The following is a 115,343-nucleotide window of genomic DNA, read 5'->3' as shown; positions in this document are numbered from 1 at the left end:
ATGGTGGCCAAAGAGCCGATGTCTGCGCGCCTGCCGAAAGCCAATTTTGGTTTTCTGAAAAGTCTGTTCTGGCCCGTGCTGTTGGTCGCGCTGGGGTTTGGCACTTATGAAGGCGCACAGCGTTTGCTGCCGTACGCCGACCGGCCGATCACCAGGATCGCGGTGCAGGGTGACTTGAGTTACATCAGCCAGCAAGCGGTGCAGCAGCGGATCGCCCCATTCGTGGCGTCGAGCTTCTTCACCATCGACCTGGCGGGCATGCGCACCGAGCTTGAACAGATGCCATGGATTGCCCACGCCGAAGTGCGCAGGGTATGGCCCGATCAGGTGGTGATTCGCCTGGAAGAACAACTGCCGGTGGCCCGTTGGGGCGATGAGTCGCTGTTGAACAACCAGGGGCAGGCGTTCACCCCGCGTGAACTGGCGAACTACGAACACTTGCCGCAGTTGTTCGGCCCGCAGCGGGCCCAGCAGCAAGTGATGCAGCAATACCAGGTGCTGAGCCAGATGCTCAGGCCCTTGGGCTTCTCGATTGCACGCCTGGAGTTGCGTGAACGAGGCAGTTGGTTCCTGACCACCGGCGCCGGCAGCGCGGGCCCGGGAATCGAACTGCTGCTGGGACGCGGCAAGCTGGTGGAAAAGATGCGCCGCTTCATTGCCATCTATGACAAGACGCTCAAAGAGCAGATTACGAACATTGCGCGCATCGATCTGCGCTACGCCAACGGCCTCGCTGTTGGCTGGCGGGAACCTGTAGCGCCCACGACAGCCCAACCCGCTGTCGCGCAGAATTAAGAAGAGGCAGGACCATGGCAAACGTGCAAAGCGGCAAAATGATCGTCGGTCTCGATATCGGCACCTCCAAGGTGGTGGCGCTGGTAGGCGAGGTCTCGGACGACGGCACGCTCGAAATCGTCGGGATCGGTACTCATCCGTCCCGCGGCCTGAAAAAAGGCGTAGTGGTGAACATCGAGTCCACCGTGCAATCGATCCAGCGCGCGATCGAAGAAGCGCAGCTGATGGCCGGTTGCCGGATCCACTCGGCATTTGTCGGCGTGGCGGGCAATCACATTCGCAGCCTGAACTCCCACGGCATCGTGGCGATTCGTGATCGCGAAGTCAGCTCTGCCGACCTTGAGCGCGTTCTTGACGCTGCCCAGGCGGTGGCGATCCCGGCTGACCAGCGCGTGCTGCATACCCTGCCGCAAGATTACGTGATCGATAACCAGGAAGGCGTTCGCGAGCCGCTGGGCATGTCCGGCGTGCGTCTGGAGGCCAAGGTTCACGTTGTCACTTGCGCCGTCAACGCCGCACAGAACATTGAAAAATGTGTACGCCGCTGCGGTCTGGAAATCGACGACATCATTCTCGAGCAGTTGGCCTCGGCCTACTCGGTCCTGACCGACGACGAGAAAGAATTGGGTGTGTGCCTGGTGGACATCGGCGGTGGCACCACTGACATCGCGATCTTCACCGAAGGCGCGATCCGCCACACCGCGGTGATTCCGATTGCGGGCGATCAGGTGACCAACGACATCGCCATGGCGCTGCGCACCCCGACCCAATACGCCGAAGAAATCAAGATTCGCTACGCCTGTGCCCTGGCCAAACTGGCGGGTGCCGGTGAAACCATCAAGGTGCCGAGCGTCGGCGACCGTCCACCGCGCGAACTGTCACGTCAGGCCCTGGCCGAAGTGGTCGAGCCGCGTTACGACGAGCTGTTCACCCTGATCCAGGCCGAACTGCGTCGCAGTGGCTACGAAGACCTGATCCCGGCCGGCATCGTGCTGACCGGCGGTACGTCGAAGATGGAAGGCGCGGTGGAACTGGCTGAAGAAATCTTCCACATGCCGGTTCGCTTGGGCGTGCCGCATGGCGTCAAGGGCCTGGACGACGTGGTCCGCAACCCGATTTATTCCACCGGCGTCGGCCTGTTGATGTACGGCCTGCAGAAGCAGTCCGACGGGATTTCGTTCTCGGGCATCGGCAGCCGCGACAGCTACAGCAACGACGAACCGAAAGTTGCCTTGCTCGATCGCTTCAAGAGCTGGGTCCAAGGCAACTTCTGACAAAGCAGTTTCAAGCGACAAGTTTCAAGCGGCATGCGGTAAAAGCAGCAAAACGCAGTAGGCGAAAAAAACTAGAGAACGTAAGGAGAGGGAACATGTTCGAACTCGTAGACAACATCCCCGCAAGCCCGGTAATTAAAGTTATCGGTGTTGGCGGTGGCGGCGGCAACGCTGTCAATCACATGGTCAAGAGCAACATTGAAGGCGTTGAATTCATCTGCGCCAACACTGATGCCCAGGCGCTGAAAAGCATCAGCGCGCGGACCATCCTGCAACTGGGTACCAGCGTGACCAAAGGTCTGGGCGCCGGTGCCAACCCTGAAGTAGGTCGTCAGGCCGCTCTCGAGGACCGTGAGCGCATTGCCGAAGTCCTGCAGGGCACCAACATGGTGTTCATCACTACCGGCATGGGCGGTGGTACCGGTACCGGTGCTGCGCCAATCATTGCCGAAGTGGCCAAGGAAATGGGGATCCTCACCGTAGCGGTAGTGACCCGTCCGTTCCCGTTCGAAGGTCGCAAGCGCATGCAGCTCGCCGACGAAGGTATTCGTCTGCTGTCTGAAAGCGTCGACTCGTTGATCACCATTCCCAACGAGAAGCTGTTGACCATCCTCGGTAAAGACGCCAGCCTGCTGTCGGCTTTCGCCAAGGCTGACGATGTACTGGCCGGTGCCGTTCGCGGTATCTCCGACATCATCAAGCGTCCGGGCATGATCAACGTTGACTTCGCCGACGTACGCACCGTGATGTCCGAAATGGGCATGGCGATGATGGGCACTGGCTGCGCCAGCGGTCCGAACCGTGCGCGCGAAGCCACCGAGGCGGCTATTCGCAACCCGTTGCTCGAAGACGTGAACCTGCAAGGCGCACGCGGCATCCTGGTGAACATCACCGCCGGTCCTGACCTGTCCCTGGGTGAGTACTCCGACGTGGGTAGCATCATCGAAGCCTTCGCTTCCGAGCACGCGATGGTCAAGGTCGGTACCGTTATCGATCCGGACATGCGCGACGAGCTGCATGTGACTGTTGTAGCCACCGGTTTAGGCGCTAAAATCGAGAAGCCTGTCAAGGTCATCGACAATACCGTTCACACCTCGATGGCCTCCCAGCCACAACAACAAGCCCCTGTTCGTCAGGAACAGCCTGCGGTGAATTACCGTGACCTGGACCGTCCGACCGTCATGCGCAACCAGGCTCAGGCCGGTGCTGCGACTGCCGCGAAGATGAACCCGCAAGATGACCTGGACTACCTGGACATCCCGGCTTTCCTGCGTCGTCAGGCCGATTGATGAAATGTATCAGGGGTATTAGGGTGATTGGTGTTCAGCAAAGGTCTGGTCTGCTATCATCGCCAGCCTTTGTTGATACCAGTTCGCAATTTGCGCTGAAGCGGCCCATGCCATGATAAAACAACGCACCCTGAAGAATATTATCCGTGCCACAGGTGTCGGCCTGCACTCCGGGGAGAAGGTCTACCTGACCCTCAAGCCAGCGCCCGTCGACACCGGCATTGTGTTTTGTCGTGCTGACCTCGACCCTGTGGTGCAGATTCCTGCCCGCGCGGAAAACGTTGGCGAAACCACTATGTCGACCACGCTTGTTAACGGTGACGTCAAAGTGGACACGGTGGAGCACCTGCTCTCGGCCATGGCTGGCCTGGGCATCGATAACGCCTACGTCGAGCTCTCCGCGTCCGAAGTCCCGATCATGGATGGTAGCGCTGGACCCTTCGTATTCCTGATTCAATCGGCCGGCCTGGAAGAACAGGACGCCGCCAAGAAGTTCATCCGGATCCTGCGGGAAGTGACAGTGGAAGACGGCGACAAGCGCGCCACTTTCGTCCCTTTCGAAGGTTTCAAGGTGAGCTTCGAGATCGATTTCGATCACCCGGTTTTCCGTGACCGCACACAAAGTGCAAGCGTGGATTTTTCCAGCACTTCGTTCGTAAAAGAAGTCAGCCGCGCCCGTACCTTTGGTTTCATGAGTGACATCGAGTACCTGCGCAAGCACAACCTCGCACTCGGCGGCAGCGTTGAAAACGCAATCGTGGTCGACGCGGATGGTGTACTGAACGAAGATGGCCTTCGCTATGAAGACGAATTCGTGAAGCACAAGATCCTCGATGCAATTGGTGACCTCTACCTGCTGGGCAATAGCCTGATTGGTGAGTTCAAGGGCTTCAAGTCCGGACATGCATTGAACAACCAGCTGCTGCGCAAGTTGATTGAGCAGACAGATGCTTGGGAAGTCGTGACGTTCGAAGACGCCAGCACTGCACCGATCTCTTACATGCGTCCTGTTGCGGCCGTGTAAGCAAAAAACCTCTCTAGTTTTTTAAAGGCTACCTTCGGGTGGCCTTTTTTTATGGGGGCGGGAAAGTGGTGTTTTGTGGTGTCTGCCATGGCCTCTTCGCGGGCAAGCCTCGCTCCTACGGGACAGCGGCGCATTTAATTTCCACACTTCGTAGGAGCGAGGCTTGCCCGCGAAGAGGCCGGCCGCCACACCGTAGATCTCAGTCTGCTGCAACCACCCGATTCCGACCACTTTCCTTGGCCTGATACAGCGCCTTGTCTGCCCTATACAACAACTGCTCCAGGCTGATATCGGATGCCGTCGTCCAGGTGCTGATACCAATACTGACAGTAATCGGCGATGCATCGTCCCCCACCAATGGCAGCTGCTCCACGGCTGCGCGAATGGTGTCGGCAATCTGTTGCGCGCCAACGCTGTCGGTTTCAGCCAGAATCACCGAAAACTCCTCGCCACCGTAACGGGCAACCAGGTCCGCCGGCCGTCGAACATGGGTGCTGATCACCTTGGCTACCCAGCGCAGGGCATCATCGCCGCCCTGATGGCCATGGCGATCGTTGTACGCCTTGAAGTGATCGACATCGATCATCAGCACCGACAAGGGCAGGCCGGAACGTTGGGCGCGAAACCATTCATGGTGCAAGGCCTGATCCAGGCTTCGACGGTTGGCCAGGCCGGTCAAGGGGTCGGTAGCGGCCAGTTGTGACAGTTCATGCTCGGCGCTTTGGCGTCGACGCAATTCCCGGCAGAGCAACCAGGTCAGCCACAGCAAGCTCACACACAGGGCAATGGTCGCAAAGCTGACCACCACGGCAGTGCGCTTCCACGCCGCAAAGACTTCATCGCTCGATAGCGCAACGATGACGATCAACGGCAAGTTCCCGACCTTGGAGAACGTGTACAAGCGCTTTTCCTGGTAGCGGCTGGACAGGCTGGTGAAGCTGCCGTTGCCTTCTTTGACGATGCGCTGGAAATTGGGACGGTGACTGAAGTTCTTGCCGATCAGCTCTTCGGCCAGTTGTGGTTGTTGAGCCAGAAGTGTCCCGTCCTTGCTGATCAGATTGACCGTGCTGTCGCGCCCGATGTTCAAGCTGTTGAACAACTGATCGAAGTAACTCAAGCGCATGGCGGCTTCGGCCACACCCAGGAACTCACCGTGGGGGCCGTTCACCCGGCGGCTGAAACTGATTCGCCAATCCTGTTCCGGCGACCGGGCTCTGAAGGGGGGACTGATGAACATACCCGGGTCCGGGTTATCCACGTGAGACTGGAAGAATTCACGATCGGCATAGTTGCCTTGCCTGGGCTCAACCGAGGCCGAGTCGGCGATCACGTCGCCCTTGTTGTCGAGCAACAAAATGTTGCCTTTGTAGGGCGCGGCAGTGGCACGGTCGAAATAGGCCAGATGGCGAATGGCCGGGGACACGCTCTTGAGGTCTTCTCGCTGGGAGGCAGCGATCAAACCCAGCAGGGACACATCATAGAGTTCGACATTGCGCAGGACGTCGGCATCGATCAATTGCACGATATTGTTGGCGGCACGAGCGGCGGACAATTCGGCATTGGCGCGTTCACGGATCAGCAGGAACGCCACGATGCTCAGTATCGCAATCACCAACAACAAACTACCCAGAACCAGAAGCCGCTCCGATCGTGTCGAACGGATCGGATGTTGAGATTTCGCACTGCTCACACTCATGGTTCTGACTTCTGCAAATAAGGCGTTATGAAAGTTCTTTTACAACAATCGGGCAGAGTCCCAGAAACCGGTCGCGTCCAGAGCGCCTGTATAAATGCCGGATAAAAAAAAGGCCAGCAAAACATGCTGGCCTTTTGCTAATTGAAGCTTAGAAGACATTCAGTGGGTAGTCGATAATTACCCTGGCTCGGTAGTTTGTGGCGAGGGGGCTCGCCCCCGTTGGGCTGCGAAGCGGCCCCTGAACCGCGTGAGACCCCACCTCAGTCCGTGGTTGCCAGCGCCGACAGCGGTGCGGGTTTAGGCCGATGGAATATCCGCTCGAGCCATAAGTAGATGACCGGCGTGGTGAACAGCGTCAGCGCCTGGCTCACCAGCAAACCGCCGACCACGGCGATGCCCAATGGCTGGCGCAGTTCGGCGCCGGTGCCGTAGCCGAGCATCAGCGGCAGGGCGCCGAGCAGGGCGGCGAGGGTGGTCATGATGATTGGCCGGAACCGCGTCATACAGGCCTCATAGATCGCCTCTTCCGGCATCAGGCCACGGTTGCGCTGGGCGTCCAGCGCGAAATCGATCATCAGGATGCCGTTTTTCTTGACGATACCGATCAGCAGCACCAGCCCGATCAGCGCCATGATCGAAAAGTCCTGGCCGCAGATCCACAGCATGATCACCGCCCCGAGCCCCGCCGAGGGCAGCGTCGAAATGATCGTCAGCGGGTGCACGAAGCTTTCGTACAGAACGCCAAGAATGATGTACACCGCCAGCAGCGCCGCCAGAATCAGCCACGGCTGGCTGGCCAATGAACTTTGGAACGCCTGGGCCGCCCCCTGGAAATTACCGCTGATGGCCACCGGCATACCGATATCGGTCTTGGCTTGGTTGAGCATAATCACCGCATCGCCGAGCGCGACGCCGGGCGCCAGGTTGAACGACAGGTTGGCCGCCGGGAACATCCCGTCGTGAGCGATGGACAACGGGCCGATGGTGGGCGCCTCGAATTTCGCCAGGGCCGACAGCGGCACCATTTCCCCGCTCAGCGGCGAACGCAGGTAGAAATAGTTGAGGCTTTCGGCCTTGCCGCGCTGCTTGGTGTCCAGTTCCAGAATCACATTGTATTGGTTGGTCTGGGTCTGGAACTCGTTTATCTGCCGCTGGCCGAAGGCGTCATACAGCGCTTCATCGACATCGCTGGCGGTCAGGCCGAAACGCGCCGCCGCGCTACGGTCGATGCTGATGTGGGTGATGCTGCCGCCCAATTGCAGGTCATTGGAAATATCGCGGAACGCCGGGTTGGCGCGCAGTTTTTCCGTCAGGCGCTGGGTCCAGGTGCTCAGGAGTGCCCCGTCGTTGCTCTTGAGCACATATTGGTACTGCGCGCGGCTCGGGCCGGCGCTGAGGTTGATGTCTTGCCCGGCGCGCAGGTACAGCACGATGCCCGGGACTTTCATCAGTTGTGGACGAATCCGGTCGATGAATTGACTGGCCGATACGTCCCGCTCGCTGCGTTTTTTCAGCGAAATCCAGAAGCGGCCGTTGGCAATGGTCTGGTTGCTGCCCGCAACGCCGACCGAGTGGGAGAACGTCGCTACGGCGGGATCGGCGGCGACGATTTCGGCCATCGCCAAGTGTTTTTTCACCATGTTGCCGTAGGAAATGTCTGCCGCCGCTTCGGTGGTGCCAAGAACGAAACCGGTGTCTTGTACCGGGAAGAAGCCTTTAGGGATAAAGATGTAACCGGCGATGGCCAGCCCCAGCGATAGACCGAATACACCGATCATCAACTTCTGATGGGCGAGGGCGCGGCGCAAGCCTTTTTCATAAAGCGCCAGCAAGCGCTCGCCGAAGCCCGATCGGCTGTGTTCCGGCGCACGCATGAATAGCGCGGCCAACGTCGGCGCAAGTGTCAGGGACACCACCACGGAAATCATGATGGTCGAGGTGGCGGTCAGGGCGAACTCCTTGAACAGCCGCCCGACCACACCGCCCATGAACAGCAGCGGAATGAACGCCGCCACCAGCGAGAAGCTGATGGAAACCACAGTAAAACCGATTTCGCCGGCGCCCTTGATGGCCGCTTCGCGCATACCGTCGCCGGCTTCCAGGTGACGGTGAATGTTTTCCACCACCACAATCGCATCGTCCACCACAAACCCGACGGACACCACGATCGCCACCAGCGTCAGGTTATTCAGGCTGAAGCCCATGATGTACATCAGGGCGAAACTGGCGATCAGCGACACACCGAGCACCGAGGCCACGATCAGGGTCGCCGATAACTGCCGCAGGAACAGCGCCATCACCGCGACCACCAGCAGGATCGCGATCAGCAGAGTGACTTCCACTTCATGCAACGAAGCGCGGATGGTCTGGGTGCGGTCGACCAACACCTTGACCTGCACCGAGGCCGGCAGCATGGCCTCCAGCGTCGGCAGGGCCGCTTGAATACGGTCGACGGTCTCGACGATGTTGGCCCCCGGTTGCCGGAAAATCACCAGGTTCACCCCCGGCTGACCGTCAGCCCAGGCCTGAATGTAGGCGTCTTCCGAACCGTTGACGACTTTCGCTACATCCTTGAGATGAACCGGTGCGCCGTCCTTGTAGGAAACAATCAGCTGACCGTATTCCTCGGGGTGGAACAATTGGTCGTTGGTGGACAAGGTCGAAATGCTCGACTCGCCATACAACGCACCCTTGGCCAGGTTGAGGCTGGTCTGCTGGATCGCCAGGCGAATGTCCGCCAGGGTCAGGCCGATGGCGGCGAGTTTGTCCGCTGACGCCTGTACGCGGATCGCCGGACGTTGCTGACCGGTGATGTTGATATTGCCTACGCCGTCGATCTGGCTGATCTGACGGGCGAGCAGGGTTTCCACCAGGTCACTGACTTCGGTGCCGGGCATTTGCGGCGAGTTGATGCTGAGGATCAGCACCGGGCTGTCGGCCGGGTTGACCTTTCTCCAGTTCGGCAGGTTCGGCATGTCTTTGGGCAGTTTGCCGGCGGCGGTGTTGATCGCGGCCTGGACTTCCTGCGCGGCGGTGTCGATGCTTTTTTCGAGGGTGAATTGCAAGGTCAGAATGGTCGAGCCCAGGGCGCTGCTCGAGGTCATCTGGGTCACGCCGGGGATGGCGCTGAATTGCACTTCAAGCGGTGTGGCCACCGACGAGGCCATGGTTTCGGGGTTGGCACCGGGCAATTGCGCGGCGACCTGGATGGTCGGGAATTCCGCTTCCGGCAGTGGCGCAATCGACAGTCGCGGGAAGGCGATGACACCGAGCAGTACCAAGGCAAAGGTCAGCAGGACCGTCGCCACCGGATGATCGATGCACCATGCGGAAATCGAGCCATGGCCCTTCATGGTTTCGGCTCCGATTGCACCACTTGCGGCGGCTCGGTCACCACCTGCACGGTGGAACCCGGTTTGAGCCGCGAATGCCCGTCGCTGACCAGCACATCGCCCGCTTTCACGCCTTTGATGAGGTCTTGGCCGCTGCCTTGGTAAACCATCTGCACCTGAACGGCTTCGACCTTATCGCCGTTGACCCGATAGACAAAATGTTGATCGGGGCCACGTTGTACGACGGAGGGCGGAACCACCAGCGCATTTTTATCCAGTGCTGTCTGAATTTTTACCGTTACCAGCAGGCCTGGCCAGAGTTTCTGGGCGGGGTTGGCGAACTCGGCCTTGGCGCGGATGGTCCCGGTGTTGGCGTTGATCTGGTTGTCGATCAGGGTCAGGCGGCCCTCGCCTAGCAGGTTGCCGGTTTCGCCGTCGGTGTCGGCACCGATGTAGGCCTTGACCGGCGTGTGCTGGGGATCGTTGATCAGGCCTTGCAGGGTCGGCAACAGGTGTTGCGGCAGGGAAAATTCCACGGCGATCGGGTCGATCTGGGTCACCGTGAACAAGCCTTGGGTGTCGCTCATGCGCAGGAAATTGCCTTCGTCCACCGTGCGAATACCGACGCGACCGGTGACCGGGGAGCGAATCTGTGTGTAGGAAAGCTGAACCAGAGCGGCGTCGATCGAGGCCTGATTGCCTTGGGCGGTGGCTTTGAGTTGGTTGACCAGAGCTTGTTGCTGGTCATAGGTCTGCTTGGACACGCCGTCGTCGACGCTCAGCAGCTTGTAGCGTTTGAGGTTGACCTGAGCCACTTGCAGTTGCGCCTGACTTTCACCCAGTTGCGCCCGGGCCTGGTCGAGGCTGGCGCGGATCGAGCGGTCGTCGATCATGGCCAGCAGATCACCTTTGTTCACCAATTGGCCTTCCTTGACCAGCAGCTTGGTGAGGATGCCGTCGATCTGCGGACGCACGACCACGCTGTGCAACGACAACACCGAGCCAATGCCGCTGATGTAGCGGGGCACGTCTTTTTCGGCGACGCTGACCACTCGCACGGGAATGGCGGTGGAAGGGGCCAATTTGGTCGTGGCGGGTTTGGCGGCGTACCACACGCCCAGCGCTGCCAGGGTGATCAGAAGGGCGGCGAACAGGGCGATTTTTTTCTGAATTCGCATGCGAGTGGGGCGCCGGGCAGAGTGGTCGGAGTGTTATCAGGTTTATACCTTCCTTTATAAACCTGTTCGCCCGTCAGGAGAGTGACTGGTAACTGACGGCGCTGTCAGTTTGGACCTCTTTGGATTGATGCGGATTCCCCCTGATCAAAAGCTGAAGGCGAGCTAACGCTCGGCCTAATGATGGTGATGGCGGGTGCACCGCTCCACTGTAGGAGCGGGCTTGCCCGCGATAGCGGCAGGTCGGTCAACACAAAACCCGACTGACCCACTGCAGCTTGCGGCTCCGGACACAGGTATACTGCCGCCTTTCGCGGCTCGCCTACCGGGCCCGACTCTTTGAGCATCACCCGGAGCTTTCATGACTTCCCCGACCCAACCGCCGGTTGCCGACGCTTTGAGCGACGACCAGGCAGACCTGCCAGACAGCGTCGACTCCAGCGCAGACAGCGAAACCAAAGCAGCGATCCCGGCATTCAAGTTTCCGTTCAAGCCAGGTGAATTGGCCGCGGCGAAAAATGCCAGCCAGCCTTGGTACAAGAACGGCGCCAAGAATGGCCATACCAAAACCCCGGGGGCAGCACCTCCTGGCACTCGTCGTTCGATGGGTAAGCGCTGAGAATCAGGCATATGTTGGCGGGTAATTATTCCTCCCGCCAATGAGACAGTTCCCACAAGGACGCGCGATTACTCCTCTAGGAAAGGCGGTTGTCATTTGTCAAGAATTCACGCCCTGTGAATTTTTGATGAAGGTCGCCAGATGTCTCTGCTGAAAACCCTGTCCCTGCTCTCTCTGGTGGCCCTGACCTCCGGCTGCGTGTCCTCTGCGGTCGATCCGCAGATCCGCTTCGGGGTCGAAGCCCTGGTTCCACCGTTCGAGAGCCGTAACGACAAAGGTGAGCTGGTCGGATTGAACATCGAGTTGGGCAACGCATTGTGTGCTGAACTCGAATCCCGCTGTGTCTGGATCGATCAGGATTACGCGACTAACCTCCCTGCCCTTGAAGCCGGCCGCTTCGACGTGATCATGCCGATGACGGCTACACAGGCGCGGCGCGAACGGGTCGATTTCACCGACAATCTTTATCCCCTGAACAGCCGTCTGGTAGCGCGCAAAGGCGCGACGTTGCAAACGGATGTGCAATCGCTCAAAGGCAAACGTATCGGCGTGCTGGCGGGTACCAGTCGTGAAGCGTTCGCCAAGGCGCGTTGGGCGGACGCAGGTGTAACGGTGCGCAGTTTTCAATTCAACGATCAGTTGATTGCCAGTCTTCTGGCGGGTGAGATCGATGCCACGCTGCAAGACTCCATCGAAATCACTCAAGCGTTGCTAAGCCAACCTCAGGGGCAGGCGTTCGACTTCGCCAGTCCCGCCCTCAATGATCCGATGCTGGGCAATGGTGTGGCGATGGCAGTGCGCAAAAGCGACACCCGCTTGCGCGATAACCTGAATGCGGCCCTTGAGCGCCTCAAGCACAATGGTCAGTACCAAGCGATTACCGAGCGCTACTTGCCGCCAGCAGTACCTGATTCCCCACGTTACTTTCCGAATGAAGAAGGCTTGCCATTTTCCGATGCGGTACAGGCCGGTGAGACCCTTTATCTTTCCGGGATGCTCGGTCTGGATGCCGATGGCCAACTGGTCAAGGGCGGGATTGGCCCGCAAATGACCCAGGCCATGGAGAACCTGCGCACCGAACTGCAACGCCGAGGCTCTTCCCTCTCTCATGTGGCCAAATGCACGGTCATACTGGCCGATATCAAAGACTTCGATGCCATGAATGCGGTATACCGCCAGGCTTTCCCGGCCGATCGCCTACCTGCCCGGACAACGTTCGCGGCTAAAAAACTGCTGGCGAATGCTCGAGTGGAAATCGAATGCCTTGCGGTTGCTGCTCGCTGATTCACCATCAGACAAACCGCTGCGCAACCAATGTTGTGCAGTGGTTAAGTGTTTCAAGCTGCCCGCAACGAAATAAACCCATAGCTGACCGGTGTATCGGTTGCCACCTGTGCACCCGCTGCTTGCACTTGCCTGGCAATATCTTCACCCGACACGTGAAACAGCCAGTCACTGCTCGACTTTATCTGCGATTGCGTTGAAACCTGATCGATGACCGTGGCAAACGCGTTCATATCCGGCAAATAAGCGGTAAAGCCATCACCCTTCAATGCTGTCGTCCGAATCCCCAATAACGCGCAAATCGCCTCCTTGGTCTGAATCTCATCGCGATCGGCCTGACGGGAGCGCTGGATCAATTCCGTCAGTTGCTGATCCACCAACTCACCCCCGATGATCAAATCCGGCCCTGCTTCCCAGGACTCGGGCGGGCATTCCTTGATTGCCGGGTTGAGCGGGATGTGCGGGTTGATTTCCATCGGGTAGATGCGGCATACCAGCGGTCGGCGTTCGTAGATACGGCAGAGGTTGTCTTCGTCAAGATTACGGCAGGGGCCGACGTTGTAGGCGGCAAAGGTGATCGCCACATGCGCCTGGCAGGCGCCGCTTCGAACCACCACCGAGCGGCGTTCGGCGTGTTCGCGTTGCTGCGTGGGCAGGCCCAGGCCATTGGCGAGAAAGGCCTCCACCAGCACGATCACCTGACCGCCGTCAGCCGCCCACATCCGGGCTTCGGCCAGTGTCAGGGGCACGTGGTGGTCGTTGCAGCATTTGCCACAACCTACGCAGGAAAACGTTGTATTCATGGAACGGCCAGTCACCTTTGAAGGTATGAAATGGCGACAAAAAGCCACCGCAAAGGCCTGGGCCGAAGCAAGTTATGCGCCAGTCACTGCGCTTTTGCGGGTGGGCGGATGGAGTCCCACTCGGTCACATAGGCGGTTTTGCTTTTCTTGTTGTAGAGGCACAGCTCAGTGCCTTGCTGGTCTTTCATGTGTTTCTGCGGGTACTGGCCTTGCAGCAGGAGCGCGGTATATCCGACCCGGTCATCGAATTGCGCGACGTTGCCGACGGGTTTGACGTTTTTCAGGCCGCTGGTTTTGGTGCAACTGGCGAGCACGGCTTTGTCGTGGGTGGCCCAGGCATCGGGGCTGGAGGCATGGGCTTGGGTGGTGAGGGCAGTGAGGCAGAGGAAGGTCAGGGTGGTGGCTTTCATGGTTTGGGCATCCTTGGCGTGTGGTGGCCGAGGTCGGAGTATGCCTGATGGTTTTGGATGGTTGTGCGGGCCTCTTCGCGGGCAAGCCTCGCTCCTGCACAGGTCATGTATCGTTCACCGAACCTGTAGGAGCGAGGCTTGCCCGCGAAGGCGGTGTCAGGTTGGAACCGGCTCCCGGCGGACCACATACATCCCGGCACTTTCGTACAAACGCTGGGCCCGGAGGTTATTTTCCAGCACCTTCAGATCCACGTAGCCTTCGCGGCGTTGCTGAAACACCTTGAAAGCATTGAGTAGCAGCGCACGGCCAAGTCCGAGGCCTTGAGCGCGCGGATGCACCACCAGGCTCTTGATGTAGGCACTGGTCCAGCACTGGGCGACGCCGACGATTCCTTCGGCGTCGATCGCGATGAAGCACAGGGACGGATCGTATTCGGGATCGGTTTCGAAACGCTGTTGCCAGACTTCCAGCGCCGGTACGCGACCGCTACCTTCCCGATAGCCCAGTTCCATCAAATGATGAACGGCTTCAGCGAGCTCGGGACGGTATTGGGTCAACTCAATGCCGTTTGGCCAAGTGAAAGGCGGCACATCCTCAGCGAGGTTGCGCCGCATCAGAAAACAAAAGGTCTCGGCCACCACTCAATGACCTTGTTCAGTGACGGCCCTGGCCGCCGCGATCAGGCATTTGGTCAGTTCCGGTGAGGAGAATTTGGTCAGCACCGCGTTGGCTCCGGCCAGTCGAGCCTTCTCGCTGTTCATCGCGCTGTCCAGCGAGGTGTGCAGCAATACATAGAGGTGCGAGAAGTCCGGGGTTTCGCGCAATGTGCGAGTGAGGGCATAGCCGTCCATTTCCGACATTTCGATATCGGAGACGATCAGGTTGATTTGCTGGGCGGTGCCTTGCAGGTCCAGCAGGCAGTCGATGGCTTCCCTGGCGCTGCGAGCGGTGTGGCATTGCAGGCCGAGGTTGCGCAGGGTGTGTACCGATTGTTGCAGGGCGACCTGGCTGTCATCGACCACCAGGATTCGTGCGTTGCCGAGGACTTCGGCGTCTTCCATGCTCAATTCGGTCGGGGCCGTTTCGATCTGCGCCGGCGCGATGCCGTGGATGACCTTTTCGATGTCCAGCACTTGCACCAGCGTGCCGTCGACAGAGGTCACGCCAGTGATGTACGAACGCACGCCACCGGAGCCGAAGGGCGGTGGACGGATGTCGGTGGTCAGGCAATGGACGATCTTGCTCACTGCTTGAACGTGCAAGCCCTGCTTGGAGCGGCTGACGTCGGTGACGATCAGGCAGCCACCGTTCGGGTCTTCCAGCGGTCGCTCGCCGATGGCGCGGCTCAGGTCGATCACCGACAGCGATGCGCCGCGCAGGGTGGCGATGCCTTTGACGTGAGGGTGCGACTCCGGCAGCCTGGTCAGCGGCGGGCAGGGGATGATTTCGCTGACTTTCAGCAGGTTGATCGCCATCAGCTTGCCGCTGCGCAAGGTAAACAGCAGAAGCGAAAGTGAATCTGCGCGGGCTTTGTTGGAAGACATAAAAACCTTCTGTGGAAAAAGGTGATGGGCGATTGTGCGATCGCCAACAGCTATCGATGCCGGGTTATCGACTTGGCGGAGGCAGGCTTTAGGAGTAATCCCCATTGCCGCCCAAACAAACCCCTGTGGCGAGGGGGCTTGCCTGTGGCGAGGGGGCTTGCCCCCGTTGGAGTGCGAAGCGCTCCCGTTTTTTCCAGAGTACAACCTCATCGCTGGTTTCACGACCGCTTCGCGGCCGAACGGGGGCAAGCCCCCTCGCCACAGAAGTTCCTAACCATGATGCCGGGGTTACTTCATCCCCAACCGCTTGGCCATTCGTCCAAGGTTCGCCCGATCCAGACCCAGCTCCCGCGCCGCACTGGCCCAGTTGTTCTGGTGCCGTTCCAGGCAAGCGCTGATCAGTTGGCGCTGATAATGTTCGGTGGCTTTACGCAAATCCCCTGTAATTAATGCAGCCGTCGGTGCCGCAACCTGCGGTTCTGGCGCCGGTTCAATGCTGGCGTTGGGCAAGTCCAGATCCGCCGCGCTCAAGCTGAGAATTTTTGGCCGTTGCTTGCAGTTACCCAGCGCCTTCAACGCACTGCGACCAATCAAATGTTCCAGCTCCCGCACGTTCCCCGGCCAGGCATAGGCCAACAATGCCGCCTGCGCATCGCTGGTCAGGCGCAGGCTGTTGAGGCCCATGCGTGAGCGGTTTTGTTCCAGGAAAAAGCCACTGAGCAACAACACATCCCGACCGCGATCCCTCAGCGCAGGCACCAGCAGCGGATAAACACTCAGGCGATGATAGAAGTCGGCACGGTAGCGACCGCTGCGCACTTCTTCGGCCAGATCGCGGTTGGTCGCGGCAATCAATCGTACGTCGACCTGATGTTCCTGGTCCGACCCCAGCCGCTGCAATTGCCCGCTCTGCAACACTCGCAGCAATTTGGCTTGCACCGTCAGCGACAGTTCGCCCACTTCATCGAGGAACAACGTACCGCCATTGGCCAGTTCGAATTTGCCACGCCGATCATTCGTCGCCCCGGTGAAAGCACCGCGCACATGGCCGAACAATTCGCTTTCCACCAGCGTGTCGGGCAGGGCAGCGCAATTGAGGCTGATAATCGGTTTGTCGGCCCGGGGCGACGCCGCGTGAATGGCCTGCGCCACCAGCTCTTTGCCGACCCCGGTTTCGCCGGTGATCAGCACCGTCAGGTCGCTGCCGCCCACCAGGCTGATCTCTTCCATCAATCGTTTGTAAGTCTTGCTCTGGCCGATCATTTCCCGGTTCTGCTGGCCGCTGGCCTGACGGTAAACCTCGGCGCGCTGATGTTCGTCTTCGACGCGATTGGCCAGTCGTTCGATGCGCTCGGCGGCGTTGACCGTGGCGGCGGCGAGGCCGGCGAAGGCTTGCAGGGCATCCAGCTCGATCGATTGGAAACGTTCAGGAGCGAGCGCGTCGAGGGTCAACAAACCCCACGCACGCTCGTCGATAAACAGCGGGCAGCCCATGCAGTCGTGGACTTCCAGGTGATCGTGAAGGCCGACGACCAGACCGTCATAAGGGTCGGGCAAATCGCTGTCGGCGGCGAAACGAGTTGGGCCGGGACTGCTGAGCAGCGCTTCGAAGCGCGGGTGTTCGCTGACTTTGAAACGTCGACCGAGGGTGTCGGTGCTCAATCCATCCACAGCCAGCGGCACCAGCCATTCGCCATCGAGTCGCAGCAGGGCGGCGGCGTCGCACGGGAGCAGGGCACGCATGGCCTCGAGCAAGCGTCGATAACGCTCGCCTTCGGGCAGTTCGCGGGACAGGTCGGAGACCAGGGGCAGCAGGGTCGTGAGCAGTAATTTTGCAGTCATAATGACTCCGTGTAGTCGGTGTGACTATAAAGCGTCGCGTGTCGATATGACTACTTCGTTTTTAAGTTGATGATTTGTAAGGGTTTAATTGTTGGCATGGAAACTGATAGGTGAAAGATATTCACATAAAGCTCAGGAGTCGCCCTTTATGCTTAGCGTTCAAGACCGTGCAATTATCAAATCCACCGTGCCCTTGCTGGAAAGCGGCGGCGAAGCGTTGATCACTCACTTCTATCGCATGATGCTCTCCGAATACCCGGAAGTCCGTCCGCTGTTCAACCAGGCTCACCAAGCCAGTGGCGATCAGCCACGCGCCCTGGCCAACGGTGTATTGATGTATGCGCGGCACATCGACCAGCTCGATCAGTTGGGCGACCTGGTGAGCAAAATCATCAACAAGCACGTGGCCCTGCAAATCCTGCCGGAGCATTACCCGATTGTGGGCAGCTGCCTGTTGCGAGCGATCTCCGAAGTGCTGGGCGAAGAGATCGCCACGCCTGAAGTGATGAGTGCCTGGGGCGCGGCCTATGGTCAATTGGCCGAGATCCTGATCGGCGCCGAAGCCAGCATCTACGACCAGAAAGCCCAGGCGCCGGGCGGCTGGCGTGGTGCGCGGGAATTCATCGTGGCGGCCAAGGTCGAGGAGAGCGCGGAAATCACCTCGTTCTACTTCGAGCCGGCGGACAAGGGCCCGATTCTTGCGGCAGAGCCAGGCCAGTACATCGGCATGAAACTGATCCTCGATGGCGAAGAAATTCGACGCAACTATTCGCTGTCGGCGCTGGCGAACAAAGGTCAGTACCGCATCAGCGTCAAACGCGAAACCGGCGGCCGCGCTTCCAACCATTTGCACGATCAACTGCACGTCGGCGCAAGCATCATGCTGTTCCCGCCAGCGGGCGATTTCACCCTGACCGCCAGCGACAAACCGCTGGTGCTGATCAGTGGCGGTGTCGGCATTACTCCGACATTGCCGATGCTCGAAGCGGCGCTGGCGACCCAGCGGCCGGTGCATTTTATCCACTGCGCGCGCAACGGTAGCGTGCATGCCTTCCGTGACTGGATCGATGGCTTGGCCGAGCGTCATCCGCAGCTCAAGCGTTTTTATTGCTATGCCGAAGACGACGGCATCAGCCCGGCGGCGGACAAGGTTGGCCTGTTGAGCCAGGCGCAACTGGGCGAGTGGCTGCCGGAACAGCGTGACGTGGATGCGTACTTCCTGGGGCCTAAAGGCTTCATGGCGGCGATCAAGCGTCACCTCAAGGCCTTGGGCGTGCCGGAGAAGCAAAGCCGTTACGAATTCTTCGGGCCGGCTGCCGTGCTGGAATAACTCGCTGGGCGGTTCCCGCGGGGCCGGGTCGGTGTTTCGCTTGTTGGCGAAGCATCGACTCGGCCTTTTTCATATTTGTGTCAGCACCCGACCGGAGGAGGGGTATGAGGCTGCTTGCCTGATTGACGGAAAATACATAAAAGTCCAGTATGGAATTCCAAGTACAAAAAAGCGTGCTCCGTTTCAATTTTTTCTTCTGTCTTGCCAAACCAACAACAACCCGCGAGAGAACGAATATGAAGAAATTCCCCCTCATCACCGGTCTGGCCCTGAGCCTGTTGGCGTGCAGTAGCGTGTTTGCCGCCGAGAAAACCCTGCGCATCGGCATCGAAGCGGCTTATCCGCCGTTCGCGTCCAAAACCCAGGAAGGCAAGATCGTCGGTTTCGACTACGAAATCGGCAATGCCCTGTGCGCACAGATGAAGGTCAAGTGTGAGTGGGTCGAAGGCGAGTTCGATGGTCTGATTCCTTCCCTGAAAGTGAAGAAAATCGACATGGCCCTGTCGTCGATGACCATCAATGAAGACCGCAAGAAATCAGTGGACTTCAGTCACAAGTATTACTTCACTTCATCGCGTCTGGTGATGAAGGACGGCGCAGTGGTGGATGACCAGTACGCCAGCCTCAAGGGCAAGAATATCGGCGTGCAGCGCGCCACTACCACCGACCGTTATGCCACCGAAGTTTTTGAACCGAAGGGCATCAACGTCAAGCGCTACAGCAACAACGAAGAAATCTACATGGACCTGGCCGCCGGTCGTCTCGATGCGATTTTTGCCGACACCATTCCGTTGAGTGACTTCCTGGCGATGCCGCGTGGCAAGGGCTATGCGTTTGTCGGGCCGGAATTGAAAGACCCCAAATACGTGGGTGAGGGCGCCGGGATTGCGGTGCGCAAGGGCAACACGCAATTGGTGGCGGACCTGAACAAGGCGATCGACGACATTCGCGCCAGCGGCGAATACCAGAAGATCTCGCAGAAGTATTTCAAGTCGGATATCTACGGCGACTGAACAATCGCTTTCGCGGGCAAGCCTCGCTCCTACGGTCCAACGTTGTTCACAAATCGGGTGAACGATGCGAAACCTGTAGGAGCGAGGCTTGCCCGCGAAGGGGCCCTTTCAATCGACCAGGATCTCAGGGCTCAGCCCTTCAATTCCTTCAAATGCTTGTACACCGTCGCCCGCCCCATGTTCAGCACATTGGCCACATAGTTGGAGGCGCTTTTGCCTTTGAAGGCACCTTCGGCGTGCAGCGCCAGCACCAGTTCGCGTTTGTGGTCGCGGGTCAGCACGTTCAGGCTCAGCTGGCGCTCGCGCAGCCAGGTGTGGAGAAAGGTGTTGATCCGCTCCTGCCAGTCATCGCGAAACAGTGAGTCCGGTTGCGGGATCAGCTTGGTCGGCGACAGGAACAAATCCAGCGCCGCTTTCGCGTTTTCGAACAACGAAATATTCAGGTTGATGCACAGCACCGCCAGTGGACGCCCTTCGCTGTCGCGCAGCACGCTGCTGAGACTGCGAATTTTCTGGCCGTCCCAGTTGAGCTTTTCGTACGGCCCGATGTTTCGTTCGCTGACGTCGTCGCTGAGCATGTCTTCCAGCGACGAGTCGTCGCCGATTTCCCGTTTGGACAGGTTGTTGGCGATGTAATCGACCTTCTGCGTGCGCAGGTCGTGCAGCACCACCTCGGCGTGAGGGAAGAACAACGTGGCGATCGCATCGGCAATCGCGCGGAAGTTGTCCATGGACGTAGCGTCCAGGGCCGAGTCTTTTTCAGGTGCGTTCATACAGTGCAACTCCAGGCAGCGTCAGCGCCCCGTTAAAAGGGGCACTGGAAGTTTGCCGCAATCGTGTGGACACGTCACCTCAGGGGGCAGGATCAGCGTCAGCTCAGGCGGGCGGGGGAGAGCATCTCGGCGTCCAGGCCGAAACGGGTGAGCTGCTCGGGCAAGGCTTCGCCGCGTACCAATGCTGCGCTTGCCTGGCCCATGGCTGGTGACGTCTGGATGCCGTAGCCGCCTTGCGCCGCGACCCAGAACAGCCCTGGCACCTGCTGATCGAAGCCGGACAGCAAATCGCCGTCGCGCACGAAACTGCGCAGGCCGGCCCAGGTGCGGGTCGGGCGGCGGATGGTCAGGGTGGTGGCTTCTTCGATCTGGTAGATGCCCATGGCGATGTCCAGTTCTTCGGGCTGCACGTCGTGCGGTTCCACCGGGTCGGCGTTGGCCGGTGAGCCGAGGAACATCCCAGCGTCGGGCTTCATGTAGAAGGATTCATCGAGGCTGACCAGCATTGGCCAGTCGTGGATATCCAGGCCCTCGGGGCCGGCAAAGATAAAGGCTGCCCGGCGCTTGGGCTGCACGCCCAGAGGTCGGGCGCCGGCCAGTTCGCCAATCTTGTCGGCCCAGGCACCGGCGGCGTTGATGATGATCGGCGCGCTGAAGGTCTGAGTGTCGGTTTGAACCTGCCATTGCCCTTCGGCATCCCGGCTCAGGCTCAGCACTTCGCTGTCGGTATGAACCTCACCTTTATTGCGGCGGATACCGCGCAGATAACCCTGATGCAGGGCGTCGGTATCGATGTCGCTGGCGGTCGGGTCGTAGATCGCGCCGTGGACTTTTTCCCGCCGCAGGATCGGCAGACGCGCACAGGCTTCGTCGGCGCTGAGCCATTGCATTTGCGGCACCGTGGCTTTGGCGCTCAGGTATTGATTGCTCAACTCGGCCGGATCGCCGGTGAAATCGACAGTCATCTCGCCACGCGGGGTCAGCAGCGGGTGTTCGCAGAAACCGGGCGGTGGCGCGTCGAAGAAATCGCGGCTGGCTTGGGTCAATGCCCGAACCTGCGGTGTGCCATAGGCGGCGGTGAACAGCGCCGCCGAGCGTCCGGTGGAGTGATAGGCCGGATGGGATTCGCGTTCGAGCACAATCACCCGCCCGTGCCGGGACAGCCAGAAACCGGTGGAAGCGCCGGCAATCCCGCCGCCGATGATGATGAAGTCTGCCTGGCTCATGAACGTCTCCTGTGGGGGCGCAAATGCCGAAAGTGTGAATTTCCCCTGTAGGAGCTGACGAGTGAAACGAGGCTGCGATCTTTTGATTTTGCTTTTTAAAGGCAAGATCAAAAGATCGCAGCCTTCGGCAGCTCCTACAGGGGGTTGTGGTGTTAGCGCTGTAATTGGTAAAGGGCATTGGCCAGTGCGATGTCTTCCAGGCCCAGGCCGATGGAGCGGAAGAACACCGGGCGATCGTATTCGGGCCGCTGTACGTGTTCGCTGAGCAAATCGGGCAGGTCGCCGACAATCGAGCGCTTGTCCCAGCCATACTGTTCGCCGGCGATCAGCATCTCGCCGGCCGAGCCTGGCGTGGTCTGACGATAGTCACAGAACACCTGCATGTCATTGAGGCTCTGCGGCGGCACCTCATGGGCGCGTGGGGCGTTGGTGCTGATGGAGGTGATCAGCGCCGGCTTGCTCAAGATTGACGGGTCGAGCACCGGGCCGGCGGATGAGGTGCAGAGCATGATCACGTCGGCGTCTTCAATCGCGGTTTCGCAACGGTTGGCGAGGGTCAGCCGTGGATCGAGACTTTTGAGCTGTGCCAACGCTTCCGGATTCTTGCCCCTCAGGCTCGGCGAGTAGAGGCTGATGCTTTGCCAGTCCCGCAGGCCCTTGACGTAGTGCAGGTGCGCCTGGGCCACTTTACCGCTGCCGATAATCGCCAGTCGCCGGGCCTTCAGCGGGGCGAGGGCATCGACCGCCACCGCCGTTGTCGCGGCGGTGCGTGCGGTGGTCAATTCACCGGCATCGCAAAGCAGCAGCGGCTGGCCGGTCTGCATCGACATCAGCAGCGTCCAGGCGGTCACCAGCGGGCCCTGCTCGCGCACGATGTAGGGCGAGGTCTTGACGCCATATACGCCATCTTCGGCCAGTACACCCAGGTAGTTGATGAAGTCTCCGGCACCCTTCGGGAATTCCACCAACTGTTGCGCCGGTTGCACGGCTTGCCCGGTAGCCAGGTCGCGGAACAGCTTGCGCAGGATCCGCGGCACATCAACGTGCGCCAGCAATTCACGGGCCTGGGGTTGGGTGATCACGTAAGGCGTGCTGGGCATGGTCGGCTCCGGGCGCTGAAAGTAAACTAATTTGTCCATTATGGACTTTTAGTTGTCTTGATCAAGCACCTGTTGAAAAAGCCGGACGAAAAAAAAGCGCAGTCCGTTTCCGGCTGCGCCTCTTTCTGAAGGCCCGGGTTACGGGCGCTTGCGCTCAACCGCCCGCAGCAGATGCGTCGGTGGCGTTTCACAACTGATCTTGCGACCCAGCAACGCCTCGATGGACGGTAGCTGGTAGGAGTCGTCTTCACCGGCAAAGCTAATGGACACGCCATCGGCGCCGGCACGGCCGGTACGACCGATGCGGTGCACGTAGTCGTCCGGGACTTCCGGCAAAGTGAAGTTGATCACGTGGCTGATGCCGTCGATGTGAATACCGCGACCGGCCACATCGGTGGCCACCAGCACGCGGATCTTGCCTTCGCGGAAACCTTCGAGGGTCTTGATGCGCTTGTGCTGCGGCACATCGCCAGACAGTTGCGCCGCGTTGACGCCATCGCGCACCAGGCGTTCTTCGATGCGCCGCACCTCGTCCTTGCGGTTGGCGAAGACCATCACCCGCTCCCAGCCGTTATCGTTGACCAGGTTGTAGAGCAGTTTGTATTTGTCGGCTCCGGCCACCGCGTAGATGTGTTGCTCGACGTTTTCGCTGGCCACGTTCTGCGCTTCGATCTCGACGATCGAGGGGTCGGTGGTCCATTGCTTGGCGAGGTTCATCACGTCATCGGTGAAGGTCGCGGAGAACAGCAGCGTCTGACGCTCGTTCTTTGGCGGGGTCTGGCGAATGATCTGACGCACTTGTGGGATGAAACCCATGTCGAGCATCCGGTCGGCTTCGTCCAGCACCATGACTTCGACCATGTCCAGGTGCACGTCGCCACGCTGGTTGAAGTCGAGCAAGCGGCCCGGAGTGGCCACGAGGATGTCGCAGTGACGGGCTTCGAGCTGCTTGAGCTGCTTGTCGAAATCCATGCCGCCGACAAACGTCATGACGTTGAGGCCGGTGTATTTGGTCAGGTCGGCTGCGTCCTTGGCGATCTGCACCACCAGTTCCCGGGTCGGGGCGATGATCAGTGCCCGCGGTTCACCCATGTAGCGTTCTTTGGGCGGCGGGGTCTGCAGCAACTGGGTGATGATCGAAATCAGGAACGCGGCGGTTTTGCCGGTGCCGGTCTGGGCGCGACCGATGGCGTCTTTGCCCGCGAGGGTGAAGCCAAGCACTTGCGCCTGGATCGGCGTGCAGTACGGAAAGCCCAGGTCCTGAATGGCATGCATCAGTTCGGGGGCGAGTTTGAAATCGTGGAAGCGGGTTTTGCCTTCCTGGGGTTCGACGACGAAATCTTCGAGTTTCCAGGGAATAACCGGCGCTTTTGGCTTGGGTTCGCGACGCGGTTTTGGCGGTTTCGGGGCTTCGCTGCGCGGCGGCTCAGAGGCGATGGGCTTGACGGCGGGAGCGGTCGGTGTGGTCACCGGTTCGTGTTTCGGTGCGGCTACGGTTGCGGTCCGGCCAGGCTGATTACCGTCGGTGCGGTGGCTGGGAGTGTGAGAAGGAGCGCTGGAGACTGGCGCGAGCTGCTCAGTCTCGCTTTTACCGAACATTTTCTTGAGTGCTTTGAGCACGGTCATCTCATCAATTGGTTAAGGAATATACGCCGGCCAGTGTAATGCAAGAATCGGGCGCGGCGTAGTGGGATGGATCAATGGGTCGCTTTTAACGCAAACGCTCGGCGAGCCAGACACCGATGTCACGAATTTCTTCGGGTAACACTTCGTGGCCCATTGGGTATTCCTGCCATGTCACGGTGACACCATGGTGCTTTAGGTATTCGTAGGCGGTCCGGCCCATGGCGTTTTGCACCACCTCATCGTACTGACCATGCAACGACAGCACCGGAATGCGTTGCTGGCTGGCGGAAAGCTCGAGTTCATCGCTGAAGGTCGGGGCATAAGTCGAGAGAGCAAGTACGCCACCCAGCGGTCCCTGCCATTTCAAAAAGGCTGTGTGTAGTACCACTGCGCCGCCTTGGGAAAAACCAGCGAGAAAGATCCGCGAGGCGTCTATTCCGCTGGCCTTCTGCTCTTCGATCAAATCAACGACACGTTGCGCGGACGCTTCCAGCTGCTCGCGGTCGATCGCGCGGGCCGGGCTCATGGCCACTATGTCGTACCAGCTGGGCATCTGGTAGCCGGCATTAATGGTGACGGCACGAGTCGGGGCCTGGGGCAAAACGAAACGGGTGCTGAGCAGTTTTTCCTGTAGCGCTTCGGCTACCGGCAAAAAGTCGTAGCGGTCGGCACCCAGCCCGTGCAGCCAGATTACGCAGGCGTCTGCGGGCTTGACGGGTTGAAGAATCAGGGGCTCGGTCATGTCTGCTCCATTGTTGTGCGTGCGCTCTCAAGAAGTGCGAGGTTCGAGTGCGCAATGGGTTGATCAGTTAAGAAGATGTCGCAAGGTTGAAAGTTTTGCTATTGATCTTGCGCTGAATCGCTTTAGCGAGCGGTCTGGTACGGGCTTTGCTATGGGGAAGCCTGTGCAACCAATCTCATGCCTTGCGGTAACACTATCAGTGTATGGCTTGTCATGGGATAGCAAAGAATCCGGTGATGGATGTTCGCCAGTGGCCGCTACGGGCTTCGCGAACGTGAAAGGGCTACCGCCCGTTCGGCCGATTGGTGAGAAGGGAGTTATCCGGAACGCGGGTTTTCTCCTACTAGACTCATGGCGACGGTCCTGCGTCGGTTGACCCTAAAAAAAGCCAACATTGGGTCAATAACGCCTCATAAGGGTGCGACAGGGCTCAAGCTCCGACACAACAAGAGCAAAACTGGAGGTTTGAATGAAGTTAATGAAATCCACCCTGGCCATCGTGACTGCAGCCGCAGTGCTCGGTGTCAGTGGGTTCGCTCAGGCGGGTGCAACCCTGGATGCAGTGCAAAAGAAAGGTTTCGTGCAGTGTGGTGTGAGTGACGGTCTGCCGGGTTTCTCGGTTCCGGACGCCACTGGCAAGATCGTCGGTATCGATGCTGACTTCTGTCGCGCTGTAGCCGCCGCCGTATTCGGCGACGCGACCAAGGTCAAATTCAGCCAGTTGAACGCCAAAGAGCGTTTCACCGCGCTGCAGTCCGGTGAAATCGACATCCTGTCGCGCAACACCACCATGACCAGTTCCCGTGACGCGGGCATGGGCCTGAAGTTTCCTGGCTTCATCACTTACTACGACGGCATCGGCTTCCTGGTAAACAACAAGCTGGGCGTCAAGAGCGCCAAAGAGCTGGATGGCGCGACCATCTGCATCCAGGCCGGTACCACCACCGAGCTGAACGTTTCCGACTACTTCCGCGGCAATGGTCTGAAATACACCCCGATCACTTTCGACACCTCTGATGAAAGCGCCAAGTCGCTGGAATCCGGTCGTTGCGATGTGCTGACTTCCGACAAGTCCCAATTGTTCGCCCAGCGCAGCAAGCTGGCCTCGCCGAAGGACTACGTGGTGCTGCCGGAAACCATCTCCAAAGAGCCGCTGGGCCCGGTCGTGCGTAACGGCGACGACGAGTGGCTGGCCATCGTGCGCTGGACCGGTTACGCCATGCTCAACGCCGAAGAAGCAGGCGTCACTTCGGCGAACGTCGAAGCTGAAGCCAAATCCACCAAGAACCCGGACGTCGCTCGTCTGCTGGGCTCGGACGGTGAATACGGCAAAGACTTGAAAGTGAAGAAAGACTGGGTGGTCCAGATCGTCAAACAAGTCGGTAACTACGGCGAAGTGTTCGAGAAGAACCTCGGCAAGAAAACTCCGCTGGAAATCGACCGCGGGCTGAACGCTCTGTGGAACGCTGGCGGCATTCAATACGCACCACCAGTGCGCTGATGGTTCTATCACCCGGTGGGCCAACCACCGGGTGATGTTCTGTTCCATTATTTGCGGGGCACTTCATGCAAAATTCAATCGGCGCACCTAAGCAGAGGCTCAGCCTCAGCGATCCACGAGTGCGTGCGTGGGTATTCCAGATCATTACCATTGTGGCGGTGGTCTCGCTAGGCTGGTTTCTGTTCGATAACACGCAAACCAACCTTCAGCACCGGGGCATTACCTCGGGTTTCGACTTTCTTGAGCGCAGCGCCGGTTTCGGTATCGCTCAGCACTTGATCGACTACACCGAATCGGACAGCTATGCCCGTGTGTTTGTCATCGGTTTGCTCAACACCCTGCTGGTCACCTTTATCGGTGTAATCCTGGCGACGATCCTCGGTTTCATCGTCGGTGTGGCACGGCTGTCGAAGAACTGGATTATTGCCAAGCTGGCGACGGTCTATGTAGAGGTCTTCCGTAACATTCCACCGCTGTTGCAAATCCTGTTCTGGTACTTCGCGGTGTTCCTGACCATGCCAGGGCCACGCAACAGCCATAACTTCGGCGACACCTTCTTCGTCAGCAGCCGCGGCCTGAACATGCCCGCAGCGTTGGCGGCGGATGGTTTCTGGCCGTTTGTGGCGAGCATCGTCGTGGCTATCGTGGCCATCGTGCTGATGAGCCGCTGGGCGACCAAACGCTTCGAAGCCACCGGCGAGCCCTTTCACAAATTCTGGGCAGGCCTGGCGCTGTTCCTGGTGATCCCTGCGCTGTGTGTCTTGATCTTCGGCGCGCCCCTGCACTGGGAAATGCCAGAGCTCAAGGGCTTCAACTTCGTCGGTGGCTGGGTGCTGATCCCGGAACTGCTGGCGCTGACCCTGGCCTTGACGGTGTACACCGCGGCGTTCATCGCTGAAATCGTGCGTTCGGGCATCAAGTCCGTCAGTCACGGCCAGACCGAAGCGGCTCACTCGCTGGGTTTGCGCAATGGTCCGACCCTGCGCAAGGTGATCATCCCGCAAGCCCTACGCGTGATCATTCCACCGCTGACCAGCCAATACCTGAACCTGGCGAAAAACTCCTCGCTGGCGGCCGGTATCGGTTATCCGGAGATGGTGTCGTTGTTTGCCGGTACGGTGCTGAACCAGACCGGGCAGGCGATCGAAGTCATTGCCATCACCATGAGCGTGTACCTGGCGATCAGTATCAGCATCTCCCTGCTGATGAACTGGTACAACAAGCGCATTGCGCTGATCGAGCGGTAAGGAAAAGCGCATGACGACTCATACTTTCAAACCCGACATGCCACCACCGAGCAGCAGCATCGGGGTCGTGGCGTGGATGCGGGCGCACATGTTCTCCAGCTGGATCAACACCCTGCTGACGCTGTTCGCGTTCTATCTGATTTACCTGATAGTTCCGCCTATCGTGAGCTGGGCGATTCTCGACGCCAACTGGGTCGGTACCACCCGCGCCGATTGCACCAAGGAGGGCGCCTGCTGGGTGTTCATCCAGCAGCGCTTCGGCCAGTTCATGTACGGTTATTACCCGACGGACCTGCGCTGGCGCGTAGACCTGACCGTGTGGCTGGCGGTGATTGGCGTGGCGCCGTTGTTCGTCGCACGCGTTCCACACAAGGCCATCTACGGCCTGAGCTTTCTGGTGCTCTATCCGATCATTGCCTACGTCCTGTTGCACGGTGGCTGGTTCGGTCTGACCGAAGTGGCGACCAGCCAATGGGGCGGCCTGATGCTGACTCTGGTGATCGCCACCGTTGGTATCGTCGGCGCATTGCCGCTGGGAATTGTGCTGGCCCTGGGCCGGCGTTCGAACATGCCGGCGATTCGCGTGGTCTGCGTGACCTTCATCGAGTTCTGGCGCGGCGTGCCGTTGATCACCGTGCTGTTCATGTCTTCGGTGATGTTGCCGTTGTTCCTGCCCGAAGGCATGAACTTCGACAAACTGCTGCGTGCGCTCATCGGTGTGATCCTGTTCCAGTCGGCCTACATCGCTGAAGTGGTGCGTGGCGGTCTGCAAGCGATTCCCAAAGGTCAGTACGAAGCGGCTGCAGCGATGGGGCTCGGCTACTGGCGCAGCATGGGCCTGGTGATTCTGCCGCAAGCCCTGAAGCTGGTAATCCCGGGCATCGTCAATACCTTCATTGCGCTGTTCAAGGACACGAGCCTGGTGATCATCATCGGCCTGTTCGACCTGCTCAACAGCGTCAAGCAAGCCGCCGCCGACCCGAAATGGCTGGGCATGGCCACTGAAGGCTATGTATTCGCGGCCCTGGTGTTCTGGATTTTCTGTTTTGGTATGTCCCGCTACTCCATGCATTTGGAACGTAAGCTGGACACTGGCCACAAGCGTTAGGAGCGTAGTTTATGAGTGAAGCGATCAAACAGCCTGTGAGCCCTGAAGGCATTATTCAGATGCAGGGCGTGAACAAGTGGTACGGCCAGTTCCACGTGTTGAAAGACATCAACCTGAACGTCAAGCAGGGCGAGCGTATCGTCCTGTGCGGCCCGTCGGGTTCCGGCAAATCCACCACCATCCGTTGCCTCAATCGTCTGGAAGAACACCAGCAGGGCCGCATCGTGGTCGATGGCGTGGAGCTGACCAACGACCTCAAGCAGATCGAAGCGATCCGCCGTGAAGTCGGCATGGTGTTCCAGCACTTCAACCTGTTCCCGCACCTGACCATTCTGCAGAACTGCACCCTGGCGCCGATGTGGGTACGCAAGATGCCCAAGCGCAAGGCCGAGGAAATCGCCATGCATTACCTGGAGCGCGTACGCATTCCGGAGCAGGCGCATAAGTACCCGGGGCAATTGTCCGGCGGTCAGCAACAGCGCGTGGCGATTGCCCGTGCGCTGTGCATGAAACCGAAAATCATGCTGTTCGACGAACCGACGTCGGCCCTCGACCCCGAGATGGTGAAAGAGGTACTGGACACCATGATCGGCCTGGCCGAAGACGGCATGACCATGCTTTGCGTAACCCACGAAATGGGCTTCGCCCGTACCGTGGCCAATCGCGTGATCTTCATGGACAAAGGTGAAATCGTCGAACAGGCTGCGCCGAACGACTTCTTCGACAACCCGCAGAACGAGCGGACGAAGCTGTTCCTGAGTCAGATTCTGCATTGATTGGTTGAGCGATAGCGTTACTAAGAGCCCCGCAGACAGCGGGGCTTTTTTATGGAACCGATTTAATCTTTTGCCTCTCGTCTTTGCAGTGCAAGGCGCACTGCGCGAAGTGCATTGAGGCGTCCATGGCCGTAGTAATGGCTATGGCCGTTGAGGTCATATTGGCCGAGCGGCCCGTCGTCGGCATGGCCGATTTTGTCGCAACAATCGGCGAGGATTTGTCGAACGGTTTCGCGATCCAGTGTCGGGTTGATGCCAAGCACCAGAGCGGCGACACCAGCCGCGCCAGGGCAGGCGCTGGAGGTTCCGCTGAAAAGCTCGGTATAGGCGTCTCTGGCCGAATTGCCGAACTTGCCGCTCAGGTCCGTCGTGCGAATTCCGCGGGTTTGCACGTTTGACGTGGCGGGCTTGAACTTCGGATCCGGGTGCGATTGGTCGCCGCTGGGAAAGCAGCACCAGAGTGCCTTGCCAAAGTCGCTGTAGGCACTGCGCCGGCTCTGGTCATTGCAGGCGCCAACAGCAATCACCATGGGATGGCTGGCATACCCATCGTTATCCACACGCTCGTTACCATTGCCGGCACCAAAGAATATGAGGCAGCCTTTTCCATTACGGCCCTTGGTTGCCGCGTACTCGATGGCCAGGCGGGTGCTGGCGGCCAGCGGGAACACATTCGTGTGACGAGAGTCGGTGGGATCGGCCCAATGGCCTTCGGCCGGCCCCCAGCTGCAGGAAATAATGTCGGCGCCCTGATCGGCGGCCCAGAAAAAAGCGTCGGCTTCCGCACGCGCGCCCAAGGGTTTGGTGAGTTTCAACGGCATCAGACTGGCTCGGGGGGCAACGCCGCTGGCTCCCGCTTCACCATTGGCACAAGCGACACCGGCGGCGGCAGTGCCGTGGCGTTCAAACGCATTTTTCGGGCGTGGGCCTTGCTTGGCGTTACGCCGATCAAAGTTTTGCGCTGCAATGATTTTGCCTTCTCCCGCGAACTCGGGATGGTCGATATCAAAGGCATCATCGATGACTGCAATTACAATCCCTTCCCCTAACGCGAGGTCATGGGCGGCTTCGACGTTGGCGCTGGCGTCGATTTCGACTTGATAGGTCACAGTAGTTTTCTTCAGGTGCCATTGATTGGCGTGTATCGCCCGGCGTTTCCCTTGGCGGAGCATTTCCGGGTGGCAGTACTCGATGTCATCTCGTTTGAGCCATTCACAGGTCAGTGCGCACACATCGGCGCCCTGGACGTCCGGATGATGAACGAAGAAGGCATTCAGCGCGTAGGGCACCTGTTGTTTGATCCTAAGGCCCAACTCATCGAGTATGGCCAGGCACTGCGTGGTGGAGAGGGGATCAATAAACTTCAAGAAAATGTTCTCGGTGTAGAGAACGGGTTCTTGAGTGTGAGGATCCACCAGCACGCTGCCGACGAAACGTACGTCCGACAACCCGCGCAGCAAAGCCTTGCATCGTGAAACGTCCGAATCCTGCGGCAGTTTGAACACCTGAACGTCGGCGTCCTCGACATGCAAAAGCAGTTCGCTGCCCTCAAGCGCCGAGTAGGCCGTTTCGCAACACAAAGCCTGTGCCAGCTGTTTTCCTGCGTGACTGCGTACGGCCAGCAGTTGCCGATTTTTCTCCAAGACAAGTGGGCGGCTGTGCCGTCTGCCGAAATTTACTTCTACCATGAGTTTTTCCATTTCCCTTTGGACAAGTGACGAGCGAAAACACCCGCAAATCAATGTCCGAAGTCTGGAGTTCCTTGCCGGCGAGGGATGTCGGTACATTCTTGTCGGCTAGGTGGGAAATCTCTCTGGATATAAAGGGATTTTGCGATTCAATTTGTAGGCTTTACGCTTTTGTCGCTGTTGGACCGTGTAGATGAGCGGAGGTTGTCTGATTGGTAGAAGCTGACTAACATGTCAGAAAATTCATCCTATGATTGGATGAAAGGGCGAATTCCATGTCAGACATTTCTCCATTAATCAAACGCTCCCTGGTCGATCAGGCCCTGGATCAGTTACGCCTGCGCATTAACCAAGGCATCTGGACGGTAGGCCAGCGTTTGCCCACCGAGCCGGAACTGGCGACTGAGCTGGGCATCAGTCGCAACACCGTGCGCGAAGCCATGCGCGTGTTGGCGTTTTCCGGGTTGATCGAGATTCGCCAGGGCGACGGCAGCTATCTGCGGGCGGTGGTTGATCCACTCGACACCATGAAGGCATTGTCCCGTTGCACTCAGGAACAGGCTCGGGAAACCCGGCACATTCTGGAAGTCGAAGCCATTGGCCTGGCGGCATTACGTCGCACTGATGAAGACCTGGTGGCATTGCGCGAAGCGCTCGACGTCAGCGCCAGTCACTATCACGGCGATCTCGATACCTACATCGCCTGCGACCTGGTGTTCCACCGCCGTCTGGTGGACGCGGCGCACAATTCGACACTCAGCGAGCTGTATCGCTACTTCTCCAGCATCGTCGGCGCGCATTTGCGCCAGACCCTGAACATCTCACCTCGACGCCAAGCGGTGTTCGACCTTCATGTCGAACTGCTCGAGGCCGTCGAGCAGCGTGACCCGGAACGGGCCAAAGCCTTGACGAGGCAGTTGATCAATGAACCTTGAAACCGAGAGCCCCATGTCCAGCCAGCAGGTCAGCAACAGCAGCCTCATTGAGTGCAAACGCACGGCGGAGCTCGAAGAGCTGTTGATCGACGCCGAGGCCGACGACGAGCAGGTTCAACAAACTCACCCGGTCCTTCAGCGGCCGTGGCTGCTGTTGCTTGGCCTGATTCTGGTGGCGCTGAACCTGCGTCCGGCGCTGTCGAGCATGGCGCCGATGCTCAGCGAGATTTCGAGGAGCCTGGGGCTATCGGCTGCCCAAGCCGGGTTGCTGACCACCTTGCCGGTACTTTGTCTCGGGCTGTTCGCCCCATTGGCACCCGTGCTGGCGCGACGTTTTGGTGCCGAACGGGTGGTGTTGGGGATTCTTCTGATGCTGGCCGGCGGGATCATTTTGCGCAGTTCGTTCGGCGAGACGGGCCTGTTCGCCGGGAGCGTGCTGGCCGGCGCCAGTATCGGGGTGATCGGCGTGTTGCTGCCTGGCATTGTCAAACGCGATTTCCCGAAACAGGCCGGCACCATGACCGGCGTCTACACCATGGCCCTGTGCCTGGGTGCGGCCATGGCGGCGGGCGCGACTGTGCCATTGAGCGAGCATTTTGACAAAAGCTGGGCCTTGGGCCTCGGCTTCTGGGTCGTTCCGGCATTGGTTGCGGCGATTTTCTGGTTGCCGCAAATCGGTCAGAAACACGGCGCGCACCATGTTGCCTATCGGGTTCGAGGGCTGTTGCGTGATCCGCTGGCCTGGCAAGTGACGTTTTACATGGGCCTGCAATCGTCTTTGGCCTACATCGTGTTTGGCTGGCTGCCGTCGATTCTGATCGGTCGCGGTCTGACGCCGACCCAGGCCGGTCTGGTGCTGTCGGGTTCGGTGATTGTCCAGTTGATCAGCTCGCTGGCAGCCCCCTGGCTGGCGACACGCGGCAAGGATCAGCGGCCGGCGATCGTGATCGTCATGGCCATGACCCTTGGTGGTTTGTTCGGTTGCCTCTACGCACCGATCGATGGCCTGTGGGGCTGGGCGATCCTGCTGGGGTTGGGGCAGGGCGCCACCTTCAGCCTGGCGCTGACCCTGATCGTGCTGCGTTCGCGGGATGCCCATGTCGCGGCCAATCTGTCGAGCATGGCCCAGGGGTTCGGTTACACCCTGGCCTCCATGGGGCCGTTCGCGGTTGGCGTGGTGCATGACTGGACCGGCGGCTGGAGCGCCGTGGGCTGGATCTTCGGTGTTATCGGTCTGGGCGCGATCATCGCCGGCCTCGGTGCCGGGCGTTCGTTGTACGTTCAGGTTCAAAGCGAGAAAGTCTGACGTTTTGCGCACTGTCGGTATTCGGCCCACGAATGCCGATAGTGTTCCGCGCAGTTGTTGACTATCGTTGCAGGCTATCTTTCGAAGCAACATTGCAATCCAGAGAGCCTGCCCATGAGTGATGCCCACAACGCCTTGATCACCCGGTTCTACCAAGCCTTCCAGCGACTCGATGCCGAGGTCATGAGCGCCTGCTACACCGACGATGTGGTATTCAGCGATCCGGCGTTCGGCGAACTGCGTGGGCGCGATGCCGGTGACATGTGGCGCATGCTCACCACCCGGGCCAAGGACTTCTCCCTGACCTTCGATAATGTGCGTAGCGATGAACGCACCGGCGGTGCCCATTGGGTGGCGACCTACCTGTTCAGCCAGACCGGCAATACCGTGGTCAACGACATCCAGGCGCGTTTCGTGTTTCGTGACGGCAAGATCTGCGAGCATCACGACAGCTTTGATCTGTGGCGTTGGTCGCGTCAGGCGCTGGGTTTCAAAGGGCTGTTGCTGGGCTGGACGCCGATAGTGAAAAATGCCGTACGGACTCAGGTGCTTAAGGGGTTGAAGGCGTTTCAGGAAAGTCGCTAACTTCTTTGTTGATAAAGTCAGGGTACTTTGTGATTGCTCAAAGTACCCTGACTTTTTGTGAAACGCTCAGAGCTTATAAATGGTGAAGCCCTAATTTTCGTCCCGCTTTGACGAAGAGGTAGGGCGATGAGGGGGAGAAAGATCCTCGACAGAAGTTTCCATCAATGTAGGTATAACGCATACCATTATTGTGCAGGTTTGCAATTACCTCACTGAGCGGAATTTCACCTTGTATAGGTCGAAGAATGTCCACGCCGTATGTTTTGGCAAGTTGTGCATACTCTGCTTTTAAGTTGGCGATATCATGAATGATTCCAAGACGAAGCAAAGTATCTCCACCGAACTCTGTGAGCAGGTAATCAGGCACGCCCATTGCTCCGGCAGCGTGGATATGAGTTCCACCTTCTCCTGCGAGCTGGGCATGGAACAATCTATAGTTCGCCCTGGCCTGTTGCCCCTTGCGCGAATAAAACCTCATTTCGGTGTTGGCCGGTAAATTGAATCTATGTTTGCCAAAACGTGGGAACCCATGAGCGTCTATCAATAAACGATTGGCTTGCCTTCCTCCACTGTATAGCTCGTACTGTACTGCCGCATTATTATGACGAGATGCCGTGTTGAATTTTATTGTCCTCATGTATCCTGGTGGCATACCCACTCCTCTTGCAATAGTGGCTTCGGTTACTCTGGTGGCCGATATCAGTCCAGCCCCCCCGCTGGCCAATCCTGTAGCAAATGACCCCCAACCTAAATATGTCGACAGCTGGCTATCACTGTCTTCTAGGGCTTCAGCGGCGATACTCAAGCCCGCTGATACGATAGCAAGACCGACAGCGGCAACTGTCCAGGATAGTGATGTCCCTCCTGTGACAAGTGCGAGGGCGATACCCAATCCACCCCACACGACATTCTGTACATAAGGCCTGTCAATATAAGCATGATGGAGCACACTTACGTTCTCGTAGGAATGACGTACTGGCGAGTAACCACTAGGGTCGGAATAGTTGATAGGGTCATTGTTACAGTAACTGTAACTATGTGGGCCGCCACTGCCGAAAGGGCTTAAGCTATCTGGGGTTTGGAAGACTTGAATTGATGGATTATAGACGCGAACTCCATTTCCAAGATGGTAGTTTCCGCTAACTAGATCGATCGGTTGACCTTTAAAGCCCAGCCAGCTTCTTGATCGGTAATCAACTTTACGATGGCCAAAGGGTGTATAAGAAAAATAGGTTATTTCGTCGCTGGAAAGATCGTAGCTGGCGATCAATGAACCGTCGGCATCCTTGAGTTCGAAACTATTAGTGGTAGATGAGGCTCCAGTATCAAAACGCAAGGTCTGCTCTTGTAGAACGCATGAGTCACTCTCGTTTAATAAAATTGACGTACGTTCGGTGTACTTTCCTTCATCTAAAAAAAATCCCTGCCTAGCATACTGATAGTCTCCTAGATAATAGAAATTGTCAGTGTATTCAGCGCCGGTGCAGGCTGCAACTCTTCCAATTGAATCATAAGTGTATACGTAGGCTTTGCTGCCCTCAACGAGGTGCTGGATCAACTGTCCTGCACGGTTGTATTCAAGATGATCATTGTTGAGCCTGAAGAGTCTACCTTGGTTGTCGTGACTCGCAATGTACTCAGTGGACATCTGGTCATGGTTTTTCAGGTGGATTGAATCAAGTTGAGAATAATCCGTTTCAGGGTGAAGGTAAGTACGAACTGCTGTTGTGTTGGTGGAGAAGGTTGTGTAATAGGAAAGTCCACCACGTGTGTCGTATTTGAATGTCTGTTGTGTGATGGAGTCTTCCGATTTATCTTTCGGATAGAGTGTTCCGCTGCAGAAATAAGCCTCAAGTTGTCCTCCAGACGTATAGGTATAGGTCTCCTGGCTTAGCATGGTTTTTCCTGTAGACTTCTCTACGCTAGTTACACGCCCGGTCGAGTCAAATGTGCGTACGATTTTAAAGTCAAGATGATCGCGGATTGAAAAAGACCGACTGTACTCCCGCCCTAAATTGTCGTATTCGTAAGAAATTATTATTTGTTTTCCGCTTTTTTTGTCCGTGATTGTTTCTACGTTTAGATTGCGGTCTTCGCTGTAGTCTAGTGTTTTATTGAGTTTTTCGCTCCATGTTTTTATTAGATCAAAATTGTCATATATATAAGAGGTTGAATTGTCGAAAGCGTCAGTTGTTTGCAGCAGTAAACCATTTAGCGAATGGAAGGTCGATTGTTCTTTGTGTAGGGTTTCTGTGAATTCTCGCTCTTTTTTATCATAGCTGATGGTTATGGGTAATATTGTTGTCGGTATGTTTACATAGTCGTTGGTTTTTCCCCATTGAGTATTACCGTCGTAGCTATAGGTTTGTTTGCGACCACCAATGTTAGTGCTGACCACACGATCATAGCTATCTAATTTTCTAGTGCCCAGGATGCCGTTACCAAAAGTTTCGTATGGGCTGTTAATGTCTTCACCATTCTTGTGTATCATCGCAGCAATTGCAATCGGGGCCGATGTGTGCTTGGGGTAGTGATTGGTGATCACAGTGTCGCTGTTAATGACGCCCGTCAAACGCTGGAATCGATCATATTCATAATGATAAGTCGGAAAGAAGGATGAGGTTTCCTTGTATAGCTGGCCTGATACGTCAGTGAAAAGGGTTCGTGATCCAGCAAGATTGCCGTTGACGTAAAAGAACTCATCATTGTTTTTTCCACCATCTGTGGAGTCCGTCTCATGGTTGGTATAGCCGCTGTAGGAAGATGACCGTTTTATCATGTGAGCGGAATTTCGACTTATTGGGTCGTAGGCGAAAATATGCTCGGAGCCGTCATTAGCATGCGCTTTGTATTGGTTACCCCAGTCATCATATTCGATCTTCCAGCTCTGATAGCGCAATTGCCTTCCGTCAGGGTAATAGTCGTATTCCTGAGTTAGCTCGATACGACCGACGCCATCGTATGAGTTGTTGGAAAGGCGCAACCAGCTTTCTGATTTCAAATTGTAGTATTCGCTTTTTATTGGCCGTCCCAAGCTGTCGAACTCATTTCGGTACTTTTCCCCAGAGGGGGTTTCCATGGTAACTGTGAAGCTTTTTTCTGATGTGATATATGTGAATTTTGTGGTGCTGCTAAATGTACTGTGACCGACAAAATCCGTTTTTTCGGTTAAGCGTCCGTACATGTCATATTTATAATCTGTTTTCGTGGAGTTATTATCTTCGGTGGTAAGTAATTCGCCTGTAAAGGTTGATAGTGATTGCTTGGAATTTATTCTCAGTCCTTCTTCGGTTATCTCAGTGCTGGAGCTGGTCGTAATTGATCTTGTGTGGTATTGGTCAACTGTATTGACTTGTTCGTACTCTATTTCTATGAGGCGGGTTGAAAGGGGGTATGGAATGCCATTGCCGTCAATGATCGTCTTACTCTGACGTTTGATACGTCCGCTATAAAGGTCGTCGTTGTTCTCGTAATAGACGATGCCTCGAATGATCATTCCTTCCCAGGATTTCAGTTTTATCCCGTCATCCGACAGTGGGTTGTGGATGGTGCCGATGTGTGAGAGTTTAATAGCGTATTTGTCTGGCGGTAATTTTGGTGTGCGTACTTTTGTATATCCGTAGAATGTCCATTTCAAATTTTTGCGCACGTTATTGACGTAGCAATAAGTTTTTTCCGATTCCAGGAAAACCTTGAATAGATCAGGGTTTTCTGGGCAGATTATATGGATTGGGAGGTTATATTCATGTTGGCCGTAGTCGCTTAGGAAAGCTGTTTGGGTAGTGATGTCTCGTTGTGCAATGCTCCGTGTTATACCTAAAGTGTCACTGGCAGCCTCGGTGAGTGGGAAGGTGATTGTTAAACCTCTTGCTATACTTGCCAGTATTCCCTTTGAATAAGTAAACTCGGTTTTTGTATGGTTCTCGGTTTTCATGCCTTTGTAATAAGTTAAATCTGTAATGATTCCGTCTTTTTCTATTCTGACAATATTTCCATCCTCGTCATAATTTGTTTTTATGCTTTCTGTTCTTGAGTGATCATCTCGTTCGTAGGTGATGATCGTTTCGCATTCCAGTTTATTTGATAGGCTATCAAATCTTTTTTTTGACTCCGTCGTGAGTATGGAGCGACCTTGGGTGCGAACTTCCTTTGTTTGTTGGCCAAGATTGTCATAATGGTAAACAGTCGAAATGTTTTTTTCTAGATGTATCTGAGTGGCGGTGGTTGTACCTTCTTCTGTGTTGTAAGTGTATTGAGTGGTAATGGTGGGTTGACCGTTTAAGGTGATTAGAGAGTGTTCTTCTACTTTGTTGTCGCTGGTGTACTTGATGATTTCTTTTAATCCGCCAGGATGGTTTATTTCGGATACTAAAAATTCTTTGTTGTAAATTATATATGTTTTTTGGCTTGATATTGCTTTGGTGGTGAGGCGCCACTGGGCGCTGTTTAATTCGACAAAACTTAAATCTGTAGTGTTTGGATATTTTATAATTTTTAGAGTTGGAGCATCTTCCTGTTTATGGTTTTGAACGTAAAGCGTGTGCAGGAGATCATATGTGTCATCTTTGATGGTGTGTAGTTGAATGGCCTCGGCCTCAAGTTTCCATTCAATAGTTAAAGAGTCACCAGTGTCGGTATATTTTTTCGTCAAAACGTAAATGGCTGCTTTTTTGTTCTTGACGGTAGTCGAGTGAAAATTTGTGTAAATCTCCTTTGTGCCGTCTTTGTAGATTATCTGAATAGTCTCCTTGTTTTGAATTGTGGTTTTTGTAGCGGTCAGGCCTTGCAGTTCAACGGGGAATGTGTCGGCTTCGAAGCGTTCTCCATTGGTTAATAAGAAGTCATATTTTTTTGGGCTGCCTTCATAAGATACGATGTGATTGATCCTCAGATCCCAATCGCACCAAGACAGGCCACCAACCGATGGGTGGCGTATGTTCAGATCTAATGCTGGACCTCGCCCAGAGTTGCCATTTATAAAGGCGATAGGTAAGTCAATTTGGAATGTCCCGGTTCTTGTATTTACCATGCCTGTCATTGGGTTTTCTCCTTGAACATATAAAACGGTTTTACGTTTTCCTATGCTAGGAGGGGAGGGAGTACTGGCCTACTGTCAGAATTGACAGTTCTATAGGTTAATTAGGAGTAAGTGTATTTTTTATATTCTTTTTTTGGTTGATGAAGGCTGCTGGCGGTGAGAAACGCCGTTCGCGCTCAAGCCTTGAAGGAGTTAAAGGCATTCCAGGCCAGTCGCTGATAAGATCGCGGCTTGTTTCCTACAAGCCTTGACCGTCCCGTGAACACCTCAAGCGAATCTTCCGTCACTGCCGCCGAACCGCCGCTGCCTGTCAGCAAACCCTGGTTCGTCTACCTCGTTCGCGCGGCCAATGGTTCGCTCTACTGCGGGATCAGCGACGATCCCGTCCGCCGCTTCGCTATTCATCAACGTGGCAAAGGTGCGCGTTTCTTCCTGTCCAGCCCGGCCGTGGCGCTGGTGTACACCGAAGTCTGTCGCGACAAAAGCGAAGCACTGCGGCAGGAACGATTGATTAAAAAACTCAAGAAAAGCGCCAAGGAATGTCTGGTGGCGAGCGCGGCTGCGGGCTTATCAACCTGACTGATAAGGGCCCATCAGGCAGATGGGTAGGCCGCGTACGGATTGCGCGCTAAGCTGCGGGTTCCTTATCCGAGCGACGGAACCGAGCATGTCCGAGTTGATTCTGCATCATTACCCGACGTCCCCTTTTGCCGAAAAGGCTCGCTTGCTGCTGGGCTTCAAGGGGTTGTCCTGGCGTTCGGTGAACATCTCGCCAGTGATGCCGAAACCCGATCTGACGGCGCTGACCGGTGGCTACCGCAAGACGCCGGTGTTGCAGATTGGCGCTGATGTCTATTGCGACACCGCGCTGATGGCACGTCGTCTGGAGCAGGAAAAAGCCTTGCCGGCATTCTTCCCGGAAGGTCAGGAAATGATCACCGCGACCTTCGCGGCATGGGCTGATTCGGTGGTGTTCCAACATGCGGTCAGCCTGGTGTTCCAGCCGGCGTCGGTGGCGGTGCGCTTCGGTAAATTGTCACCGGAAGCGATCAAGGGGTTCCTGGCCGATCGCGCCGGTTTGTTCAGCGGTGGCAGCACCACACGGTTGTCGGCGGAGCAGGCCCGGCATCAGTGGCCAACGATCATGGCGCGTCTGGAGCAGCAGCTTCAGCGCGAGGAGGGGGACTTCCTGTTCGGCGAGCCGTCGATTGCCGATTTTGCCCTTGCCCACTCGTTGTGGTTCCTCAAAGCGACGCACGTGACGTCACCGTTGGTGGATGCTTACCCGGCCGTGTCGGCGTGGTTTGGCCGGGTGATGGGGTTTGGTCATGGCGCGTTCAGCGAGATGACCTCTGAGGAAGCGCTTGAAGTTGCGCGCAACGCTACACCGGCCGCATTGCCGGATGAGCAGTTCGATGAGCCGAACGGGTTCGAGGTTGGCCAGCAGGTGATAATCGCCGCGACCGATTACGGGGTTGATCCGGTGGCAGGTGAGTTATTGTTTGCGGGCAGTGAAGAATTAATTCTGCGACGTGAAGACGAGCGGGCCGGCGTGGTGCATGTGCACTTTCCGCGGTTCGGGTTTCGCATCGAAGCGCAGTAGGCGCTAATCATTGAATTTTTGTTCATGCACTAACTTGTGGGAGCTGGCTTGAACTGCGATGAGGTCAGCCCTGCAATATTGATGTTGCCTGACACTCCGCTATCGCAGGCAAGCCAGCTCCCACAAGGGGCGGTGTCGGTCTGAAGAGTTACTTCAGCGCCGCAAGAACCTTGTCCGGGTCATACCCGCGAATCAATGTGCCGTTCACATCGATCAGCGGAGTTCCGCGTCCGCCCAGCGCCTCCTAGGCCTTTCCTTCAATACACCGCCGAGCATCAATTGCGTCGCTTGAGCTGATCGGTCAGTTGGGTTGGCAGGCCTTTGATGATGAGCGTACCGGCTTCTTCGTCGTATTCGATCTTCGAGCCCAGCAAGTGCGCTTCGAAGCTGATGGACAAGCCCTCGGCGCGGCCGGTGAAGCGGCGGAACTGGTTCAGGGTACGCTTATCGGCAGGGATCTCGGGCGACAGGCCGTAGTCTTTGTTGCGGATGTGATCGTAGAACGCTTTCGGGCGCTCTTCGTCGATCAGCCCGGACAGTTCTTCCAGGCCCATGGGCTCGCCCATTTTTGCCTGGCTGCTGGCGTAATCCACCAGGGTCTTGGTCTTCTCGCGCGCAGACTCATCCGGCAGGTCTTCGCTTTCGACGAAGTCACTGAAGGCCTTGAGCAATGTGCGGGTTTCACCGGGGCCGTCGACGCCTTCCTGACAGCCGATGAAGTCGCGGAAGTACTCCGAAACCTTTTTGCCATTCTTGCCTTTGATGAACGAGATGTACTGCTTGGACTGCTTATTGTTCTGCCACTCGGAGACGTTGATCCGCGCTGCCAGGTGCAACTGGCCAAGGTCCAGGTGTCGCGAGGGGGTCACGTCCAGTTGGTCAGTCACCGCCACGCCTTCACTGTGGTGCAAGAGGGCAATGGCCAGGTAATCGGTCATGCCTTGCTGGTAATGCGCAAACAGCACATGGCCGCCCACAGAGAGGTTCGACTCTTCCATCAGCTTTTGCAGATGTTCCACCGCCACTCGGCTGAAGGCTGTGAAGTCCTTGCCGCCGTCGAGGTATTCCTTCAGCCAGCCGCTGAACGGATGCGCCCCGGACTCGGCATGGAAGAAACCCCAGGCCTTGCCTTGTTTGGCGTTGTAGCTCTCGTTGAGGTCGGCAAGCATGTACTCGATGGCGCTGGACTCGGCGAGCTCGGAATCGCGGGCATGAAGAACTGCGGGTGTGCCGTCGGGTTTTTTGTCGATCAGGTGGACGATGCAATGACGGATCGGCATGGGCTTCTCGGCTGATTGAAGAGAGGAGGGCGTGCTCCCCGAAAAAGCGCCAAGTGTACCGCAATCGCTGGTTTTGGCATGGTGCCTAGGGCAATTTGCAGCGGTGTGCCGACCCTTATTCAGTTTTTTACCGATTTAAAGCAATAAAGCTGACCAAATGGGTAGCTAGAGGCGGATATTTCCCCGTCTCTGTGCTAGTTTTGCCCGGTCTTACGCGAAGTCACTGCGTTAAGCGTGCATTCAGCATTTGTCAGGTCGAACCAAACCCTGATTTCGGTATCTATAACCCCGACTCGTCGAGGTTATACCGAGGGTGCCAGATCCAGAAGATCGGGCTCGATGGCTGACACTGCACTCTGCAATCCATATGAATTTGATAGGGAAGGAACACTAAATGGCTCTTACTAAAGACCAACTGATCGCCGACATTGCTGAAGCTATCGACGCGCCAAAAACCACCGCGCGTAACGCTCTGGACCAACTGGGCCAAATCGTTGCTGATCAGCTGGAAAACGGCGGCGAAATCACCCTGCCAGGTATCGGCAAGCTGAAAGTGACTGAGCGTCCTGCCCGTACCGGCCGTAACCCTTCGACTGGCGCTGCCATCGAAATCGCTGCCAAGAAAGTTATCAAGCTGGTTGTGGCCAAAGGCCTGACCGACGCTGTTAACAAGTAAGACTTGTCAGAAAAAACCGTGCTCCGGAGTCATCCGGGCACGGTTTTTTTGTGCCTGCGATTTGATCAATCACTGAAAAGAACTGTAGGTGCTGTCGAGTGAAACGAGGCTGCGATCTGTTGATCTTGTTTCAGAGTCAAGATCAACAGATCGCAGCGTGCCAACTACTACACGGTTAGCGCGTCCAGCGCTCACGACGCCAGATCTGCTGTTCGGATTTGGTCTGGAAGGTCCAGGCCACGAAGCGGCTTTGTTTCTGCCCTTGCGACATTTCCACCACCTGGCTTTCCAGCACGCCGGCCTTCTTCAGCGCCGTTTCGATGGCGGGCAGGTTCGACGCTTTCGACACCAGTGTGCTGAACCACAACACCTTGTGCTGGAAGTTTGCGCTCTCGGCGATCAGTTGCGTCACGAAACGCGCTTCGCCCCCTTCACACCACAGCTCGGCCGATTGACCACCGAAGTTCAACACCGGCAGTTTGCGTTTCGGGTCGGCACGACCCAAGGCACGCCATTTACGCTCGCTGCCCTTGGTCGCTTCTTCCAGCGAGGCGTGGAACGGCGGGTTGCACATGGTCAGGTCAAAGCGCTCGCCCGGTTCCAGCAAGCCAATCAGGATGTGCTTGCGATTTTCCTGCTGACGCAGCTGGATAACCTTGTTCAGCCCATTGGACTGGACGATGGCTCTGGCGGCAGCCACGGCAGTGGGGTCGATCTCTGAGCCGAGGAAGTGCCAGCGGTATTCGCTGTTACCGATCAGCGGGTAAACGCAGTTGGCGCCCATGCCGATGTCCAGCACGTTGACGATGGCGCCGCGCGGGACCTTGCCGTCATTCATGCTGGCCAGCAGATCAGCGAGGAAATGCACGTAATCGGCACGGCCCGGTACCGGTGGGCAAAGGTAGTCGGCCGGGATGTCCCAATGTTCGATGCCATAGAACGCCTTGAGCAACGCCCGGTTGAACACGCGCACCGCATCGGGGCTGGCGAAATCGATGCTTTCCTTGCCGTACGGGTTGGTGATCACGAACTTCGCCAGTTCTGGCGTGGTCTTGATCAGCGCCGGGAAGTCATAGCGACCCTGGTGGCGATTGCGCGGGTGCAGGCTGGCCTTTTCACGCGGCTCTACGGCTCTGGCCGGGGTCGCAGCATCGGGCTTCTTGCGCGCAGGTTTGGGTGTGCGGGGGGCGTTCATGGGTGTGGTCGATTCGGGTATGGCTGAAAGTGGCGGGTATTGTCCCACAGACAATGGCCGCGCGGTGGATCCCGTAGGCGCGAGGCTTGCCCGCGAAGAAGGATAGCCGCGGTGTATCTGTTGAACCGCGTCATCGTTCTTCGCGGGCAAACCTCGCTCCTACAGAAGGGGGATGGTGTTTGGCGGGCATAAAAAAGGGAGGCCATTGCGGCCTCCCTTTTTCATTGCAGCTTACCGTTACAGGCTGGCAATCCGCGCATGCTGCTCAGCCAACTTGCCCAAAGCCTGTTCGGCCTCAGCCAGTTTGGCGCGTTCCTTCTCGATGACTTCGGCCGGGGCCTTGTCAACGAAACCGGCGTTGGACAGTTTGCCGCCGACGCGCTGGACTTCGCCCTGCAGACGCAGGATTTCCTTGTCCAGGCGTGCCAGCTCAGCACCCTTGTCGATCAGGCCAGCCATTGGCACCAGCACTTCCATCTCGCCAACCAGAGCGGTAGCGGACAGCGGCGCTTCTTCGCCAGCCTTCAGAACGGTGATCGATTCCAGACGCGCCAGCTTTTTCAGCAGCGCTTCGTTCTCGGTCAGACGGCGCTGGTCTTCAGCGCTGACGTTCTTCAGGTAGATCGGCAGTGGCTTGCCCGGGCCGATGTTCATTTCGCCACGGATGTTACGCGTGCCGAGCATCAGGCCTTTGAGCCATTCGATGTCGTCTTCGGCGCCCTGATCGATACGGGCTTCGTTGGCCACTGGCCAAGGTTGCAGCATGATTGTCTTGCCTTCGATACCGGCCAGCGGCGCGACGCGCTGCCAGATTTCTTCGGTAATGAACGGCATGAACGGGTGCGCCAGACGCAGGGCGACTTCCAGCACTCGCACCAGCGTGCGACGGGTGCCGCGCTGACGTTCGAGCGGGGCGTTTTCGTCCCACAGCACAGGCTTGGACAGTTCCAGGTACCAGTCGCAATACTGGTTCCAGATGAACTCGTACAAGGCTTGTGCGGCCAGGTCGAAACGGAACTGATCGAGCTGACGGGTCACTTCGGCTTCGGTGCGTTGCAGCTGCGAAATGATCCAGCGATCCGCCAGGGACAGCTCGTAGGCTTCGCCGTTCTGACCGCAGTCCTCGCCCTTGTCCAGCACGTAGCGCGCAGCGTTCCAGATCTTGTTGCAGAAGTTGCGATAGCCTTCGACGCGGCCCATGTCGAACTTGATGTCGCGGCCGGTCGATGCCAGCGAGCAGAACGTGAAGCGCAGGGCGTCGGTGCCGTAGCTGGCGATGCCGTCGGCGAACTCGTCGCGGGTCTGCTTCTCGATCTTCTTCGCCAGTTTTGGCTGCATCAGGCCGGAGGTGCGTTTGCGCACCAGTTCTTCCAGCTCGATGCCGTCGATGATGTCCAGCGGGTCCAGGACGTTGCCCTTGGACTTGGACATCTTCTGGCCCTGGCCATCACGCACCAGACCGTGCACATAAACGGTCTTGAACGGAACCTGCGGCGTGCCGTCTTCGTTTTTCACCAGGTGCATGGTGAGCATGATCATCCGGGCAACCCAGAAGAAAATGATGTCGAAACCGGTCACCAGCACGTCGGTGGAGTGGAATTTCTTCAGGAACTCGGTCTGCTCCGGCCAGCCGAGCGTGGAGAAAGTCCACAGGCCCGAACTGAACCAGGTATCCAGAACGTCGTTGTCCTGTTGCAGCGCAACGTCCGGGCCAAGGTTGTTCTTGGCACGCACTTCGGCTTCGTCGCGACCGACATAGACCTTGCCCGACTCGTCGTACCAGGCCGGAATCCGATGGCCCCACCACAACTGACGGCTGATGCACCAATCCTGGATGTCGCGCATCCACGAGAAGTACATGTTTTCGTATTGTTTTGGCACGAACTGAATGCGGCCGTCTTCAACCGCAGCGATGGCCGGCTCGGCCAATGGCTTGGTGGAGACGTACCATTGGTCGGTCAGCCACGGCTCGATGATGGTGCCGGAGCGGTCGCCTTTCGGCACTTTCAGGGCGTGATCGTCGACGCTGACCAGCAGGCCGGCGGCTTCGAATGCGGCCACGATCTGTTTGCGCGCTTCGAAACGGTCGAGGCCGGCGTATTCGGCCGGGATCTTGCCGTCGATGCTTTCGTTGAGCGTGCCATCGAGGTTGAACACCTGGCAGGCCGGCAATACGTGGGCATTCTTGTCGAAGATGTTCAGCAGCGGCAGGTTATGGCGCTTGCCGACTTCGTAGTCGTTGAAATCGTGGGCCGGGGTGATTTTCACACAACCGGTGCCGAATTCAGGGTCGCAGTAATCGTCGGCGATGATCGGGATGCGGCGGCCAACCAGCGGCAGCTCGACAAATTTGCCGATCAGGGCTTTGTAGCGTTCATCGTTCGGGTTAACGGCCACGGCCGCGTCGCCGAGCATGGTTTCCGGACGCGTGGTCGCGACGATCAGGTAATCCTTGCCTTCAGCGGTTTTGGCGCCATCGGCCAGCGGGTACTTCAGGTTCCACAGGAAACCTTTCTCGTCATGGTTTTCCACTTCGAGGTCGGAAATCGCCGTGTGCAGCTTGGTGTCCCAGTTGACCAGGCGCTTGCCACGGTAGATCAGGCCGTCTTCGTGCAGGCGCACGAACGCTTCTTTAACCGCTTCCGAGAGGCCGTCGTCCATGGTGAAGCGCTCGCGGCTCCAGTCCACGGACGAGCCCAGGCGGCGGATCTGACGGCTGATGTTGCCGCCGGACTGATCCTTCCATTCCCAGACTTTCTCGAGGAATTTTTCGCGGCCCAGATCGTGGCGGTTCTGGCCTTGGGCTTCGAGTTGACGCTCCACCAGCATTTGCGTGGCGATACCGGCGTGGTCGGTACCCGGCTGCCAAAGGGTATTGCGACCCTGCATGCGGCGGAAACGGATCAGGGCATCCATGATCGCGTTGTTGAAGCCATGACCCATGTGCAGGCTGCCAGTGACGTTCGGCGGCGGGATCATGATGGTGTAGGACTCGCCCGCGCCTTGCGGGGCGAAGTAATTCTCAGACTCCCAGGTGTTGTACCAGGAAGTTTCAATGGCGTGTGGCTGGTAGGTCTTATCCATGCGCGGCGGGACCCTATTGGCATTTAATCAGGAAAAGCCGGCAAGTATAGCGGGGGGGGCAGCTACAGGCTACAAGCCACAAGCTGCAAGAGGGAGTCCGGCTTTTGCTTTGACTTTTGCTAGCAGCTTAAAGCTTGCCGCTTGCAGCTGCGGCGAGAAGCCGTTCCATCCTCGCATCAAGACGGCGTTTGATTTCGGTTTCAATATGCGGGGCGAAGTCGTCGATCACGTCTTGCATGATCAATAGCGCGGCGGCACGCAGTTCGCTGTCCAGGTGCAAAAGAGCGTCGGGGCTATTGCTCGTGGCAGGCGACGGTTGCGCGGCCGGGGCGGGCGGCGGTGTCGTTTCGACCGGTTGCGGCGCATTGCCGACCGTGTCGAACAGCATGGGGATCTGTTCCTGATCACCTTCAATGACCGTGTCGGTCAGCAAGGGCGGTTGCAGGTTGTCATCGCCAAGCAATTGGCGGATCGATTCGAGGTCATCCAGCAGATTCGCGGAATTTTGCTGCGGTTTTGGAGTGTCCATCGGAAGGCTCAAAGTCGCTGTAAACGGTGATCTTGCAGAGAATAGCCCTGTTCGCGGTAGAAACGGAAACTCTCCCGCGCCGCCGAACGAATCGTCGGATCTTCCACTACCACTTCCGCCACGCGGGCGAACTGTTTGGCGAATGCCGGGACTTTCAGGTCGAGATTGACCAGCAGGTCCTGATGCTGACCGCAGTCATCGCCAAAACCCAGAACAATCAAACCCTGCGGCTCGCTTTCGGCGGGACCGTGGGGCACGAAGCTCTCGCCCTTGAAAGCCCACAACCGCGCATCGAGGTCATCACGCTGGGCGGCATCGCTGCAATGCAAGTAGATGCGGTGGCCCATGCGCCAGGCTTTTTCGGTGAGCTTGCAGGCGAAATCCAGCCGTGCCGAAGGATCGGCGCTGGGCAGGATATAAAAGTCGACTTTGGTCATTGCGGTTCCTGAGCCACAGGCGGCGCCACGGGTCAGTGGCACCGCTCGGGGTCATCGGTTTCAGGCGTTGGCGCGGTCCAGCAGGTATTGGGTCAGCAGGGGCACCGGACGGCCAGTGGCGCCCTTGTCCTTGCCGCCGCTGGTCCAGGCAGTGCCGGCGATGTCCAGGTGCGCCCAGTTCAGGTTCTTGGTGAAGCGCGACAGGAAGCAGGCCGCGGTGATGGTGCCGGCTTTCGGGCCGCCAATGTTGGCGATGTCGGCGAACGGGCTGTCCAGCTGTTCTTGATATTCGTCGAACAGCGGCAGTTGCCAGGCGCGGTCGTCGGCGGATTGGCCGGCGCTCAGCAGCTGGCCGATCAGTTCGTCGTTGTTGCCCAACAGGCCCGAGGTGTGAGAGCCCAATGCGACGACACATGCACCGGTCAGGGTGGCGATGTCGATCACCGCTTGCGGCTTGAAGCGTTCGGAGTAGGTCAGGGCATCGCACAGCACCAGACGGCCTTCGGCGTCGGTGTTGAGAATTTCCACGGTCTGACCGCTCATGGTGGTAACGATGTCTCCCGGACGCGAAGCGTTGCCGCTCGGCATGTTCTCGGCGCAAGCCAGGATGCACACCAGGTTGATCGGCAGTTTCAGCTCGAGCACGGCACGCAAGGTCCCGAACACGCTGGCGGCGCCGCCCATGTCGTATTTCATTTCATCCATGCCGGCACCCGGCTTGAGGCTGATGCCGCCGGTGTCGAAGGTGATGCCTTTACCGACCAGTACGTACGGTTTCTCGGATTTCTTGCCGCCGTTGTATTGCATCACGATCAGGCGCGGTGGCTGGGCGCTGCCCTGGCCGACGGCGTAGAACGAGCCCATGCCCAGGTCCTTGATCTTCTTTTCATCGAGGACTTCGACTTTCAGGCTCTTGAATTCTTTGCCCAGGTTCTTGGCTTGCTCGCCCAGGAATGTGGGGTGGCAGATGTTTGGCGGCAGGTTGCCCAGGTTACGGGTGAAGGCCATGCCATTGGCGATCGCGGTGGCATGGACCACGGCGCGTTCCACTTCGGCCTGGGCTGCCTTGATGGTCACCAGAGTGATTTTCTTCAGGGAGAGCGGGTCGGCTTTCTGGCTCTTGAACTGGTCGAAGGTGTACTTGCCATCTACCAGGGTCTCGGCCAGCAGGCGGGTCTTGCCGTAGCTGTCGCGACCTTTGACCACGACTTCGTCCAGGGCCAGTACTGCATCGCTACCGCCCAGGCCTTTGAGGGTGTTGAGGATGCCAGCGATGATTTTGCGGAACGGGCGATCGCCCAGCTCCTCATCCTTGCCCACGCCCACCAGCAACACGCGCTCGGCCTTGAGGTTGGGCAGGCTGTGCAACAACAGGCTCTGGCCGACTTTGCCGGCCAGGTCGCCGCGCTTGAGCACGGCACTGAGGGTGCCACCGCTCAGCTCGTCGAGTTGTTTGGCAACGGCGCCGAGTTTGCGGCCTTCGCCGATGGCGACCACCAGCGTGGCGGTCTTCAACGTTTCCGGGCTAACGCTTTTTACAACCAGTTCCATGTCTGGATCCCTGAATTAATGGTCAAAGTGCGCGACGCGCAAAGGCTTGCTTATAAATAGAAGGACGCCGGTGCAGTGCCAGCGACAAAGGCGGCAGTTTGAACCTCGCTACCGGCGCCTGACAACCCTCGGTCGTGCGAACTTCCGTGGTTCAGGTCTCTGCTTGAGCGTGCGCAGTGACAGGCGCACCCAATCACAGGATAATGCGCCATCTTTTTCGGCGGCTCTGCCCTGCGGGCCGACCGATACGTTTGTTTGTTTGGCCGCTTAGCCTGACAACCCTGGAGTGTCTGGTTTGATTGTCTTCCGTTATCTATCCCGCGAAGTCCTGTTGACCTTGAGCGCCGTCAGCGCCGTGCTGCTGGTCATCATCATGAGCGGACGCTTCATCAAATACCTCGCCCAAGCGGCCTCTGGCGCCCTGGATCCGGGCTCGTTGTTCCTGATCATGGGCTTTCGTCTGCCGGGTTTCCTTCAGCTGATCCTGCCTTTGGGGCTGTTTCTCGGCATCCTGCTGGCCTACGGTCGTTTGTACCTCGACAGCGAAATGACTGTGCTGTCGGCCACCGGCATGAGCCAGCAGCGGCTGTTTCGCATCACCCTGTTTCCGGCCACGCTGGTTGCGCTGGTGGTGGCCTGGTTGAGCCTGAGCCTGGCGCCACAAGGTGCCAATCAGTTCCAGCTGCTGTTGAACAAACAGGACGCACTGACTGAATTCGATACCCTTGAACCCGGCCGTTTCCAGGCTTTGCGCGACGGTACCCGGGTTACCTACACCGAGCAATTGTCGGATGACCGCGTCAATCTGGGCGGCGTGTTCATTTCGCAAAAGAATGTGAGTTCCGACAAAAAGGATCGCGGGATTTCCGTATTGGTGGCCGAGAAGGGCCGTCAGGAAATTCGCCCCGACGGCAATCGGTATCTGATTCTCGACAACGGCTATCGCTACGACGGCAATCCGGGGCAGGCCGATTACCGCGCCATCAAATACCAGGAGTACGGTGTATTGCTGCCCAAGCCGGACGTCAGCGACGAAGTCACCGATCGCGACGCGATGACCACTCGCTCCCTGTTGGGCAATGACGACATCCGCTCACGCACCGAGCTGCAATGGCGCCTGTCTTTGCCGTTGCTGGTCTTCATTGTGACCCTGATGGCGGTGCCGCTGTCGCGGGTCAATCCGCGTCAGGGCCGTTTCCTCAAGCTGCTGCCGGCGATTCTTCTTTATATGGCTTACCTGTCCATCCTGATTGCCGCTCGCGGCGCCCTCGAAAAGGGCAAGATCCCGGCGGCATTGGGCTTGTGGTGGGTGCATTCGATCTTCCTGGCCATTGGCCTGGGATTGCTGTACTGGGAGCCTTTGCGCTTGAAGATGGCGAGTCGCCGCAGTGCGCTGGAGGTGGCCCGTGGATAAGCTCGATCGCTATATTGGTAGCAGTGTGTTCATGGCGATCCTGGCGGTTCTGGGGATCATTCTGGGGCTGGCAACGTTGTTTGCCTTCATCGATGAGATGGGTGACGTCAGCGATACCTACACGCTGGTGGATGTCCTCAGCTATGTGTTGCTGACTGCGCCGCGCCGTCTGTACGACATGTTGCCGATGGCGGCGCTGATCGGTTGCCTGATCGGCCTTGGCAGCCTGGCCAGCCACAGCGAACTGACCATCATGCGCGCTGCGGGCGTGTCGCTCGGGCGTATCGTCTGGGCGGTCATGAAACCGATGCTGCTTTTGATGGTGGTGGGGCTGGTGATCGGTGAATACGTCGCGCCGGCAACGGAAGTCACCGCTCAGGCCAACCGTTCACTGGCCCAGGGCAGTGGTGATGCGCAAAGCGCCAAGCACGGTCTGTGGCACCGCCAGGGGGACGAATTCATTCACGTCAATTCCGTGCAACCCAATGGGCTGCTGTACGGCGTGACCCGTTATCGCTTCGACGATCAACGCCACATCCTGTCTTCAAGCTTCGCCAAGCGCGCGGAATTCGACACGGATCACTGGCAGCTGAGCGACGTCACGACCACGTTGTTCCATGAAAAGAACACCGAAGTGGTGACGACTCCGGTGGAGCGTTGGGAGGTCGCGCTGAGCCCGCAACTGCTGAGCACTGTGGTGATGGCGCCGGAATCATTGTCGATCACCGGTCTGTGGAGTTACATCCACTACCTGGCTGACCAGGGTCTGAGCAACGGTCGGTACTGGCTGGCATTTTGGGTCAAGGTGTTGCAGCCGTTGGTGACCGCCGCCTTGGTGCTGATGGCGATTTCCTTCATCTTCGGCCCGTTGCGTTCGGTAACCCTCGGTCAGCGGGTGTTTACCGGTGTGCTGGTGGGCTTCACCTTCCGCATCGTCCAGGATTTGCTCGGGCCTTCGAGCCTGGTATTCGGTTTCTCGCCGTTGTTTGCGGTGCTGGTGCCGGCCGGCGTCTGTGCCCTGGCCGGGGTCTGGTTGTTGCGCCGGGCCGGTTGATCAAGGGTTTCTCTTGACCATGATGGTCGCTCGAAACGCCCCTGTCGCAAGACCGGGGCGTTTTTGTATCCGCCGTCTGACCTGCGAACGTGACGCTTGCGCCGTGGATCAGGTACAATTCCCGGCTATTTTTCGGCGGGCTATGCCTGCAGCCTTTTTGAGTGTTGATCCGTGAGTGATTTGAGTCATATCCGCAATTTCTCCATCATCGCCCACATTGACCATGGCAAGTCGACGCTGGCCGATCGATTCATCCAGATGTGCGGCGGTCTTGCCGAACGTGAAATGGAAGCCCAGGTGCTGGACTCCATGGATCTTGAGCGTGAACGCGGGATCACCATCAAGGCCCACAGCGTCACTCTTTATTACACCGCCCGCGATGGCATCAAGTACCAGCTGAACTTCATTGACACCCCCGGCCACGTCGACTTCACCTACGAAGTCAGCCGGTCGCTGGCGGCCTGTGAAGGTGCATTGCTGGTGGTCGATGCCGGTCAGGGCGTTGAAGCCCAGTCGGTCGCCAACTGCTACACGGCAATCGAGCAAGGCCTGGAAGTCATGCCAGTGCTGAACAAGATCGACCTGCCTCAGGCCGATCCGGATCGCGTCAAAGAAGAAATCGAAAAAATCATCGGCATCGATGCCACTGACGCGGTCGAGTGCTCTGCCAAGACCGGCCTGGGCGTCGATGAAGTGCTCGAACGCCTGGTAACCACGATTCCTGCGCCGACCGGCAACTACGAAGATCCGCTGCAAGCGTTGATCATCGATTCCTGGTTCGACAACTATCTGGGCGTTGTTTCTCTGGTACGCGTGCGTCACGGTCGTGTGAAGAAGGGCGACAAAATCCTCGTCAAATCCACCGGCAAGATCCATCTGGTGGACAGCGTCGGCGTCTTCAACCCCAAACACACTGCCACCGTTGACCTGAAGGCCGGCGAAGTAGGCTTCATCATCGCTGGTATCAAGGATATTCACGGCGCACCGGTTGGTGACACCCTGACCTTGAGCTCTACGCCAGACGTTGAGGTGCTGCCAGGCTTCAAACGCATTCAGCCGCAAGTGTATGCCGGTCTGTTCCCGGTCAGCTCCGACGACTTCGAAGATTTCCGTGAAGCGCTGCAAAAGCTCACGCTCAACGACTCCTCCCTGCAATACACCCCGGAAAGCTCCGACGCACTGGGCTTCGGCTTCCGTTGCGGGTTCCTCGGCATGCTGCACATGGAAATCATCCAGGAGCGCCTGGAGCGCGAGTACGACCTGGACCTGATCACCACCGCGCCGACGGTAATCTTCGAGCTGCTGCTCAAGACCGGTGAGACGATCTACGTCGATAACCCGTCGAAACTGCCGGACCTGTCTTCGATCGAAGACATGCGTGAGCCGATCGTGCGTGCCAACATTCTGGTGCCGCAAGAACACCTGGGCAACGTCATTACCCTGTGCATCGAAAAACGCGGTGTGCAGGTCGACATGCTGTTCCTTGGCACTCAGGTACAAGTGACTTACGACCTGCCGATGAACGAAGTGGTGCTGGACTTCTTCGATCGCCTGAAATCCACCAGTCGCGGCTATGCTTCGCTGGATTACCATTTCGATCGTTACCAATCGGCTAGTCTGGTGAAGCTGGACGTACTGATCAACGGCGACAAGGTCGACGCCCTGGCGTTGATCGTGCACCGTGACAACGCGCACTACAAAGGTCGCCAGTTGACCGAGAAGATGAAAGAACTGATTCCGCGGCAGATGTTCGACGTGGCAATCCAGGCCGCCATTGGCGGGCAGATTGTGGCGCGAACAACCGTCAAGGCGCTCAGAAAGAACGTATTGGCCAAATGCTACGGTGGTGACGTCAGCCGTAAGAAAAAGCTGCTGGAAAAGCAAAAGGCCGGTAAGAAACGCATGAAGCAGGTCGGTAACGTGGAAATTCCACAGGAAGCCTTCCTTGCCGTGCTCAGGTTGGATAGTTAGGTCCTATGTCACTAAATTTCCCGCTGTTGCTGGTCATCGCCGTATTCGTCTGCGGCCTGTTGGCGTTGCTCGATCTGCTGTTCCTGGCGCCACGGCGCCGGGCTGCCATTAACTCTTATCAGGGTAGCGTCAGCCAGGCTGACATGGTGGTGATCGAGAAACTGAACAAAGAGCCGCTGCTGGTCGAATACGGCAAGTCGTTCTTCCCGGTGTTGTTCATCGTACTGGTGCTGCGTTCGTTCCTGGTGGAACCGTTCCAGATTCCTTCCGGTTCGATGAAGCCGACCCTGGACGTCGGCGACTTCATTCTGGTGAACAAATTTTCTTACGGGATCCGCCTGCCGGTGATCGACAAGAAAGTCATCGAAGTCGGTGATCCGCAGCGCGGCGATGTGATGGTGTTCCGCTACCCGAGCGATCCGAATGTCAATTACATCAAGCGAGTGGTGGGCCTGCCGGGCGACCAGATTCGCTACACAGCCGACAAGCGTCTGTTCGTCAACGGTGAGTCGGTTGCCGAACAATTGGTCGGCTCCGAGCCGGGCACGTTGGGCAGCGCTGAGCTCTACAAGGAAAAACTCGGCATCGCCGAGCACCTTATCCGCAAGGAAATGAGCCGCTACCGCGCAGCGCCGGATCGTTCGTGGACGGTGCCTGCCGGGCACTACTTCATGATGGGCGACAACCGCGACAACTCGAACGACAGTCGCTACTGGGATGATCCGAGTATTCCCAAGAATCTGCTGGGCATGGTTCCCGACAAGAATATCGTCGGCAAGGCCTTCGCAGTCTGGATGAGCTGGCCGGAACCCAAACTCAGTCACCTGCCGAATTTCTCGCGGGTTGGCCTGATCAAGTAATCACACACGGCGCTGTTGACCACAGCGCCGAATGCTTTTCTGGAACCGCCACAATCGGCACCGGATGCATGAAAAACAATGATATTCAGGACGTTATTTTTGAACACAGCGTTAATTGTCCCAAGCCTGCGCCGCACCACGGCGATGGCGGTGGAATCCAGCCACGAACTCAGCGTGGGTAAACCGTGAGCCTCTCCTTAAGCCGTCTAGAGCGTCAGCTCGGCTACACCTTCAAAGACCAGGAACTGATGGTCCTGGCCCTGACTCACCGCAGCTTTGCCGGGCGCAACAACGAACGCCTGGAGTTTCTCGGTGATGCCATCCTCAACTTCGTCGCTGGCGAGGCGCTGTTCGATCGCTTCCCGTTGGCCCGCGAAGGCCAGTTGTCGCGTTTGCGCGCCCGCTTGGTGAAAGGTGAGACCCTGGCCGTACTGGCCCGTGGTTTCGACTTGGGCGAATACCTGCGCCTGGGCTCCGGCGAATTGAAAAGCGGCGGGTTCCGTCGCGAGTCGATTCTGGCCGATGCCCTGGAAGCGCTGATCGGTGCGATCTACCTGGACGCCGGCATGGACATGGCGCGTGAGCGCGTGCTGGCCTGGCTGGCCGGAGAGTTCGAAGGCCTGACACTGGTCGACACCAACAAAGATCCGAAAACCCGCCTGCAGGAATTCCTGCAGTCCCGTGGTTGTGAACTGCCGCGTTACGAAGTGGTGGATATCCAGGGTGAGCCGCATTGCCGGACGTTCTTCGTCGAATGTGAAATCATCTTACTGAATGAAAAAAGCCGAGGTCAGGGTGTGAGTCGTCGTATTGCCGAACAGGTAGCGGCCGCCGCAGCACTGATTGCCCTGGGTGTGGAGAATGGCAATGACTGATTCAACCGCAACTCGCTGTGGCTATGTCGCCATCGTCGGCCGTCCCAACGTGGGCAAGTCCACGCTGCTGAACCACATTCTGGGTCAGAAGCTGGCGATCACTTCGCGCAAGCCGCAAACCACCCGTCACAACATGCTCGGCATCAAGACCGAAGGCGCCGTTCAGGCGATTTACGTCGATACGCCGGGCATGCACAAGGGCGGCGAAAAGGCTCTGAACCGCTACATGAACAAAACCGCTTCGGCGGCGTTGAAAGACGTCGACGTGGTGATCTTCGTGGTTGACCGCACCAAGTGGACCGACGAAGACCAGATGGTCCTCGAGCGCGTTCAATACGTGACCGGCCCGCTGATCGTGGCGCTGAACAAGACCGACCGTATCGAAGACAAGTCCGAGCTGATGCCGCACCTGAGCTGGTTGCAGGAACAGCTGCCGAATGCGCAGATCATGCCGATCTCGGCCCAGCACGGGCACAATCTGGACGCGCTGGAACGAGTGATCGCCGAGCACCTGCCGGAAAACGATCACTTCTTCCCGGAAGACCAGATCACTGACCGCAGCAGCCGCTTCCTTGCCGCCGAGCTGGTACGCGAGAAAATCATGCGTCAGATGGGCGCCGAGCTGCCGTACCAGATCACCGTGGAAATCGAAGAGTTCAAGCAGCAGGGCAAAACCCTGCACATCCATGCGTTGATCCTCGTCGAACGTGACGGCCAGAAGAAAATCATCATTGGCGACAAGGGCGAACGCATCAAGCGCATCGGCACCGAGGCGCGCAAGGACATGGAGCTGCTGTTCGACTCCAAGATCATGCTTAACCTGTGGGTCAAGGTTAAAGGTGGCTGGTCCGATGACGAACGTGCGCTGCGTTCGCTGGGTTACGGCGATCTGTAAACCCGGTGTGCTGCACCGTAGAACCCTGTGGGAGCGGGCTTGCCCGCGATGAGGATGTAACATTCAGCAGAGATGTTGAATGTAAGTCCGCCATCGCGGGCAAGCCCGCTCCCACATTGGTTTTGGGGTGTCAGTAAAACTGCACTCCTTCAATTGAGAACTGCGATTTCCATGTCGAGCACCGCGCCAACCGGTCAACCTGCCTACGTTCTCCACTCCCGCGCCTACCGCGAAAGCAGTGCGCTGGTGGATTTCCTTACGCCGCAAGGTCGGCTGCGGGCGGTGTTGCGCAGTGCGCGAGGCAAGGCCGGGACATTGGCGCGGCCGTTCGTACCGCTGGAAGTCGAATTCCGTGGTCGGGGTGAATTGAAAAACGTCGGTCGTATGGAAAGCGCCGGTGTTTCCACCTGGCTCCATGGCGAGGCACTGTTCAGCGGCCTCTACCTCAATGAATTGCTGATCCGTCTGCTGCCCGCCGAAGACCCCCATCCCGCGGTCTTCGATCACTACGCCGCGACCTTGCTCGCCCTGGCCGAAGGTCGTCCATTGGAGCCATTGCTGCGCTCTTTCGAATGGCGTTTGCTCGACGACCTCGGTTACGGTTTCGCCTTGAACACTGATCTCCATGGCGACCCCATCGCGCCGGACGGCCTCTACCGCTTGCAAGTGGATGCAGGCCTGGAACGGGTCTACCTGCTACAACCGGGTCTGTTCAACGGTACTGAATTGCTGGCCATGGCCGATGCCGACTGGTCTGCGCCCGGAGCGCTTTCCGCTGCCAAGCGCTTGATGCGTCAGGCACTGGCCGTTCATCTGGGTGGTCGTCCTCTGGTCAGTCGCGAGTTGTTTCGCAAGCCATAGTTTCGCAAGCGACAGGAACTGTTGATGCTTGCGTCAACAGACCCGGGCTCGCCGTGTATGCTGTGCACCGACCTTTCCCCTATTTCAGGAGCGCTTCCGTGACCACCAGCAATCGCATTCTTCTTGGCGTGAACATCGACCATGTTGCCACCCTGCGTCAGGCCCGGGGTACTCGCTACCCGGATCCGGTCAAGGCAGCGCTGGACGCGGAAGAGGCGGGCGCTGACGGCATCACCGTGCACTTGCGCGAAGACCGCCGGCACATTCAGGAGCGCGATGTGCTGCTGCTCAAGGATGTGCTGCAAACCCGCATGAACTTCGAAATGGGCGTCACCGAAGAAATGATGGCGTTCGCCGAACGCATCCGCCCGGCGCACATTTGCCTGGTCCCGGAAACCCGTCAGGAGCTGACCACCGAAGGCGGTCTGGACGTGGCAGGGCAGGAGGCGCGGATCAAGGCAGCAGTGGATCGCCTGGCGAAGATCGGTTGTGAAGTGTCGCTGTTCATCGACGCGGACGAGCGGCAGATCGAAGCGTCCCGCCGTGTCGGTGCGCCAGCCATCGAATTGCACACTGGGCGTTATGCGGATGCCGAGACGCCAGCTTCAGTCGCGGAAGAGCTCAAGCGCGTGGCCGATGGCGTGGCGTTTGGTCTGGCCCAGGGGCTGATCGTCAACGCCGGTCACGGTTTGCACTATCACAACGTCGAAGCAGTCGCGGCGATCAAGGGGATCAACGAATTGAACATCGGCCATGCGCTGGTGGCCCATGCGTTGTTCGTCGGGTTCAAGTCGGCTGTTTCTGAAATGAAAGCGCTGATTCTGGCCGCTGCCTTGAAAGGCTAGATCGGCGGCGCTGCCATCGCGGGCAAGTCACGCTCCCACAGGTCCGGGTTGAACGACAACTATGTATTCGACGCGGACCTGTGGGAGCGTGGCTTGCCCGCGATGGCGTCTTTGAAGGCGACGAAGGTTTAAAGCTGTGGGGTTTCCTGGCTCGGCTTGGTCTTGTCGACCCCCGGCACATGCAGGTTGCCTTCGGCGACCTGATTGCCTTCCAGCTGCGGCTGTGTGACCCATGTCAGGATGTCGTAATAACGACGGATGTTCGCCACAAAATGCACCGGCTCGCCGCCACGGGCATAGCCGTAACGCGTCTTGCTGTACCACTGTTTCTGCGAGAGGCGCGGCAGGATTTTCTTCACGTCCAGCCATTTGTCCGGGTTCAACCCTGCCTTGGCCGTCAGTTTGCGTGCGTCGTCCAGATGACCGCTGCCGACGTTGTAGGCTGCGAGCGCGAACCACGTTCGATCCGGCTCCTGAATCGACTCATCCAGTTGCTCCTTCATGTAGGCCAGGTACTTCGCACCGCCCATGATGCTCTGCTTGGGATCGAGTCGATTGGACACGCCCATGGCTTGCGCGGTGTTCTGGGTCAGCATCATCAAGCCACGCACGCCGGTCTTGGACGTGACCGCCGCTTGCCACAGCGATTCCTGATAACCGACTGCGGCCAACAAGCGCCAGTCGACTTTCTCTTTCTTGGCATACGTCTTGAAATGCTGTTCATATTTGGGCAACCGCTGCTGCAGATGCTGGGCAAAGGTGTAGGCGCCCATGTAACCGAGTACGTCGACGTGCCCGTAATAGCGATCCTTGAGGCGTTGCAGAGTGCCGTTTTTCTTCACTTCGTCGAGATAATCGTTGATCTCGTTGAGCAGGCTGTTGTCTTCGCCGGCGGCCACGGCCCAGCTCTGATTGCTGGCGTCTCCGAGATCGAAGGCGACCCGCACGTTGGGGAAATACACCTGGTTCATCGCGACTTCGTTGGAGTCGACCAGGGTCAGATCGATCTGGGCTTCGTCGACCATGCGCAGCAAGTCGACGACTTCAACCGCGTCGGACTCTTCGTATTCAATGCCGGGATATTTCTTTTTCAGCTCTGCCAATTGTTCGGCGTGGGTACTGCCCTTGAGCACCATGATCTTCTTGCCGACCAGATCGCCTGCATCGGTCGGCCGCGACTGGCCATTGCGGTAGATGACCTGTGGCGTGACTTCGAGATAGGAGTGGGAAAACCGCACCTGTTTTTTGCGTTGCTCGCTGCTGACCAGGCCAGCAGCAGCCAGCACCGGGCCATTGGGCTTGCCCACCTGATTGAACAGGTCGTCGAGGTTGTCGGCGGTTTCGATCTTGAGCTCGACCCCCAGATCCTCGGCAAAGCGCTTTACCAGCTCGTATTCGAAGCCGGTTTCACCGTTGCGATCCTGAAAGTAGGTGGCGGGGCTGTTACGGGTAACCACCCGCAGCACGCCATCCTCCTTTACGCGCTCCAGCGTGTTGGGTTTATCAACACAGCCACCGAGCACCAGGAAGAGTCCGGTTGCGATCAGCCATTTGGCGTACCGCGGACGCAAAGCCGTTGGGGAAAACATCTGCGCAGTATACGCAAAGGACCACGAGCGCCATATCTCGACAGCAAAGGGCTTGTCTGCTAGAGCGTCTGAAACCCGCTTGGAGCCCGCAGGAATGGGCCCGAACAGCATTTTTTGACAGAAAAAATAACCCTCGGCGCGCGCCTGTTCGGGGCCCGGATGCCCGGCCCGACGTTCGGGTGCAGCCGTGCGTACCGTTTCGGGTGCTGTCGCGGGCGGTTTAGGCTAGAATGCACGGCCTCAAAGCACACCCCTTCCCGAGGCTGTCCCGAAGATGTTGATCCTGCGCGGCGCTCCTGCCCTTTCTGCCTTTCGCCACAGCAAACTCCTTGAGCAACTGAGCCAGAAGGTTCCGGCTGTCAGCGGCTTGTATGCTGAATTCGCTCACTTCGCCGAAGTTACCGGCGTCCTGACCGGCGACGAACAGCAGGTGCTCGCGCGCCTTCTGAAGTACGGCCCAAGCGTTCCAGTACAAGAGCCAACCGGTCGTCTGTTTCTGGTGTTGCCACGTTTCGGCACTATCTCGCCATGGTCCAGTAAAGCCAGCGACATCGCTCGCAACTGCGGCCTGACCAAGATCCAGCGCCTGGAGCGCGGCATCGCGTTCTACGTCGCCGGCCAGTTCAGCGACGCTGAGGCGCAGCTGATTGCTGACGGTCTGCACGACCGCATGACCCAGATCGTCCTGGGCAACCTTGAACAGGCCGCCGGCCTGTTCAGCCACGCCGAGCCCAAGCCACTGACCGCGATCGACGTGTTGGGTGGCGGCCGCGCCGCACTGGAAAAAGCCAACACCGAGCTGGGCCTGGCCCTGGCTGAAGACGAAATCGATTACCTGGTCAACGCCTTCATCGGCTTGAAGCGCAACCCGCACGACATCGAACTGATGATGTTCGCCCAGGCCAACTCCGAGCACTGCCGCCACAAGATCTTCAACGCCAGTTGGGACATCGATGGTCAGAGCCAGGAAAAAAGCCTGTTCGGCATGATCAAGAACACCTATGTGATGCACAGCGAAGGCGTTCTGTCGGCTTACAAGGATAACGCTTCGGTGATCGTCGGCTCCGTCGCCGGTCGCTTTTTCCCGGACCCTGAAACCCGCCAGTACGGTGCGGTGCAGGAGCCGGTGCACATCCTGATGAAAGTCGAGACGCACAACCACCCGACCGCGATTGCCCCGTTCCCGGGCGCATCCACCGGTAGCGGTGGCGAGATTCGCGACGAAGGTGCAACCGGTCGCGGCGCCAAGCCCAAGGCTGGCCTCACTGGTTTTACCGTGTCCAACCTGCAGATCCCGGGCTTCGAACAGCCGTGGGAAGTGCCGTACGGCAAGCCTGAGCGCATCGTCACCGCGCTGGACATCATGATCGAGGGCCCATTGGGTGGTGCCGCGTTCAACAACGAATTCGGTCGTCCGGCCCTGACTGGCTACTTCCGTACCTTCGAACAATCGATCACCACCGCGCACGGCGACGAAGTGCGCGGTTACCACAAGCCGATCATGCTGGCGGGCGGCATGGGCAACATCCGCGAAGAACACGTCAAGAAAGGCGAGATCGTCGTCGGCTCCAAGCTGATCGTGCTGGGCGGCCCGGCGATGCTGATCGGCCTGGGCGGCGGCGCGGCTTCCTCCATGGCCACCGGCACCAGCTCGGCGGATCTGGACTTCGCCTCTGTACAGCGTGAAAACCCCGAAATGGAGCGACGCTGCCAGGAAGTCATCGACCGTTGCTGGCAACTGGGTGACAAGAACCCGATCAGCTTCATCCACGACGTGGGTGCTGGCGGCCTGTCCAACGCCTTCCCGGAACTGGTCAACGACGGTGACCGTGGTGGCCGTTTCGAACTGCGCAACATTCCGAACGATGAGCCGGGCATGGCCCCGCACGAAATCTGGTCCAATGAATCCCAGGAACGTTACGTACTGGCGGTCGGCCCGGCTGATTTCGAGCGCTTCAAGGCGATTTGCGAACGTGAACGCTGCCCGTTCGCCGTCGTCGGCGAAGCCACTGCCGAACCGCAACTGACCGTCACCGACAGCCATTTCGGCAACAGCCCGGTGGACATGCCATTGGAAGTGTTGTTGGGCAAAGCCCCGCGCATGCACCGTTCCGTGGTGCGTGAAAACGAGCTGGGCGACGATTTCGATCCGTCGACCCTCGACATCGCCAATTGCGTCGAGCGCGTTCTGCATCACCCGGCCGTGGCCAGCAAAAGTTTCCTGATCACCATCGGCGACCGTACCATCACCGGCCTCGTGGCCCGTGATCAGATGGTCGGCCCATGGCAGGTTCCAGTGGCCGACGTTGCCGTCACCGCCACCAGCTTCGACGTCTACACCGGTGAAGCGATGGCGATGGGCGAGCGCACTCCGCTGGCGCTGCTGGACGCTCCGGCGTCGGGCCGCATGGCCATCGGCGAAACCCTGACCAACATCGCGGCGTCGCGCATCGCCAAGATCTCCGACATCAAACTGTCGGCGAACTGGATGTCCGCCGCCGGTCACCCGGGTGAAGACGCGCGTCTGTACGACACCGTGAAAGCGGTCGGCATGGAACTGTGCCCTGAGCTGGGCATCACCATTCCGGTCGGCAAGGACTCGATGTCCATGGCCACCCGCTGGAACGATGAGGGCGTCGACAAGTCCGTCACTTCGCCAATGTCGCTGATCGTGACCGGTTTCGCCCCGGTGACGGATATCCGTCAGACCCTCACCCCGCAACTGCGCATGGACAAGGGCACCACCGACCTGATCCTGATCGACCTCGGTCGCGGTCAGAACCGCATGGGTGCTTCGATCCTCGCTCAGGTTCACGGCAAACTCGGCAAGCAGGCCCCGGACGTCGATGACGCCGAAGACCTGAAAGCCTTTTTCGCCGTGATCCAGGGCCTCAACGCCGACGGTCATTTGCTGGCTTATCACGACCGTTCCGACGGTGGTCTGCTGACCAGCGTGGTGGAAATGGCCTTCGCCGGTCATTGTGGCCTGAGCCTGAACCTTGACGGTCTGGCAGAAACCTCCGCCGACATTGCCGCGATCCTGTTCAACGAAGAGCTGGGTGCCGTGATCCAGGTTCGCCAGGACGCCACGCCGGATATCCTTGCGCAGTTCAGCGCTGCCGGCCTTGGGGAGTGTGTGTCGGTGATCGGTCAGCCAATGAACAACGGCGAGATCAACATCACCTTCAACGGTGACACCGTATTCGAAGGCCAGCGTCGTCTGCTGCAACGCCAGTGGGCCGAGACCAGCTACCAGATCCAGCGTCTGCGTGATAACGCTGACTGCGCCGATCAGGAATTCGACGTGCTGCTGGAGGAAGACAACCCGGGCCTGAGCGTCAAGCTCAGCTACGACGTCAACCAGGACATCGCCGCGCCTTACATCAAGAAAGGCATCCGCCCACAAGTTGCCGTGCTGCGTGAGCAGGGCGTCAACGGTCAGGTGGAAATGGCGGCCGCGTTCGACCGCGCCGGTTTCAACGCGATCGATGTGCACATGAGCGACATTCTGGCCGGCCGCGTCGACCTGAACGAGTTCAAAGGGCTGGTGGCGTGCGGCGGTTTCTCCTACGGCGACGTCCTGGGTGCTGGTGAAGGCTGGGCGAAATCCGCGCTGTTCAACAGCCGCGCTCGCGATGCGTTCCAGGGCTTCTTCGAACGTAACGACAGCTTCACCCTCGGCGTGTGCAACGGTTGCCAGATGATGTCCAACCTGCACGAGCTGATCCCGGGCAGCGAGTTCTGGCCGCACTTCGTGCGTAACCGTTCCGAGCAGTTCGAAGCTCGCGTTGCCATGGTCCAGATCCAGGAGTCGAACTCGATCTTCCTGCAGGGCATGGCCGGTTCGCGCATGCCGATCGCCATCGCGCACGGTGAAGGCCATGCCGAATTCGCCAGCGAAGAAGCGTTGCTGGAAGCCGATTTGTCGGGTTGCGTGGCGATGCGTTTCGTCGATAACCACGGCAAGGTCACCGAAAACTACCCGGCCAACCCGAACGGTTCGCCGCGCGGTATCACCGGGTTGACCAGCCGTGACGGTCGCGTGACCATCATGATGCCGCACCCGGAGCGGGTATTCCGCGCGGTGCAGAACTCGTGGCGTTCGGAAGACTGGAACGAAGACGCACCATGGATGCGTATGTTCCGCAACGCTCGCGTTTGGGTTAACTAAGAGCGGGGAGCTGATTGCCGTGTACAAGCTCGGTTTTTTTGTTCCGGCCAGCCATGTCGAGGTGGTCAAAAGCGCTGTGTTCGCTGCCGGTGGCGGGCGGATCGGGGCTTATGATCACTGCGCGTGGCAGGTGTTCGGGTTGGGTCAGTTTCGTCCTCTGGATGGCAGTCAGCCGTTTATGGGTGAAGCGGGGCAGGTCGAGCAGGTTGAGGAATGGAAGGTCGAGCTGGTGGTCAGCGATGAGTTGATTCGAGCGGTGGTGGTGGCTTTGAAAGAGAGCCATCCCTATGAGACGCCGGCTTACGAGGTGTGGCGGTTGGAGGATTTCTGATCTTCCTGGCCGCTGAAAATGAGAAACCCGCTGAAAGTGATTTCAGCGGGTTTTTTGTTGGCTGTGATTAGGGCGTGGCGGCCTTAGGGCCGTCCAGGTTCTTGTTGATTGAGTGTGCGGGTTTGCTCGCGAAGGCGATCTGACAGCCAACCAATCTCGAAGATGCACATGGCTCAATTGTAGGAGCAAGGCTTGCCCGCGAAGGCGGCCTGACAGGCAGCGATGTTTATTGAGCAGAAAAAACATCAGAACCTTCCCACAAGTCTTTCAGGTTGTCCGTCGGAAGTGGGCTCTCTAATCTTTGGCCTTGAAGGTTGCCGTTACGGGCGAATCTCAATCATCGTGCCGTCCGGCACCAGACCCCAAACCTCGCGCATGTCCATATTACGCATGGCGATGCAGCCGTCGGTCCAGTCCAGCGTATGGAACAGGTCTTCGGGATTGTCTTCGGTGTCCGGGGTGCCGTGGATCATGATCATGCCGCCAGGCTCGACACCTTCGCGCCGGGCACGGGCGGCGTCGCTGATGTTGGGGTAGGAAATATGCATTGCCAGGTTGAAACGGTCGCTGATCTTGCGCCAATCCACCCAATAAAAGCCTTCGGGGGTTCGTTTGTCGCCTTCCATCAGCTTGGGCCCCTTGGGGCTTTTGCCCAGGGAAATGCGATAGGTCTTGATCGGCTTGCCGTCATTGATCAACTGCAACTGATGGGCAGACTTGAGCACCAGGACTTTTTCGATGACTTTGCCGTCCAGCGTTTCCGTGGAGGAAGCCTGGCTGACAGCGATGAACGACAAGCAAAAAACGGCAAGCAACCAGCGCATTGAAACGATATCCCTAAAAGGTGTCGCGATTATTAATTTTATAGATGCTTTTATGTGTAGGCGCGTTAAATGATGGCAGGCTGGACGAGCGGCGGGATCGATTCGGACCGCACGGGGTAGACCTCGGCCCGCCGGTCAGCGAAGTAGCATTCTAAGGTACGGCCCACCGTGCGGAAAGCGAGTTCGCCCCAAGGGATGTCGGCTTCTTCGAACAGTTGCACTTCCAAGCTCTCGGGGCCCGCGGCAAAATCCAGGTCCACCAGCTCGGCGCGAAAGAATACGTGCACCTGGCTGATGTGTGGCACGTCGATCAGTGTATAGATACTCAGGTTGCGCACCCGGGCACAGGCTTCCTCGGCGGTCTCGCGAATGGCGGCCTGTTCGATGGTCTCACCGTTTTCCATGAACCCGGCGGGCAGGGTCCAGTAACCGCGCCGTGGCTCGATGGCGCGACGGCACAGCAATACCTTCGAACCCCAGACCGGCACGCAACCGGCGACGATATTGGGATTTTGGTAATGGATGGTGTGACAGCTGTCGCAGACAAAACGCAGGCGAGAATCGCCTTCGGGAATGCGCTGGGTTACCGGGTTGCCGCACTGGCTGCAAAATTTCATGCTTGGGTTCCTGAATGCTGCGCCTATCTTGGCGTGCAGCGGTATCGGTCGGCAAGTTGTCGTTTCGCGACATGAGGCCGTTCGGGGCTTGGGCGGTCGATGCGATTGGTGCATGATGCAGGGTAAGGCACAGATCGAGAAGACTCATGCTGGACGAGCTACTGCACCGGGTAAGCAATCACACGCCGCGAACGCTGGAAACCGACCGACGTTTCCCCGAAGCCGCGGTATTGGTGCCCATCACGCGCAGTGACGAACCGGAATTGGTGCTAACCCTTCGCGCCAGCGGGCTATCGACCCATGGTGGCGAAGTTGCTTTTCCCGGCGGTCGACGCGACCCCGAAGACCCTGATCTGGTTTTTACTGCCTTGCGCGAAGCCGAAGAAGAAATCGGCCTGCCGCCGGGCCTGGTCGAAGTGATTGGCCCGCTTAGCCCACTGATCTCCCTGCATGGCATCAAGGTCACGCCCTACGTCGGCGTGATTCCGGGTTTCGTCGAATACCAGGCCAACGACGCCGAGATCGCCGCGGTGTTCAGTGTGCCGCTGGAGTTCTTCCGCAAAGACCCGCGCGAGCACACCCATCGCATCGACTATGAAGGGCACAGTTGGTACGTACCGAGCTACCGTTATGGCGAATACAAGATCTGGGGGCTGACGGCGATCATGATCGTCGAGTTGATCAACCTTCTCTATGACGAGAAAATCAGCCTGCATCAACCACCCAAGAGTTTTATCAAAACCTGAAGCCATCGCGCGTATGGCGTGAACCCGTGAACCCGCGGCAGCCTGAGCCTTGAGGAAAACAAGATGAAATACCGCCTGGGCGACGCCCGCGTCGACACCCATCCGCAGAGCTGGGTTGCCCCCAATGCCGTACTGGTTGGGAAGGTCAAACTGGAAGAGGGCGCCAGCGTCTGGTTCAACACCGTGCTGCGTGGCGACAATGAATTGATCCTGATTGGCAAGAACAGCAACGTGCAGGATGGCACCGTGATGCACACCGACATGGGCTACCCGCTGACCATTGGCACCGGCGTGACCATCGGTCACAACGCCATGCTCCACGGCTGCACGGTGGGCGATTACAGTCTGATCGGTATTAATGCGGTGATCCTCAACGGTGCGAAAATCGGCAAGAACTGCATCATCGGCGCCAACTCGCTGATCAGTGAGGGCAAGGACATTCCGGACGGTTCATTGGTCATGGGCTCGCCGGGCAAGGTCGTGCGCGAGTTGACCGAGCAGCAGAAGAAAATGCTCGAAGCCAGCGCCGCCCACTATGTGCACAACTCGCAGCGTTACGCCCGCGATCTGGTCGAGCAGGAAGAATGAGCGCCATTGAACGGCCGGTTCCATCGCCATGCGTGAACATTTGTGCGCTGGATGAGGATGACATTTGCACCGGGTGTCAGCGCACGGTGGAAGAAATCACCCGTTGGAGCCGGATGGACAACGCGGAGCGGCGCAAGGTGTTGGGCTTGTGTCATGAGCGGGCGAAGTCGAGCGGGTTGATCTGGATGTTGCCCTCCAAATCCGATTCCTGATGGTTATACGCGGTTCCGTGGCGAGGGGGCTTGCCCCCGTTGCGCTGCGAAGCGGCGCTAAACCTGCGACGTTATTCTTTCAAGCGTACGGCATTTGCTGATTTCGCGACTGCTGCGCAGCCGAACGGGGGCAAGCCCCCTCGCCACGAAGCTCCCTCGCTACAGGTGATCTGTACGCTTGAGATGAAGTACCCTGTGCATCAAAATCGACAGGTACTCCACGCGCCATGCTCTTCCTGATCACCTACATCAGCAGCGTCGTGCTGATCAATTACGCCTTTTCCAGCGCCCCGCACCTGGACATCGTCTGGTCGGCCTGGGGTGGTTTGGTGTTCGTGCTGCGTGACATGGTGCAAACCCGTTTCGGCCATGGCGCGATGGCGGCGATGCTGGTGGCGCTGGTGTTGTCCTATGTCACTTCCGACCCGTCCATTGCCTTTGCCAGCGCCACGGCGTTCGCCGTTTCGGAGTGCATCGACTGGCTGGTGTTCAGCATCACCAAGCGGCCATTGCACGATCGCCTGTGGATAAGTTCGGCGCTGAGTATCCCGCTGGACACTTTCATCTTCTTCGGCATGATCGATGCGTTCACTCCGGCCGTGATTCTCACCGCCATGGGTTCGAAGTTCGCCGGTGTGACAGTCGTGTGGCTGATCATGGCCTGGCGCTTGCGTAATCAGGTTGTCGCCAGCTGAGCCAAACCCTCCGGTTCATGTAAAATGCCGCGCTTTCTCCCCATGGGAAGCGTGCCAGGCACCGCATCCCTCGATGATCCGCTTCTTGAGGACCTGAGATGACCCGTATCGGAACTCCATTGTCGCCAACCGCGACCCGCGTATTGCTGTGTGGCTGTGGTGAGTTGGGCAAGGAAGTGGTGATCGAGCTGCAACGCCTGGGCGTTGAAGTGATTGCCGTCGATCGCTACGCCAATGCGCCGGCCATGCAAGTTGCCCATCGCAGCCATGTGATCAACATGCTCGACGGTGTCGCCCTGCGTGCAGTGATCGAAGCTGAGAAACCGGACTTCATCGTGCCGGAAATTGAAGCCATCGCCACCGCGACCCTGGTAGAGCTGGAGTCCGAAGGCTTCACCGTGATTCCGACCGCTCGCGCCGCACAGCTGACCATGAACCGCGAAGGCATCCGTCGCCTGGCCGCTGAAGAGCTGGGCCTGCCGACGTCGCCGTACTACTTCGCCGACACCTTCGAGGACTACAGCAAGGCTGTCGAAAATCTGGGTTTCCCGTGCGTGGTCAAACCGGTCATGAGTTCCTCGGGCAAAGGCCAGAGCCTGTTGCGCAGCGTTGATGACGTGCAGAAAGCCTGGGATTACGCTCAAGAGGGTGGCCGCGCCGGTAAAGGTCGCGTGATCATTGAGGGCTTCATCGACTTCGACTACGAGATCACCTTGCTGACCGTACGTCACGTTGGCGGCACTACGTTCTGTGCGCCGGTTGGCCACCGACAGGAGAAGGGCGACTACCAGGAATCATGGCAGCCACAAGCCATGAGCCCGGTTGCTCTGGCTGAATCCGAGCGCGTTGCCAAAGCGGTGACCGAGGCCCTGGGTGGTCGTGGTCTGTTTGGTGTCGAGTTGTTCATCAAGGGTGATCAAGTGTGGTTCAGCGAAGTCTCGCCCCGCCCGCATGACACCGGTCTGGTGACCCTGATTTCCCAGGACCTGTCGCAGTTCGCACTGCACGCACGGGCGATCCTGGGCCTGCCGATTCCTGCGATTCGTCAATTCGGGCCTTCGGCTTCGGCGGTGATTCTGGTGGAAGGGCAGTCCACCCAGACCGCATTCGCCAATCTGGGCGCTGCGCTGAGCGAGCCGGATACTGCGTTGCGTCTGTTCGGCAAGCCTGAGGTCAATGGCCAGCGGCGGATGGGTGTGGCGTTGGCGCGTGATGAATCCATCGAAGCTGCAAGGGCTAAAGCGACCCGTGCTTCTCAGGCTGTTGTTGTAGAGCTCTAAACCGAGTCGCGCCATTCGCGGGCAAGCCTCGCTCCTACAGGTCACTTGTTGAACGCACTACTGTCGTTTGACGTGATCCCTGTAGGAGCGAGGCTTGCCCGCGAAGCTTTTGGCTTCAGGCAACCCGATTCAAATCGTTATGCCGCGTCTCCTTCAGGCACAGTACTGCAATCAAACTCAGCACCGCCGCCCCCGACACATACCCGCCGACATAACTCAAACCGCCCATCGCCACCAGTTTCTGCGCAAAGAAAGGCGCCGCCGAAGCTCCGACAATGCCGCCCAGATTGTAGGCCGCCGACGCGCCGGTATAGCGCACGTGGGTCGGGAACAGCTCTGGCAGCAGCGCGCCCATCGGCGCAAACGTCACGCCCATCAGAAACAGTTCGATGCACAGGAACAGCGCCACGCCCCAGGTCGAGCCTTGCGTCAGCAGCGGCTCCATGAGGAATCCGGACAGAATCGCCAAAACGCCGCCGACGATCAGCACCGGTTTGCGTCCGAAACGATCACTGGCCCAGGCCGACAGCGGTGTCGCGGCCGCCATGAACAGCACGGCGAAACACAGCAGGCCGAGGAAGGTTTCGCGGGTGTAGCCAAGCGTCGAAACACCGTAGCTCAACGAAAACACCGTTGAGATGTAGAACAGCGCGTAACACACCACCATCGAACCGGCACCCAGCAGCATCGGCGCCCAATATTGGCTGAACAGCTCGACCAGCGGGATCTTCACCCGTTCCTGACGAGCCATGGCATTGGCGAATACCGGGGTTTCGTGGAGCTTGAGGCGCACATACAGGCCCACCATCACCAGTGCGGCACTGAGCAGGAACGGAATCCGCCAGCCCCACGAACGGAACTGCTCGTCGTTGAGGCTCATGGCCAGGGTCAGGAACAGGCCGTTGGCCGCCAGAAACCCGATCGATGGGCCGAGTTGCGGGAACATGCCGTACCACGCACGCTTGCCTTTGGGCGCGTTTTCCGTGGCCAGCAATGCGGCACCGCCCCATTCACCACCTAGCCCCAAACCTTGGCCGAAGCGCAGCACGCAAAGCAGGATCGGCGCCCAGGCGCCAATGCTGTCATAACCCGGCAACACGCCAATCAGCGTGGTACACACGCCCATCAAGAGCAGGGAAGCAACCAGTGTCGATTTACGCCCGATGCGGTCGCCGAAGTGGCCGAATAGCGCGGAGCCCAATGGTCGCGCAAGGAAGGCGATACCGAAAGTGAGGAACGCCGACAGCATCTGGGCGGTGCCGGAGGTCTGCGGAAAAAACACCGGGCCGATTACCAGCGCTGCAGCGGTGGCATAAACGTAGAAGTCATAGAACTCGATGGCCGTGCCAATGAAGCTCGCAGTGGCTACTCGGGTGGCGGAGTTGGTTGGTTGAACGGGCGCGGTGTCGCTGAACGTTGTGCTGGTCGTCATGCGGTAATCCCTGACAGTCATGGGCTCCAGTGGAGCGAATTATTATGGTCGAATACCCAGGGATGTGGGTTCAGATACGGTCGCTGTTCAAGGTAGGAACAGTCGTCGCAGTGGTGCGGCTATTGCCGATGATCGGGCCGGAACCTGCTGCGCGCGGGGTAAGCACGTGGTTCGGCGGGGGCTTGGGTAGGCGGATTATAGGAAGGCGGCTAACGATTGAACAAGGCATGGATATTGAAAAGATCGCAGCCTCGCTTCGCTCGACAGCTCCTACAAAAAAGGAACGCACTCCAAACTGTAGGCGCTGTCGAGCGTAGCGAGGCTGCGATCTTTTAACGATCTAACGGCTAGAGGCTAGGGCAGGCACTGAGCTGGTGTGCCAGATCAACACGCGCGTGACACGATTGTCTTCCGTCTCCAGGATCTCCAGCCGATAACGCCCGATTTTCAGGCAAACCGCACTGTCTGGAATCGTTTCCAGCGCCTCGGTCACTAACCCGTTGAGGGTTTTCGGACCATCGCTGGGCAAATGCCAGCCAAGACTCTTGTTCAATTCGCGAATCGACGCCGCCCCTTCTATGACCAGGCGCCCGTCGGCCTGCGGATGAATGTGCGGATTATCCAGGCTGTGCTGGCTTTCGAATTCACCGACGATCTCTTCGAGTATGTCTTCCAGGGTCACGATGCCCAGCACTTCGCCGTATTCGTCGACCACCATGCCCAAGCGTCGCTGCTGTTTGTGAAAGTTCAGCAGTTGCAGCTGCAGCGGGGTGCTTTCCGGTACAAAGTACGGTTCGTGACTGGCGGCCAGCAGCGCTTCCCGGGTCAGGCTTGAATCCGCCAGCAAATGACGGATCTGCCGGGTGTTGAGCACCGCTTCGACCTGATTGATGTCGCTGTGGAATACCGGCAGGCGGGTACGTCTGTTGTGGCGCAGTTGTTCGATGATTTCTTCGAGGGAATCGTCCAGATTGATCCCGTCGACGTCACTGCGCGGTACCAGAATATCGTTGACGGTGATGTTATCCAGCGCATGGATACCTGACAGCGAATGCGGGCGACTGGCGGCGTGTTCATGATCGTCATGCCGATCTGCGGGTGCCTCGTCTTCGCTTTGTTGCACCACATTGATTTTGCGGGTGAAGGGTCGTATCAGCAGTTGGCTGACGGCATTGAGTAGCCAGGCAGCCGGGTAGACGATCTTCAAGGGGATGGCGAGCAGTGTATTGCCCAGGCTCAGGACCGCATCCGGATAGCGCGCGGCAAGGGTGCGCGGCAAATACTCGGCGAACACCAGCAGCACGGCGCTGGCACCCAGGCAGGCAATCCATGGACCGTTTTGTGCCCAGGTGAAAATTGCCAGCAAGGTGCTGATGACCACTACCAGCGCGCGACACAGGGTGTTGCAGAGGATCAGGCTATTGAGCGGGAAACTCAGCTTCGCCACGGGTTTGTCGCTCGAACGCGAGGCCGTGCGTTGGGCCAGCAAGTGCTTTTGTGCGATTTCGATGGCGGTGAACAGTCCCGACCATAAAATCAGCAGGGCCAGCACTGCGAGCATCGGCCCTATGGGCAAATCGTCCATTAATGCCGCCCGTCAGATATGCAGAATGTATTCGCGGACCAGCTTGCTGCCGAAATACGCCAGCATCAGCAGGCAAAAACCGGCAAGGGTCCAGCGGATGGCTTTGTGTCCGCGCCAGCCGAGGCGGTTGCGCCCCCAAAGCAGCACGCTGAACACGATCCAGGCCAGGCACGCCAGCAGGGTTTTATGCACCAGGTGCTGGGCGAACAGGTTCTCGACGAACAACCAGCCGGAAATCAGTGACAACGAAAGCAGGCTCCAGCCGGCCCAGAGGAAACCAAACAGCAGACTTTCCATGGTTTGCAGCGGCGGGAAGTTCTTGATCAGCCCGGATGGATGCTTGTGTTTGAGCTGATAATCTTGAACCAGCAGCAGCAAAGATTGAAACACGGCGATGGTGAACATGCCGTAAGCGAGGATCGACAAGAGGATATGGGCGAGGATGCCTGGCGCTTCGTCAATGATCTGCACCGTACCGGCGGGGGCGAACTGTGCCAGCATCACGGTGGCGGCGCCCAACGGAAACAGCAATAGCAGCAGGTTTTCCACCGGAATCCGAGAACAGGCCAGCAGCGTCAGGGCGATGACGGCTGCGGCAATCAGGCTGGCGGCGCTGAAAAAGTCCAGGGCCAGGCCGATCGGTGTCAGCAGATAGGTGACCAGGCTGGCACTGTGAGCCAGCACGGCCAGCACACCGAAGGTAACCAGCAGGCGTTTGTTCGCCTTGGCGCCGTTGGCCAGGCGAGTGCCCTGATAGAGAGTCGCAGCGGCGTATAAGCAGGCGGCGGCGAGGGTGGTAAGCAAACTGGGTGACAAGGGGAGCATAAATCCTGTTAGGCAAGCCCGAAAGGCGCTGAGTTTGGCATAGAACCCACATCGCACGAAAGACCATGCAACCTGATCGCGAGGTGTCCGCCAGACGCAGTCTTCGCTATAATCCGCGACCTGCCCACGCCGCAGGCTCGCCGAGCAAATGTTTATTCCGGTCTGGGCCGCCATTATCCCGGTCTACACAGGGCCTGAAAGGATCGCGTAATGTTTGAAAACTTAACCGACCGTCTCTCGCAGACGCTGCGCCATGTCACCGGCAAGGCCAAGCTGACCGAAGACAACATCAAAGACACCTTGCGCGAAGTGCGCATGGCGCTGCTCGAAGCCGACGTCGCCTTGCCAGTGGTCAAAGACTTCGTCAACTCGGTCAAGGAGCGTGCTGTCGGTACCGAGGTGTCGCGCAGCCTGACGCCGGGCCAGGCCTTCGTGAAAATCGTCCAGGCCGAACTCGAAAACCTGATGGGCGCGGCCAACGAAGACTTGAACCTGAGCGCCGTTCCTCCTGCCGTCGTATTGATGGCCGGTTTGCAAGGTGCGGGTAAAACTACCACCGCCGGCAAACTGGCGCGCTTCCTTAAAGAGCGCAAGAAGAAGTCGGTCATGGTCGTGTCTGCGGACGTTTACCGTCCGGCGGCGATCAAGCAGCTTGAAATGCTCGCGGGTGAGGTTGGCGTCACCTTCTTCCCGTCCGACCTGAGTCAGAAGCCGGTCGACATCGCGCAAGCAGCTATCAAAGAAGCCAAACTGAAATTTATCGACGTGGTCATCGTCGATACCGCCGGTCGTTTGCACATCGATGAAGAGATGATGGGCGAGATCAAGGCGCTGCACGCCGCGATCAACCCGGTCGAAACCCTGTTCGTGGTCGATGCCATGACCGGCCAGGACGCCGCCAACACGGCCAAGGCTTTCGGCGATGCGCTGCCGCTGACCGGTGTGATCCTGACCAAGGTCGATGGTGATGCCCGTGGCGGTGCCGCGCTGTCGGTACGCGCCATCACCGGCAAGCCGATTAAGTTCATCGGTATGGGCGAGAAGACCGAAGCGCTCGACCCGTTTCACCCTGAACGTATCGCATCGCGCATCCTTGGCATGGGCGACGTGCTCAGCCTGATCGAGCAGGCTGAACAGACCCTCGATAAAGACAAGGCCGATAAACTGGCCAAGAAGCTGAAAAAGGGCAAGGGCTTCGATCTCGAAGACTTCCGCGATCAGCTGCAACAGATGAAGAACATGGGCGGCCTCGGCGGGCTCATGGACAAACTGCCGAACATGGGTGGTGTGAATCTGGCGCAAATGGGCAATGCCCAAGGCGCGGCAGAGAAACAATTCAAGCAAATGGAAGCCATCATCAACTCCATGACCCCGGCCGAGCGCCGCGACCCTGAACTGATCAGCGGTTCGCGCAAGCGCCGGATCGCCATGGGTTCCGGCACTCAGGTGCAGGACATCGGTCGCTTGATCAAGCAGCACAAGCAGATGCAGAAGATGATGAAGAAGTTTTCCGCGAAAGGCGGAATGGCCAAAATGATGCGCGGCATGGGCGGTATGTTGCCCGGCGGCGGCATGCCGAAAATGTAAAGTATTCACGCAAGGGCTTGCCCTTGCATCTCCCACATGGAAGTGGGATCTCCAGCAAACCCGCACTTGGCGGGAGCTGACTGGCCGTTTTCAACGACGGCTCTATAGCAAATCTGGATGGCGACCGATAGGCCGCCGGAAAAAGACATTTGCAAAAGTCCGGATATTCCTTAGAATATGCGGCCTTTCGGGCACCTATGCCCGCTGTGCCTTTAGATTTGCAGCACCGACTACAGGAACGATGTTCACATGCTAACAATCCGTCTTGCCCTTGGCGGCTCCAAAAAGCGCCCGTTTTACCACTTGACCGTAACCGACAGCCGCAACCCGCGCGACGGTTCGCACAAGGAACAGGTTGGTTTCTTCAACCCTGTTGCTCGTGGTCAAGAAGTTCGTCTGTCCGTGAACCAAGAGCGCGTAGCCTACTGGCTGAGCGTTGGTGCACAACCTTCTGAGCGCGTTGCTCAGTTGTTGAAGGAATCTGCCAAGGCTGCGGCCTGAGCAATATGAACGCGACGCCAGCTGTTGCCGATGATTTGATCGTTGTTGGCAAAATTTATTCTGTTCATGGCGTTCGCGGCGAAGTGAAGGTGTATTCCTTTACTGATCCGACTGAAAACCTGTTGCAGTACAAAACCTGGACGCTCAAGCGCGAAGGTAGTGTGAAACAGGTCGAGCTGGTCAGTGGACGTGGGAGCGACAAGTTCCTGGTCGCAAAGCTCAAGGGTCTTGATGATCGTGAAGAAGCGCGTCTTCTGGCTGGTTATGAGATCTGCGTGCCGCGCAGCCTGTTCCCTGAATTGACCGACGGCGAGTACTACTGGTACCAGCTGGAAGGTCTGAAGGTTATTGATCAACTCGGGCAATTGCTCGGAAAAATCGATCATCTTCTGGAAACCGGCGCCAATGATGTAATGGTGGTCAAGCCTTGCGCTGGCAGCCTGGATGATCGCGAACGCCTGTTGCCCTATACGGAGCAATGCGTGTTGGCTGTCGACCTTGCCGCAGGCGAGATGAAGGTGGAATGGGATGCGGACTTCTAAACGTGGCTAACTTGCGCGTAGAAGTGATCAGTTTGTTTCCCGAGATGTTCTCCGCCATCAGCGAGTACGGCATCACCAGTCGGGCGGTGAAACAGGGGCTGTTGCAGCTCACTTGTTGGAATCCGCGAGACTACACGACGGATCGACATCACACTGTGGACGATCGCCCATTTGGCGGTGGTCCGGGCATGGTGATGAAGATCAAACCCCTGGAAGACGCTCTGGTTCAGGCCAAGGCAGCAGTCGGGGAGGCGGCGAAGGTAATTTACCTGTCCCCCCAAGGCCGTCAACTGACTCAGTCGGCGGTACGCGAGTTGGCGAATCTGGATGCATTGATCCTGATTGCCGGCCGCTATGAAGGCATTGACGAGCGTTTTATTGATGCTCATGTCGATGAAGAGTGGTCGATTGGCGACTATGTACTGTCTGGCGGCGAGCTGCCGGCGATGGTCCTGATCGATGCGGTTACACGACTGCTGCCTGGAGCTTTAGGGCATGCGGACTCCGCCGAGGAAGATTCCTTTACGGATGGTTTGCTGGATTGCCCGCACTACACCCGACCGGAGGTGTATGCGGATCAGCGTGTTCCCGACGTATTGCTAAGTGGCAATCACGCGCACATCCGGCGTTGGCGTTTACAGCAGTCCCTTGGTAGGACCTTTGAACGACGCGCCGATCTTCTGGAAAGCCGCTCGCTTTCTGGAGAAGAGAAGAAGCTGCTCGAGGAATATATCCGCGAGCGGGACGATAGTTAACAACGTATCGATGGTAGATCCGACGATTTACCTTAGGAGCACAGCATGACTAACAAAATCATCCTTGCACTCGAAGCAGAGCAGATGACCAAAGAGATCCCTACCTTTGCCCCGGGCGACACCATTGTCGTTCAGGTGAAAGTGAAGGAAGGTGATCGTTCGCGTCTGCAGGCGTTCGAAGGCGTAGTTATCGCCAAGCGTAACCGCGGCGTAAACAGTGCTTTCACCGTTCGTAAAATCTCCAACGGTGTTGGCGTAGAGCGTACTTTCCAGACCTACAGCCCGCAAATCGACAGCATGGCTGTCAAGCGTCGCGGTGACGTACGTAAAGCCAAGCTGTACTACCTGCGTGACCTGTCCGGTAAAGCAGCTCGCATCAAGGAAAAACTGGCTTAAGTCCAGCTTCCGATGCCGAATTGCCAGCCTGTTCAGGCTGGTGATCCAGGAAAATGCCTCGTATCGAAAGATGCGGGGCATTTTTCGTTATGGCGCCTATAAATCACAACGGCGATGCGCTCTGTAGCAGCTGCTACAGCTGAGCGCGGCTGCTATGGATCGCGTTGCGGCTTGAGTTGGTGGTATTTAGTTCGCGCAAAAGCAAACGCCCCGAACAAGTCGGGGCGTTTGCTTGAGGTGTTGCGGCTTTTTAAGCGGGGGTGTTTAGCGCTTCAGCGACGCTGGCAGGTGTGGCTGGATCGCCGTCAATACTGCCTTGAAGCACTTGGTGTTGCCGGCGACGATATGGCCTTTCTCAAGGAAGTCGTGACCGCCGGTGAAGTCGCTCACCAAGCCGCCGGCTTCCTGGATCAGCAGGGCGCCTGCAGCCATGTCCCATTCCGACAGGCCTGATTCCCAGAATGCATCGAAACGGCCGGCAGCCACGTAGGCCAGGTCCAGGCTCGCTGCGCCAGCGCGGCGGATGCCGGCGGTCTGGCCTACCAGTGCGCGGAACATGCCCAGGTAGTTGTCGAGGTTGTCCATCTGCTCATCGCGGAACGGGAAGCCGGTACCCAGCAGGGCGCCGTCCAGGCTGGTGCGACCGCTGACGCGCAGGCGACGACCGTTCAGTTGGGCGCCGCGACCACGGCTGGCGGTGAATTCTTCCTGGCGAACCGGGTCCAGGACAACGGCGTGCTCCAGACGACCGCGGTATTTGCAGGCGATGCTGACAGCGAAATGCGGAATGCCGCGCAGGAAGTTGGTGGTGCCATCCAGCGGATCGATGATCCACAGGTATTCTTCGCCTTCGATGCCGCTCCCGGCGTGCATGCCGGTTTCTTCGCCCATGATCGAGTGATTAGGGTAGGCCTTGCGCAGTGCATCGACGATTTTCTGTTCGGCGGCGCGATCCACCTCGGATACGTAATCCTTGGCGTCTTTTTCGTCGACCTTGATGGTATCCAGGCGCTCGATGGAGCGGAAAATCAATTCACTGGCGCTGCGGGCGGCGCGCAGCGCGATATTCAGCATGGGCTGCATGGATGTGTCACCTAAGGTTGTTAAAGAAAGCCGGGCATTCTATCAGAAAGTTTCTACAGGAGAAGGTCGGCGTTCGCTTTCATGGCTTAACGGTATATCTCGACTCGCAAATACGTTCATATTCTGGAGAAGTGGCCGCGTATCAATGCCGACATTGAGCGTCGTCGAAAGTGAACAGCTATTTTTGAGGCGGGACATTCTGAGGCGCTGTAAGATTCCGCTCCCGATAATGTGTTCGAGAGCGCTTCCCTTGCTGCAAAACATTCGTGTCGTTCTGGTCAATACCAGTCACCCCGGCAATATTGGTGGGGCTGCGCGTGCCATGAAGAACATGGGCCTGTCACGGCTGGTGTTGGTCGAGCCGCGGCTGTTCCCGCATCACGAAGCCGATGCGCGTGCATCCGGGGCCGGTGACATCCTTGAAAATGCCCAGGTCGTCGCCACTCTGGAAGATGCTTTGGTCGGCTGCAATCTGGTGCTCGGTACCAGCGCCCGGGATCGTCGTATTCCCTGGCCGTTGCTCGATCCCCGCGAATGCGGTGTGAAGGTGGTCGAAGAGGCGGAGCAAGGTGCCGAGATTGCATTGGTTTTTGGTCGTGAAGACTCCGGCCTGACCAATGAAGAGCTGCAGCGATGTCATTATCACGTGCATATCCCGTCAGACCCTGAGTTCAGTTCGCTGAACCTCGGGGCGGCGGTGCAAGTGTTGAGCTATGAAGTGCGTATGGCCTGGCTGGCGGCTCATGGTCAGCCGAGCAAGGTCGAGAAGGAGGAAGTGGCGTCCACCAAAAGTGGTGAGCTGGCGACCATGGATGAGCTGGAGCGATTCTATGAACACCTGGAGCAAACCCTGGTGGCCATCGAATTCCTCGACCCGGAAAAGCCACGGCACTTGATGGCGCGCCTGCGCCGGTTGTACGGACGCAGCTCGGTGAGCCGGGCGGAAATGAATATATTGCGTGGCATCCTCACGGAAACCCAGAAAGCGGCCCGTGGCGAGCTTCTAAAGCGGAAGGATTAATGATGTTCGAGCGTTTGCGTGAAGATATCCAGAGTGTTTTCCATCGTGACCCGGCGGCACGCAATGCTTTCGAGGTTCTGACGTGCTACCCGGGCATGCATGCCATCTGGATCCATCGCCTGTCGTCGGCGTTGTGGGGGATGGGCTGGAAATGGCTGGCGCGGCTGGTATCGAATTTCGGCCGCTGGTTGACCGGAATCGAAATTCATCCGGGGGCCAAGGTCGGTCGTCGCTTCTTTATCGACCATGGCATGGGCATTGTTATCGGTGAGACCGCCGAGATCGGCAACGACGTCACCCTGTATCAAGGTGTGACCCTTGGCGGCACCAGCTGGAATAAAGGCAAGCGTCATCCGACTCTGGAAGATGGTGTGGTGGTCGGGGCGGGCGCCAAGGTGCTCGGCCCGTTTACGGTGGGCGCCGGGGCCAAAGTGGGCTCTAATGCCGTGGTCACCAAGGCGGTTCCACCTGGAGCGACGGTGGTGGGGATTCCGGGACGGATCATCGTCAAGTCCGATGATGAGCAGGATGCCAAGCGCAAGGCCATGGCCGAGAAAATCGGCTTCGATGCTTATGGTGTTGGTGAAGACATGCCGGATCCTGTGGCTCGCGCCATCAATCAGTTGCTCGATCATCTGCAGGCTGTAGACGGTCGGCTTGAAGGAATGTGCGGGGCGCTGAAAGATCTGGGTAGCAATTACTGTGCGAAAGATCTGCCTCAACTGCGCGAAGAAGACTTCGCCTGCGTAAAAGACAAGGATCAGAGTCAGGCGTAGGAACTGCCGCAGGCTGCGATCTTTTGATCTTTGCTTTAGAAGGACAAAATCAAAAAAATCGCAGCCTGCGGCAGCTCCTGCAGGTCGTATTCAGATAATGGCGGCGCGCTCATCGGTGTGCCATTGCGCTGTAGACCCTGTTATGATGCGCGCGCTCTTTTGCGGGTAAACCTGACTAAAGCACTAGGTCTTATAGTTGACTTAAATACTCGGGAATTGCATACTCGCCCCATTCCGAATTCCGTGGTAATTGTCCATGCGACTGACTACAAAAGGCCGATACGCCGTGACCGCCATGCTTGACCTGGCGTTGCACGCGCAGCACGGGCCGGTGTCCCTGGCCGATATCTCCGAGCGCCAAGGCATTTCCCTGTCCTACCTCGAGCAGCTTTTTGCCAAATTGCGCCGCAGCAATCTGGTGTCAAGTGTTCGCGGTCCAGGCGGTGGTTACCAGCTGTCCCGCGACATGCAGGGCATTCAGGTCGCCCAGGTAATCGATGCGGTCAACGAATCGGTCGATGCAACCAAATGCCAGGGCCAAGGCGATTGCCATTCCGGCGATACCTGTCTGACCCACCACTTGTGGTGCGATCTGAGCCTGCAGATTCACGAATTTCTGAGCGGTATCAGCTTGGCTGATCTTGTAACTCGCCGTGAGGTGCAAGAAGTAGCCCAGCGTCAGGATCAGCGTCGTTGCAACAGCAAGGCGCCACGCCTGGACAAGATTGAAGCGTCCGCCGTCGAATAACAGCCAAAGAGCTAGCGGCACGCCAGCCAGCCTGATTTAGGAGATAGTCCATGAAATTGCCGATTTACCTTGATTACTCTGCGACGACCCCGGTTGATCCACGTGTCGCGCAAAAGATGAGTGAATGCCTGCTGGTCGACGGAAACTTCGGTAACCCGGCGTCCCGTTCCCACGTATTCGGCTGGAAAGCTGAAGAGTCCGTCGAGAACGCTCGTCGTCAGGTCGCTGACCTGGTCAATGCCGACCCGCGTGAAATCGTCTGGACCTCCGGTGCCACCGAGTCCGACAACCTGGCAATCAAGGGTGCGGCGCATTTCTACTCCACCAAAGGCAAGCACCTGATCACCACCAAGATTGAGCACAAGGCTGTCCTCGACACCATGCGCCAACTGGAGCGTGAAGGTTTCGAAGTGACCTACCTCGATCCTCGCGAAGATGGTCTGGTCACTCCAGAGATGGTCGAAGCGGCCCTGCGCGATGACACCATCCTGGTGTCGGTCATGCACGTGAACAACGAAATCGGCACCATCAACGACATCGCCGCCATCGGCGAACTGTGCCGCTCCAAGGGAATCCTGTTCCACGTCGATGCTGCTCAGTCCACCGGCAAGGTCGAGATCGACCTGTCGAAACTGAAAGTCGACCTGATGTCGTTCTCTGCCCACAAAACCTATGGCCCCAAGGGCATCGGCGCGCTGTACGTCAGCCGCAAGCCGCGTGTTCGCATCGAAGCGACCATGCATGGCGGCGGTCACGAGCGCGGCATGCGTTCCGGTACCCTGGCGACCCACCAGATTGTTGGCATGGGCGAAGCTTTCCGTGTGGCCAAGGAAGACATGGCTGCCGAGAACGTGCGCATCAAGGCCCTGAGCGACCGATTCTTCAAGCAGGTCGAAGGCCTGGAAGAGCTGTACGTCAACGGCAGCATGACCGCCCGCGTACCGCACAACCTGAACCTGAGCTTCAACTACGTTGAAGGCGAGTCGCTGATCATGGCGCTCAAGGATCTGGCTGTTTCATCCGGTTCGGCCTGCACCTCGGCGTCGCTTGAGCCTTCGTACGTACTGCGCGCCCTGGGCCGCAACGACGAACTGGCACACAGCTCGATTCGCTTCACCTTCGGCCGATTCACCACCGAAGAAGAAATCGACTACGCCGCGCAGAAAGTCTGCGAGGCCGTTACCAAGCTGCGCACCCTGTCGCCGCTGTGGGACATGTACAAAGACGGCGTCGACATTTCGAAAATCGAGTGGGCGGCACACTGATATTCAAGTCGCCGCAACCGGGCCCTGTGAATCCACGATTTGCAGGGCTTCAAGAGCGACTCCTGATGAGTGAGGATTAAGAATCATGGCTTACAGCGAAAAGGTCATCGACCACTACGAGAACCCGCGCAACGTCGGCAAGATGGACGCGGAAGATCCTGATGTCGGCACCGGCATGGTCGGCGCTCCGGCGTGCGGCGATGTAATGCGCCTGCAAATCAAGGTCAACGAACAAGGTGTCATCGAAGACGCCAAGTTCAAGACCTACGGTTGCGGTTCGGCGATCGCCTCCAGCTCCCTGGCGACCGAATGGATGAAAGGCAAGACTCTGGATGAAGCAGAGACCATCAAGAACACTCAGCTGGCCGAAGAACTGGCTCTGCCGCCAGTGAAAATTCACTGCTCGGTACTTGCTGAAGACGCTATCAAAGCGGCCGTTCGCGATTACAAGCAGAAGAAAGGCTTGATCTGACTTTCAAGATTTGGCGACGAGTAAGGAGTCACCGATGGCTATCAGCATGACAGAAGCGGCTGCTCAACACGTGCGACGCTCCCTCAACGGGCGCGGCAAAGGTGAAGGGATTCGTCTGGGTGTTCGCACCACAGGCTGTTCCGGCCTTGCCTACGTGCTGGAGTTTGTCGACGAGGTGGTGGCAGAGGATACGGTGTTCGAAAGTCACGGCGAAAAAGTGATCATCGACCCGAAAAGCCTCGCTTACCTGGACGGCACCGAACTCGATTTCGTCAAGGAAGGGTTGAACGAAGGCTTCAAGTTCAACAATCCCAACGTTCGCGGTGAATGTGGCTGCGGCGAAAGCTTCAACATCTGAGGCTGCTCGTGGGTACTCCTTGTCATTTCGCTTTATTTGAGCTGAAACCGAGCTTCCGTCTGGATCTCGATCAGTTGGCCACGCGCTACCGAGAGTTGGCGCGCGGTGTTCATCCGGACCGCTTTGCCGACGCTTCCGAGCGTGAGCAGCGGCTGGCGCTCGAGCAATCCGCGAGCCTCAACGAGGCCTACCAAACGCTCAAAAGCCCCCCAAAACGCGCGCGATACTTGCTTGCGTTGAGTGGTGGCGAGTTGCCGCTGGAGGTCACGGTGCATGATCCGGAGTTTCTTCTGCAGCAGATGGAATTGCGTGAAGAGCTCGAAGATCTGCAAGACAGCGCCGACCTGGCCGGCATTGCCGTGTTCAAGCGCCGCTTGAAGATCGCGCAGGATGAACTGAACGAAAGCTTCGCAGCCTGTTGGGATGATGCAGCGCAACGTGAACGGGCCGAACGCCTGATGCGGCGTATGCAGTTTCTCGACAAGCTCACCTACGAAGTGCGCCAGTTAGAAGAGCGCCTCGACGATTAACCCAGTGCCGCTCCGGTCGCACGCCTGATATACAGATAAGTCCTGATCACGATGGCCCTACTGCAGATCGCCGAACCCGGCCAAAGTCCTCAACCGCACCAGCGTCGTCTGGCTGTGGGGATTGACTTGGGTACTACCAATTCGCTGGTCGCTGCGTTGCGCAGTGGTCTTTCCGAACCTCTGGCCGACGCACAAGGGCAGGTCATCCTGCCATCTGCGGTGCGCTATCACCCCGATCGTGTCGAAGTTGGCGAGTCGGCCAAACTGGCTGCCGCGTCCGATCCTTTGAATACGGTGCTGTCGGTCAAGCGCTTGATGGGTCGTGGTCTGTCCGACGTCAAGCAATTGGGCGATCAACTGCCGTACCGTTTTGTCGATGGCGAGTCGCACATGCCGTTCATCGATACGGTGCAAGGCCCGAAAAGCCCGGTCGAAGTTTCCGCCGATATCCTCAAGGTGCTGCGTCAGCGTGCTGAAGCGACCTTGGGTGGCGAGCTGGTTGGCGCGGTGATCACCGTTCCGGCCTATTTCGATGATGCTCAGCGTCAAGCCACCAAGGATGCGGCCCGGCTGGCCGGCCTGAACGTGCTGCGTTTGCTTAATGAGCCAACCGCCGCCGCTGTGGCTTACGGTCTGGATCAACACGCCGAAGGCCTGGTCGCGATTTATGACCTGGGCGGCGGTACGTTCGATATTTCGATTTTGCGCCTGACTGGCGGTGTGTTCGAAGTGCTGGCCACCGGCGGCGACAGCGCGCTGGGCGGCGATGACTTCGACCATGCAATCGCTGGCTGGATCATCGAGAATGCCGGTCTGTCGGCTGACCTTGATCCGGGTGCGCAACGTAATCTGCTGCAAACCGCGTGTGCGGCTAAAGAAGCCTTGACCCAGTCCTCGTCCATTGAAGTTGCTTATGGCGACTGGAAGGCCGAGCTGACCCGTGACGCCTTCAATGCATTGATCGAGCCGATGGTCGCTCGCAGCCTGAAAGCCTGCCGTCGCGCGGTGCGTGATTCCGGTATCGAGCTGGAAGACGTTCACGCTGTGGTCATGGTCGGCGGCTCGACGCGTGTGCCTCGTGTCCGTGAAGCTGTTGCGCAGGCCTTCGGTCGCGAACCGCTGACCGAAATCGATCCGGATCAGGTCGTGGCCATCGGTGCCGCGATCCAGGCCGATACCCTGGCCGGCAACAAACGGGACGGTGGCGAACTGCTGTTGCTGGACGTGATTCCTTTGTCCCTGGGGCTGGAAACCATGGGCGGTCTGATGGAGAAGGTGATTCCGCGCAACACCACCATCCCCGTCGCCCGGGCCCAGGACTTCACCACGTATAAAGATGGCCAGTCAGCCATGGCGATCCACGTGTTGCAGGGCGAGCGCGAGTTGATCAGCGACTGCCGCTCCCTGGCGCGTTTCGAATTGCGCGGTATTCCGGCGATGGTGGCCGGTGCGGCGAAGATTCGCGTGACCTTCCAGGTCGACGCCGACGGTCTGCTCAATGTCTCGGCCCGCGAATTGGGTTCAGGCGTCGAAGCCAGCATCCAGGTCAAACCGTCCTACGGCCTGACCGACGGCGAAATCGCCAAAATGCTTAAAGATTCGTTCCAGCACGCCAACGACGACAAAGTCGCGCGTGTATTACGTGAGCAGCAGGTCGATGCCCAGCGCTTGATCGAGGCGGTGCAGGGCGCTCTGGACGTTGACGGCGAACGCCTGCTCGACGCTGAAGAGCGCATGGTCATTGAATTGCAGATGCAGGAACTGACCGAATTGATGAAAGGCACCGATGGTTACGCCATCGAGCAGCAGACCAAACGTCTGTCGCAAGTGACCGATGCCTTTGCTGCCCGCCGCCTGGACTCGACGGTGAAAGCCGCTCTGGCGGGACGCAACCTGAATGAAATCGAGGATAACTGATGCCGCAGGTCATTTTTCTGCCACACGAGAAGTTCTGCCCGGAAGGCATGGTTGTAGAGGCTGAGCCCGGTATTTCCATTCTCGAACTGGCCCATGAACACCATATCGAGATGGAAAGCGCCTGTGGCGGCGTCTGCGCCTGCACCACTTGTCACTGCATTGTTCGCGAAGGCTTCGATTCGCTGGAAGAAGCCGATGAGCTGGAAGAAGACTTTCTTGATCGGGCGTGGGGGCTGGAAGCGCAATCTCGTCTAGCCTGTCAGGCGATCGTCGGAACAGAAGACCTGACGATCGAAATTCCGAAATACTCGCTCAACCATGCAGCCGAAGCGCCGCACTGATTCAAGGAATCGATATGAGTCTGAAATGGGTTGATGTGCTGGAAATCGCGATCCAGCTGGCTGAATCCAAGCCGGATGTGGATCCGCGTTATGTGAACTTCGTCGATCTGCATCAATGGGTGCTGGCATTGCCGGAGTTCAGTGATGATCCGACCCGCGGTGGCGAGAAGGTGCTTGAAGCCATTCAGGCCGCCTGGATCGAAGAAGCAGACTGATTCTGCGCCGTACGCCGTTAGGCAATACCAAAGAACCCGCGTATAATTCGCGGGTTTAATTTTTCGCAAATTACCGTTTCTGGAGTTACACCATGGCTGTTCAACGTACTTTCTCCATCATCAAGCCTGACGCCGTTGCTAAAAACGTGATCGGCAAGATCACCACTCGCTTCGAAGACGCTGGTCTGCGCGTTGTAGCTTCGAAACTGAAGCAACTGTCCAAAGCCGAAGCCGAAGGCTTCTACGCTGAGCACAGCGAGCGCGGTTTCTTCGGTGACCTGGTTGCCTTCATGACTTCCGGTCCGGTTGTCGTTCAGGTTCTGGAAGGCGAAAACGCTATCGCTCGCAACCGTGAACTGATGGGCGCTACCAACCCTAAAGAAGCGGCTCCTGGCACCATCCGTGCCGACTTCGCCGAATCGATCGACGCCAACGCTGTACACGGTTCGGACTCCGAAGCCGCTGCTGCTCGCGAAATCGCATACTTCTTCGCAGCTACTGAAGTAACCACTCGCTAAGCATTGGCTTAAAGAGTGAAGGTGAATCCATGACTACATCGACTGTAAAAACCAACCTGCTGGGTCTGACTCAACAGGAAATGGAAAAATTCTTCGACTCAATCGGGGAGAAGCGTTTCCGTGCCGGTCAGGTAATGAAATGGATTCACCATTTTGGCGTCGATGATTTCGACGCCATGACGAACGTCAGCAAGGCCTTGCGCGAAAAGCTCAAGGCTGTTGCTGAGGTCCGTGGTCCGGAAGTAGTCAGCGAGGACATCTCCAGCGACGGCACCCGTAAATGGGTGGTGCGCGTGGCGTCCGGCAGCTGCGTCGAGACCGTGTACATTCCCCAGGGCAAACGCGGCACCTTGTGCGTTTCGTCCCAGGCAGGCTGTGCCCTGGATTGCAGTTTCTGCTCCACCGGCAAGCAAGGCTTCAACAGCAACCTCACCGCCGCCGAAGTCATCGGTCAGGTGTGGATTGCCAACAAATCCTTTGGCAGCGTCCCGGCGACCGTCGACCGTGCCATCACCAACGTGGTGATGATGGGCATGGGTGAGCCGCTGCTGAACTTCGACAACGTCATCGCCGCCATGCACCTGATGATGGATGACCTGGGCTACGGCATTTCCAAGCGCCGCGTGACCCTGTCGACCTCCGGCGTGGTGCCGATGATCGATGAGCTGTCCAAGCACATCGACGTGTCCCTGGCGTTGTCCCTGCACGCACCGAATGACGCATTGCGTAACCAATTGGTGCCGATCAACAAGAAATATCCGCTTAAGATGCTGCTCGAGTCGTGCCAGCGCTATATGTCGTCCCTGGGCGAAAAGCGCGTGCTGACCATCGAGTACACCTTGCTCAAAGACATCAACGACAAGGTTGAACACGCCGTCGAGATGATCGAGCTGCTCAAGAACATCCCGTGCAAGATCAACCTGATTCCGTTCAATCCGTTCCCGCATTCCGGTTACGAACGCCCAAGCAACAACGCGATTCGCCGGTTTCAGGATCAGCTTCACCATGCAGGCTTCAATGTCACCGTACGCACCACCCGCGGTGAAGACATCGATGCCGCGTGTGGCCAATTGGTAGGGCAGGTGCTGGATCGCACCCGTCGCAGCGAACGTTATATCGCCGTGCGCGAGTTGAGCGCCGAAAACGATATCGCAACGAACGCCGCGAACAATAATTAAGAGAGGATCTCTATGTCCCTGCGCTTCGCGCTGCTTGTGCTGTTGGCCAGCCTCTGTGCTGGTTGTGTCCTGTCGGGCGATTTCAACCCGATGAAGACCAGCAAAGGTCGTGATGAAGCGCGTGCCGCCTACGTGCAGCTGGGCTTGGGGTATTTGCAACAGGGCATGACCGAGCGCGCCAAGGTTCCGTTGAAGAAGGCTTTGGACCTGGATAGCTCGGATCCTGACGCCAACGCGGCGCTGGGGCTGGTGTTCCAGGCTGAGATGGAGCCGGAACTGGCTGATGAGCATTTTCGCAAGGCGCTGTCATCTCGTCCCGCCGATGCGCGAATCCTGAACAACTACGGCAGCTTTCTTTTCGAAGAAAAACGTTACAAAGAGGCGTATGAGCGCTTCGAACAGGCCGCCGCCGACACTCTGTATCCTGAGCGTTCACGGGTTTTCGAAAACCTGGGCATGACCGCTTCAAAGCTGGGGCAGCGTGATCTGGCCCGCCAGCAACTGGAAAAAGCCCTGCGTCTGAATCGGCAACAGCCACGTGCATTGCTGGAAATGGCTGAGTTGTCTTACGAAGACAGGCATTATGTGCCCGCGCGTGACTATTACGACCGTTTTAGCCTGCTCACCGAGCAAAATGCACGTAGTCTATTGCTCGGCGTTCGGCTGGCAAAAGTGTTCGAAGATCGCGACAAGGCCGCCAGTTTTGGCCTGCAATTAAAACGACTCTATCCCGGTACGCCGGAATATCAGCAATACCTGTCGGAGCAATGATGAAAGCGGCGCATCCCGAAGTTGTAGCAGCGAATCGCGTTAATCCCGGTGAGACTTTGCGCCAGGCCCGCGAAAGCAATGGCTGGTCGCTGGCCGAAGTGGCCCTCAAGCTCAACCTCACCGTCAATTCCCTGAGCAATCTGGAAGCCGGCGCTTTCGACAAGCTGCCTGGCCACACCTTTGCTCGTGGCTATATTCGCGCGTATGCCAAATTGCTCGGCATGGACCAAGCCGTTCTGGTCCAGCAGTTCGACCAATCCACCGGTACCGACGCCCATGGCAGCAACGTCCACAGCCTTGGGCGTATCGAAGAGCCGGTTCGGGTTTCCCACACCATTTTGCGAATTGTCAGCCTGCTGTTGCTACTCGCGGTGATCGGCGGTGGTTTTATCTGGTGGCAGGATCAAACTTCATTGCGTACCAAGGATCTGATCGGTCTGGCGCCGGAACACGTTGAAGTCGAAGGCGCCGACGGTACCACCCAGATCCATCCATTGGACGAGCCGGAAGACCAGGCCGTTGCGCAAGGTCAGGCTGAAGGTGAAACGCCGCTTGCGCTGCCTCAGGCCGAGTCCTCTACCGACACTTCGGCCCAGGAGCCAGTGAGTGTTGAAACGAGTGCACCGCTTCCAGCGCCAGTCGTTTCTGCAGTAACGCCTGCGGCTGTGGCCCACAGCACTGCTCCGGCTGTCGCGACACCGGCGACGCCAGCGACGCCTGCCCCCGCTGTTCCCGCTGTACCGGCCCCGGTTATCACGGCTCCAATCGCTCCGACCGTTCCGGCTCCCGCTCCGGCAGCTCCGGTGGCCGGCCAAGGCCAGGTTCAACTGCAATTCACCGCCGATTGCTGGACGCAAGTGACCGATGGCACCGGCAAGGTGCTGTTGAGCGGTCTAAAGCGTAAAGGTGAAAATGTTTCCGTTAGCGGCAAGCCGCCCTTTTCCGTGCGTCTGGGCTTCGCCCGTGGTGCGCAGGTCAGCTACAACGGGCAGGTGGTTGATGTCGCTCCGTTCATCAGTGGCGAGACTGCTCGCCTGAAGTTGGGTCAATAAGTCATGCACGGCGAATCTCCAATCAAACGTCGCGAATCCCGCAAAATCTGGGTCGGTAATGTGCCCGTGGGCGGCGATGCGCCTATCGCTGTGCAGAGCATGACCAACAGCGACACCAATGACGTGGCCGCTACCGTGGCCCAGATCAATCGTCTGGAAGCCGCTGGCGTCGATATCGTGCGGGTTTCCGTGCCGGATATGGATGCCGCCGAAGCCTTCGGCAAGATCAAGCAATTGGTCAAAGTGCCATTGGTGGCCGACATCCATTTCGACTACAAGATCGCTTTGCGCGTCGCCGAACTGGGCGTCGATTGCCTGCGCATCAACCCGGGCAACATCGGTCGTGAAGACCGCGTGCGTGCAGTGGTCGATGCCGCCCGTGATCGCGGGATTCCCATCCGCATCGGCGTCAATGCCGGTTCCCTGGAAAAAGACCTGCAAAAGAAATACGGCGAGCCGACGCCCGCTGCGCTGGTCGAGTCCGCCTTGCGTCACGTCGAACACCTCGAACGCCTGAATTTCCAGGACTTCAAGGTCAGCGTGAAAGCTTCCGACGTGTTCATGGCCGTCGCCGCCTACCGCCTGCTGGCCAAGGAAATCGTTCAGCCGTTGCACTTGGGCATCACTGAAGCCGGTGGTTTGCGTTCAGGCACAGTGAAATCCGCCGTGGGCCTCGGTATGCTGCTCGCCGAAGGGATTGGCGATACTATTCGCATCTCGTTGGCGGCCGACCCGGTCGAGGAAGTGAAAGTCGGCTACGACATTCTCAAATCCCTGCACCTGCGTTCCCGTGGCATCAACTTCATCGCCTGCCCGAGCTGCTCGCGGCAGAACTTCGATGTGGTCAAAACCATGAACGAGCTGGAAGGGCGCCTGGAAGACCTGCTGGTACCGCTGGATGTCGCGGTGATCGGTTGTGTGGTCAACGGGCCGGGCGAAGCCAAGGAAGCCCATATCGGCTTGACCGGCGGCACGCCAAACCTGATTTACATCGACGGCAAGCCGGCGCAGAAACTGACTAATGACAATCTGGTGGATGAGCTTGAACGCTTGATCCGCCAGAAAGCGGCCGAAAAGGTCGAAGCCGACGCAGCGGTAATCGCTCGCGGCTGAGCCTGACTAAAGAGCCGAACGAATTTAAGGATTTATAGTGAGCAAGTCTCTGCAAGCCATTCGTGGCATGAACGACATCCTGCCCGAACAGACTCCCCTGTGGCGTCATTTCGAAGGTACCGTCTCGCGTCTGCTGGATAACTACGGTTACAAGCAGATCCGCATGCCGATTGTCGAGTTCACCGAGCTGTTCAAGCGCTCCATCGGTGAAGTGACCGACATCGTCGAAAAAGAGATGTACACCTTCGAGGATCGCAACGGCGACTCCCTGACCCTGCGCCCTGAAGGCACAGCGGCCTGCGTGCGTGCGGTGCTCGAGCACGGCATTACCGGCGGTGGTCAGGTACAGAAGCTCTGGTACATCGGCCCGATGTTCCGTCACGAACGCCCACAGAAAGGTCGTTATCGCCAGTTCCACCAGATCGGTTGTGAAGTCTTCAACCTCGACGGTCCGGACATCGACGCCGAGCTGATCGTGCTGACTTGGCGCCTGTGGGGCGAGCTGGGTATCCGCGATGCGGTCAAGCTCGAGCTCAATAGCCTGGGCACCAGCGAGTCCCGTGGTCGTTATCGTGATGCACTGGTCGACTACCTGTCCGCTCGCCTGGATCAACTGGACGAAGACAGCCAGCGTCGTCTGAAGACCAACCCGCTGCGGGTTCTGGATACCAAGAATCCCGACACTCAAGCGGCATTGGCCGACGCGCCGAAGATGGCCGATTACCTCGACGAGGAATCCCGCGTGCACTTCGAGGGCCTCAAGGCTCGTCTGGACGCCGCCGGCATTCCTTATGTGATCAACCCGAAACTGGTTCGCGGGCTGGATTACTACAGCAAGACCGTTTTCGAATGGGTCACCGACAAGTTGGGCGCCCAGGGCACCGTATGTGCCGGTGGTCGTTACGACGGTCTGGTGGAGCAGATGGGCGGCAAGCCGACCACGGGCGTTGGTTTCGCCATGGGCATCGAGCGTCTCGTGCTGTTGCTTGAAACCCTGGAGCAGATCCCGGAAGAAATCTCCCGTCAGGTCGATGTCTATCTCTGCGCCTTCGGTGAAGCCGCCGAGCTGGCCGGCCTGGCCCTGAGCGAGCGTGTTCGTGATCAATTGCCCAACCTGCGCCTGCAAGTCAATGCCGGCGCCGGCAGCTTCAAAAGCCAGTTCAAGAAAGCCGACAAGAGCGGTGCGCTGTATGCATTGATCCTCGGTGAGGACGAAATGGCCCAGCAAGTGGTAGGTTTCAAACCCCTGCGTGGCCAGGGCGAACAACAAAGCATTGCCTGGGATGCGCTTGCTGCACACCTGGCCACCTGCATCGTGCAGGGTTGAAGCTGTCAAACAGCCGATTTAGCGATTAAGGAGTATTGGGGTGTCGAGTACCGAAGACGAACATCTGGCGGAGTTTAAGGACTGGTGGACACGCAACGGCAAGCCCCTGGTCACTGGCGGCCTGTTGGCGCTGGTCATCGTGTTCGGCTGGCAGGCCTTTCAGAAGTATCAGAGCAATCAGTCGCAAGGCGCCTCGATTCTCTATCAGCAATTGCTCGAAACCACGCTGACGCCTGATGGCAAGCCTGATGCTGCACGTGTTTCGGATCTGGCTGGCAAGCTCAACAGCGAGTTTGGCGGCACCGCTTATGCACAATACGGCAGCCTGTTCGTGGCCAAAGTAGCAGTCGACAGCGGCAAGCTGGACGACGCAGCCAGCGAACTGAAAGCCATTGTCGCCAAACCGGCCAACCCGGCACTCGGCGAAATTGCCCGTCAGCGCCTGGCGCAAGTGCTGGCCGGCCAGAATAAGGTCGATGAAGCCCTGAAACTGCTCGAAGGCAATGCCGACAAAGCTTTCCTGGCCACTCGCGAAGAGCTCAAAGGCGACCTGCTGGTGCAGTTGGGTCGTACCGACGAAGCGAACGCGGCGTATCAGAAAGCCAAGGCGGCACTGTCGGATGAAGCGGCGGTTGGCGGCCTACAAATCAAGCTGGACGACCTGGCCAAAGGGGATGCGTGACGTGATCCGTTGGAAACATGCAGCATTGCTGGCTCTGGCCATACTGGCCGCGGGTTGCAGCAGCAACAGCAAAAAAGAACTGCCACCGGCCGAGTTGACCGACTTCAAGGAAGAAGTGGTGCTGCAAAAGCAGTGGAGTCGTTCGATCGGTGACGGTCAGGGCGAAACCTACAACATGCTGGTTCCGGCGATCGATGGCGATACCATCTATGCCGCCGACGTCACCGGTGTGGTGATGGCGATGGATCGCAGCAATGGCGACGTCAAGTGGAAGAAAGATCTCGAACTGCCTGTCTCCGGCGCCGTTGGCGTAGGTTACGGTCTGGTCATGATCGGCACGCTCAAGGGTGAAATTGTTGCCCTGGATGCCAGCAGCGGTGAAGAGAAATGGCGCGCTCGCGTGACCAGTGAAGTCCTCGCGCCGCCGGCCACCAACGGTGACGTTGTTGTGGTTCAGACCCAGGATGACCGTCTGATCGGTCTGGATGCCGCGACCGGCAACCAGCGCTGGTTGTATGACAGCACGCCAGCGGTTCTGACCTTGCGTGGTACCAGCGCACCGATCGTCACTAACCGCCTCGCGGTGGCTGGCCTGTCGACTGGTAAAGTGGTTGCTCTGGATGTTTCCAACGGCGTGCCGGTGTGGGAACAGCGTGTAGCGATTCCACAAGGTCGTTCGGAGCTGGAGCGTGTGGTCGATATTGACGGTGGCTTGCTGCTGTCCGGCGGTACGCTGTATGTCGCCAGCTACCAGGGTCGCGTCGCGGCGCTGGACCTGGAAAGCGGTCGTCAGCTCTGGCAGCGTGATGCTTCCAGCTATGCCGGCGTTGCCCAGGGTTTTGGCAGTGTCTACGTGAGCCTGTCTGCGGGCACTGTTGAAGGCGTCGACGAACGTTCCACCACTGCCTTGTGGAGCAACGATTCGCTGGCCCGCCGTCAACTGTCGGCTCCGGAAGTGTTCTCCAGCTATGTTGCAGTCGGTGATATGGAAGGTTACCTGCACCTGCTGAGTCAGGTGGACGGTCGTTTCGTCGGCCGCGAGCGCATCGACAGCGATGGCCTGCGTGCCCGTCCGCTGGTGGTGGGTGACACGATTTATCTGTATGGCAACAGTGGCAAACTGGAAGCCCTGACCATCAAGTAAGAACTATGCTTGGGGTTTAACCCCCAAGCGGCCCCGTTTTGCGGGGCTCGCAGCGCTTACAGGCGCTGCCCCGAGCACCAGCCGCTGCCTCGCAGCGGCTTTTGTATTTTCTGAAATAACGAAGTGGAGAGCCGCATGGTTCCCGTAATCGCCCTGGTGGGCCGACCGAACGTCGGCAAGTCCACCTTGTTCAACCGCCTGACCAGGACTCGCGACGCCATCGTCGGCGACTTGTCCGGTCTGACCCGTGATCGCCAGTACGGTGAGGCCAAGTGGCAAGGGCGTTCCTACATTCTGGTCGACACCGGTGGTATCTCCGGTGACGAGCACGGTATGGACGAAAAAATGGCCGAGCAGTCGCTGCTGGCCATTGAAGAAGCGGATGTCGTTCTATTTCTGGTAGATGCCAAGGCCGGTTTTACCGCGGCCGACCAGATGATCGCCGAGCACTTGCGCAAGCGTAACAAGCGTTCTTACGTGGTTGCCAACAAGGTCGACAACATCGACCCTGAAATGGCCCGCGCCGAATTCGCCCCGTTGGGCATGGGCCACGCGATCCCGATCGCCGGCGCTCATGGTCGTGGCATCACCCAGATGCTGGAAATCGCCCTTAGCGACTTCCCGAAAGACGAAGAAGAATCGGAAGAAAGCGAAGAAGAGATCGTTGCAGAAGGTGAGGAAGCCAAGCGCATTCCTGGCCCAAGCGAAAAAGACGGTATCAAGATCGCCATCATCGGCCGCCCGAACGTTGGCAAGTCGACCCTGGTCAACCGCATGCTCGGTGAAGACCGGGTGATCGTTTATGACCAGCCCGGCACCACCCGCGACAGCATTTACATCCCGTTCGAACGTAACGACGAGAAGTACACGCTGATCGACACCGCCGGTGTGCGCAAGCGCGGCAAGATCCACGAAGAAGTCGAAAAGTTCTCCGTGGTCAAAACCCTGCAAGCGATCAAAGACGCCAACGTGGTGATCTTCGTGATGGATGCCCGTGAAGGCGTCGTCGACCACGACCTCAACCTGCTGGGCTTTGCCCTTGAGGCCGGTCGTGCGCTGGTTATCGCGATCAACAAGTGGGACGGCATGACGCCGAGCGAGCGCGACTTCGTGAAGGTCGAACTGCAACGTCGACTGTTCTTTGTCGACTTCGCCGATATCCACTTCATCTCGGCCCTGCACGGCACTGGCGTAGGCAACCTCTACGCGTCGGTACAGAACTCGTTCAAGTCCGCGGTCACCCGTTGGCCGACCAACCGCCTGACCCAGATTCTGGAAGATGCAGTCGGCGAGCACGCGCCACCGATGGTCAACAACCGTCGGATCAAGCTGCGTTACGCCCACTTGGGCGGTGCCAACCCGCCGATCATCGTGATTCACGGTAACCAGATCGAGAAGGTGCCGAAGTCTTACGTCCGTTATCTGGAAAACACTTATCGTCGTGTCTTGAAGCTGGTCGGTACGCCGATCCGCATCGAGTTCAAGGGGGGTGAGAACCCGTACGAAGGTAACAAGAACTCGCTGACCGACCGCCAGGTCAACAAGAAGCGTCGGATGATGTCGCACCACAAGAAAGCCGATAAAAAGCGCCGGGACAAGCGATAGAAGCAGCGGCGAGCCTCAAGCTGCAAGCCTCAAGTAAAAGCAGAAGGGTCCTTATCGGGACCCTTTTTTGTGTCTGGTGGTTTGACGCTTGACCACTTGCAGCTTGTCGCTTGAAACTTGCAGCTCACCTGCAGGGGCTCACCGATGATCACCAGTAAGCTGCCGAATGTCGGCATCACTATCTTCACTCAGATGTCTCAGCTTGCGGCGCAAACCGGGGCGTTGAACCTGTCCCAGGGTTTCCCCGACTTCGATGCCCCGCAGGCCCTGTGCGATGCAGTTGGTCGGCATATCGCCAATGGCCACAACCAGTATTCGCCGATGACCGGGCTTGCGGCATTGCGTCAGCAGATTGCGGCGAAGATCGCCCGCAGCTACGGCGTCAATGTGGATGTCGACCATGAAGTGACAGTCACTCCCGGCGCAACCCAGGCGATCTTCTGCGCTATTCAAGCCGTTATCCACGGCGGCGACGAAGTGATTGTGTTCGATCCGGCCTATGACAGTTATGAGCCCTCGGTTGAACTGGCCGGTGGTCGTTGCGTTCATGTGCCGTTGGGCCTGAATGATTTCGCCATCGACTTTCAGAAGCTCGGTGAAGCCATTACACCGCGCACGCGGATGATCATCCTCAACACCCCGCATAACCCAAGCGGCGCGCTGATCAGTCGTGCCGAGCTGGATCAGCTGGCGGCGTTGATTCGCGACCGCGACATTTATGTCATCAGTGACGAGGTCTACGAACACCTGGTGTTCGATGGTGTGCCCCATGTCAGCGTGTTGAATCACGAAGAGCTGTATCAGCGTGCTTTCGTGGTCAGCTCCTTCGGCAAGACCTATCACGTCACAGGCTGGAAAACCGGCTACGTGGTCGCGCCGCCGGCCCTCACAGCGGAGCTGCGTAAGGTTCATCAATACGTCAGTTTCTGCGGCGTGACGCCGTTGCAATACGCGTTGGCCGATTACATGGCCGAGCACCCGGAACACGTCGAAACGTTGCCGGGCTTCTATCAGGCCAAGCGCGATCTGTTCTGCGATTTGCTGGCGCCGTCGCGCTTCAGTTTCACCCGCGTGGCCGGTACGTACTTCCAGCTGGTCGATTACTCGCAGATTCGCCCGGACCTTAATGACGTCGAGATGGCGCTGTGGATGACCCGCGAACATGGCGTCGCGAGTATTCCGATTTCGGTGTTCTACCAGACGCCACCCGAAGGCCAGCGCCTGGTGCGCCTGTGCTTTGCCAAACGCGAGGAGACTCTGCGTGAAGCAGGGGAAAAACTATGCGTGATCTGAGTGCTTTGCCCAATCTGAATGTCGCGCTGATCCAGACGACCCTGGCCTGGCATGATCGTGTGGCCAATCTGCAGCATTTCGAGCCTTTGCTGGAACAGGCTCGCGGCGCTGACTTGATCATCCTGCCGGAAATGTTCACCACCGGTTTCTCCATGGAATCGGAAACCCTTGCCGAGCCGGAAAATGGCCCCACCAGTAAATGGCTGCGGGTTCAGGCGGCGAAGCTGGACGCGGTGATCACCGGCAGCATCATCGTCCAGGTGGCTGACGGCAGTCATCGCAATCGTCTGTTATGGGCGCGACCGGACGGGGAGGTGTGGCATTACGACAAACGTCACCTGTTCCGCATGGCGGGCGAGCACAACCATTTCACCCCGGGCGAGCGTCAGGTGCAGTTCGAATTGAAGGGCTGGCGAGTGCGGCCGCTGATTTGCTACGACCTGCGTTTCCCGGTCTGGAGCCGCGACCCTCAAGACACCGACTTGTTGCTGTACACCGCCAATTGGCCGGGCGCCCGGCGCCAGCACTGGAACCGTCTACTGCCGGCACGGGCGATCGAAAACCTCTGCTATGTGGCGGCGGTGAACCGTATCGGTACCGATGGCAAAGGCTTTGCGTATAGCGGTGACAGTCAGGTGCTGGATTTTCAGGGTGAGACGTTGCTCAGTGCTGGCAATGCCGATGGGGTATTCAAGGTCGTTCTGGACGCGGCGGAACTGGAGGCTTATCGCACGCGGTTTCCGGCGAATCTGGATGCAGATACCTTTGAGTTCACGTAACCGATCATTCCCACGCAGAGCGTGGGAACGATCAACAAAAAGGCCCCGAGGTTCTCACCCCGGGGCCTTTTGCATTGCAGCGCAGCCTTACGCCGCTTTCGCTTCCGGCTGGCTCAAGGAGCGATTCAGCGCGCTGAACAGGGCCTTGAAGCTGGCGGTGGTGATGTTCTCGTCGATGCCGACGCCGTGCACCGCACGTTCACCGTTTACGCGCAGTTCAATGTAGGCCGCAGCCTTGGCATTGGTGCCCGCGCCGATGGCATGTTCGTTGTAGTCCATGATTTCCACCGGAATCGGCAGACCGGCCACCAGCGCTTCCAGAGCACCGTTGCCCTTGCCGCGCCAATGCAGGTTGGTTTCGCCCTGGCCTTTGCTGGAGACTTCCACTTCCACGGCGCTGTGACCGTTTTCTTCCTGCAAGCGATGGCTGACCAGCGCATACGGCGTGTTGGCCTGCAAGTACTCGCTGTGCAGCAAGGCGTGGATCTGCTGGGCTGTCATTTCCAGGCCCAGACGATCGGTTTCACGCTGCACGACCTGGCTGAACTCGATCTGCATGCGGCGCGGCAAGTTGATGCCGTATTCCTGTTCCAGCAGGTAAGCGATACCGCCCTTGCCCGACTGGCTGTTGACGCGAATCACCGCTTCGTAGCTGCGGCCGATGTCGGCCGGGTCAATCGGCAGGTACGGCACTTCCCACAGGGCGTCCGGTTGCTGCTGGGCGAAGCCCTTGCGGATCGCATCCTGGTGCGAGCCGGAAAACGCGGTGTGAACCAGGTCGCCGACATACGGGTGACGTGGGTGCACCTGGATCTGGTTGCACTCTTCAACGACTTTGCGCACGCCGTCGATATCGGAGAAGTCCAGCTCAGGGTTTACGCCCTGGGTGTACAGATTCAGGGCCACGGTCACCAGGTCGACGTTACCGGTACGCTCGCCGTTGCCGAACAGGCAACCTTCGACACGGTCGGCACCGGCCATCAGGCCCAGCTCGGTGGCGGCCACGCCAGTGCCACGGTCGTTGTGGGTATGCAGGCTGATGATCACGCTGTCACGACGGTTGATGTGGCGACCGAACCATTCGATCTGGTCGGCATAGATGTTCGGGGTGGCGCATTCAACAGTGGCAGGCAGGTTGAGGATCACTTTGTGCTCAGGCGTCGGGTTCCACACCTCGATCACCGCGTCGCAGACTTCCTTGGCGAATTCCAGTTCGGTGGCGCTGAAGGTTTCTGGCGAGTACTCGAAAGTCCACTGGGTTTCCGGCTGCTGGGCGGCATATTTGACGAACAGCTTGGCGGCGTTTACGGCGATGGCCTTGATCCCGTCCTTGTCCTGATTGAAGACAATGCGGCGGAAGGAAGGGGAGGTCGCGTTGTACAGGTGAACGATGGCTTTCTTGGCACCGCGCAGGGATTCGAAGGTGCGCGCGATCAAGTCTTCACGACCCTGGGTCAGCACCTGGATGGTGGTGTCGTCCGGGATGTGGCCGTCTTCGATCAGCGTACGCACGAAGTCGAAGTCGGTTTGCGAAGCGGCCGGGAACGAGGCTTCGATTTCTTTCACGCCGACTTGCACCAGGGTTTTCCAGAAACGCAGCTTCTTGACCGCGTCCATCGGCTCGATCAACGACTGGTTGCCGTCACGAAGGTCCGAGCTGCACCAGATCGGCGCGGCGGTGATGGTCTTCGATGGCCAGGTGCGGTCCGGGATATCGATGGTCGGGAACGCGCGGTATTTCGAAGACGGGTCTTTGAGCATGCTCATCGGGGAATCCTTATTGTGTGGGCCGAAAAAAGGCGGCCTGCCGGTGGATCAAAAAATTGGGATAAAGCGTAAGACGAGGCACCGCGATTCAACCTGGCAGTCGTGCGCTGACAAGGCACAGACTGCGGTGCTGGCGAAGCTGAATGAGGGTGTGAGAGGTTTTCATGCCTTCAACCCTAACCGCGGGGGGAAAGGATGGCAAGCAGTCGAAAAAAATTGAGAGGAATACTCGAAAAGCGCAGGTTTGCGCGATTTTATTGTGTTTTATTCGACCGATCGTTGTGATTTTTGCGTGGGGTTTGATAGGTGCGCAATTGCGCCGGTCGAGATATTTCAGTGTCTGGGAGTACGTCATCGCTAGCAGGCTAGCTCCCACAGGGGCGTTGTGTTGTGAACACGGTCCAATGTGGGAGCCAGCCTGCTGGCGATGAGGCCATTGGCCTCACAATACTTCAGGGCTGAAACGCGCCAATGAAAATCGCCGGATCCACCCGGGCATCATTCAGGCTGACGTTCCAGTGCATATGCGGGCCGGTCGCCCGGCCAGTCGCACCGACCTTGCCAACCACTCCACCGCGCGCCAGTTGCTGGCCGACCTTCACATCGATCTTCGACATGTGACAGAACATGCTGATGAAGCCCTGGCCGTGGTCGACGAATACCGTATTGCCATTGAAAAAGTAATTGCCGATCAAAATCACCTTGCCGGCGGCCGGGGTCTTGATCGGCGTGCCAGCGCCCACCGCGAAATCCAGGCCTGAATGGGGATTGCGCTCTTCACCGTTAAAGAAGCGGCGCACACCGAACTTGCTCGACAGCGGCCCATTGACCGGTTTATCGAGCAGCAGATTGCTCGGAGTGTTTGGACTGAAGGTGCGATAGGCGGCAATCTGCTCGGCCAGTTCACGCTCGATGCGCTTGAGATTCTCCGGGTCCGGATTGACCTGCTGGGTATTTTTCAGGGTGATGCGCTGTTCCGGGTATTTCTTGCTGCCGACAGTGAAACTCAGGTTGCGTGCGCCGCTGCTGATCGATTGGGCTCCCGGCTTGACCGTCAACGGCACGCCGACAATGGCCAGCCAGTTGTTCTGTTCCTTGACCACCAGCACCGGTTTGCCCTGATACATGGCCTTCGGTGCTTGTGCCGAAGTACCCAGGTCCACGACGGCTACACCGCCCGGCACCGGTTTGTTCAACAGGCGGGTGATGTAGCTGTCGGCATGGGCATTGAAGGTCAGGCACAGCAACAGCAAGGGAGCAAAAAAACGCGGCATGGATCAATCCAGTAAAGAAAGGGTGACAGGCGTCAGGTGATTGTCTTCGACGCGTACTTGCAGCTCGCCTTCACCCAGTTTGGCTTTCAGGCGCTGACCGGTATGGGTCTGGGCGGCGTTGCGAATCGCATTGCCGCGCTCGTCCAGCAGAATGCTGTAGCCACGGGCGAGGGTCGCCAACGGGCTGACCACGTGCAACGTCTGCATCTGGCTTTGCAGTTGCAGGCGGCGGGATTTCAGCCCTTCGCGCATGGCCCGGGGCAGTCGTTCGGCGAGGCTGTCGAGGCGCTGGCGAAGCATCGCCAATTGACGCCCCGGATGTTGACCGGCGAGGCGTGTTTCCAGGCGGATCAAGCGTTCGCGACGGGTATTGAGGCTGCGTTCGAACGCGCGACGCAGGCGCATGTCCAGATCATCCAGGCGCTGTGCTTGCTGACGCAGTCGTTCACCGGGATGGCGCAGGCGCCGGGTCATGCCTTCCAGACGCATACGATCGCGCATCAAGCGATCGCGGATGCGCATCACCAGGCGCCGATGCAGGCTTTCGATGCGTCGAACCAGATCACTGGAATCCGGCGCCAGCAGCTCGGCTGCGGCGGAGGGGGTAGGGGCGCGGACATCGGCGACAAAGTCACTGATCGACACGTCAGTTTCGTGGCCGACGGCGCTGACAATCGGCGTCACGCAGGCATCCACCGCGCGGGCCACGGCTTCTTCGTTGAAACACCAGAGGTCTTCCAGCGAACCTCCGCCTCGGGCCAGGATCAACGCGTCGAAACCACGGGCGTCCGCCAGTTTCAGTGCACGCACAATCTGCGCAGTGGCTTCGCGGCCTTGCACGGCGGTGGGGATCAGCGTCAGTTGGATCTGCGGCGCGCGGCGGCGGAACACACTGATAATGTCGCGGATCACCGCGCCGGTGGGCGAGCTGATGATGCCAATGCGTTGCGGGTGCGCCGGCAGCGGCACTTTGCGCTCGGCACTGAACAGGCCTTCGGCGCTGAGCTTTTCCTTCAGCGCGTCGAAGGCCAAACGCAGGGCACCGTCACCGGCCGGCTCCACGGTGTCGAGAATCAGTTGATAGTCGCCACGACCTTCAAACAGCGAAACCTTGCCGCGAACCTTGACCGCCAGACCGTCCTTCAGCGCCTGGCGAACCCGTGCGGCATTCTGCCGAAACAGCGCGCAACGCACTTGGGCGCCGCTGTCCTTGAGGGTGAAATACACATGGCCGGACGCCGGGCGAGCGAGGTTGGAGATTTCGCCTTCGACCCAGATGTTGCTGAACACGTCTTCGAGCAACACCCGCGCACGGCCGTTGAGCTGGCTGACAGTCAGGACTTCCCGGTCCAGGCCGAGTCTTGCAAAGGGATCTTTAATCATGGGGCGCATGATAAAGGCAATCTCCTGCGCAATGCACGATCCCCCTGTAGGAGCTGCCGCAGGCTGCGATCTTTTGATCTTGATTTTCGGCGAGGCTGAAATTGCTGAAGATGAAAGGATCGCAGCCTTCGGCAGCTCCTACGCCGATCGGGTGAAGTGTTCGACAAATTGCTGGACCAGCGCCGTGGGGTTTTGCCGGCAGGCGAGGGCGACGGTGCTGTGGCAATCCGTGTCGGCCAGGGGCAGAAAGTGGATATCCGACGGTGCGATGTCCTGCATCGATTCCGGTAACAGTGCGATGCCGAACCCGGCCTGGATCAATTGCAGTTGCGTGGTTTTGCGTGACACCACTCGAGCCGCCTGAGGAAAGAATCCTTGGCGCATGCACAACTCGGCAGACAGATAGCTCAAACCGCCACGCTGTGGATGAGGGATGGAAATAAACGCCTCATTCTTCAACTGCGCCAGATCGATGCCTCGGGCGGACTTATCCACAGCCAGCCGATGATTCGGCGGCACCGCCAGCAACAGACGCTCGCGGTACAGCGGAACAATCTGCACGCCTTCACGCTGGCGCAACACCGGCAGGCGCAACATACCGACATCGAGACGACCTTCGGCCAGCTCTTCCAGTTGCGCCTCGGAGGACAGCTTGACGATGTCCATCGACACACCGGCGTGCCGATCCAGATAGTCACTGATGCCTCGCAGCAGCCGACCGCTCATGGGCACCGTGCTGGAGTGACTCAGACGCAACACGCCGAGTTGACCGCTGCCCACCTGGGTGGCCATCTCGCTAGCCTTGCTCAGTTCATTCAGCAGGTTTCTCGCCCGTGGCAAAAAGGCTTCACCCGCCGCCGTCAAACGGGGCTGGCGCGCGGTGCGTTCGAACAGCGGCGTTTGCAGTCGGGTTTCCATGTCTTTGATCTGCCGGCTCAAGGCCGATTGCGCAATAAACAGTCGTTCGGCTGCCGCGCTGAAGCTGCCGCTCTCGGCGATTTCCACGAAGTAACGCAATTGGCGAGTTGAAAGCACCAGGTATGCCTTTTCGAGATGGGTGGTCGACGTTGAAGATATTAGTCGCAACGCTCGGCGCTGGCTAAAGTCATCGCGGGAATAAATAGGAAGCGGTGTCGATGAATGTGCTGGAGTTGTTAAACCAATGGCCGTGGGTTGCGATGGATTGGCTGGTGATTGGGCTGGGCGTTGCGCTGGCCTACATCGTGTTCGGCATTGCTGGTTTTGGTACCGCGCTGGTGGCAGGGCCGATTCTGATCCTGTTCATGCCGCTGTCGAAAATTGTGCCGCTGCTGGTGTTGCTGGATTTCGTCGCCGCATTCGGCAATCTGCTGCCCTCGCGGCGGGATGTGGCGCGGCCCGAATTACTGCGACTGCTGCCGTGCATGGCGGTGGGCTGCACGTTGGGGGTGATTTTTCTGCTGAACCTGAAGTCCGATGTTTTGCTGCTGCTGATGGGGTTGTTTATCAGCACTTATGCAATTTACAGCTTGTGGATTAAAACCCGTCCGGCGCAATTGTCCGCCGGGTGGGCAATGCCGATGGGCACGGTGGGCGGGATGTTCGGGGCGCTGTTTGGCAGTGGCGGCTTCTTATATGCAATCTATCTGAACAGTCGGCTGCCCAAGGACGCGGCCCGGGCGACTCAGAGTGCGCTGATCAGTTGCAGCACCGTGGTGCGTTTGAGCCTGTTTGCCATCGCCGGTGTGTATGCCGAGCTACCCTTGTTGGTATTGGCGCTGTGTTTGTTGCCGGCGATGGCGCTGGGCTTGTGGATCGGCCGGCGGTTGACCATGAAATTGTCCCGCGAGACATTCGTGCGGCTGGTGACCTGGCTGGTGCTGGCCAGCGGGATTGCCTTGATCGGGCGCTACTTGAGTACTTGACCGGATTTCGTCAGGGATTAAGCTGCCGGCCGCCTTGGCGTTATCGCGGGCAAGCCTCGCTCCTACAAGGGATTGGTGTTGTTCCATAAATTTCCCTGTAGGAGCGAGGCTTGCCCGCGAAGGCGTCATCCGACACACCGCAGAAATATCCATTTGACGCAGTAGGCTTGCACCATGAACTCGCAAAGCATCATCGTCCCGAAAATCTCCACCCTGCCGGTGCATGAACCCCGGGCCCGGGCGGTCGTGCGTTGGCTGGTGCGCAAGAACATCATTAAAGAAGAACTGACCACCTGTGGCCGCACCGGCAATCGCATGGCCCACGCCATCGCCGACGGTGCCCGCGCGGTAGTTTTGCACCCTGACGCGCTGCCGTTCGGCGAGCCGGTCAATGGCCTGGAAATCATCACCAAGCGCTGCATCTACACACCGGCCAAGGGGTTTCTCGAAGAAGCCGGCTGCGCCGAGTGCCGCAAGGAGATCGGCGAAGCATTGTTCGAAAGCCTGGAAGACTGGATGCCGGGGCGTACCGATAATTTCACGTGCCCTGAGTGCGGGCATGAAGATGACATCAACGGCTTTCTGTTCTTGCAGGAATGCGGTTTTTCCAACCTGGGTTTCATCTTCAACAACTGGCTCGAGGCCGGGTTCACGCAGAGCTTCATCGACGAATTCGCCGATTGGCTGGATCAACCTGTGAGCTGGGTCAAAGTCGAACTTTAAACCTGAGCTGGTCCCGTACTGTAGTAGCGAGGCTTGCCCGCGAAGGTATCGCTGCGGTACATCAGATGCACCGAGTCGATGCCTTCGCGGGCAAGCCTCGCTACTACGGGATTCGTGTGCCAAAACCTCCGTCGATCACCGCGTCGATAATAGACAGAGTTTTACATTGAACCCGAGGGGGTGTCTGACTATAATGGCGCGCTTCCATTTTCCCGCTCGGGAGCCCCCGCGATGCTGCGTATCAGCCAAGAAGCTCTGACCTTCGACGACATTCTTTTAGTGCCCGGTTATTCCGAGGTTCTTCCTAACGAAGTCAGTCTCAAGACCCGCCTTACCCGTGGCATCGAGCTGAATATTCCACTGGTTTCTGCTGCCATGGACACCGTTACTGAAGCCCGCTTGGCAATTGCCATGGCTCAGGAAGGTGGCATCGGCATCATTCACAAGAACATGACCATCGAGCAGCAAGCTGCCGAAGTGCGTAAGGTCAAGCGGTACGAGGCCGGCGTGGTCAAGGACCCGATCACCATCGAGGCTGACGCCACGGTTCGTGAACTGTTCGAACTCACCCGCCTGCATAACATCTCCGGCGTACCGGTACTGCACGATGGCGACCTGGTCGGCATCGTCACTTCCCGTGACGTGCGTTTCGAAAACCGTATGGATGCCGCCGTCCGTGAAGTGATGACGCCTAAAGAGCGTCTGGTCACGGTCAAGGAAGGCGCCAACAAGAACGACGTGCGCGAACTGCTGCACAAGCACCGTATCGAACGCGTGCTGATCGTCGATGACAAATTCGCCCTCAAAGGCATGATGACCGTCAACGACATCGAAAAAGCCAAGGCCTATCCGCTGGCGAGCAAGGACGATCAAGGTCGTCTGCGCGTTGGCGCTGCGGTCGGCACCGGTAAAGACACCGGTGACCGCGTAGCTGCCCTGGTCCACGCTGGCGTTGATGTGGTAGTGGTCGACACTGCTCACGGTCACTCCAAAGGCGTGATCGACCGCGTTCGCTGGGTCAAACAGAACTTCCCTGAAGTGCAGGTCATCGGCGGCAACATCGCCACCGGCGCTGCCGCCAAGGCCCTGGCCGAAGCTGGCGCTGACGCAGTCAAGGTCGGTATCGGCCCTGGCTCGATCTGCACCACCCGTATCGTCGCCGGCGTCGGCGTCCCGCAAATCAGTGCCATCGCCAACGTCGCCGCAGCCCTCGAAGGCACCGGCGTTCCGTTGATCGCCGACGGCGGCATCCGTTTCTCCGGTGACCTGTCCAAGGCCATCGTTGCCGGTGCTTCCTGCGTGATGATGGGCTCCATGTTTGCCGGTACCGAAGAAGCGCCAGGCGAGATCGAACTGTTCCAGGGCCGTTCTTACAAGGCTTACCGTGGCATGGGTTCGCTGGGCGCCATGTCCCAGGCTCAAGGTTCCTCCGACCGTTACTTCCAGGACTCCTCGGCCGGCGCCGAGAAACTGGTTCCGGAAGGCATCGAAGGGCGTGTTCCGTACAAGGGCACCCTGAGCGCCATCATCCATCAACTGATGGGCGGCCTGCGTTCCTCGATGGGTTACACCGGCAGTGCCGACATCGAAGAAATGCGTACCAAGCCTGAGTTCGTGCGGATCACCGGCGCTGGCATGGCCGAGTCCCACGTTCACGACGTACAGATCACCAAAGAAGCGCCAAACTATCGGGTCGGCTGACGCCGACAGCTATAAGCCACAAGCTAAGAGCTGCAAGCGGTACTGCGATTACGCAGCTACCGCGCAGCTTCCGACTACTTGCAGCTTGCAGCTTGAAGCTAGCAACTGCTTTTTGAGTTCTTTCCCATGTCCCTCGACATTCACGCTCACCGCATCCTGATCCTCGACTTCGGTTCCCAGTACACCCAGCTGATTGCCCGCCGTGTGCGTGAAATCGGCGTGTACTGCGAACTGCATCCGTTCGACATGGACGACGAGGCGATTCGCGAATTCGCTCCAAAAGGCGTCATTCTCGCCGGCGGCCCCGAGTCCGTGCACGAAGCCGACAGCCCGCGCTGCCCGCAAGCGGTGTTTGACCTGGGCGTTCCGGTCTTCGGTATTTGCTACGGCATGCAAACCATGGCTGAACAGCTGGGGGGCAAGGTCGAAGGTTCCGATCTGCGCGAATTCGGTTACGCCCGCGTTGATGTGGTCGGCAAGAGCCGCCTGCTCGATGGCATCGAAGACCATATCGACGCCGATGGCCTGTTCGGCCTCGACGTATGGATGAGCCACGGTGACAAGGTCACCAAACTGCCGGAAGACTTCCACATCCTGGCCAGCACCCCGAGCTGCCCGATTGCCGGCATGTTCAGTGACGAGCGCCGCTATTACGGCGTGCAGTTCCACCCGGAAGTGACCCACACCAAGCAGGGCGGTCGCATTCTCTCGCGCTTCATCCTCGACATCTGCGGCTGCGAAGCCCTGTGGACCCCTTCGAAGATTGCTGAAGACGCCATCGCCCAGGTCCGCGCCCAGGTTGGCACCGACAACGTGTTGCTCGGCCTGTCCGGCGGCGTTGACTCCTCGGTGGTTGCCGCGTTGCTGCACAAGGCTATCGGCGACCAGTTGACTTGCGTCTTCGTCGACAACGGCCTGCTGCGCCTGCACGAAGGCGAGCAAGTGATGGCCATGTTCGCCGAGAACATGGGCGTCAAGGTGATCCGCGCCAACGCCGAGGACCAGTTCCTCGACAATCTGGCAGGCGAAAGCGACCCAGAGAAGAAGCGCAAGATCATCGGCCGTACCTTCATCGACGTGTTCGATGCGCAATCCAGCAAACTGGATAACATCAAGTACCTCGCCCAAGGCACCATTTACCCGGACGTGATCGAGTCGGCTGGCGCGAAAAGCGGCAAGGCTCACGTGATCAAGTCGCACCACAACGTGGGTGGCCTGCCGGAAGAAATGAACCTCAAGCTGGTTGAACCCCTGCGCGAGCTGTTCAAGGACGAAGTCCGTCGTCTGGGCCTGGAGCTGGGCTTGCCGTACGACATGGTCTACCGTCACCCGTTCCCGGGCCCGGGCCTGGGCGTGCGGATTCTTGGTGAAGTGAAGAAGGAATACGCCGACCTGCTGCGTCGCGCCGACCACATCTTCATTGAAGAACTGCGTAAAGCCGACTGGTACCACAAGGTCAGCCAGGCGTTCGTGGTGTTCCAGCCAGTGAAATCGGTGGGCGTTGTCGGCGATGGCCGTCGTTACGCCTGGGTCGTGGCCCTGCGTGCCGTGGAAACCATCGACTTCATGACCGCGCGTTGGGCACACCTGCCTTACGAACTGCTGGAAACCGTTTCCGGCCGCATCATCAACGAAATCGAAGGCATCTCCCGTGTTACTTACGACGTGTCGAGCAAGCCGCCGGCGACGATTGAGTGGGAGTGATCCCGCACAAGCCTTGATGGCTTGAACGCTGAAGCATGAACAAGCCGCGTGAAATTCGATTTCACGCGGCTTTTTCGTTCCCGGGTTACAGCGGTTTCGACCACCCGGCCAGCTTCAGCCCCATCGCATCCAACCCTTGTAAAAGTGCCTTGATACCGCCATAGCGTTTGCCACTGACCGAAGGCCAGTTAGGGCGTTCGATGTAGTAGCGGCCGCCATCGTTTTGGATCAGGGTGCGGACGATTGAGTTGTTGCGGCTGCGGTGAACCAGAAACGTCATGCCGGGTTGAAGCTTCAAGGTGTACATACCTTGGTGAGATAACAGAGCTTCGATCTCTGTCATGGATTGTGCTATCCAGGGCGTTTCGACTTGCAAGCGTAAGTCACCCCTGACCAGTGCGGTACGATCGAATATATCGTTGCCCATGGGCAGGATTTTCCCCGGATCGACTTCAATACCGTGGGAGGTTCCTTCGGCAACGTCTTCCACACGAATGCCGATGCCTTCTTCCAGTTCGCTGACGCCGGCAACGCCTTCGAAGGTGTTGGAGTGGGAGTTGCCCATCAGCGCCACCCATTTATGCGCGCCGCGAACCGCCTGGTCGGTACGAATGATTGATCTGGCGAAATAGTTCATCATTTTCTGACGCGCCGTTTCGTCGATAAAGCGTTCCTGGTCCGGGACGATGTCCATGCCGTTGAGTCTGTAACTGGCCATGCAGTCAATGGCTTGCACATGAATACCCTGTTTCCCGGCTTCCTTGACCAGGCCGAGGAACGTATCGCGTTCAAGCGGATCGGTCATGTTCCCGGTATCGAGCACTTTCAGGTAACGCTCCAGTTCTTTTGACATGACCCCGGTTTGCCCGAAGGAGTCCAGTGCCGCCTGATGAAAGTCGGTCAGCAAATGTTCCATGTAGAGGGTTTTCACATTTCTGCGGGCCAGCAGTGCCATGTTATCGATCAGCCATTGTTTACTGCCGATTCCGTCATGGCTCTCGCCGATGACCAGACCTCGGGCATGGTCGAAAATCTTTTCGATAATTTCCTCGGCTGTGGCGTTGGGGTTCAATTGAGGAATGGGAGGCCGCTCGGGCAGGTTGAGGTCGGCATAGAAACGTATGGCATCACGATAAAGACGCTTTCTGATGGCTTTGAAGTCTCTATGGGCATCGAAGTCATCAAGGCTGTCGTAGGCATCTCGCAGCGCATCATCGTCTGACCCGGCAGCGCCGTCCTCCAGCTGCGGTTTCAACTGAGGGGGAACGTCATATTCCGAGGCGGGCAGCGGTACCGTCGGTGCGCGGTTGGGCTCCCGTGCCGTGCTCGTGCCGGCAGTGGCGGGCGTCTTGCCACCGCCCTTGAGCCCGTTGCGCGACACTATTTGCCATTTCCCTTCCTCGTTCAGGCGTACCGGAATCGAATCCCTGAAGCTGTGCGGGTTTTCCGGATCGATGATCGCCCAGTGACCTGTGCCATTGAGATCACTCTCATAGCGAACGTAGTAAGCGAGATCGTCCATCATGATGGCGGTTGAAGGGTTGGCATTGACTTGGAAGATACCCTGGAATTTCCCCGGCCCGGCACCAGGTGTTTCGCCTTCGAGCAGTTCATTGGCTTGCCAGTGATCGGGCACCATGGGGCTTTGCCGGGTTTCTGGCAGTGTGGGTGTGAGTTCTTCAATCAGTGACGCTTCACCGGTTACTGCGGCGGCGGGTTTGGGGGCATTCGCTTCCATCAGCTCGGCCATTTCCTTCGCCTCGGCAGCGTTAACTTCGGCGCCGATGTCTTCCAGTGCGCCCGGGCCTTTAATGACAAGCAGATTGAACAGCACATCAATGCCGCTGAGCACTGCGCCGAGGATGCCGGCCTTGCGTTCTTCGGCGGTATTACCGTTAACCGCTTGATCAATGTTCAGGCCCAGGTTGGCGATGCTGGCGCCGATCACCGGCAGTGCGACGGGCCAGCCGACAACCGCCATCGGGCCGAACACTTTCACACCGGCGCTGAGGTAACCGATCCAGAGTTTTTTGCGTAGATCGCCATCGGAGGTCAGCGAAAGTCGGGCTTCAGTGAACATCGCATCTTTGGTCGAGTCGCCTAGCCAATTGAAGGCATCGCCGGTAATGGCCTGGTTTTTTGGGTTGATCAGGTGATGGTCGTACTTGCCCCAGGTGCTGACCAGCCGGTTCATGATATCGCTGATGTTCTCGGCGATATCCTGTCGATCAGCCAGGGAAAAATGCGCCATGAATGTTTGGCGAGCGTCTTCTTTGTTCATCCGCAGCAGCATCCAGTAGTGCATGTCCGTTGCGGTTTCCAGCACCTGGAAGGCATCGGCTTCACCGGGCAGATACACAATTTGCCGGCCCTTGGGGGCGATGAAGCGAAGAATATGGGTGGATGTGTATTGGTCGACATCCAGGGTCCGAACGCTGTCAGAACAGGGATGTCGGGCCTGCAACAACTGCAGGTTGACCGGCCAGGTGATCGGGCCGATGACGGCAGTGGTGATGAACTGGAAATCCTCGTCGCTCAACTGGCGTTTGTCCCGTGCCTCCACGGCTTTGCCGAGGAAGCTGCACTTGGCCAGTGTGCGGAAATCAGTGCCCGAATCATTCCAGAAGGCGGTCAGTCGGTCGGTGTACAGCGAACAGAAATCAATGCTCCAGAAATCCTTCAGTACCTCGTTGCCATGCAGGCGTACTTCATTGGTTTCATCGAACGTGCCGGCGTTCGGGCCGGCAGTGTAGAAGCCTGCATACACGTCGAGCAGATCGGCGTTGTCCTGGTCGGCAACCCGGAAACGGTGGATCACCAGTTGTGTCAGGGTCATGGAAGATGTCGGCGTGGCCTTGGCATGCTCCCAACCGGTGAAGGCTTTCGAACTGCTTTGGGAGGCGTCAAAGCGATGGAAGTACACCCGATCCGGATCGAGATCGGTGATGCCATATTTCTTCAGCAGATCACGGGCGACCTCGTGAGCCGTGTCTTGCAGACTGGGGCAGGTCTGGATGATGCGGGTGGCGATCGCCTTGAGCGCGGCCTTGTCGGCGGCATTGGGCAGTGGGCGTATTTCGGTCGGGGTCATGCTCTCTATCCTTGAGAAACGGGCGTCGAGGATGACCCGTTCGCTCAAGGACTGTGCACTACATAGTTATGCCCATTGGGATTCAGTACCGTGTAGCGTCAGCGCCGTGCCACATCCGAAAAGTAGAACTTGTCCAGCGTATGCCGCGACTCGGTGTACTCGAACTGCCGGCCGTCCTGCAAAAACGTCTGATTACTGACCACGATCACATGGCTCTGGCCATCGAGGTCCAGGTGTTGCTGGTCGTCCTTGCTGCGGGGCACCGCTTCAATGGTGCGCTGGGCGTAGGCGATTTGCAGTTGCAGGGTTTGCTCGATGAAGGCGTAGATCGAGTGCTCGGCGATGTCGCGGGACAAGCCGGGAATCACGTCGCTGACGAAATGGTTGATGTCCAGAATCACCCGTTTGCCGTCGATCCGGCGCACGCGTTTGATCCGCGTGATCAGGCTGCCTTGTTCGGCCTTGATGTGTTCGAGCAGTGGACCTTCGAGGGGGATTTGTGTGAACTCGACCACCTCGGTGCTGACGTCGTTGCCCAGTCGCGGGTAGGTTTCCTGGAAACTGACGATGCCGCCGAGCTGAAACTCGATCGGGTTGGTCGACAGCACAAAGGTGCCTTTGCCGTGGATTTTCTGGGCGAAGCCGCGCTCCTGCAATTGCTCGATGGCCTTGCGCACGGTGCCGCGGCTGGCCTGGTAGCTGTCCATCAGTTCGGTTTCGGACGGCAATCGGGCGCCGCGTTCCAGACGTTCGGTCGTGATGCTGGCAAGCAGATCGCTGTAGATCTGGTTGTATTTACTCATGGGGATGGCTCTGTGCCGCGCTGTGCTCAAGGTTTTGAACCTTAAGGGCAGGGTAGGGGTTTGTCCATGCGGGTTTAGGTTTCTTCGACTTTTGAGGTAGGAAATATCGCCGCTTGTCGGGTTCAGGATAAACAAAACCAAACTCGTCTGTACGAGTTGTTGCAATAACTCGTACAGACGAGTACTTTTCGCTTCGGCGTGCTGCCAATAACAAAAAACTACAGCGGAAGAACAAGCATGAGCCACGACTATCCGAACATCGCCTCCGAGCTGCTGCACAGCCTCGGTGGCAGCGATAACCTCGAGCAGGCCGCGCATTGCGTCACACGCTTGCGCCTGGCCCTCAAGGACCCGAGCCTGGTGAACAGCGCCACGCTGAACCAGATCGATCTGGTCAAAGGTTCGTTCTATACCGGTGGCCTGTTCCAGGTAGTCATCGGCCCCGGCGAAGTGGAAAAGGTCTACGCCGAGCTGCGCCGGCAAACCGGTCTCGCCGCCTCGACCATCGCCGACGTCAAACAGAAAAGCGCGGACAAGATCCATCCGATGCAGCGATTGGTGCGGGTGTTTTCCGACGTATTCATGCCGATCCTTCCGGCGCTGATCATTGCCGGCCTGCTGATGGGCATCAACAACCTGATCGGCGCCAAGGGCATGTTCATCGAGGGCAAGACCCTGCTGGACGCCTACCCCAAGCTTGACGGGCTCTGGAGCCTGATCAACCTGATGGCCAACACCTCGTTCGTGTTTCTCCCGGCACTGGTGGGCTGGTCGGCGGCCAAGCGCTTTGGCGGCAGCGAAATCCTCGGCATCGTGCTCGGCCTGATGCTGGTGCACCCGGATCTGCTCAATGCCTGGAACTACGGCAAAGCGGTGGCTGGGCTTGAAGGGCAGAGCCTGCCGTACTTCGACATCCTGGGTATGTTTCAGATCGAGAAGGTCGGTTATCAGGGGCAAATCCTGCCGATCCTGATGGCGGCCTATGTGATGAGCGTCATCGAAAAGTGGCTGCGGGCGCGGGTGCCTAATGCGGTGCAATTGTTGGTGGTGCCGATCACCACCATCGTCGTCACCGGCGTGCTGGCGCTGGCGGTGATTGGCCCGGTGACCCGTCATCTGGGGATTCTCATCACCGAAGGCGTGGTCACCCTGTTCGACCTGGCACCCATGATCGGCGGCGCTATTTTCGGCCTGCTCTACGCACCGCTGGTGATCACCGGCATGCACCACATGTTTCTCGCGGTGGACTTGCAACTGATCTCGACCCAGGGCGGCACCTTCATCTGGCCGATGATTGTCATGTCCAACGTCGCCCAAGGCAGCGCGGCACTGGCGGTGTTCTACATGACCCGCAGTGTGCGGGACAAAAGCATGGCCTCGACGTCGGCGATTTCCGCTTACTTCGGCATCACTGAACCGGCGATGTTCGGGGTCAACCTGCGCTACAAATTTCCGTTTTATGCGGCCCTGATCGGCTCGGCGCTGGGCAGCATTTTCCTGTCGATGAACAAGGTCCAGGCTTCGGCGATCGGCGTTGGCGGGTTGCCCGGTTTCATCTCGATCATTCCGCAATTCATTCCGATGTTCGTGGTCGGGATGGTGATTGCCATGGTCGTGCCGTTTGTTCTGACCTGCGGTTTGAGCATGAGGATTGTCCGGCCCGGGTATCGGGTCGCCTGACAGATCGCATTCGCGGGCAAGCCTCGCTCCTACATTGCAAAACCCTGTAGGCGCGAGGCTTGCCCGCGAAGAGGCCCCAAGGCCAGTACAAAACTTACTGAAGGAATCCCGCCATGCAAGATTGGCAACGTTCGGTGATCTACCAGATCTACCCGAAGAGTTTTCACAGCCACGCCGGCAACCCCACGGGGGATTTGCTCGGCGTCGTGGCCAAGCTCGACTACCTGCACTGGCTGGGTGTCGATTGCCTGTGGATCACGCCGTTCCTGCGTTCGCCCCAGCGCGACAACGGTTACGACATCAGCGATTACTACGCCATCGATCCCAGCTACGGGACCATGGCCGACTGCGAGTTGCTGATCGCCGAGGCCGGCAAGCGCGGGATCAAATTGATGCTCGACATCGTGGTCAACCACACCTCGATCGAACACACCTGGTTCCAGCAGGCCCGCAGCAGCCTCGACAACCCTTACCGCGATTTCTACATCTGGCGTGACCAGCCGAACAATTGGGAATCCAAATTCGGCGGTTCCGCCTGGGAGTACGAGGCCCAGACCGGTCAGTATTACCTGCACCTGTTCGACCACACGCAGGCCGACCTGAACTGGGATAACCCCCAAGTGCGCGCCGAAGTGTTCAAGATGATGCGCTTCTGGCGCGACAAAGGCGTGGGCGGTTTCCGGCTGGACGTGATCAATCTGATTTCCAAACCGGCGGATTTCCCTGAGGACAACAGCGACGGTCGACGCTTCTACACCGATGGCCCAAACGTTCACGATTACTTGCAGCAGATGCACCGCGAAGTGTTCGAAGGCCATGACCTGATCAACGTCGGCGAGATGTCGTCTACCAGCCTGGAACACTGCATTCGTTATTCGCGGCCGGAGTCGAAAGAGCTGTCGATGACTTTCAACTTTCATCACCTGAAAGTTGATTACCCGAACCTGCAGAAGTGGGTCCGCGCCGATTTCGATTTCCTCGCACTCAAGCGCATCCTCTCCGACTGGCAGACCGGCATGCAGGCCGGCGGCGGCTGGAACGCGCTGTTCTGGTGTAACCACGACCAGCCGCGTGTGGTCTCGCGTTTTGGTCACGATGGCGAACATCGGGTGGTGTCGGCGAAGATGCTCGGCACGGCGCTGCATTTTTTGCAGGGCACGCCGTTCGTGTATCAAGGCGAAGAACTGGGCATGACCAATCCGGGCTTCGATCACATCGATCAATACCGCGACGTCGAAACCCTGAACATCTTCCGGCTCAAGCGTGAAGCCGGTAGCAGCGACGCCGATAACATGGCGGCGATCATGCAGAAGTCCAGGGACAACGGTCGTACGCCGATGCACTGGAACGCTGAGCCGAACGCCGGTTTCAGCGCTGCCGAACCCTGGATCGGTGTACCGGCCAACGCGGCGCAGATCAACGTCGCGCAGCAACTCGACGATCCGGATTCCGTGTTGCATCACTACCGTCGTTTGATTGCCCTGCGCCGCAGTGAAACGTTGATGTCCGACGGTGTTTACCGGCAGTTATTGCCTGAGCACACACGAATCTGGGCCTACGTGCGCGAAGGGCATGGCGAGCGTTTGCTGGTACTGAACAACTTCTACGGCACGCCGTGCGAAGTCGAATTGCCGCCAGAGGCGATCAGTGAAGCGATGACGCAACGCCTGGTCATCAGCAACTACCCGGAGAGTCCGCATCGAAGCCGACAGGTCTTTTTGCGGCCTTATGAATCGTTCGTTCTGCACCTGAGCGACCACTAACGCTTAACCAATAAAACACCGTTTAAAAAGCACACGCAGAACACTGCGCGGGGGAGTTTTGCGCGCCGATTTTTGCTGCATCACACAATAAAAATAATGAGGTGGTTTTTGAAAACAACAATAAATCGCAGCCTTGTAGCGGCGGGCATATACCTGGCATTACCGTTATCGGCCCATGCGCTGGAGTTCGCCGGCTATATGCGTAGCGGTGTCGGCACCTCGGTCAACAGCAGCTCCCAGTCGTGCTTTCAATTACCGGGCGCGCAGTCGAAATACCGGTTGGGTAACGAATGCGAACAGTATGCGGAGCTGGAGTTGCGTCAGGATCTGTTCACCCTGGACGACGGCTCGGTGTTCAGTGTCGACGGCATGGCCTCGCTGTATAACCAGTACGACCGCAGCCTGACGTTCAACGGGGATAACGGTTCGGTGCGCATGCCGCAGCTGTATGCGCAATGGTCGAACATGCCCAGC

General features: G+C 58.3%; 100 protein-coding genes and 1 pseudogene (1 of these 101 running past the window's edge). 66 read left to right on the top strand and 35 right to left on the bottom strand.

Annotated features, from left to right (window positions below):
* The 4 genes from BZL43_RS12105 to lpxC form a co-directional block, all read left to right on the top strand.
* Positions 1–795, top strand: partial view of a cell division protein FtsQ/DivIB gene (locus BZL43_RS12105; protein ID WP_095632519.1) — the 3' portion only. It extends 72 nt beyond the left edge of the window; 795 of the gene's 867 nt are visible here — the last part of the coding sequence; its start codon lies beyond the left edge, outside the window; it ends in the stop codon at positions 793–795.
* A 14-nt stretch (positions 796–809) separates the two neighbouring features.
* A complete protein-coding gene (ftsA, locus tag BZL43_RS12100) occupies positions 810–2,069 on the top strand; it encodes a cell division protein FtsA (protein WP_007904319.1) in 1,260 nt (419 codons plus the stop codon).
* Positions 2,070–2,164: 95 nt separating this feature from the next.
* A complete protein-coding gene (gene ftsZ, locus BZL43_RS12095) occupies positions 2,165–3,358 on the top strand; it encodes a cell division protein FtsZ (protein WP_007939850.1) in 1,194 nt (397 codons plus the stop codon).
* 112 nt (positions 3,359–3,470) lie between these two features.
* Positions 3,471–4,382 (top strand): UDP-3-O-acyl-N-acetylglucosamine deacetylase, encoded by a 912-nt coding sequence (gene lpxC, locus BZL43_RS12090; RefSeq protein ID WP_007939852.1) that lies wholly within the window; start codon positions 3,471–3,473, stop codon positions 4,380–4,382.
* Between the two features lie 199 nt (positions 4,383–4,581).
* Here the strand turns inward: lpxC and BZL43_RS12085 are convergent, their stop codons facing one another.
* From BZL43_RS12085 to BZL43_RS12075, 3 genes are all read right to left on the bottom strand, one after another.
* Positions 4,582–6,078: a sensor domain-containing diguanylate cyclase gene (locus tag BZL43_RS12085; protein WP_095632518.1), complete on the bottom strand. Its 1,497-nt coding sequence runs from the start codon at positions 6,076–6,078 to the stop codon at positions 4,582–4,584.
* 260 nt (positions 6,079–6,338) lie between these two features.
* Positions 6,339–9,431 (bottom strand): multidrug efflux RND transporter permease subunit, encoded by a 3,093-nt coding sequence (locus tag BZL43_RS12080; RefSeq protein WP_095632517.1) that lies wholly within the window; start codon positions 9,429–9,431, stop codon positions 6,339–6,341.
* The gene (locus tag BZL43_RS12075; RefSeq protein WP_095632516.1) at positions 9,428–10,588 is read right to left on the bottom strand and encodes an efflux RND transporter periplasmic adaptor subunit; all 1,161 of its coding nucleotides are present in this window, start codon (positions 10,586–10,588) and stop codon (positions 9,428–9,430) included. Before BZL43_RS12075 ends, BZL43_RS12080 begins: the two co-directional genes overlap by 4 nt.
* A 358-nt stretch (positions 10,589–10,946) precedes the next feature.
* Between BZL43_RS12075 and BZL43_RS12070 the strand changes: the two genes are divergently transcribed.
* Positions 10,947–11,204, top strand: a complete 258-nt coding sequence (locus BZL43_RS12070; RefSeq protein WP_007905458.1) for a hypothetical protein — start codon at positions 10,947–10,949, stop codon at positions 11,202–11,204.
* A 141-nt stretch (positions 11,205–11,345) separates the two neighbouring features.
* The gene (locus BZL43_RS12065) at positions 11,346–12,488 is read left to right on the top strand and encodes a transporter substrate-binding domain-containing protein (protein ID WP_095632515.1); all 1,143 of its coding nucleotides are present in this window, start codon (positions 11,346–11,348) and stop codon (positions 12,486–12,488) included.
* 53 nt (positions 12,489–12,541) lie between these two features.
* Here BZL43_RS12065 and BZL43_RS12060 read toward each other — a convergent pair whose 3' ends face one another.
* From BZL43_RS12060 to norR, 5 genes are all read right to left on the bottom strand, one after another.
* On the bottom strand, positions 12,542–13,291 hold the full coding sequence (locus BZL43_RS12060) for a YkgJ family cysteine cluster protein (RefSeq protein WP_095632514.1): 750 nt from the start codon (positions 13,289–13,291) through the stop codon (positions 12,542–12,544).
* An 83-nt stretch (positions 13,292–13,374) separates the two neighbouring features.
* Complete coding sequence (locus BZL43_RS12055) at positions 13,375–13,701, bottom strand: hypothetical protein (protein ID WP_095632513.1); 327 nt, start codon at positions 13,699–13,701, stop codon at positions 13,375–13,377.
* Between the two features lie 156 nt (positions 13,702–13,857).
* Positions 13,858–14,316 carry a GNAT family N-acetyltransferase gene (locus BZL43_RS12050; protein WP_095632547.1) on the bottom strand — a complete coding sequence of 153 codons (459 nt, stop codon included), beginning with the start codon at positions 14,314–14,316 and terminating at the stop codon, positions 13,858–13,860.
* Positions 14,317–14,343: 27 nt separating this feature from the next.
* Positions 14,344–15,246, bottom strand: coding sequence for a chemotaxis protein CheV (locus tag BZL43_RS12045; RefSeq protein WP_095632512.1), 903 nt, complete (start codon positions 15,244–15,246; stop codon positions 14,344–14,346).
* Positions 15,247–15,534: 288 nt separating this feature from the next.
* On the bottom strand, positions 15,535–17,088 hold the full coding sequence (norR, locus tag BZL43_RS12035) for a nitric oxide reductase transcriptional regulator NorR (RefSeq protein ID WP_095632510.1): 1,554 nt from the start codon (positions 17,086–17,088) through the stop codon (positions 15,535–15,537).
* 148 nt (positions 17,089–17,236) lie between these two features.
* On the opposite strand from norR, the gene hmpA reads away from it, so the two are divergent.
* Positions 17,237–18,418 (top strand): NO-inducible flavohemoprotein, encoded by a 1,182-nt coding sequence (gene hmpA, locus BZL43_RS12030; protein WP_095632509.1) that lies wholly within the window; start codon positions 17,237–17,239, stop codon positions 18,416–18,418.
* A gap of 236 nt (positions 18,419–18,654) precedes the next feature.
* Positions 18,655–19,431 carry an ABC transporter substrate-binding protein gene (locus tag BZL43_RS12025; protein ID WP_095632508.1) on the top strand — a complete coding sequence of 259 codons (777 nt, stop codon included), beginning with the start codon at positions 18,655–18,657 and terminating at the stop codon, positions 19,429–19,431.
* 131 nt (positions 19,432–19,562) lie between these two features.
* Here BZL43_RS12025 and BZL43_RS12020 read toward each other — a convergent pair whose 3' ends face one another.
* The 5 genes from BZL43_RS12020 to BZL43_RS12000 form a co-directional block, all read right to left on the bottom strand.
* Positions 19,563–20,204 carry a transcriptional regulator gene (locus BZL43_RS12020; RefSeq protein WP_095632507.1) on the bottom strand — a complete coding sequence of 214 codons (642 nt, stop codon included), beginning with the start codon at positions 20,202–20,204 and terminating at the stop codon, positions 19,563–19,565.
* A 98-nt stretch (positions 20,205–20,302) separates the two neighbouring features.
* A complete protein-coding gene (locus BZL43_RS12015; protein ID WP_095632506.1) occupies positions 20,303–21,430 on the bottom strand; it encodes an FAD-binding oxidoreductase in 1,128 nt (375 codons plus the stop codon).
* A gap of 152 nt (positions 21,431–21,582) precedes the next feature.
* Positions 21,583–22,530: an ornithine cyclodeaminase family protein gene (locus tag BZL43_RS12010; RefSeq protein ID WP_177409328.1), complete on the bottom strand. Its 948-nt coding sequence runs from the start codon at positions 22,528–22,530 to the stop codon at positions 21,583–21,585.
* A 138-nt stretch (positions 22,531–22,668) separates the two neighbouring features.
* A complete protein-coding gene (gene rhlB, locus BZL43_RS12005) occupies positions 22,669–24,156 on the bottom strand; it encodes an ATP-dependent RNA helicase RhlB (protein WP_095632504.1) in 1,488 nt (495 codons plus the stop codon).
* Positions 24,157–24,241: 85 nt separating this feature from the next.
* Positions 24,242–24,898, bottom strand: a complete 657-nt coding sequence (locus BZL43_RS12000; protein WP_095632503.1) for an alpha/beta hydrolase — start codon at positions 24,896–24,898, stop codon at positions 24,242–24,244.
* A 469-nt stretch (positions 24,899–25,367) separates the two neighbouring features.
* Between BZL43_RS12000 and BZL43_RS11995 the strand changes: the two genes are divergently transcribed.
* From BZL43_RS11995 to BZL43_RS11980, 4 genes are all read left to right on the top strand, one after another.
* Positions 25,368–26,399: an amino acid ABC transporter substrate-binding protein gene (locus tag BZL43_RS11995; RefSeq protein ID WP_095632502.1), complete on the top strand. Its 1,032-nt coding sequence runs from the start codon at positions 25,368–25,370 to the stop codon at positions 26,397–26,399.
* A gap of 65 nt (positions 26,400–26,464) precedes the next feature.
* Complete coding sequence (locus BZL43_RS11990; protein ID WP_095632501.1) at positions 26,465–27,646, top strand: amino acid ABC transporter permease; 1,182 nt, start codon at positions 26,465–26,467, stop codon at positions 27,644–27,646.
* Positions 27,647–27,656: 10 nt separating this feature from the next.
* A complete protein-coding gene (locus BZL43_RS11985) occupies positions 27,657–28,754 on the top strand; it encodes an amino acid ABC transporter permease (protein ID WP_095632500.1) in 1,098 nt (365 codons plus the stop codon).
* A gap of 11 nt (positions 28,755–28,765) precedes the next feature.
* Positions 28,766–29,530, top strand: a complete 765-nt coding sequence (locus BZL43_RS11980; RefSeq protein ID WP_008053474.1) for an amino acid ABC transporter ATP-binding protein — start codon at positions 28,766–28,768, stop codon at positions 29,528–29,530.
* 62 nt (positions 29,531–29,592) lie between these two features.
* On the opposite strand, the gene BZL43_RS11975 is transcribed toward BZL43_RS11980, so the two are convergent.
* Complete coding sequence (locus tag BZL43_RS11975; RefSeq protein ID WP_168185086.1) at positions 29,593–31,230, bottom strand: S8 family serine peptidase; 1,638 nt, start codon at positions 31,228–31,230, stop codon at positions 29,593–29,595.
* A 263-nt stretch (positions 31,231–31,493) separates the two neighbouring features.
* Here BZL43_RS11975 and BZL43_RS11970 point away from each other — a divergent pair, with 263 nt between their 5' ends.
* The 3 genes from BZL43_RS11970 (at position 31,494) to BZL43_RS11960 (ending at position 34,044) form a co-directional block, all read left to right on the top strand.
* Entirely contained in the window at positions 31,494–32,153 is a 660-nt protein-coding gene (locus BZL43_RS11970) for a FadR/GntR family transcriptional regulator (protein WP_095632498.1), read from the top strand.
* A complete protein-coding gene (locus BZL43_RS11965) occupies positions 32,143–33,459 on the top strand; it encodes a CynX/NimT family MFS transporter (RefSeq protein ID WP_095632497.1) in 1,317 nt (438 codons plus the stop codon). Before BZL43_RS11970 ends, BZL43_RS11965 begins: the two co-directional genes overlap by 11 nt.
* A gap of 114 nt (positions 33,460–33,573) precedes the next feature.
* Positions 33,574–34,044: a nuclear transport factor 2 family protein gene (locus BZL43_RS11960; protein WP_095632496.1), complete on the top strand. Its 471-nt coding sequence runs from the start codon at positions 33,574–33,576 to the stop codon at positions 34,042–34,044.
* Positions 34,045–34,117: 73 nt separating this feature from the next.
* Here BZL43_RS11960 and BZL43_RS11955 read toward each other — a convergent pair whose 3' ends face one another.
* Entirely contained in the window at positions 34,118–39,082 is a 4,965-nt protein-coding gene (locus tag BZL43_RS11955; RefSeq protein ID WP_095632495.1) for an RHS repeat-associated core domain-containing protein, read from the bottom strand.
* Between the two features lie 258 nt (positions 39,083–39,340).
* On the opposite strand from BZL43_RS11955, the gene BZL43_RS11950 reads away from it, so the two are divergent.
* Both BZL43_RS11950 and BZL43_RS11945 read left to right on the top strand, forming a co-directional pair.
* Positions 39,341–39,661, top strand: coding sequence for a GIY-YIG nuclease family protein (locus BZL43_RS11950; protein WP_095632494.1), 321 nt, complete (start codon positions 39,341–39,343; stop codon positions 39,659–39,661).
* 88 nt (positions 39,662–39,749) lie between these two features.
* Positions 39,750–40,685 (top strand): glutathione S-transferase family protein, encoded by a 936-nt coding sequence (locus BZL43_RS11945; RefSeq protein ID WP_095632493.1) that lies wholly within the window; start codon positions 39,750–39,752, stop codon positions 40,683–40,685.
* Between the two features lie 148 nt (positions 40,686–40,833).
* Here the strand turns inward: BZL43_RS11945 and BZL43_RS11940 are convergent.
* Together BZL43_RS11940 and yejK are read right to left on the bottom strand one after the other, a co-directional pair.
* Positions 40,834–40,929, bottom strand: a pseudogene (locus BZL43_RS11940) (glutaredoxin family protein); the annotation flags it as partial.
* 31 nt (positions 40,930–40,960) lie between these two features.
* Complete coding sequence (gene yejK, locus BZL43_RS11935) at positions 40,961–41,965, bottom strand: nucleoid-associated protein YejK (protein WP_095632492.1); 1,005 nt, start codon at positions 41,963–41,965, stop codon at positions 40,961–40,963.
* A 394-nt stretch (positions 41,966–42,359) separates the two neighbouring features.
* Here yejK and BZL43_RS11930 point away from each other — a divergent pair, with 394 nt between their 5' ends.
* Positions 42,360–42,641, top strand: a complete 282-nt coding sequence (locus BZL43_RS11930; protein WP_007905514.1) for an HU family DNA-binding protein — start codon at positions 42,360–42,362, stop codon at positions 42,639–42,641.
* 175 nt (positions 42,642–42,816) lie between these two features.
* Here the strand turns inward: BZL43_RS11930 and rlmF are convergent, their stop codons facing one another.
* The 5 genes from rlmF to BZL43_RS11900 form a co-directional block, all read right to left on the bottom strand.
* Complete coding sequence (gene rlmF, locus BZL43_RS11925) at positions 42,817–43,836, bottom strand: 23S rRNA (adenine(1618)-N(6))-methyltransferase RlmF (protein ID WP_095632491.1); 1,020 nt, start codon at positions 43,834–43,836, stop codon at positions 42,817–42,819.
* A 237-nt stretch (positions 43,837–44,073) separates the two neighbouring features.
* Complete coding sequence (locus BZL43_RS11915; RefSeq protein WP_095632490.1) at positions 44,074–46,920, bottom strand: valine--tRNA ligase; 2,847 nt, start codon at positions 46,918–46,920, stop codon at positions 44,074–44,076.
* Between the two features lie 127 nt (positions 46,921–47,047).
* On the bottom strand, positions 47,048–47,449 hold the full coding sequence (locus BZL43_RS11910; RefSeq protein ID WP_095632489.1) for a DNA polymerase III subunit chi: 402 nt from the start codon (positions 47,447–47,449) through the stop codon (positions 47,048–47,050).
* 8 nt (positions 47,450–47,457) lie between these two features.
* Positions 47,458–47,886, bottom strand: coding sequence for a DNA polymerase III subunit chi (locus BZL43_RS11905; protein ID WP_095632488.1), 429 nt, complete (start codon positions 47,884–47,886; stop codon positions 47,458–47,460).
* 60 nt (positions 47,887–47,946) lie between these two features.
* Complete coding sequence (locus tag BZL43_RS11900; RefSeq protein WP_095632487.1) at positions 47,947–49,437, bottom strand: leucyl aminopeptidase; 1,491 nt, start codon at positions 49,435–49,437, stop codon at positions 47,947–47,949.
* A 295-nt stretch (positions 49,438–49,732) separates the two neighbouring features.
* Between BZL43_RS11900 and lptF the strand changes: the two genes are divergently transcribed.
* The 8 genes from lptF to pdxJ all read left to right on the top strand — a co-directional run bounded on the left by lptF (position 49,733) and on the right by pdxJ (position 58,212).
* The gene (gene lptF / locus BZL43_RS11895; RefSeq protein WP_095632486.1) at positions 49,733–50,851 is read left to right on the top strand and encodes an LPS export ABC transporter permease LptF; all 1,119 of its coding nucleotides are present in this window, start codon (positions 49,733–49,735) and stop codon (positions 50,849–50,851) included.
* On the top strand, positions 50,844–51,905 hold the full coding sequence (gene lptG / locus BZL43_RS11890; protein WP_095632485.1) for an LPS export ABC transporter permease LptG: 1,062 nt from the start codon (positions 50,844–50,846) through the stop codon (positions 51,903–51,905). The genes lptF and lptG overlap by 8 nt, the downstream gene beginning before the upstream one ends.
* 171 nt (positions 51,906–52,076) lie before the next feature.
* Positions 52,077–53,876, top strand: coding sequence for a translation elongation factor 4 (gene lepA, locus BZL43_RS11885; protein WP_095632484.1), 1,800 nt, complete (start codon positions 52,077–52,079; stop codon positions 53,874–53,876).
* Positions 53,877–53,881: 5 nt separating this feature from the next.
* Positions 53,882–54,736: a signal peptidase I gene (lepB, locus tag BZL43_RS11880; RefSeq protein WP_095632483.1), complete on the top strand. Its 855-nt coding sequence runs from the start codon at positions 53,882–53,884 to the stop codon at positions 54,734–54,736.
* A gap of 185 nt (positions 54,737–54,921) precedes the next feature.
* Entirely contained in the window at positions 54,922–55,611 is a 690-nt protein-coding gene (gene rnc, locus BZL43_RS11875) for a ribonuclease III (RefSeq protein ID WP_095632482.1), read from the top strand.
* Positions 55,604–56,506 carry a GTPase Era gene (era, locus tag BZL43_RS11870; protein ID WP_095632481.1) on the top strand — a complete coding sequence of 301 codons (903 nt, stop codon included), beginning with the start codon at positions 55,604–55,606 and terminating at the stop codon, positions 56,504–56,506. The genes rnc and era overlap by 8 nt, the downstream gene beginning before the upstream one ends.
* Positions 56,507–56,677: 171 nt before the next feature.
* Positions 56,678–57,367 (top strand): DNA repair protein RecO, encoded by a 690-nt coding sequence (gene recO, locus BZL43_RS11865; protein WP_095632480.1) that lies wholly within the window; start codon positions 56,678–56,680, stop codon positions 57,365–57,367.
* Between the two features lie 98 nt (positions 57,368–57,465).
* Positions 57,466–58,212: a pyridoxine 5'-phosphate synthase gene (gene pdxJ, locus BZL43_RS11860; RefSeq protein ID WP_095632479.1), complete on the top strand. Its 747-nt coding sequence runs from the start codon at positions 57,466–57,468 to the stop codon at positions 58,210–58,212.
* 128 nt (positions 58,213–58,340) lie between these two features.
* Here the strand turns inward: pdxJ and mltF are convergent, their stop codons facing one another.
* A complete protein-coding gene (gene mltF / locus BZL43_RS11855; protein WP_095632478.1) occupies positions 58,341–59,801 on the bottom strand; it encodes a membrane-bound lytic murein transglycosylase MltF in 1,461 nt (486 codons plus the stop codon).
* A 274-nt stretch (positions 59,802–60,075) separates the two neighbouring features.
* Here mltF and purL point away from each other — a divergent pair, with 274 nt between their 5' ends.
* On the top strand, positions 60,076–63,972 hold the full coding sequence (purL, locus tag BZL43_RS11850) for a phosphoribosylformylglycinamidine synthase (RefSeq protein ID WP_095632477.1): 3,897 nt from the start codon (positions 60,076–60,078) through the stop codon (positions 63,970–63,972).
* A 19-nt stretch (positions 63,973–63,991) separates the two neighbouring features.
* Positions 63,992–64,303, top strand: a complete 312-nt coding sequence (locus BZL43_RS11845) for a YqfO family protein (protein WP_095632476.1) — start codon at positions 63,992–63,994, stop codon at positions 64,301–64,303.
* 320 nt (positions 64,304–64,623) lie between these two features.
* Here BZL43_RS11845 and BZL43_RS11840 read toward each other — a convergent pair whose 3' ends face one another.
* The gene (locus BZL43_RS11840) at positions 64,624–65,127 is read right to left on the bottom strand and encodes a murein L,D-transpeptidase family protein (protein ID WP_095632475.1); all 504 of its coding nucleotides are present in this window, start codon (positions 65,125–65,127) and stop codon (positions 64,624–64,626) included.
* A 65-nt stretch (positions 65,128–65,192) separates the two neighbouring features.
* Complete coding sequence (locus BZL43_RS11835) at positions 65,193–65,744, bottom strand: NUDIX hydrolase (RefSeq protein ID WP_095632474.1); 552 nt, start codon at positions 65,742–65,744, stop codon at positions 65,193–65,195.
* Between the two features lie 146 nt (positions 65,745–65,890).
* On the opposite strand from BZL43_RS11835, the gene BZL43_RS11830 reads away from it, so the two are divergent.
* The 5 genes from BZL43_RS11830 (at position 65,891) to purT (ending at position 69,265) form a co-directional block, all read left to right on the top strand.
* Entirely contained in the window at positions 65,891–66,490 is a 600-nt protein-coding gene (locus BZL43_RS11830; RefSeq protein ID WP_095632473.1) for a CoA pyrophosphatase, read from the top strand.
* Between the two features lie 63 nt (positions 66,491–66,553).
* On the top strand, positions 66,554–67,078 hold the full coding sequence (locus BZL43_RS11825; RefSeq protein WP_095632472.1) for a gamma carbonic anhydrase family protein: 525 nt from the start codon (positions 66,554–66,556) through the stop codon (positions 67,076–67,078).
* Complete coding sequence (locus tag BZL43_RS11820) at positions 67,075–67,290, top strand: DUF1289 domain-containing protein (RefSeq protein WP_095632471.1); 216 nt, start codon at positions 67,075–67,077, stop codon at positions 67,288–67,290. The genes BZL43_RS11825 and BZL43_RS11820 overlap by 4 nt, the downstream gene beginning before the upstream one ends.
* A gap of 227 nt (positions 67,291–67,517) precedes the next feature.
* A complete protein-coding gene (locus tag BZL43_RS11815) occupies positions 67,518–67,985 on the top strand; it encodes a VUT family protein (RefSeq protein WP_095632470.1) in 468 nt (155 codons plus the stop codon).
* A gap of 98 nt (positions 67,986–68,083) precedes the next feature.
* Positions 68,084–69,265 (top strand): formate-dependent phosphoribosylglycinamide formyltransferase, encoded by a 1,182-nt coding sequence (purT, locus tag BZL43_RS11810; protein ID WP_095632469.1) that lies wholly within the window; start codon positions 68,084–68,086, stop codon positions 69,263–69,265.
* 115 nt (positions 69,266–69,380) lie between these two features.
* Here the strand turns inward: purT and BZL43_RS11805 are convergent, their stop codons facing one another.
* The 3 genes from BZL43_RS11805 to BZL43_RS11790 form a co-directional block, all read right to left on the bottom strand.
* A complete protein-coding gene (locus BZL43_RS11805; protein ID WP_095632468.1) occupies positions 69,381–70,697 on the bottom strand; it encodes an MFS transporter in 1,317 nt (438 codons plus the stop codon).
* Between the two features lie 340 nt (positions 70,698–71,037).
* A complete protein-coding gene (locus BZL43_RS11795; protein WP_095632466.1) occupies positions 71,038–72,282 on the bottom strand; it encodes an HlyC/CorC family transporter in 1,245 nt (414 codons plus the stop codon).
* Positions 72,283–72,294: 12 nt separating this feature from the next.
* Positions 72,295–73,107, bottom strand: coding sequence for an inner membrane protein YpjD (locus BZL43_RS11790; protein WP_095632465.1), 813 nt, complete (start codon positions 73,105–73,107; stop codon positions 72,295–72,297).
* A gap of 210 nt (positions 73,108–73,317) precedes the next feature.
* Between BZL43_RS11790 and ffh the strand changes: the two genes are divergently transcribed.
* The 5 genes from ffh (at position 73,318) to rplS (ending at position 76,888) form a co-directional block, all read left to right on the top strand.
* A complete protein-coding gene (gene ffh / locus BZL43_RS11785) occupies positions 73,318–74,694 on the top strand; it encodes a signal recognition particle protein (RefSeq protein ID WP_095632464.1) in 1,377 nt (458 codons plus the stop codon).
* A gap of 249 nt (positions 74,695–74,943) precedes the next feature.
* Positions 74,944–75,195: a 30S ribosomal protein S16 gene (gene rpsP / locus BZL43_RS11780; protein ID WP_003198088.1), complete on the top strand. Its 252-nt coding sequence runs from the start codon at positions 74,944–74,946 to the stop codon at positions 75,193–75,195.
* A 5-nt stretch (positions 75,196–75,200) separates the two neighbouring features.
* Positions 75,201–75,737: a ribosome maturation factor RimM gene (gene rimM / locus BZL43_RS11775; protein ID WP_095632463.1), complete on the top strand. Its 537-nt coding sequence runs from the start codon at positions 75,201–75,203 to the stop codon at positions 75,735–75,737.
* Positions 75,719–76,492 (top strand): tRNA (guanosine(37)-N1)-methyltransferase TrmD, encoded by a 774-nt coding sequence (trmD, locus tag BZL43_RS11770; RefSeq protein WP_177409327.1) that lies wholly within the window; start codon positions 75,719–75,721, stop codon positions 76,490–76,492. Before rimM ends, trmD begins: the two co-directional genes overlap by 19 nt.
* Positions 76,493–76,537: 45 nt before the next feature.
* The gene (rplS, locus tag BZL43_RS11765) at positions 76,538–76,888 is read left to right on the top strand and encodes a 50S ribosomal protein L19 (protein ID WP_003175895.1); all 351 of its coding nucleotides are present in this window, start codon (positions 76,538–76,540) and stop codon (positions 76,886–76,888) included.
* A 264-nt stretch (positions 76,889–77,152) separates the two neighbouring features.
* Here rplS and suhB read toward each other — a convergent pair whose 3' ends face one another.
* Positions 77,153–77,971: an inositol-phosphate phosphatase gene (gene suhB / locus BZL43_RS11760; protein WP_095632461.1), complete on the bottom strand. Its 819-nt coding sequence runs from the start codon at positions 77,969–77,971 to the stop codon at positions 77,153–77,155.
* 250 nt (positions 77,972–78,221) lie between these two features.
* On the opposite strand from suhB, the gene trmJ reads away from it, so the two are divergent.
* The 21 genes from trmJ (at position 78,222) to BZL43_RS11655 (ending at position 97,076) form a co-directional block, all read left to right on the top strand.
* Positions 78,222–78,992, top strand: coding sequence for a tRNA (cytosine(32)/uridine(32)-2'-O)-methyltransferase TrmJ (gene trmJ / locus BZL43_RS11755; RefSeq protein ID WP_095632460.1), 771 nt, complete (start codon positions 78,222–78,224; stop codon positions 78,990–78,992).
* Positions 78,993–78,994: 2 nt separating this feature from the next.
* Positions 78,995–79,768: a serine O-acetyltransferase gene (gene cysE, locus BZL43_RS11750; RefSeq protein ID WP_095632459.1), complete on the top strand. Its 774-nt coding sequence runs from the start codon at positions 78,995–78,997 to the stop codon at positions 79,766–79,768.
* A 256-nt stretch (positions 79,769–80,024) separates the two neighbouring features.
* The gene (gene iscR / locus BZL43_RS11745) at positions 80,025–80,516 is read left to right on the top strand and encodes a Fe-S cluster assembly transcriptional regulator IscR (RefSeq protein ID WP_003227911.1); all 492 of its coding nucleotides are present in this window, start codon (positions 80,025–80,027) and stop codon (positions 80,514–80,516) included.
* A 50-nt stretch (positions 80,517–80,566) separates the two neighbouring features.
* Positions 80,567–81,781 carry an IscS subfamily cysteine desulfurase gene (locus tag BZL43_RS11740; RefSeq protein WP_095632458.1) on the top strand — a complete coding sequence of 405 codons (1,215 nt, stop codon included), beginning with the start codon at positions 80,567–80,569 and terminating at the stop codon, positions 81,779–81,781.
* 85 nt (positions 81,782–81,866) lie between these two features.
* A complete protein-coding gene (gene iscU, locus BZL43_RS11735) occupies positions 81,867–82,253 on the top strand; it encodes a Fe-S cluster assembly scaffold IscU (protein ID WP_027619655.1) in 387 nt (128 codons plus the stop codon).
* 34 nt (positions 82,254–82,287) lie between these two features.
* Positions 82,288–82,611, top strand: a complete 324-nt coding sequence (iscA, locus tag BZL43_RS11730; RefSeq protein WP_095632457.1) for an iron-sulfur cluster assembly protein IscA — start codon at positions 82,288–82,290, stop codon at positions 82,609–82,611.
* Between the two features lie 8 nt (positions 82,612–82,619).
* Positions 82,620–83,141: a co-chaperone HscB gene (hscB, locus tag BZL43_RS11725; RefSeq protein WP_095632456.1), complete on the top strand. Its 522-nt coding sequence runs from the start codon at positions 82,620–82,622 to the stop codon at positions 83,139–83,141.
* A gap of 51 nt (positions 83,142–83,192) precedes the next feature.
* Positions 83,193–85,058, top strand: a complete 1,866-nt coding sequence (hscA, locus tag BZL43_RS11720) for a Fe-S protein assembly chaperone HscA (RefSeq protein WP_095632455.1) — start codon at positions 83,193–83,195, stop codon at positions 85,056–85,058.
* Complete coding sequence (gene fdx, locus BZL43_RS11715; protein ID WP_007903596.1) at positions 85,058–85,399, top strand: ISC system 2Fe-2S type ferredoxin; 342 nt, start codon at positions 85,058–85,060, stop codon at positions 85,397–85,399. The genes hscA and fdx overlap by 1 nt, the downstream gene beginning before the upstream one ends.
* 14 nt (positions 85,400–85,413) lie before the next feature.
* The gene (gene iscX, locus BZL43_RS11710; protein ID WP_007941386.1) at positions 85,414–85,614 is read left to right on the top strand and encodes a Fe-S cluster assembly protein IscX; all 201 of its coding nucleotides are present in this window, start codon (positions 85,414–85,416) and stop codon (positions 85,612–85,614) included.
* 92 nt (positions 85,615–85,706) lie between these two features.
* Positions 85,707–86,132 carry a nucleoside-diphosphate kinase gene (gene ndk / locus BZL43_RS11705; protein WP_016773329.1) on the top strand — a complete coding sequence of 142 codons (426 nt, stop codon included), beginning with the start codon at positions 85,707–85,709 and terminating at the stop codon, positions 86,130–86,132.
* Positions 86,133–86,161: 29 nt separating this feature from the next.
* A complete protein-coding gene (gene rlmN / locus BZL43_RS11700) occupies positions 86,162–87,310 on the top strand; it encodes a 23S rRNA (adenine(2503)-C(2))-methyltransferase RlmN (protein WP_095632454.1) in 1,149 nt (382 codons plus the stop codon).
* A gap of 12 nt (positions 87,311–87,322) precedes the next feature.
* The gene (gene pilW, locus BZL43_RS11695) at positions 87,323–88,081 is read left to right on the top strand and encodes a type IV pilus biogenesis/stability protein PilW (protein ID WP_095632453.1); all 759 of its coding nucleotides are present in this window, start codon (positions 87,323–87,325) and stop codon (positions 88,079–88,081) included.
* Positions 88,081–89,133 (top strand): RodZ family helix-turn-helix domain-containing protein, encoded by a 1,053-nt coding sequence (locus BZL43_RS11690; protein ID WP_095632452.1) that lies wholly within the window; start codon positions 88,081–88,083, stop codon positions 89,131–89,133. The genes pilW and BZL43_RS11690 overlap by 1 nt, the downstream gene beginning before the upstream one ends.
* A gap of 3 nt (positions 89,134–89,136) precedes the next feature.
* Complete coding sequence (gene ispG / locus BZL43_RS11685) at positions 89,137–90,246, top strand: flavodoxin-dependent (E)-4-hydroxy-3-methylbut-2-enyl-diphosphate synthase (protein ID WP_008070966.1); 1,110 nt, start codon at positions 89,137–89,139, stop codon at positions 90,244–90,246.
* Positions 90,247–90,283: 37 nt separating this feature from the next.
* Positions 90,284–91,573, top strand: a complete 1,290-nt coding sequence (gene hisS, locus BZL43_RS11680; RefSeq protein WP_095632451.1) for a histidine--tRNA ligase — start codon at positions 90,284–90,286, stop codon at positions 91,571–91,573.
* 40 nt (positions 91,574–91,613) lie between these two features.
* Positions 91,614–92,255, top strand: a complete 642-nt coding sequence (locus BZL43_RS11675) for a tetratricopeptide repeat protein (RefSeq protein WP_095632450.1) — start codon at positions 91,614–91,616, stop codon at positions 92,253–92,255.
* Positions 92,248–93,399, top strand: coding sequence for an outer membrane protein assembly factor BamB (gene bamB, locus BZL43_RS11670; protein ID WP_032830306.1), 1,152 nt, complete (start codon positions 92,248–92,250; stop codon positions 93,397–93,399). Before BZL43_RS11675 ends, bamB begins: the two co-directional genes overlap by 8 nt.
* A gap of 135 nt (positions 93,400–93,534) precedes the next feature.
* Positions 93,535–95,004: a ribosome biogenesis GTPase Der gene (gene der, locus BZL43_RS11665; protein ID WP_095632449.1), complete on the top strand. Its 1,470-nt coding sequence runs from the start codon at positions 93,535–93,537 to the stop codon at positions 95,002–95,004.
* Positions 95,005–95,148: 144 nt separating this feature from the next.
* The gene (locus tag BZL43_RS11660) at positions 95,149–96,297 is read left to right on the top strand and encodes a pyridoxal phosphate-dependent aminotransferase (protein ID WP_095632448.1); all 1,149 of its coding nucleotides are present in this window, start codon (positions 95,149–95,151) and stop codon (positions 96,295–96,297) included.
* Positions 96,285–97,076, top strand: coding sequence for an amidohydrolase (locus tag BZL43_RS11655; RefSeq protein ID WP_095632447.1), 792 nt, complete (start codon positions 96,285–96,287; stop codon positions 97,074–97,076). Before BZL43_RS11660 ends, BZL43_RS11655 begins: the two co-directional genes overlap by 13 nt.
* Before the next feature lie 87 nt (positions 97,077–97,163).
* Here the strand turns inward: BZL43_RS11655 and leuA are convergent, their stop codons facing one another.
* The 4 genes from leuA to BZL43_RS11625 form a co-directional block, all read right to left on the bottom strand.
* Positions 97,164–98,843 carry a 2-isopropylmalate synthase gene (leuA, locus tag BZL43_RS11650; protein ID WP_095632446.1) on the bottom strand — a complete coding sequence of 560 codons (1,680 nt, stop codon included), beginning with the start codon at positions 98,841–98,843 and terminating at the stop codon, positions 97,164–97,166.
* Between the two features lie 452 nt (positions 98,844–99,295).
* Complete coding sequence (locus tag BZL43_RS11635) at positions 99,296–100,117, bottom strand: peptidoglycan DD-metalloendopeptidase family protein (RefSeq protein ID WP_095632443.1); 822 nt, start codon at positions 100,115–100,117, stop codon at positions 99,296–99,298.
* Between the two features lie 3 nt (positions 100,118–100,120).
* The gene (gene xseA / locus BZL43_RS11630) at positions 100,121–101,500 is read right to left on the bottom strand and encodes an exodeoxyribonuclease VII large subunit (RefSeq protein ID WP_095632546.1); all 1,380 of its coding nucleotides are present in this window, start codon (positions 101,498–101,500) and stop codon (positions 100,121–100,123) included.
* A gap of 138 nt (positions 101,501–101,638) precedes the next feature.
* A complete protein-coding gene (locus tag BZL43_RS11625) occupies positions 101,639–102,535 on the bottom strand; it encodes a LysR family transcriptional regulator (protein ID WP_095632442.1) in 897 nt (298 codons plus the stop codon).
* A gap of 101 nt (positions 102,536–102,636) precedes the next feature.
* Here BZL43_RS11625 and BZL43_RS11620 point away from each other — a divergent pair, with 101 nt between their 5' ends.
* The 4 genes from BZL43_RS11620 (at position 102,637) to guaA (ending at position 107,532) form a co-directional block, all read left to right on the top strand.
* Complete coding sequence (locus BZL43_RS11620) at positions 102,637–103,404, top strand: sulfite exporter TauE/SafE family protein (protein WP_095632441.1); 768 nt, start codon at positions 102,637–102,639, stop codon at positions 103,402–103,404.
* Between the two features lie 174 nt (positions 103,405–103,578).
* On the top strand, positions 103,579–104,127 hold the full coding sequence (locus BZL43_RS11615; RefSeq protein ID WP_095632440.1) for a sugar ABC transporter ATPase: 549 nt from the start codon (positions 103,579–103,581) through the stop codon (positions 104,125–104,127).
* Between the two features lie 231 nt (positions 104,128–104,358).
* Positions 104,359–105,828 carry an IMP dehydrogenase gene (gene guaB, locus BZL43_RS11610; protein WP_095632439.1) on the top strand — a complete coding sequence of 490 codons (1,470 nt, stop codon included), beginning with the start codon at positions 104,359–104,361 and terminating at the stop codon, positions 105,826–105,828.
* Positions 105,829–105,954: 126 nt separating this feature from the next.
* Positions 105,955–107,532: a glutamine-hydrolyzing GMP synthase gene (gene guaA / locus BZL43_RS11605; protein WP_095632438.1), complete on the top strand. Its 1,578-nt coding sequence runs from the start codon at positions 105,955–105,957 to the stop codon at positions 107,530–107,532.
* Positions 107,533–107,617: 85 nt separating this feature from the next.
* Here the strand turns inward: guaA and BZL43_RS11600 are convergent, their stop codons facing one another.
* The gene (locus BZL43_RS11600) at positions 107,618–110,623 is read right to left on the bottom strand and encodes a membrane-targeted effector domain-containing toxin (protein WP_095632437.1); all 3,006 of its coding nucleotides are present in this window, start codon (positions 110,621–110,623) and stop codon (positions 107,618–107,620) included.
* A 98-nt stretch (positions 110,624–110,721) separates the two neighbouring features.
* The gene (treR, locus tag BZL43_RS11595) at positions 110,722–111,426 is read right to left on the bottom strand and encodes a trehalose operon repressor (RefSeq protein WP_095632436.1); all 705 of its coding nucleotides are present in this window, start codon (positions 111,424–111,426) and stop codon (positions 110,722–110,724) included.
* A gap of 237 nt (positions 111,427–111,663) precedes the next feature.
* Here treR and treP point away from each other — a divergent pair, with 237 nt between their 5' ends.
* The 3 genes from treP to BZL43_RS11580 form a co-directional block, all read left to right on the top strand.
* A complete protein-coding gene (gene treP / locus BZL43_RS11590) occupies positions 111,664–113,106 on the top strand; it encodes a PTS system trehalose-specific EIIBC component (RefSeq protein WP_095632435.1) in 1,443 nt (480 codons plus the stop codon).
* A 113-nt stretch (positions 113,107–113,219) separates the two neighbouring features.
* A complete protein-coding gene (gene treC, locus BZL43_RS11585) occupies positions 113,220–114,869 on the top strand; it encodes an alpha,alpha-phosphotrehalase (protein WP_095632434.1) in 1,650 nt (549 codons plus the stop codon).
* 108 nt (positions 114,870–114,977) lie between these two features.
* Positions 114,978–115,343 (top strand): carbohydrate porin (locus BZL43_RS11580; protein WP_143517849.1); only part of this gene is annotated, 366 nt, incomplete at its 3' end.

The organism is Pseudomonas sp. PICF141 (genome assembly GCF_002286815.1).
Classification (GTDB): domain Bacteria; phylum Pseudomonadota; class Gammaproteobacteria; order Pseudomonadales; family Pseudomonadaceae; genus Aquipseudomonas.
The sequence above is the reverse complement of the archived record's forward strand: the minus strand, read 5'-3'. Positions and strand labels throughout refer to the sequence as shown.

Bases quoted from the DNA above. Each gene is read 5' to 3' on its own strand.
- ftsA (WP_007904319.1), top strand. From the start codon at position 810: ATGGCAAACGTGCAAAGCGGCAAAATGATCGTCGGTCTCGATATCGGC.
- ftsZ (WP_007939850.1), top strand. From the start codon at position 2,165: ATGTTCGAACTCGTAGACAACATCCCCGCAAGCCCGGTAATTAAAGTT.
- lpxC (WP_007939852.1), top strand. From the start codon at position 3,471: ATGATAAAACAACGCACCCTGAAGAATATTATCCGTGCCACAGGTGTC.
- BZL43_RS12085 (WP_095632518.1), bottom strand. From the start codon at position 6,078: ATGAGTGTGAGCAGTGCGAAATCTCAACATCCGATCCGTTCGACACGA.
- BZL43_RS12080 (WP_095632517.1), bottom strand. From the start codon at position 9,431: ATGAAGGGCCATGGCTCGATTTCCGCATGGTGCATCGATCATCCGGTG.
- BZL43_RS12075 (WP_095632516.1), bottom strand. From the start codon at position 10,588: ATGCGAATTCAGAAAAAAATCGCCCTGTTCGCCGCCCTTCTGATCACC.
- BZL43_RS12070 (WP_007905458.1), top strand. From the start codon at position 10,947: ATGACTTCCCCGACCCAACCGCCGGTTGCCGACGCTTTGAGCGACGAC.
- BZL43_RS12065 (WP_095632515.1), top strand. From the start codon at position 11,346: ATGTCTCTGCTGAAAACCCTGTCCCTGCTCTCTCTGGTGGCCCTGACC.
- BZL43_RS12060 (WP_095632514.1), bottom strand. From the start codon at position 13,291: ATGAATACAACGTTTTCCTGCGTAGGTTGTGGCAAATGCTGCAACGAC.
- BZL43_RS12055 (WP_095632513.1), bottom strand. From the start codon at position 13,701: ATGAAAGCCACCACCCTGACCTTCCTCTGCCTCACTGCCCTCACCACC.
- BZL43_RS12050 (WP_095632547.1), bottom strand. From the start codon at position 14,316: ATGCGGCGCAACCTCGCTGAGGATGTGCCGCCTTTCACTTGGCCAAAC.
- BZL43_RS12045 (WP_095632512.1), bottom strand. From the start codon at position 15,246: ATGTCTTCCAACAAAGCCCGCGCAGATTCACTTTCGCTTCTGCTGTTT.
- norR (WP_095632510.1), bottom strand. From the start codon at position 17,088: ATGACTGCAAAATTACTGCTCACGACCCTGCTGCCCCTGGTCTCCGAC.
- hmpA (WP_095632509.1), top strand. From the start codon at position 17,237: ATGCTTAGCGTTCAAGACCGTGCAATTATCAAATCCACCGTGCCCTTG.
- BZL43_RS12025 (WP_095632508.1), top strand. From the start codon at position 18,655: ATGAAGAAATTCCCCCTCATCACCGGTCTGGCCCTGAGCCTGTTGGCG.
- BZL43_RS12020 (WP_095632507.1), bottom strand. From the start codon at position 20,204: ATGAACGCACCTGAAAAAGACTCGGCCCTGGACGCTACGTCCATGGAC.
- BZL43_RS12015 (WP_095632506.1), bottom strand. From the start codon at position 21,430: ATGAGCCAGGCAGACTTCATCATCATCGGCGGCGGGATTGCCGGCGCT.
- BZL43_RS12010 (WP_177409328.1), bottom strand. From the start codon at position 22,530: ATGCCCAGCACGCCTTACGTGATCACCCAACCCCAGGCCCGTGAATTG.
- rhlB (WP_095632504.1), bottom strand. From the start codon at position 24,156: ATGACCGTGCTCAAAGCACTCAAGAAAATGTTCGGTAAAAGCGAGACT.
- BZL43_RS12000 (WP_095632503.1), bottom strand. From the start codon at position 24,898: ATGACCGAGCCCCTGATTCTTCAACCCGTCAAGCCCGCAGACGCCTGC.
- BZL43_RS11995 (WP_095632502.1), top strand. From the start codon at position 25,368: ATGAAGTTAATGAAATCCACCCTGGCCATCGTGACTGCAGCCGCAGTG.
- BZL43_RS11990 (WP_095632501.1), top strand. From the start codon at position 26,465: ATGCAAAATTCAATCGGCGCACCTAAGCAGAGGCTCAGCCTCAGCGAT.
- BZL43_RS11985 (WP_095632500.1), top strand. From the start codon at position 27,657: ATGACGACTCATACTTTCAAACCCGACATGCCACCACCGAGCAGCAGC.
- BZL43_RS11980 (WP_008053474.1), top strand. From the start codon at position 28,766: ATGAGTGAAGCGATCAAACAGCCTGTGAGCCCTGAAGGCATTATTCAG.
- BZL43_RS11975 (WP_168185086.1), bottom strand. From the start codon at position 31,230: ATGGAAAAACTCATGGTAGAAGTAAATTTCGGCAGACGGCACAGCCGC.
- BZL43_RS11970 (WP_095632498.1), top strand. From the start codon at position 31,494: ATGTCAGACATTTCTCCATTAATCAAACGCTCCCTGGTCGATCAGGCC.
- BZL43_RS11965 (WP_095632497.1), top strand. From the start codon at position 32,143: ATGAACCTTGAAACCGAGAGCCCCATGTCCAGCCAGCAGGTCAGCAAC.
- BZL43_RS11960 (WP_095632496.1), top strand. From the start codon at position 33,574: ATGAGTGATGCCCACAACGCCTTGATCACCCGGTTCTACCAAGCCTTC.
- BZL43_RS11955 (WP_095632495.1), bottom strand. From the start codon at position 39,082: ATGACAGGCATGGTAAATACAAGAACCGGGACATTCCAAATTGACTTA.
- BZL43_RS11945 (WP_095632493.1), top strand. From the start codon at position 39,750: ATGTCCGAGTTGATTCTGCATCATTACCCGACGTCCCCTTTTGCCGAA.
- yejK (WP_095632492.1), bottom strand. From the start codon at position 41,965: ATGCCGATCCGTCATTGCATCGTCCACCTGATCGACAAAAAACCCGAC.
- BZL43_RS11930 (WP_007905514.1), top strand. From the start codon at position 42,360: ATGGCTCTTACTAAAGACCAACTGATCGCCGACATTGCTGAAGCTATC.
- rlmF (WP_095632491.1), bottom strand. From the start codon at position 43,836: ATGAACGCCCCCCGCACACCCAAACCTGCGCGCAAGAAGCCCGATGCT.
- BZL43_RS11915 (WP_095632490.1), bottom strand. From the start codon at position 46,920: ATGGATAAGACCTACCAGCCACACGCCATTGAAACTTCCTGGTACAAC.
- BZL43_RS11910 (WP_095632489.1), bottom strand. From the start codon at position 47,449: ATGGACACTCCAAAACCGCAGCAAAATTCCGCGAATCTGCTGGATGAC.
- BZL43_RS11905 (WP_095632488.1), bottom strand. From the start codon at position 47,886: ATGACCAAAGTCGACTTTTATATCCTGCCCAGCGCCGATCCTTCGGCA.
- BZL43_RS11900 (WP_095632487.1), bottom strand. From the start codon at position 49,437: ATGGAACTGGTTGTAAAAAGCGTTAGCCCGGAAACGTTGAAGACCGCC.
- lepB (WP_095632483.1), top strand. From the start codon at position 53,882: ATGTCACTAAATTTCCCGCTGTTGCTGGTCATCGCCGTATTCGTCTGC.
- era (WP_095632481.1), top strand. From the start codon at position 55,604: ATGACTGATTCAACCGCAACTCGCTGTGGCTATGTCGCCATCGTCGGC.
- recO (WP_095632480.1), top strand. From the start codon at position 56,678: ATGTCGAGCACCGCGCCAACCGGTCAACCTGCCTACGTTCTCCACTCC.
- mltF (WP_095632478.1), bottom strand. From the start codon at position 59,801: ATGTTTTCCCCAACGGCTTTGCGTCCGCGGTACGCCAAATGGCTGATC.
- purL (WP_095632477.1), top strand. From the start codon at position 60,076: ATGTTGATCCTGCGCGGCGCTCCTGCCCTTTCTGCCTTTCGCCACAGC.
- BZL43_RS11840 (WP_095632475.1), bottom strand. From the start codon at position 65,127: ATGCGCTGGTTGCTTGCCGTTTTTTGCTTGTCGTTCATCGCTGTCAGC.
- BZL43_RS11835 (WP_095632474.1), bottom strand. From the start codon at position 65,744: ATGAAATTTTGCAGCCAGTGCGGCAACCCGGTAACCCAGCGCATTCCC.
- BZL43_RS11830 (WP_095632473.1), top strand. From the start codon at position 65,891: ATGCTGGACGAGCTACTGCACCGGGTAAGCAATCACACGCCGCGAACG.
- BZL43_RS11825 (WP_095632472.1), top strand. From the start codon at position 66,554: ATGAAATACCGCCTGGGCGACGCCCGCGTCGACACCCATCCGCAGAGC.
- BZL43_RS11820 (WP_095632471.1), top strand. From the start codon at position 67,075: ATGAGCGCCATTGAACGGCCGGTTCCATCGCCATGCGTGAACATTTGT.
- BZL43_RS11815 (WP_095632470.1), top strand. From the start codon at position 67,518: ATGCTCTTCCTGATCACCTACATCAGCAGCGTCGTGCTGATCAATTAC.
- purT (WP_095632469.1), top strand. From the start codon at position 68,084: ATGACCCGTATCGGAACTCCATTGTCGCCAACCGCGACCCGCGTATTG.
- BZL43_RS11805 (WP_095632468.1), bottom strand. From the start codon at position 70,697: ATGACGACCAGCACAACGTTCAGCGACACCGCGCCCGTTCAACCAACC.
- BZL43_RS11795 (WP_095632466.1), bottom strand. From the start codon at position 72,282: ATGGACGATTTGCCCATAGGGCCGATGCTCGCAGTGCTGGCCCTGCTG.
- BZL43_RS11790 (WP_095632465.1), bottom strand. From the start codon at position 73,107: ATGCTCCCCTTGTCACCCAGTTTGCTTACCACCCTCGCCGCCGCCTGC.
- ffh (WP_095632464.1), top strand. From the start codon at position 73,318: ATGTTTGAAAACTTAACCGACCGTCTCTCGCAGACGCTGCGCCATGTC.
- rpsP (WP_003198088.1), top strand. From the start codon at position 74,944: ATGCTAACAATCCGTCTTGCCCTTGGCGGCTCCAAAAAGCGCCCGTTT.
- rimM (WP_095632463.1), top strand. From the start codon at position 75,201: ATGAACGCGACGCCAGCTGTTGCCGATGATTTGATCGTTGTTGGCAAA.
- trmD (WP_177409327.1), top strand. From the start codon at position 75,719: ATGGGATGCGGACTTCTAAACGTGGCTAACTTGCGCGTAGAAGTGATC.
- rplS (WP_003175895.1), top strand. From the start codon at position 76,538: ATGACTAACAAAATCATCCTTGCACTCGAAGCAGAGCAGATGACCAAA.
- suhB (WP_095632461.1), bottom strand. From the start codon at position 77,971: ATGCAGCCCATGCTGAATATCGCGCTGCGCGCCGCCCGCAGCGCCAGT.
- cysE (WP_095632459.1), top strand. From the start codon at position 78,995: ATGTTCGAGCGTTTGCGTGAAGATATCCAGAGTGTTTTCCATCGTGAC.
- iscR (WP_003227911.1), top strand. From the start codon at position 80,025: ATGCGACTGACTACAAAAGGCCGATACGCCGTGACCGCCATGCTTGAC.
- BZL43_RS11740 (WP_095632458.1), top strand. From the start codon at position 80,567: ATGAAATTGCCGATTTACCTTGATTACTCTGCGACGACCCCGGTTGAT.
- iscU (WP_027619655.1), top strand. From the start codon at position 81,867: ATGGCTTACAGCGAAAAGGTCATCGACCACTACGAGAACCCGCGCAAC.
- iscA (WP_095632457.1), top strand. From the start codon at position 82,288: ATGGCTATCAGCATGACAGAAGCGGCTGCTCAACACGTGCGACGCTCC.
- hscA (WP_095632455.1), top strand. From the start codon at position 83,193: ATGGCCCTACTGCAGATCGCCGAACCCGGCCAAAGTCCTCAACCGCAC.
- fdx (WP_007903596.1), top strand. From the start codon at position 85,058: ATGCCGCAGGTCATTTTTCTGCCACACGAGAAGTTCTGCCCGGAAGGC.
- iscX (WP_007941386.1), top strand. From the start codon at position 85,414: ATGAGTCTGAAATGGGTTGATGTGCTGGAAATCGCGATCCAGCTGGCT.
- ndk (WP_016773329.1), top strand. From the start codon at position 85,707: ATGGCTGTTCAACGTACTTTCTCCATCATCAAGCCTGACGCCGTTGCT.
- rlmN (WP_095632454.1), top strand. From the start codon at position 86,162: ATGACTACATCGACTGTAAAAACCAACCTGCTGGGTCTGACTCAACAG.
- pilW (WP_095632453.1), top strand. From the start codon at position 87,323: ATGTCCCTGCGCTTCGCGCTGCTTGTGCTGTTGGCCAGCCTCTGTGCT.
- BZL43_RS11690 (WP_095632452.1), top strand. From the start codon at position 88,081: ATGAAAGCGGCGCATCCCGAAGTTGTAGCAGCGAATCGCGTTAATCCC.
- ispG (WP_008070966.1), top strand. From the start codon at position 89,137: ATGCACGGCGAATCTCCAATCAAACGTCGCGAATCCCGCAAAATCTGG.
- bamB (WP_032830306.1), top strand. From the start codon at position 92,248: ATGCGTGACGTGATCCGTTGGAAACATGCAGCATTGCTGGCTCTGGCC.
- der (WP_095632449.1), top strand. From the start codon at position 93,535: ATGGTTCCCGTAATCGCCCTGGTGGGCCGACCGAACGTCGGCAAGTCC.
- BZL43_RS11660 (WP_095632448.1), top strand. From the start codon at position 95,149: ATGATCACCAGTAAGCTGCCGAATGTCGGCATCACTATCTTCACTCAG.
- BZL43_RS11655 (WP_095632447.1), top strand. From the start codon at position 96,285: ATGCGTGATCTGAGTGCTTTGCCCAATCTGAATGTCGCGCTGATCCAG.
- leuA (WP_095632446.1), bottom strand. From the start codon at position 98,843: ATGAGCATGCTCAAAGACCCGTCTTCGAAATACCGCGCGTTCCCGACC.
- BZL43_RS11635 (WP_095632443.1), bottom strand. From the start codon at position 100,117: ATGCCGCGTTTTTTTGCTCCCTTGCTGTTGCTGTGCCTGACCTTCAAT.
- xseA (WP_095632546.1), bottom strand. From the start codon at position 101,500: ATGATTAAAGATCCCTTTGCAAGACTCGGCCTGGACCGGGAAGTCCTG.
- BZL43_RS11620 (WP_095632441.1), top strand. From the start codon at position 102,637: ATGAATGTGCTGGAGTTGTTAAACCAATGGCCGTGGGTTGCGATGGAT.
- BZL43_RS11615 (WP_095632440.1), top strand. From the start codon at position 103,579: ATGAACTCGCAAAGCATCATCGTCCCGAAAATCTCCACCCTGCCGGTG.
- guaB (WP_095632439.1), top strand. From the start codon at position 104,359: ATGCTGCGTATCAGCCAAGAAGCTCTGACCTTCGACGACATTCTTTTA.
- guaA (WP_095632438.1), top strand. From the start codon at position 105,955: ATGTCCCTCGACATTCACGCTCACCGCATCCTGATCCTCGACTTCGGT.
- BZL43_RS11600 (WP_095632437.1), bottom strand. From the start codon at position 110,623: ATGACCCCGACCGAAATACGCCCACTGCCCAATGCCGCCGACAAGGCC.
- treR (WP_095632436.1), bottom strand. From the start codon at position 111,426: ATGAGTAAATACAACCAGATCTACAGCGATCTGCTTGCCAGCATCACG.
- treP (WP_095632435.1), top strand. From the start codon at position 111,664: ATGAGCCACGACTATCCGAACATCGCCTCCGAGCTGCTGCACAGCCTC.
- treC (WP_095632434.1), top strand. From the start codon at position 113,220: ATGCAAGATTGGCAACGTTCGGTGATCTACCAGATCTACCCGAAGAGT.